At 45.4% G+C, this 92,178-nt stretch carries 96 protein-coding genes and 1 pseudogene; 55 read left to right on the top strand and 42 right to left on the bottom strand.

All coding sequences use genetic code 11. The features are described 5' to 3' along the window. The 14 genes from D2V93_RS18605 to D2V93_RS04380 all read left to right on the top strand — a co-directional run. A partial coding sequence (locus D2V93_RS18605; protein ID WP_220473618.1) for a hypothetical protein occupies positions 1 to 1,459 on the top strand: 1,459 nt, incomplete at its 5' end. Positions 1,460 to 1,470: 11 nt separating this feature from the next. Beyond that, positions 1,471 to 1,905, top strand: coding sequence for a hypothetical protein (locus D2V93_RS04315; RefSeq protein WP_147377356.1), 435 nt, complete (start codon positions 1,471 to 1,473; stop codon positions 1,903 to 1,905). Positions 1,906 to 1,951: 46 nt separating this feature from the next. Then, positions 1,952 to 2,374: a hypothetical protein gene (locus D2V93_RS04320; protein WP_147377357.1), complete on the top strand. Its 423-nt coding sequence runs from the start codon at positions 1,952 to 1,954 to the stop codon at positions 2,372 to 2,374. A gap of 32 nt (positions 2,375 to 2,406) precedes the next feature. Then, positions 2,407 to 2,646 (top strand): hypothetical protein, encoded by a 240-nt coding sequence (locus D2V93_RS04325; RefSeq protein WP_147377358.1) that lies wholly within the window; start codon positions 2,407 to 2,409, stop codon positions 2,644 to 2,646. 35 nt (positions 2,647 to 2,681) lie between these two features. Next, positions 2,682 to 3,083 (top strand): hypothetical protein, encoded by a 402-nt coding sequence (locus D2V93_RS04330; protein ID WP_119618544.1) that lies wholly within the window; start codon positions 2,682 to 2,684, stop codon positions 3,081 to 3,083. Between the two features lie 370 nt (positions 3,084 to 3,453). Continuing rightward, positions 3,454 to 4,923, top strand: a complete 1,470-nt coding sequence (locus D2V93_RS04340) for a lipopolysaccharide biosynthesis protein (RefSeq protein ID WP_119618546.1) — start codon at positions 3,454 to 3,456, stop codon at positions 4,921 to 4,923. Beyond that, positions 4,913 to 5,347 (top strand): dUTP diphosphatase, encoded by a 435-nt coding sequence (gene dut, locus D2V93_RS04345; protein WP_119618547.1) that lies wholly within the window; start codon positions 4,913 to 4,915, stop codon positions 5,345 to 5,347. Before D2V93_RS04340 ends, dut begins: the two co-directional genes overlap by 11 nt. 81 nt (positions 5,348 to 5,428) lie before the next feature. After that, positions 5,429 to 6,445: a sugar phosphate nucleotidyltransferase gene (locus tag D2V93_RS04350; RefSeq protein WP_072876627.1), complete on the top strand. Its 1,017-nt coding sequence runs from the start codon at positions 5,429 to 5,431 to the stop codon at positions 6,443 to 6,445. A gap of 44 nt (positions 6,446 to 6,489) precedes the next feature. Next, positions 6,490 to 7,407, top strand: coding sequence for a tetratricopeptide repeat protein (locus D2V93_RS04355; RefSeq protein ID WP_119618548.1), 918 nt, complete (start codon positions 6,490 to 6,492; stop codon positions 7,405 to 7,407). Continuing rightward, positions 7,407 to 8,186, top strand: a complete 780-nt coding sequence (gene lolB1 / locus D2V93_RS04360; protein WP_119618549.1) for a lipoprotein insertase outer membrane protein LolB1 — start codon at positions 7,407 to 7,409, stop codon at positions 8,184 to 8,186. Before D2V93_RS04355 ends, lolB1 begins: the two co-directional genes overlap by 1 nt. Position 8,187: 1 nt before the next feature. Next, positions 8,188 to 9,414 carry a murein hydrolase activator EnvC family protein gene (locus D2V93_RS04365; protein ID WP_119618550.1) on the top strand — a complete coding sequence of 409 codons (1,227 nt, stop codon included), beginning with the start codon at positions 8,188 to 8,190 and terminating at the stop codon, positions 9,412 to 9,414. A 3-nt stretch (positions 9,415 to 9,417) separates the two neighbouring features. Further along, positions 9,418 to 10,254 carry an aldo/keto reductase gene (locus tag D2V93_RS04370; protein WP_119618551.1) on the top strand — a complete coding sequence of 279 codons (837 nt, stop codon included), beginning with the start codon at positions 9,418 to 9,420 and terminating at the stop codon, positions 10,252 to 10,254. Positions 10,255 to 10,320: 66 nt separating this feature from the next. Then, complete coding sequence (locus D2V93_RS04375) at positions 10,321 to 11,052, top strand: hypothetical protein (RefSeq protein ID WP_119618552.1); 732 nt, start codon at positions 10,321 to 10,323, stop codon at positions 11,050 to 11,052. Between the two features lie 34 nt (positions 11,053 to 11,086). Next, a complete protein-coding gene (locus tag D2V93_RS04380; RefSeq protein WP_147377360.1) occupies positions 11,087 to 11,653 on the top strand; it encodes a hypothetical protein in 567 nt (188 codons plus the stop codon). Here D2V93_RS04380 and D2V93_RS04385 read toward each other — a convergent pair. Then, entirely contained in the window at positions 11,650 to 12,165 is a 516-nt protein-coding gene (locus tag D2V93_RS04385; RefSeq protein WP_119618554.1) for an acyl-CoA thioesterase, read from the bottom strand. The two genes, D2V93_RS04380 and D2V93_RS04385, sit on opposite strands and share 4 nt — an antisense overlap. A gap of 57 nt (positions 12,166 to 12,222) precedes the next feature. Beyond that, the gene (locus D2V93_RS04390; protein ID WP_119618555.1) at positions 12,223 to 13,167 is read right to left on the bottom strand and encodes an HU domain-containing protein; all 945 of its coding nucleotides are present in this window, start codon (positions 13,165 to 13,167) and stop codon (positions 12,223 to 12,225) included. A 105-nt stretch (positions 13,168 to 13,272) separates the two neighbouring features. Between D2V93_RS04390 and dprA the strand changes: the two genes are divergently transcribed. Together dprA and D2V93_RS04400 are read left to right on the top strand one after the other, a co-directional pair. Continuing rightward, positions 13,273 to 14,379, top strand: coding sequence for a DNA-processing protein DprA (gene dprA, locus D2V93_RS04395; RefSeq protein WP_119618556.1), 1,107 nt, complete (start codon positions 13,273 to 13,275; stop codon positions 14,377 to 14,379). Between the two features lie 187 nt (positions 14,380 to 14,566). After that, entirely contained in the window at positions 14,567 to 14,869 is a 303-nt protein-coding gene (locus tag D2V93_RS04400; RefSeq protein ID WP_119618557.1) for a GIY-YIG nuclease family protein, read from the top strand. 592 nt (positions 14,870 to 15,461) lie between these two features. Here D2V93_RS04400 and trpS read toward each other — a convergent pair. From trpS to D2V93_RS04410, 3 genes are all read right to left on the bottom strand, one after another. Continuing rightward, positions 15,462 to 16,430: a tryptophan--tRNA ligase gene (gene trpS / locus D2V93_RS04405; protein ID WP_119618558.1), complete on the bottom strand. Its 969-nt coding sequence runs from the start codon at positions 16,428 to 16,430 to the stop codon at positions 15,462 to 15,464. Between the two features lie 65 nt (positions 16,431 to 16,495). After that, complete coding sequence (locus tag D2V93_RS18880) at positions 16,496 to 16,621, bottom strand: hypothetical protein (protein WP_262696651.1); 126 nt, start codon at positions 16,619 to 16,621, stop codon at positions 16,496 to 16,498. Then, entirely contained in the window at positions 16,597 to 18,306 is a 1,710-nt protein-coding gene (locus tag D2V93_RS04410) for a sensor histidine kinase (RefSeq protein ID WP_182849939.1), read from the bottom strand. The genes D2V93_RS18880 and D2V93_RS04410 overlap by 25 nt, the downstream gene beginning before the upstream one ends. Positions 18,307 to 18,468: 162 nt before the next feature. On the opposite strand from D2V93_RS04410, the gene D2V93_RS04415 reads away from it, so the two are divergent. Further along, entirely contained in the window at positions 18,469 to 19,206 is a 738-nt protein-coding gene (locus D2V93_RS04415; RefSeq protein WP_119618560.1) for a lysophospholipid acyltransferase family protein, read from the top strand. Positions 19,207 to 19,233: 27 nt separating this feature from the next. Here the strand turns inward: D2V93_RS04415 and D2V93_RS04420 are convergent, their stop codons facing one another. From D2V93_RS04420 to recA, 5 genes are all read right to left on the bottom strand, one after another. Further along, on the bottom strand, positions 19,234 to 20,385 hold the full coding sequence (locus tag D2V93_RS04420) for a histidine kinase (RefSeq protein ID WP_245978092.1): 1,152 nt from the start codon (positions 20,383 to 20,385) through the stop codon (positions 19,234 to 19,236). 138 nt (positions 20,386 to 20,523) lie between these two features. Beyond that, on the bottom strand, positions 20,524 to 22,056 hold the full coding sequence (locus tag D2V93_RS04425; protein WP_119618561.1) for an outer membrane beta-barrel protein: 1,533 nt from the start codon (positions 22,054 to 22,056) through the stop codon (positions 20,524 to 20,526). An 11-nt stretch (positions 22,057 to 22,067) separates the two neighbouring features. Continuing rightward, a complete protein-coding gene (locus tag D2V93_RS04430; RefSeq protein WP_072876654.1) occupies positions 22,068 to 22,598 on the bottom strand; it encodes an RNA polymerase sigma factor in 531 nt (176 codons plus the stop codon). A gap of 28 nt (positions 22,599 to 22,626) precedes the next feature. Then, complete coding sequence (locus D2V93_RS04435; RefSeq protein ID WP_119618562.1) at positions 22,627 to 23,064, bottom strand: hypothetical protein; 438 nt, start codon at positions 23,062 to 23,064, stop codon at positions 22,627 to 22,629. Positions 23,065 to 23,160: 96 nt separating this feature from the next. Next, a complete protein-coding gene (gene recA, locus D2V93_RS04440) occupies positions 23,161 to 24,168 on the bottom strand; it encodes a recombinase RecA (RefSeq protein ID WP_119618563.1) in 1,008 nt (335 codons plus the stop codon). 288 nt (positions 24,169 to 24,456) lie between these two features. Here recA and trhO point away from each other — a divergent pair, with 288 nt between their 5' ends. The 6 genes from trhO (at position 24,457) to D2V93_RS04470 (ending at position 31,191) form a co-directional block, all read left to right on the top strand. Beyond that, positions 24,457 to 25,488 carry an oxygen-dependent tRNA uridine(34) hydroxylase TrhO gene (trhO, locus tag D2V93_RS04445; protein WP_119618564.1) on the top strand — a complete coding sequence of 344 codons (1,032 nt, stop codon included), beginning with the start codon at positions 24,457 to 24,459 and terminating at the stop codon, positions 25,486 to 25,488. A gap of 224 nt (positions 25,489 to 25,712) precedes the next feature. After that, positions 25,713 to 26,879, top strand: coding sequence for a PSP1 domain-containing protein (locus D2V93_RS04450; RefSeq protein ID WP_072876663.1), 1,167 nt, complete (start codon positions 25,713 to 25,715; stop codon positions 26,877 to 26,879). After that, on the top strand, positions 26,869 to 27,360 hold the full coding sequence (locus D2V93_RS04455) for a gliding motility lipoprotein GldH (protein WP_072876665.1): 492 nt from the start codon (positions 26,869 to 26,871) through the stop codon (positions 27,358 to 27,360). The genes D2V93_RS04450 and D2V93_RS04455 overlap by 11 nt, the downstream gene beginning before the upstream one ends. A gap of 3 nt (positions 27,361 to 27,363) precedes the next feature. Continuing rightward, the gene (locus tag D2V93_RS04460) at positions 27,364 to 29,688 is read left to right on the top strand and encodes a penicillin-binding protein 1A (protein ID WP_119618565.1); all 2,325 of its coding nucleotides are present in this window, start codon (positions 27,364 to 27,366) and stop codon (positions 29,686 to 29,688) included. A 101-nt stretch (positions 29,689 to 29,789) separates the two neighbouring features. Beyond that, positions 29,790 to 30,491: a CoA transferase subunit A gene (locus D2V93_RS04465; RefSeq protein WP_119618566.1), complete on the top strand. Its 702-nt coding sequence runs from the start codon at positions 29,790 to 29,792 to the stop codon at positions 30,489 to 30,491. A 46-nt stretch (positions 30,492 to 30,537) separates the two neighbouring features. Beyond that, on the top strand, positions 30,538 to 31,191 hold the full coding sequence (locus D2V93_RS04470) for a 3-oxoacid CoA-transferase subunit B (protein ID WP_119618567.1): 654 nt from the start codon (positions 30,538 to 30,540) through the stop codon (positions 31,189 to 31,191). 327 nt (positions 31,192 to 31,518) lie between these two features. On the opposite strand, the gene D2V93_RS04475 is transcribed toward D2V93_RS04470, so the two are convergent. After that, positions 31,519 to 31,839: a hypothetical protein gene (locus tag D2V93_RS04475; protein ID WP_143070656.1), complete on the bottom strand. Its 321-nt coding sequence runs from the start codon at positions 31,837 to 31,839 to the stop codon at positions 31,519 to 31,521. 144 nt (positions 31,840 to 31,983) lie between these two features. On the opposite strand from D2V93_RS04475, the gene D2V93_RS04480 reads away from it, so the two are divergent. After that, positions 31,984 to 32,688, top strand: coding sequence for a helix-turn-helix domain-containing protein (locus tag D2V93_RS04480; protein WP_119618568.1), 705 nt, complete (start codon positions 31,984 to 31,986; stop codon positions 32,686 to 32,688). On the opposite strand, the gene D2V93_RS04485 is transcribed toward D2V93_RS04480, so the two are convergent. The 7 genes from D2V93_RS04485 to D2V93_RS18945 form a co-directional block, all read right to left on the bottom strand. After that, on the bottom strand, positions 32,669 to 33,151 hold the full coding sequence (locus D2V93_RS04485; RefSeq protein WP_119618569.1) for a very short patch repair endonuclease: 483 nt from the start codon (positions 33,149 to 33,151) through the stop codon (positions 32,669 to 32,671). The two genes, D2V93_RS04480 and D2V93_RS04485, sit on opposite strands and share 20 nt — an antisense overlap. Positions 33,152 to 33,366: 215 nt before the next feature. Beyond that, the gene (locus D2V93_RS04490; protein WP_119618570.1) at positions 33,367 to 34,113 is read right to left on the bottom strand and encodes a succinate dehydrogenase/fumarate reductase iron-sulfur subunit; all 747 of its coding nucleotides are present in this window, start codon (positions 34,111 to 34,113) and stop codon (positions 33,367 to 33,369) included. 7 nt (positions 34,114 to 34,120) lie between these two features. Then, positions 34,121 to 36,124, bottom strand: coding sequence for a fumarate reductase/succinate dehydrogenase flavoprotein subunit (locus D2V93_RS04495; RefSeq protein ID WP_072876681.1), 2,004 nt, complete (start codon positions 36,122 to 36,124; stop codon positions 34,121 to 34,123). A gap of 2 nt (positions 36,125 to 36,126) precedes the next feature. Then, positions 36,127 to 36,795: a succinate dehydrogenase cytochrome b subunit gene (locus D2V93_RS04500; RefSeq protein WP_119618571.1), complete on the bottom strand. Its 669-nt coding sequence runs from the start codon at positions 36,793 to 36,795 to the stop codon at positions 36,127 to 36,129. Positions 36,796 to 36,974: 179 nt separating this feature from the next. Continuing rightward, positions 36,975 to 37,592, bottom strand: coding sequence for an SIMPL domain-containing protein (locus D2V93_RS04505; protein WP_119618572.1), 618 nt, complete (start codon positions 37,590 to 37,592; stop codon positions 36,975 to 36,977). Between the two features lie 49 nt (positions 37,593 to 37,641). Further along, complete coding sequence (locus D2V93_RS04510; RefSeq protein WP_119618573.1) at positions 37,642 to 38,205, bottom strand: collagen-like protein; 564 nt, start codon at positions 38,203 to 38,205, stop codon at positions 37,642 to 37,644. 52 nt (positions 38,206 to 38,257) lie between these two features. Then, positions 38,258 to 38,869 (bottom strand): collagen-like protein, encoded by a 612-nt coding sequence (locus tag D2V93_RS18945; protein ID WP_220473619.1) that lies wholly within the window; start codon positions 38,867 to 38,869, stop codon positions 38,258 to 38,260. A gap of 259 nt (positions 38,870 to 39,128) precedes the next feature. Between D2V93_RS18945 and D2V93_RS04520 the strand changes: the two genes are divergently transcribed. The 3 genes from D2V93_RS04520 to D2V93_RS04530 all read left to right on the top strand — a co-directional run bounded on the left by D2V93_RS04520 (position 39,129) and on the right by D2V93_RS04530 (position 42,382). Further along, positions 39,129 to 39,866 (top strand): LytR/AlgR family response regulator transcription factor, encoded by a 738-nt coding sequence (locus tag D2V93_RS04520; RefSeq protein WP_119618574.1) that lies wholly within the window; start codon positions 39,129 to 39,131, stop codon positions 39,864 to 39,866. A 9-nt stretch (positions 39,867 to 39,875) separates the two neighbouring features. Next, positions 39,876 to 41,414: a sensor histidine kinase gene (locus tag D2V93_RS04525; RefSeq protein ID WP_119618575.1), complete on the top strand. Its 1,539-nt coding sequence runs from the start codon at positions 39,876 to 39,878 to the stop codon at positions 41,412 to 41,414. A gap of 68 nt (positions 41,415 to 41,482) precedes the next feature. Then, positions 41,483 to 42,382: a RimK family alpha-L-glutamate ligase gene (locus tag D2V93_RS04530; protein ID WP_245978093.1), complete on the top strand. Its 900-nt coding sequence runs from the start codon at positions 41,483 to 41,485 to the stop codon at positions 42,380 to 42,382. Between the two features lie 85 nt (positions 42,383 to 42,467). Here D2V93_RS04530 and D2V93_RS04535 read toward each other — a convergent pair whose 3' ends face one another. Then, positions 42,468 to 42,899 (bottom strand): hypothetical protein, encoded by a 432-nt coding sequence (locus tag D2V93_RS04535; RefSeq protein WP_072876698.1) that lies wholly within the window; start codon positions 42,897 to 42,899, stop codon positions 42,468 to 42,470. Positions 42,900 to 43,137: 238 nt separating this feature from the next. Beyond that, the gene (locus D2V93_RS04540; RefSeq protein WP_119618577.1) at positions 43,138 to 43,527 is read right to left on the bottom strand and encodes a DUF2721 domain-containing protein; all 390 of its coding nucleotides are present in this window, start codon (positions 43,525 to 43,527) and stop codon (positions 43,138 to 43,140) included. A gap of 78 nt (positions 43,528 to 43,605) precedes the next feature. Between D2V93_RS04540 and D2V93_RS04545 the strand changes: the two genes are divergently transcribed. From D2V93_RS04545 to D2V93_RS04560, 5 genes are all read left to right on the top strand, one after another. Further along, on the top strand, positions 43,606 to 44,898 hold the full coding sequence (locus tag D2V93_RS04545; protein ID WP_119618578.1) for an aminopeptidase P family protein: 1,293 nt from the start codon (positions 43,606 to 43,608) through the stop codon (positions 44,896 to 44,898). 100 nt (positions 44,899 to 44,998) lie between these two features. Beyond that, positions 44,999 to 45,172, top strand: a complete 174-nt coding sequence (locus D2V93_RS18610) for a hypothetical protein (RefSeq protein WP_177190009.1) — start codon at positions 44,999 to 45,001, stop codon at positions 45,170 to 45,172. Positions 45,173 to 45,297: 125 nt separating this feature from the next. After that, the gene (locus D2V93_RS04550) at positions 45,298 to 46,386 is read left to right on the top strand and encodes a serine hydrolase domain-containing protein (RefSeq protein WP_119618579.1); all 1,089 of its coding nucleotides are present in this window, start codon (positions 45,298 to 45,300) and stop codon (positions 46,384 to 46,386) included. Between the two features lie 31 nt (positions 46,387 to 46,417). Continuing rightward, entirely contained in the window at positions 46,418 to 47,335 is a 918-nt protein-coding gene (locus D2V93_RS04555) for a ketopantoate reductase family protein (RefSeq protein WP_119618580.1), read from the top strand. 44 nt (positions 47,336 to 47,379) lie between these two features. Further along, the gene (locus D2V93_RS04560) at positions 47,380 to 48,009 is read left to right on the top strand and encodes a cation efflux transmembrane domain-containing protein (protein ID WP_072876707.1); all 630 of its coding nucleotides are present in this window, start codon (positions 47,380 to 47,382) and stop codon (positions 48,007 to 48,009) included. Positions 48,010 to 48,195: 186 nt separating this feature from the next. Here the strand turns inward: D2V93_RS04560 and brnQ are convergent, their stop codons facing one another. After that, positions 48,196 to 49,473 carry a branched-chain amino acid transport system II carrier protein gene (brnQ, locus tag D2V93_RS04565; RefSeq protein WP_119618581.1) on the bottom strand — a complete coding sequence of 426 codons (1,278 nt, stop codon included), beginning with the start codon at positions 49,471 to 49,473 and terminating at the stop codon, positions 48,196 to 48,198. 265 nt (positions 49,474 to 49,738) lie between these two features. On the opposite strand from brnQ, the gene D2V93_RS04570 reads away from it, so the two are divergent. Next, on the top strand, positions 49,739 to 50,002 hold the full coding sequence (locus D2V93_RS04570; RefSeq protein WP_072876895.1) for a hypothetical protein: 264 nt from the start codon (positions 49,739 to 49,741) through the stop codon (positions 50,000 to 50,002). 117 nt (positions 50,003 to 50,119) lie between these two features. Here the strand turns inward: D2V93_RS04570 and thiL are convergent, their stop codons facing one another. Beyond that, a complete protein-coding gene (gene thiL, locus D2V93_RS04575) occupies positions 50,120 to 51,172 on the bottom strand; it encodes a thiamine-phosphate kinase (RefSeq protein ID WP_119618582.1) in 1,053 nt (350 codons plus the stop codon). Positions 51,173 to 51,386: 214 nt separating this feature from the next. Here thiL and D2V93_RS04580 point away from each other — a divergent pair, with 214 nt between their 5' ends. From D2V93_RS04580 to D2V93_RS04645, 14 genes and pseudogenes are all read left to right on the top strand, one after another. Continuing rightward, positions 51,387 to 51,716 (top strand): HesB/IscA family protein, encoded by a 330-nt coding sequence (locus D2V93_RS04580; protein WP_119618583.1) that lies wholly within the window; start codon positions 51,387 to 51,389, stop codon positions 51,714 to 51,716. A gap of 110 nt (positions 51,717 to 51,826) precedes the next feature. After that, a complete protein-coding gene (locus D2V93_RS04585; protein ID WP_245978094.1) occupies positions 51,827 to 52,123 on the top strand; it encodes a four helix bundle protein in 297 nt (98 codons plus the stop codon). 36 nt (positions 52,124 to 52,159) lie between these two features. Beyond that, a complete protein-coding gene (gene sufB, locus D2V93_RS04590) occupies positions 52,160 to 53,605 on the top strand; it encodes a Fe-S cluster assembly protein SufB (RefSeq protein ID WP_119618585.1) in 1,446 nt (481 codons plus the stop codon). A 28-nt stretch (positions 53,606 to 53,633) separates the two neighbouring features. After that, entirely contained in the window at positions 53,634 to 54,023 is a 390-nt protein-coding gene (locus D2V93_RS04595) for a four helix bundle protein (RefSeq protein WP_119618586.1), read from the top strand. 40 nt (positions 54,024 to 54,063) lie between these two features. Beyond that, positions 54,064 to 54,816, top strand: coding sequence for a Fe-S cluster assembly ATPase SufC (gene sufC / locus D2V93_RS04600; RefSeq protein WP_072876719.1), 753 nt, complete (start codon positions 54,064 to 54,066; stop codon positions 54,814 to 54,816). Between the two features lie 11 nt (positions 54,817 to 54,827). After that, the gene (gene sufD, locus D2V93_RS04605; protein ID WP_072876897.1) at positions 54,828 to 56,144 is read left to right on the top strand and encodes a Fe-S cluster assembly protein SufD; all 1,317 of its coding nucleotides are present in this window, start codon (positions 54,828 to 54,830) and stop codon (positions 56,142 to 56,144) included. 24 nt (positions 56,145 to 56,168) lie between these two features. Next, positions 56,169 to 57,395: an aminotransferase class V-fold PLP-dependent enzyme gene (locus tag D2V93_RS04610; protein WP_119618587.1), complete on the top strand. Its 1,227-nt coding sequence runs from the start codon at positions 56,169 to 56,171 to the stop codon at positions 57,393 to 57,395. Positions 57,396 to 57,552: 157 nt separating this feature from the next. Next, positions 57,553 to 58,512, top strand: a complete 960-nt coding sequence (locus D2V93_RS04615; protein WP_072876899.1) for a zinc metalloprotease — start codon at positions 57,553 to 57,555, stop codon at positions 58,510 to 58,512. A gap of 69 nt (positions 58,513 to 58,581) precedes the next feature. Then, a complete protein-coding gene (locus D2V93_RS04620; protein WP_147377361.1) occupies positions 58,582 to 59,019 on the top strand; it encodes a hypothetical protein in 438 nt (145 codons plus the stop codon). Positions 59,020 to 59,115: 96 nt separating this feature from the next. Next, positions 59,116 to 59,538 (top strand): SufE family protein, encoded by a 423-nt coding sequence (locus tag D2V93_RS04625; RefSeq protein WP_072876725.1) that lies wholly within the window; start codon positions 59,116 to 59,118, stop codon positions 59,536 to 59,538. A 5-nt stretch (positions 59,539 to 59,543) separates the two neighbouring features. Beyond that, positions 59,544 to 59,873: a DUF59 domain-containing protein gene (locus tag D2V93_RS04630; RefSeq protein WP_072876727.1), complete on the top strand. Its 330-nt coding sequence runs from the start codon at positions 59,544 to 59,546 to the stop codon at positions 59,871 to 59,873. 103 nt (positions 59,874 to 59,976) lie between these two features. After that, a pseudogene (locus D2V93_RS04635) lies at positions 59,977 to 60,366 on the top strand (four helix bundle protein). Between the two features lie 12 nt (positions 60,367 to 60,378). Further along, entirely contained in the window at positions 60,379 to 60,885 is a 507-nt protein-coding gene (locus D2V93_RS04640; protein WP_119618589.1) for a DUF2480 family protein, read from the top strand. 57 nt (positions 60,886 to 60,942) lie between these two features. Further along, positions 60,943 to 61,875: a DUF3078 domain-containing protein gene (locus tag D2V93_RS04645; protein ID WP_119618590.1), complete on the top strand. Its 933-nt coding sequence runs from the start codon at positions 60,943 to 60,945 to the stop codon at positions 61,873 to 61,875. A 280-nt stretch (positions 61,876 to 62,155) separates the two neighbouring features. Here D2V93_RS04645 and hflX read toward each other — a convergent pair whose 3' ends face one another. Further along, entirely contained in the window at positions 62,156 to 63,367 is a 1,212-nt protein-coding gene (gene hflX / locus D2V93_RS04650) for a GTPase HflX (protein WP_119618591.1), read from the bottom strand. A gap of 97 nt (positions 63,368 to 63,464) precedes the next feature. Here hflX and D2V93_RS04655 point away from each other — a divergent pair, with 97 nt between their 5' ends. Further along, positions 63,465 to 64,415 (top strand): endonuclease/exonuclease/phosphatase family protein, encoded by a 951-nt coding sequence (locus tag D2V93_RS04655; RefSeq protein WP_119618592.1) that lies wholly within the window; start codon positions 63,465 to 63,467, stop codon positions 64,413 to 64,415. Positions 64,416 to 64,700: 285 nt separating this feature from the next. Then, complete coding sequence (locus tag D2V93_RS04660; RefSeq protein WP_245978095.1) at positions 64,701 to 66,761, top strand: S8 family serine peptidase; 2,061 nt, start codon at positions 64,701 to 64,703, stop codon at positions 66,759 to 66,761. Between the two features lie 342 nt (positions 66,762 to 67,103). Here D2V93_RS04660 and D2V93_RS04665 read toward each other — a convergent pair whose 3' ends face one another. From D2V93_RS04665 to hemA, 11 genes are read right to left on the bottom strand one after another with little or no spacing between them, the layout of a single operon-like run. Continuing rightward, the gene (locus D2V93_RS04665) at positions 67,104 to 67,817 is read right to left on the bottom strand and encodes a 3'-5' exonuclease (protein WP_119618594.1); all 714 of its coding nucleotides are present in this window, start codon (positions 67,815 to 67,817) and stop codon (positions 67,104 to 67,106) included. A 9-nt stretch (positions 67,818 to 67,826) separates the two neighbouring features. After that, positions 67,827 to 68,297, bottom strand: a complete 471-nt coding sequence (locus D2V93_RS04670) for a methylated-DNA--[protein]-cysteine S-methyltransferase (RefSeq protein ID WP_119618595.1) — start codon at positions 68,295 to 68,297, stop codon at positions 67,827 to 67,829. Next, the gene (locus D2V93_RS04675; protein ID WP_119618596.1) at positions 68,297 to 69,415 is read right to left on the bottom strand and encodes a CNNM domain-containing protein; all 1,119 of its coding nucleotides are present in this window, start codon (positions 69,413 to 69,415) and stop codon (positions 68,297 to 68,299) included. The genes D2V93_RS04670 and D2V93_RS04675 overlap by 1 nt, the downstream gene beginning before the upstream one ends. Before the next feature lie 39 nt (positions 69,416 to 69,454). Continuing rightward, a complete protein-coding gene (locus tag D2V93_RS04680; RefSeq protein ID WP_119618597.1) occupies positions 69,455 to 70,759 on the bottom strand; it encodes a serine hydrolase domain-containing protein in 1,305 nt (434 codons plus the stop codon). A gap of 3 nt (positions 70,760 to 70,762) precedes the next feature. Further along, positions 70,763 to 71,752, bottom strand: coding sequence for a porphobilinogen synthase (hemB, locus tag D2V93_RS04685; protein WP_119618598.1), 990 nt, complete (start codon positions 71,750 to 71,752; stop codon positions 70,763 to 70,765). A gap of 45 nt (positions 71,753 to 71,797) precedes the next feature. Next, entirely contained in the window at positions 71,798 to 72,700 is a 903-nt protein-coding gene (gene hemF, locus D2V93_RS04690) for an oxygen-dependent coproporphyrinogen oxidase (RefSeq protein ID WP_119618599.1), read from the bottom strand. Beyond that, positions 72,697 to 73,188 (bottom strand): DUF6973 domain-containing protein, encoded by a 492-nt coding sequence (locus D2V93_RS04695; protein WP_409557887.1) that lies wholly within the window; start codon positions 73,186 to 73,188, stop codon positions 72,697 to 72,699. Before D2V93_RS04695 ends, hemF begins: the two co-directional genes overlap by 4 nt. Beyond that, positions 73,185 to 74,210 (bottom strand): uroporphyrinogen decarboxylase, encoded by a 1,026-nt coding sequence (hemE, locus tag D2V93_RS04700; protein WP_119618601.1) that lies wholly within the window; start codon positions 74,208 to 74,210, stop codon positions 73,185 to 73,187. The genes D2V93_RS04695 and hemE overlap by 4 nt, the downstream gene beginning before the upstream one ends. Beyond that, positions 74,197 to 74,865, bottom strand: a complete 669-nt coding sequence (locus D2V93_RS04705) for a uroporphyrinogen-III synthase (protein ID WP_119618602.1) — start codon at positions 74,863 to 74,865, stop codon at positions 74,197 to 74,199. Before D2V93_RS04705 ends, hemE begins: the two co-directional genes overlap by 14 nt. After that, entirely contained in the window at positions 74,843 to 75,769 is a 927-nt protein-coding gene (gene hemC, locus D2V93_RS04710) for a hydroxymethylbilane synthase (RefSeq protein ID WP_119618603.1), read from the bottom strand. Before hemC ends, D2V93_RS04705 begins: the two co-directional genes overlap by 23 nt. Further along, positions 75,766 to 77,022: a glutamyl-tRNA reductase gene (gene hemA / locus D2V93_RS04715; RefSeq protein WP_119618604.1), complete on the bottom strand. Its 1,257-nt coding sequence runs from the start codon at positions 77,020 to 77,022 to the stop codon at positions 75,766 to 75,768. Before hemA ends, hemC begins: the two co-directional genes overlap by 4 nt. 209 nt (positions 77,023 to 77,231) lie before the next feature. Between hemA and D2V93_RS04720 the strand changes: the two genes are divergently transcribed. Next, positions 77,232 to 78,110: a helix-turn-helix domain-containing protein gene (locus D2V93_RS04720; protein ID WP_119618605.1), complete on the top strand. Its 879-nt coding sequence runs from the start codon at positions 77,232 to 77,234 to the stop codon at positions 78,108 to 78,110. Positions 78,111 to 78,119: 9 nt separating this feature from the next. Next, positions 78,120 to 78,866, top strand: coding sequence for a ThuA domain-containing protein (locus tag D2V93_RS04725; protein WP_119618606.1), 747 nt, complete (start codon positions 78,120 to 78,122; stop codon positions 78,864 to 78,866). Here the strand turns inward: D2V93_RS04725 and D2V93_RS04730 are convergent. From D2V93_RS04730 to D2V93_RS04740, 3 genes are all read right to left on the bottom strand, one after another. Beyond that, positions 78,852 to 79,655, bottom strand: coding sequence for an N-acetylmuramoyl-L-alanine amidase-like domain-containing protein (locus D2V93_RS04730; protein ID WP_182849940.1), 804 nt, complete (start codon positions 79,653 to 79,655; stop codon positions 78,852 to 78,854). The genes D2V93_RS04725 and D2V93_RS04730 overlap by 15 nt on opposite strands. A 58-nt stretch (positions 79,656 to 79,713) precedes the next feature. After that, positions 79,714 to 81,051 carry a hypothetical protein gene (locus D2V93_RS04735; RefSeq protein WP_147377363.1) on the bottom strand — a complete coding sequence of 446 codons (1,338 nt, stop codon included), beginning with the start codon at positions 81,049 to 81,051 and terminating at the stop codon, positions 79,714 to 79,716. A 96-nt stretch (positions 81,052 to 81,147) separates the two neighbouring features. Then, a complete protein-coding gene (locus tag D2V93_RS04740) occupies positions 81,148 to 82,203 on the bottom strand; it encodes a mechanosensitive ion channel family protein (protein WP_119618609.1) in 1,056 nt (351 codons plus the stop codon). A 142-nt stretch (positions 82,204 to 82,345) separates the two neighbouring features. Here D2V93_RS04740 and hemH point away from each other — a divergent pair, with 142 nt between their 5' ends. Genes hemH through D2V93_RS04760 form a run of 4 tightly spaced genes read left to right on the top strand, consistent with a single transcriptional unit; the run spans position 82,346 to position 86,789 of the window. Next, positions 82,346 to 83,392, top strand: a complete 1,047-nt coding sequence (gene hemH / locus D2V93_RS04745) for a ferrochelatase (RefSeq protein WP_119618610.1) — start codon at positions 82,346 to 82,348, stop codon at positions 83,390 to 83,392. 23 nt (positions 83,393 to 83,415) lie between these two features. Next, positions 83,416 to 84,207, top strand: coding sequence for a DUF3050 domain-containing protein (locus D2V93_RS04750; RefSeq protein WP_119618611.1), 792 nt, complete (start codon positions 83,416 to 83,418; stop codon positions 84,205 to 84,207). Positions 84,208 to 84,263: 56 nt separating this feature from the next. Further along, positions 84,264 to 85,640, top strand: coding sequence for an MATE family efflux transporter (locus D2V93_RS04755; RefSeq protein WP_119618612.1), 1,377 nt, complete (start codon positions 84,264 to 84,266; stop codon positions 85,638 to 85,640). Between the two features lie 51 nt (positions 85,641 to 85,691). Continuing rightward, complete coding sequence (locus D2V93_RS04760; RefSeq protein WP_119618613.1) at positions 85,692 to 86,789, top strand: lactonase family protein; 1,098 nt, start codon at positions 85,692 to 85,694, stop codon at positions 86,787 to 86,789. 171 nt (positions 86,790 to 86,960) lie between these two features. On the opposite strand, the gene D2V93_RS04765 is transcribed toward D2V93_RS04760, so the two are convergent. The 5 genes from D2V93_RS04765 to D2V93_RS04785 form a co-directional block, all read right to left on the bottom strand. After that, positions 86,961 to 88,055 carry a TFIIB-type zinc ribbon-containing protein gene (locus D2V93_RS04765; RefSeq protein ID WP_119618614.1) on the bottom strand — a complete coding sequence of 365 codons (1,095 nt, stop codon included), beginning with the start codon at positions 88,053 to 88,055 and terminating at the stop codon, positions 86,961 to 86,963. 169 nt (positions 88,056 to 88,224) lie between these two features. Next, a complete protein-coding gene (locus tag D2V93_RS04770) occupies positions 88,225 to 89,364 on the bottom strand; it encodes an SPFH domain-containing protein (RefSeq protein WP_119618615.1) in 1,140 nt (379 codons plus the stop codon). 189 nt (positions 89,365 to 89,553) lie between these two features. Continuing rightward, on the bottom strand, positions 89,554 to 89,994 hold the full coding sequence (locus D2V93_RS04775) for a YybH family protein (protein WP_119618616.1): 441 nt from the start codon (positions 89,992 to 89,994) through the stop codon (positions 89,554 to 89,556). 23 nt (positions 89,995 to 90,017) lie between these two features. After that, positions 90,018 to 91,442, bottom strand: coding sequence for a Gfo/Idh/MocA family protein (locus D2V93_RS04780; protein ID WP_119618617.1), 1,425 nt, complete (start codon positions 91,440 to 91,442; stop codon positions 90,018 to 90,020). Positions 91,443 to 91,458: 16 nt separating this feature from the next. Then, positions 91,459 to 92,178: 3-keto-disaccharide hydrolase (locus tag D2V93_RS04785; protein ID WP_147377364.1), on the bottom strand; the 720-nt coding region annotated here is incomplete at its 5' end.

Below are 92,178 nucleotides of genomic sequence, written 5' to 3' on the forward strand. Positions count from 1 at the left end.
ATTGAAAAACCTACTACCGGTAATGCTACTGGCCCTGCTCATGGCCTGTGAAAAACAGGAAGCCACCTATCCGGAACCAAACCAGGAAACGGACGACAGGAACGTCAGGCTAGAATCCCTGACCATTGACGAACTGCCCCAACTTGTTGGGGCCATAGAAAAGCGGGGCTCCAAAATGGGATGGGCCTCCAAAAGCGAAGGTGGGGACATTGTGCTGGACGGCAGCCGTGTACTGGCCGTGACGGACTCCGTGGGGAACAGGACCTACTCCCTGAGGATGTACGTGCCCGGAACGCCCCACAACGTGTTCTACAACGTGGTGGGCAAACAGACCCACGATGGGGTGCAGAACGAGCCCTTTGTGCTACGCTACGAAGTGGACGAGGACTACTGGCCCGAGTACGCGGCAGGGCCAAGACAGGAAAAGCCGTTCAGGGGAAAGATTGGTCTGTACAATCTGGAGACCTTTGGCCTGCAGAACATGCAGGAGGGCAGGACGGGCGGCACCCCCGAGCCCTGCTACGAGGCGATCGCTGACGGGAACGGGAACGGTGGCAGCGGGGGAAACAACAGTGGCGGGAGCTCCAACGGGGGCACGGACCACGACCCGGGGAGCGACTACCAATATTGGAACACCTATGCCCCGGACAATGGCGGGGGTTCGGGAGGGCGAGAGCCCTTCGTGGAAGTGGGCGAGGGCAGGTTCGGCGACTTTGGGACGGACGGCACATGGAAAAGGGCGTTGACGGGCAAGAGTGCGGACTGCCCCGAGGAGGAGACGCTGCTGCCCATTAATGAGGAGGATTTTGAAGAAAAAATCGATGATGCAGCGTTGAAACCCTGCCTTAAGAACATTTTGAACGATTTGAAGACCCTCAACAAAGGAGTTGGCCATATTGTACAAAAATTTGCGGGCAATATACCGGGGTTCAACTGGGAGGTCAAGGACGGAAGGTTAAGTGGTGCTACAGGATCAACTGATCCGCCAGCCCATTACAATCATTCAACGGGTACAATAACCACTACTTTTGATTCACAAGCCTGGAAACAAGCAACTGATTTGTCTTGGGCGCGAACAATGCTGCATGAAGGAGTACATGCATATTTAGCAGCAGAATTTGCAATCAGCAGACCAAATTGGATTGCCACGTACCCTCAGATGGTGGCAGAATGGGGAAGATTAAAAAATTGGAATGCAGTACATCATGAAGAAATTGCCAGAAGTATTGTGAATGACATTGCCGTATCATTAGAAGAATATGGTATAAGAAAAGGATATAAATTAAGTCGTCAATTTTATGAAGATATGGCATGGGGAGGTTTACAGTCCACATCTACATTTAATTCTTTATCCTCATTTACTAAAAATAGGATATCTAACGTTATTTCAGTAGAACTTACAGGAAAAAACTTAACGAACACTCCAAGACCTCAAAAAGGCACCAAAGCTGGGTGTTAAAATGAAGCAATATGAGAATAAAAAGTATACTTTTTGCTACAGGGATAATCCTGACCTTGGCATTTTGTGGCGTAAAAAGTCCAAGCTTAAAATCTGCGGGAGAAATCAGACCAAGTTACGCAAATGGAGGAGGGTACAGATTGAAGAAATTCAAAACCAACGGAGAAAACAGGAGCGGCTTTTCCGTCATCATCAATTTATTTGAGACGGATGGCAGCCCATTTGATAATCAAGCTACTTTAATTTATGGTTGCAATGAATACGTTATTGATAGTGATAAAAAAACATTGTCTCTAGAGACATCAGACATCCCTACTCAATTTAAAATTATTAGCGTTGGTTATTTCGTTATAGAAACTGAACCGATTTCTTTTAGCCGTAATGATTCAATTGTCATAGATTTTATTCTGGCTGAAGATGATAGACCTATTATAAATTGTGAATGATACAATTTTATATTATAATCCCCAATAAGAACACAAAAAGGAAGTAATGTGGGGTGTTAAAGAAATTATTTTGGCATTTGTTGTTTTTCTCTGTTGTTTGCCCACCAGAAGGCAAGAAGGTGGACATAAAAAAGAGTATATAATTGAAGTATACAAATCAGTGGATGCAAATTCGTGCTATTTGACACTGCAAACATTTGATTTTGAAGATTCAAACGAAAAACTTTTTGTGTTTTACCATGTGAACAACATCATACTCAATGAAAAATTGGCACATGAAAATAAAATCTCCGTCAACCCGGGAAAATTTCAAATCAATGCACTTTATCCTAGTAAAATAACAACGGAGCTTATGCTAAAGGTTGACAACGGAGACTCAATAAGGATAAAATTTTATATGAGAGATGATTTGTCCCCCTTACACCCGGAAGGCGCTCCCGATATTGTAATACCCAAAAAGAACAACTAAAAGGAAAATGCTGGGTGTTAAAATGAAGCAAGATGAGAATAAGAAGTATACTTTTTGCCACAGGGATATTCCTGACCTTGACATTTTGTGGCGTAAAAAGTCCAAGCTTAAAATCTACAGGAGAAATCAGACCAAGTTACGCAAATGGAGGGGGGTACAGATTGAAAAAAATCAAAACCAACTGGGAAAACAGAAGCAGCTTTTCTGTCATCATCAATTTGTTTAAGACGGATGGCGGGCCATTTGATTATCAAGCTACTTTAATTTATTGATCGCAGTAAGATAATTGACATTTCAAACAAAAAGCATGACAAAATTTGCAAACCCCTATCGGAAGATAACCTTACTCTTCATATTTATTGCTTTGTGTGTCTTTCTCATGTACCAATTTGATTTGGAGCATTTTTTTGAAGGAAAGAAAAAAGTATATATAAGCATTGATAATACAATTAAAACCAAGCATCAAGGAGTAATCGAATTAAAATTATATGAAGGTGAATTTGTTGAGCTGAGATATAAAGGAGTTAAAGAGAAATTGTATCCAAATCAAGAAATGGAAAAACTGAATGTGATAACACTTGATTCCCTAACTGATTTTTTTAGGAGAACCTCATTGAAAAATCTTGATCAATACAGATTTTTTTTGATTGATAAAGGGAATTATAATTCTATTGTCCCTGTAACGCCTATATATAGACTTGATGACTAAAGGCCTTAAATGATTTTTTAGAAAAATGAAAACTCTTCATTTTATTACTGTGACCATTCTATTTTTGGTCGTGATGTACATACTCGGGGTGGAGAAAACCTCAACCTCTGCAATGGAATGGAAATCTTTTAAAATAGACCCAAAGGTCCTGATTGTTTCGGTTTTGCTTTATGGAGTGGCTTTATATATTTTATACAAAATAAAAATATAGGCTAGATAGCTTGCTAGAACCTAAATAAACAGAATTACAAAGCAGCAAAACAGCTTTAGGCCACCCCTCGGTGGCCTTTTTGTTTTTCTTGGCATTATGACTAATGGCTTTTGTGTAACTTGTGGCACCTAATCAAGGTTTTTAAAGAACACGCACCTATTGAACCCGTTAAAAAGGCTTTTTAAGCAGACGTTTATCTATGGCTTGGCCACTGTGATGCCGAGGGTCATTTCTTTCTTCCTGCTTCCCCTGTACACTGCTGTTTTTGAAAATGCGGCAGGCTATGGGCAGTACACCAACATCTACGCTTGGATCGCCATTTTCAATGTTTTTTTGGCCTATGGCATGGAAACCGCTTTTTTCCGTTTTTATCATAAGAGTGATGACAAGGGGAAGGTCGTTTCCACTTCGTTGATATCCCTATTGGGTACTTCTTTGGCCTTTTTGATTTTAGCGCTTTCCGTAAAACAATGGCTGGTGGACATGACCAACATCAATGCGGATTATATTGAGTTCACTACCTATATACTGGTGTTGGACGCTCTGGTCATTGTTCCCTTTGCTTTGCTCAGGGCCAATGAAAAACCGATGCTATATGCGGTACTGAAGACGGTCAACGTGGCCATAAACCTTGCATTTAATGTGTTCTTTTTGCTATGGTTGCCCAAACTCGCCATGGAAGATCAAACGGGGCTCTTCACCTCCATGTATAGGACAGATTGGGAGATTCACTATGTGTTGATTTCCAATGTGATCGCGAGTGGCTTTACCTTGTTGATATTGCTGCCCAACTATTTTAGGGGCAAATATATTTTCGACTTGCCATTGTGGAAGCAGATGATGAAATATGCCGGGCCGGTAATGATAGCTGGTGTTGCCTTTACTATAAACGAGGTACTGGACAAGATTTTGCTCACCGAAATATTGCCGCAGGGGATAGCGGAGTCCGAAGTGGGAAAATATGGGGCCTGTTATAAATTGGCCCTGTTCATGACCTTGTTCGGGACTGCGTTCCGAATGGGAGTGGAACCTTTTTTCTTTAGCCATGCCAAGACAGATAAACCACAGCGCACCTATGCCCAGGTCACCAATTATTTTGTGGTGTTGGGGAGCATTATTCTTCTGGGAGTCATTGCTTTCATCGGTCCCTTGGGCAAACTGCTGTTGAACAATCCGGTATATTGGGAAGCTTTGGATGTGGTGCCCATTATCCTGTTGGGGAGTTTCTGCTTGGGGATTTACCATAACCTCTCCGTGTGGTACAAGGTGACCGACCAGACCAGGTTCGGGGCCTATATTTCATCCATTGGGGCGCTCATTACCCTGGTCATCAACATTGCGTTCATACCCAAAATAGGATACATGGCCTCTGCACTGGCCACTTTGGCGGCCTATGGCAGTATGATGCTGCTGTCCTATTATTTTGGGAAAAAATATTACCCAGTCCCCTACAATATGCGGAAAATCGTGTTCTATCTTTCGGTTTCCATTGTGTTTTCAGTACTTTCTTTCTATGTTTTTAATAGAAATTTAATAGCGGGCAGCATACTGTTTTTGCTATTTTTGGGGTTAGTGTATAAAATGGAAGGAGATCATTTAAAAAGCATTTTTTTAAAGCGTGGAAATTAAGATCATTAATAAGTCAGGGCACGCATTGCCCCATTACGAAACCTTGGCATCGGCAGGAATGGACCTCAGGGCCAATTTGGAGGCCCCTGTTGTGCTGAAACCCTTAGGACGGACGATTGTGCCCACGGGGATTTTTATGGAGCTTCCTGTGGGCTATGAGGCCCAAGTGAGACCCCGTAGCGGCCTTGCCGCCAAGAAAGGGGTCACCGTACTCAATGCACCCGGTACCATTGATGCCGATTACAGGGGAGAGGTCGGAGTGATCTTGGTCAATCTTTCCAATGAGGATTTTATTGTGGAAAATGGCGAACGCGTGGCCCAAATAGTCATTGCCAAGCATGAAAGGGCAGAATGGGTCGAAGTGGAAACACTTTCGGAAACCGATAGAGGCGCCGGAGGATTTGGGAGTACTGGTATAAAGTAGAGAAGAATGTCAGGTCGAGCGCAGTCGAGACCCTTTTTATAAAGAATAACCATTAAAGATACCGCTTCCGCGGGCATTTCTATGAAAATAATCGTACCCATGGCGGGAAGAGGTTCCCGTTTGAGACCACACACACTAACTGTCCCAAAACCGCTCATTCCAGTGGCGGGCAAACCCATTGTCCACCGATTGGTAAGCGACATTGCCAAGGTTTTGGGCGAACCCATTGAGGAAGTGGCCTTTATTTTGGGCGACCCCGCCTTTTTTGGGGAGGATGTGGTGGAGAGTCTCATGAAACTGGCCAAGGAACTGGGAGCCAAAGGCTCCATATATCGTCAGGACCAACCTTTGGGTACCGGGCATGCCATTATGAGTGCCAAGGAATCGTTGAGCGGTCCTGCCGTAATTGCTTACGCCGATACGTTGATTCGTGCCGACTTTGACCTCGACAAGTCCGCGGACAGTGTAATATGGGTAAAGCAAGTAGATCAACCCGAAGCCTACGGAGTGGTCAAGTTGAACAGTGACCATCACATTGTGGAGCTGGTGGAAAAACCGAAAGAGTTTATTTCCGACCTTGCCGTAATTGGTATTTACTATTTTAAGGATGTGGAAGTCCTCAAAAATGAGCTCCAACATGTACTGGACAATGACATTACCAATGGCGGGGAATACCAGATCAACGACGGTATCAAGCGCATGATGGAAAAAGGCATGAAATTTGTTCCCGGTAAAGTGGACGAATGGATGGACTGTGGCAACAAGAATGTTACTGTGGAAACCAACCAGCGGATGCTTGGATTCTTGGAAAAGGAGGGCGAACATATGATTGCCAGTTCAGTGAAACAGGAAAACGCCAACATCATCGAGCCCTGTTTTATCGGGGAGAACGTGGTGCTGAAAAACACAACAGTAGGGCCCTATGTGTCGGTCGGGGCCAATACGATATTGGAAAACGCTACCATAAAGAACAGCATTATCCAAAGTGACAGCAAAATATACAATGCCAACCTGGACAATGCCATGATCGGTAACCATGTTGTTTTTAATGGTAATTTTGAGTCCATTAGCATTGGGGACTATTCCGTTTTGGAATGATTTTGAAATAGATTTTTAGTTTGATGGGGACTTAGGACGTAAATATGAAAAAGAAACTTCTTGTTTGGATGGTTTTGGGAACATCTACACTGATGTCCTATTCGACCTATGCCCAAGAACAAGAAAGTGCCGAGGTCTATCTAGAAGAATATACCGATGAGTTTCAGGAAAATTTCTTCGAGGGACTCAAACAAAAGGGCATCCAAAACTACGATCGGGCCATAGACCTGTTCCTCAAATGCAAACAATTGGAGCCAGATAATAGTGTGGTGGACTATGAATTGGCCAAGGCCTATTTGCTGGACAAGAAATACATCCAGGCCCAACAATATGCCATTGAGGCCTTATTGTCCGAACCCACCGATTATTGGTATCTGGACAATCTGCTCACCATTTTGGACAAGCAGGGCAGTCCTTGGGCCACCATCAAGGAACAGATACCTTACGGGAACAAAAAATTGAGGGAGAACATGGCGGTTTCCTTTTTCAAAATGAAAAAATATGAGGAAGCCCTTGCGATGTTGAAGGAAATCGACAATGCCCCACTGACCACCGAACTTGCCCGAAAAATCAATGATTCCCTTCAAAAAAACATACAAGAGTCTACAACGCCCATTGTAGAGAAGCAGGTGACGGACAAGAGCGACCCTGTGACCGCGTTGCGCACACAAATTGAGGAACTGTTGTCCCGGTCAGATTACAAGGGCATGCTCGCCGTTTCAAAAGAGGCTCTGGACAGTTATCCCCTGCAGCCTTATTTTTATTTCGCCTACGGAACGGCACTCAACAATACCGGGAATCCCAACAAGGCCATTGAGGTCTTGGAGAGTGGCCTTGATTATCTTTTGGACGATGGGCAGTTGGAAAGTAACCTATACAGGGAGCTTTCAAAAGCATACAACAAGATTGGCAATACACAAAAAGCCAATGAATATTTGAACAAGATCAATTCTGGATTATAATGCTACATAAGAATACAGGAGTAAAAATCGTGGGAGTGTTCCTATTATTGCTAACACTAGGGGCATGTAGGAGTACCAAGACGGTCACTGGAGGGGAAGTGGATCCAAGTTTGTCGGCAAGGAACATCATCAACAACCATTATTCCAACCAACCTAATTTTAAGACACTGAGCGGTCGCATAAAAATCGATTATTCCAATGGGGATGAATCGCAGGGCGTGAACGTGACCTTAAGAATGGAGAAGGACAAGGTGATATGGATCAGTGCGCCCCTTGGGGTAGTGAAGGCCCATATCACACCCGAGAAAGTGTCTTTTTACAACAAATTGCAGAACGAATATTTCGATGGCGATTTCAGTTATTTAAGCCAACTTTTGGGAACGGACCTGGATTTTGAAAAAGTACAGAACCTTTTGCTGGGCAATGCCGTTTTGGATTTGAGGAAGGACAAATACGACTCGGAGATCTATGGAGAAGGTTATCAACTTAAACCGAAAAAGGTCGGACAACTATTTAAGATCCTGTTCCAATTGGAGCCCAAGAACTTTAAAATTGCGACCCAGCAAATTGCTCAACCCGAAAAATCCAGACAGCTACAAGCAAAATATACTTATCAGGATATTTTAGGAAATGCTTTTCCGGAAGACATTAGGATATTGGCAGAGGATAAAGGTGATCTCACCACGATTGATTTGAGTTTCCGGAACCTTGAACTGAACAAACCCATGAATTTTCCGTATAAAGTGCCCAATGGATTTGATAAAATTACATTAAAGTAATATGAAAGTTAAAACTTCATATTGTTTTTATTATCTGATACTTACATTTTTTGTATTGACGCCGTCATTTGGCCAAACTAGTGAACAAAAGGCGTTGGAGGCCAAGCGGGAGCGGTTGCAGCAGGAAATTAAGGAAATCAACAGGTTGCTCTTTGCAGAACGCAAGGAAAAGGGCACCATATTGGATCAAATGGAGGCCTTGGACAACAAGATCAATGTCCGTCAAGAGCTGATCAGGGTCACTAACCAGCAATCCAATTTGTTGAACAGACAGATCAATGTAAACATCAGGAACATTAGTAAGCTTAGGGAAGATCTGGATGCACTTAAAGAGGATTATGCGGAACTCATCCAGAAGACGTACCAGAACAAATCCCAGAGCAATCGGGTGATGTTCCTTCTGTCGGCAGAAAATTTTTATCAAGCCTTTAAAAGGCTTCAATACATGCAGCAATATGCCAAGCATCGGAAAAAACAGGGGGAAAACATCATCACAAAGACAGAGGAGTTGGCAAAGCTCAACCAAGACCTGGTAGTGCAGCGTAAGGAAAAAGAACAACTCTTGGCCGAAAACACGAGAGCGAAGAACGAACTTTCGAAAGAAGTGGAGGCACAGCGCAGCCTTTTAAGGAGCGTAAAACAAAATGAGGCGAAATACACCACCGCCATAAATGAAAAGCAAAAAGAAGCCCGCAAGATCGATCGAGAGATAGAGCGATTGATCAAGAGTGCGATTGCAAGTTCCAACAAAAGTTCCGGCAAATCTACCAGCAGCACCACCTTTGCATTGACCCCAGAGGCCAAATTGGTGGCCGACAATTTCTCGTCCAACAAAGGAAGGCTTATCTGGCCTGTGGAAAAAGGCATCAAAAGCCAAGGATACGGGGTCTATGCGGACAAGCTCTACCCCGGCATAAAGCACCAGAACAATGGGGTGACCATAACCACCGACAAAGGGAGCAAGGCCAGGGCCATTTTTGAAGGAGAAGTGATTGCCATCATTTCTGTTCCGGGCGGGAGCAAAGGGGTCACCATCAAACACGGTAACTACATCAGCACATACTATAACCTGTCCACTTTATATGTGAAAAAAGGCGACAAAGTGGTGGCCAAGGATCTTCTGGGAGATATAAATACCGACCGATTTGATGGTACTACCAAATTGAAGTTTTATCTTTATAAGGATTCCAGCCGCCTCAATCCGGAAGATTGGATCTATCAATTATAACCCATGAAAAAGATTACCGATTTACAAGGCTCCTTTGAATTGCACAATGGGGTCCACATGCCCTATTTTGGATTGGGGGTATATCAATCCAAGGATGGGAGCGAAGTCATCAATGCCGTACAGGCTGCACTGAACCACGGCTATAGGCACATTGATACGGCCGCCATCTACCATAACGAAGAAGGCGTTGGCAGAGGGATCAAGGAAAGTAAAGTGGACCGCAAGGATGTTTTCCTGGTCAGTAAGGTCTGGAACACCGATCAAGGCTACGATTCCACCCTAAAGGCATTCGATGCCAGTTTAAAGCGTTTGGGGACCGATTATCTGGACCTGTATTTGATCCATTGGCCCAAAGGGGAACTCTCCAAGGATACCTGGAAGGCTTTGGAACGCCTGTATAAAGAAAAGCGCGTTCGAGCCATTGGGGTGAGCAACTTTTTGAAGCATCATTTGGAAGATTTGCTGACCTCGGTCGAAATCGTTCCCATGGTCAACCAGATGGAGTTCCACCCTTATTTGGTGCAACAGGATCTTGTCGATTTTTGTAATGTGAAGGGCATCCAGTACGAAGCATGGTCCCCCCTGATGCAAGGAAATATCTTCGACCTTGATATCATGAAGAAGATGGCGGCCAAATACAACAAGACCATAGCACAGGTTGTATTACGATGGGACCTTCAAAAAGGAGTGGTCACCATCCCAAAATCATCCAAAAAGGAACGGATCGTTGCCAATGCCGATATTTTTGACTTTGAGTTGACCGAAGAAGATATCCAAGCCTTGGATAAATTGGACCGGGGCAAACGGTTTGGGCCCGACCCCGATAATTTTGATTTTTAACCAGCACATAACAATTACTTAATCCGGAGTAAAGCAGCCTAATGCATAGGAATGTATCTTCGATGCATGAACAAGAACGGCTTTTTTCTCCTATTTGCTTTCATCATATCCTCATGTGAGTTGACCTATGAAGATAACAGACGTCTTTCGATTAATGGTCAAGTCAAGGCCTTCCAGAATGAATCCTTACCTACTTTTCCTGTTGAGGTCTATGCTTCCGGGGAGTTTATAAAGTCAATCCTATTTCTCCCAGGTTTTACACCTACCCAAGAAGATGTTGATTTGATAGGAGCATCTAGTTCAACGCCAGAAGGAAATTATGGGGTCATTACCATTTCTCCTGAAAACCAGAATCATATTTGTTTGATAATCAATAGAAAAGAAAGGGAGGGTTATGTTGAGGGTTGGCCCACTCTGGCCGTGAAAGGAATAAAAACCTTGCCTTTGAATGAATCAAGATACGAGATTCCTACAGTTGGGATTGGAAGGATAGAGGACACCACATTTGAGATTCGGAGAACAACAAATATACAGGATACCCTTGTGTACCTTTTGCAGTATAATTCTTCAATCAAGGAAATCAATGTCGATCTAAGTTTTGTGGAAGGCAAGAATTGGGAAATGGAAAGTTGGGGCGAACTAGTTCCTATGGATGTTGAAAGAGCGATATCACTAAAAATGCCAAAAGGGGATTCCATTCAATTTTATTATTCCTTGACCAATAATGGAATCCTTAGGGAAGAGAACATCAAAATACCTTATAACTTGGAAACCAATGGATACAAATTTGAGTTTTAAAATAGGTGTTTTATTCATATCGTTATTCGCCAACTTGGTTTTCCTATCAGCCCAAGCAGGGAAAAAAGAAATAGATTATGATGTATTTGGAGAGCTTGGGATGGGCTATGTGTTGCCAAAAGCTTATGGGGATAATTTCCTTGCCCAAGGATATGATATTGGAAATGGAATTAATGTGGATGGCATGATTTTAATTGCCCCAAGATGGCTTATTGGTGCTCAATGGGGCCAATTTAAAGGAAATGTGGTTGATGTGGACAAGGTAGGGGCCATTGATAGAACCAGAATAACGCATGTTCACGCAGTAGTCGCCTATTCAATTCTAGGGAACGACAAACAAGTTTCCTTACGAACGGGTTTTGGGGCGGGATATGCCCAATATAGGCACAAACAAAGTACTACAAAGTTTATGGATGATGGTTTTTCCGTTGTAGCAAACCTTACCTTTTGCTATAGATTCAGCAATGCACTGGGAGTGTTCTTAAAACTGGATCAGTATTGGGATTTTTTGAACATTGATACTGCACCTGAATTGGAAACTTTTTTCAGGAACACCCAAATTTTCGCCCCTTCCATAGGGATCAAATTATATACTTTTTAATCTTTCAAGAACAACGCCTTCAGTTCTGTGGCATCCGCAGGCTTCAATTTCCCTGCCAGCACCAGACTCAACTGTTTTCTTCTCAAGGCGGCGGCATAACGCTCTTTCTCCAAGTCGGTCTCTGGCTCCAAAGGAGGAACTTCGGTAGGTTTTCCTGTATCATCTACAGCCACAAAGGTATAAATGGCCTCATTGGCCTTGGTACGCTCGCCGGTAAAACGATCTTCGATCCACACATCGATAAAGATTTCCATGGAAGTGGTAAAAGCCCTGGAAACCGCTGCCTCCACGGTCACTACACTGCCCAGGGGCACGGCCCGGTTAAAGGCCACATGGTTCACCGAAGCGGTCACCGTAATCCTACGGCTATGTCGACGGGCTGCAATACTGGCCGCCCTGTCCATACGGGCCAAGAGCTCCCCGCCAAAAAGATTGTTCAGGGGATTGGTTTCACTGGGCAATACCAAATCGGTCATCACGGTGCGTGATTCACTTGGGGTTTTAACGCGCATACCTGTATATTTTGCGCAAAGATATTGAAGTGTGGAATGGTTTTAAAGAAAGGGGGGTTATTTCTCCGAAAGCAACCAGGCATCCTTTGATTCCGTGGCCTTTACCTTCTTCAAAAAGGTCAATGCCTCTTTGGGGTCTTCGAAACTGTCATAGGCGACTTGGTGAAGCCCATATCGATTTTCGCCCAAATAGAAGGCGTTGTATCCCTTTTCTTTGAGCTCATCCACCCTTTTTTCGGCATTTCCGGCCTCGCGGAAGGCACCAGCGATCACATGGTGCTTGCCCAACTGCCTTTTGGTGACCTCAATGTTGATAGCAGGAAGTTCCAAAGGGGCACTTTCAAAGAATGTGGCCTCTTGGATCAAACGGGAAACCTCTTGCTGGGCATCCTGTTGCGCAGCAACTTCCCTTTGTTGGAAATCACCATAGGTGCGGTAAGAGGTGACCCCTAGGGAAACAGCCAACAATAGGACGGCAGCATATTTCAACCAAGGACGGAACGGTGACGCCTCGCGTTTTTCCGGGGTGATGATGAACGGGATTCGTTCCTCGAGTTCTTCTACCTCTACTTTGAGTACTTCCCGCTGTATGGGGGTTGCCACAAATGCGGACAGGCCAAAGGAAGAAGTCAGGAAGTTGGTCGTGTTCTCAGGTTGGAACTGGATTTTCCGTTCCTTGTTGTGCCAAAGCTTTCCGACACCAAAAACCTCAATGCTCTCCCCTTTTTCCAGTTTTGTGTTCCAACTTTTGGCCACTTCTTCAACTTCTCCCAACATTTCCTCATAGCCCAATTTTTTTTCCTTGGCAATGAAGGAGACCAATAGGCCATCATTTTTGGAAAGTTGGGCATTAAAGGAAAGGGTTTTGGAAGGAGGAATCAAAGTGCTTGTGGAAGCATCGATTTTGGCGGAAGTGCTGTGCGCCAAAAAGGCCCCAAATCCGGGAACCACGACACAATTATACTCGAACAACAATTTTTCTATGTAAGCATCAATCCGCATGGGAACAAATATTGTAAAAAAAGAAAGAGTACAAAACAGGCGGCCCCACTTTTTTTCAACATTTGAAAAACCGTATTTTGTGAACAACTTTGACGCCCAAATCAAATGACTGAACCTGAAATTATTGCGGCCCTACGGCTGCAGGCCATACCCAACATCGGGGATGTAACGGCCAAAAAACTGATTGCGCACTGCGGAAGTCCAACCGCAGTTTTTGAGGACAAACTGCACCACCTCCTAAAGATCGATGGTATTGGAAAGCTGACCCTGAAGGCCCTTCACGACCCAGGGCACCTCAAAGAAGCAGAATCCGAATATGCCTTTCTTTCCAATGAAAGTATCAAGGTGTCCTATTTTATGGAAGAGGATTATCCTACTTACCTGAAACATTGTGTGGATGGCCCTATCCTGCTTTTTCAGCGGGGGAATATCGATTTTGGGAAACAACGATTGATCAGTGTGGTGGGCACCAGGAACGTGACCAATTACGGCACCTCCTTTTGCGAAGCCTTTATCGAAGAGATTGCGCCGATGAACCCCATCATTGTGAGTGGCTTTGCCTATGGTGTGGACATTGCGGTGCAACGGGCGGCCATGGAAAAGGGATTGCAGACCATTGCCTGCCTCGCCCACGGCCTGAACCAAATCTACCCAAAGGCCCACAAGAAATACCAAAGGAGGCTAGAGGAAAACGGCGGTTTTGTGACCGAGTTCTGGAGTACGAGCAATCCTGATCGGGAGAATTTTTTACGGAGGAACCGCATTATTGCCGGAATGAGCGAGGCCACGATTGTGGTGGAATCTGCGGAAAAAGGGGGCAGTCTGGTCACGGCCGATCTGGCGAACGGTTACAACAGGGAGGTGTTTGCCGTCCCTGGAAGAAGCACGGACAAGCTCAGCAGGGGTTGCAACGACCTTATCAAGGGCCAAAAGGCCCACATGCTCACCTCCGCTGCCGACCTGATCTATCTTTTGGGGTGGGATTTGGAAGAAAAAAAGGAAGGTGAAGCTGTGCAGAAACAGCTGTTCATCGAGCTCGATGCAACAGAACAGTCTATCTACTCCTACCTGCAGTTGAACGGGAAACAGCTACTGGATACCGTGGCCTTGGAGTGCAATCTGCCCATTTTCAAAACTTCGTCCACACTTTTGGGTATGGAAATGAAGGGTGTGATCCGACCATTGCCCGGTAAATTGTTCGAGGCGATCTGATTTTTGAAAAAATGTCCAATGTCATGCTGAGTTCAGCAAAGCATCTCGGAAAAGGGGTCAAAGATTCTTCGGTTTCGCAAAGCCCCACCTCAGAATGACAAAAACGCGGGAATAATAGGAGATATCATGTTTGGAACAATTGTACTTGTCATGCTGAACGAAGTGAAGCATCTCAAAAGATAGTAAGATGAATAAATATTATGTCTACATCTTGACAAACAAAAACAAAACTGTTCTGTACACAGGCGTTACCAATGATTTGACTAGAAGGCTGATAGAGCATATTGAAAATATAGAACAAAGGAAGAGGACATTCGCGGCAAAATACAAGTGCAAGCACTTGGTTTATTATGAAGAATATGCCTGGATACAAGACGCTATTTCTCGTGAAAAAGAAATTAAAGGATGGGTCAGAATAAAAAAGCTACAATTGATAAAGACTTTCAACCCAGACATGGATTTTTTGGAAGATGGGTTTCTTTTTAGATAGCATGTCAAAAGATTAAGGTCAAAGATTCTTCGGTTCCGCGAAGCTCCACCTCAGAATGACAAAAAGCACGGAAATAATAGGAGATATGATGCTTAGGACAATACTGCTTGTCATGCTGAACGAAGTGAAGCATCCCCAAAAAAAGACCAAAGATTCTTCGGTTTCGCAAAGCCCTACCTCAGAATGATAAAAAGCATGGAATAATAAGAGATATGATGCTTAGGACAATACTGCTTGTCATGCTGAACGAAGTGAAGCATCTCAAAAAAAACAACCGTTCATCGAAGAGGGAGACCACAGAACAGTCAATCTATTTTGGGCCGTAGTTGAACGGAAAAGAACCACAGCTCATCTTGGCTTTGGGGAATAGCTAGACAATTTTCAACATCTCGCCCATTTTTTGTCAAAGGAAATGAAGGATGTGATCCGACCAATGTCCAAAAATGGCTTGAAACGGTTCAACATTTGGCGCAATGTCAGGCAGAACACAGTGAAGCACCCCAACAAAAGAAGGATTGTATCGGAATGACACAAATTTCACAAATTCATAAAATGGGATTGCGCTTGAACTTGACTCCTGAACGTAAAGCTTTTAGTACCCCAATTTCTCGCGTACCCTTGCTAAAACAGCATTCGCCACTTTTCGGGCCTTTTCGGCACCAATAACAAGGGCTTCGTCCACTTCTTGGGTATGGCTCATGTAGTACTCAAATTTTTCGCGAGGCTCTTCAAACTTTTGTAGGATAAGCTCGTACAGGGCCTGCTTGGCATGGCCATAACCGTAATTTCCTGCCAAGTAGTTGGCACTCATCTCTTCCACTTGTTCTGGAGGGGCCAAGAGTTTGTAGAGGGCAAACACGTTGTCCTTGCTAGGGTCCTTCGGCTCTTCCATAGGTGTACTATCGGTCACAATGCCCATGATCTGCTTGCGGAGCTGTTTGTCCGGTTGGAACAGGTTGATGAGGTTGCCACGGCTCTTGCTCATTTTTTCGCCATCGGTCCCAGGGACATACATGGTCTGCTCATGCACCCTGGCCTCGGGCATCACAAAGGTCTCACCCATTTGGGCGTGGAAGCGCGAAGCGACATCGCGGGTCATTTCCAAGTGTTGGAGCTGGTCCTTGCCCACGGGAACAATATCGGCATCGTATAGCAATATATCGGCGGCCATCAGCATGGGGTAGGTGAACAGTCCTGCATTCACATCTTCCAAACGATCGGCCTTGTCCTTGAAGGAATGGGCCAAGGTCAACCTCTGGTAGGGAAAAAAGCAGCTCAGGTACCAAGCCAGCTCAGCAGTTTGTGGAATGTCGCTCTGCCTATAAAAAACAGTCTTTTCGATATCGAGGCCAAAGGCCAACCAAGCGGCGGCAATGGCGTAGGTGTTGTTTCGCAAGAGCGCTCCATCTTTTATCTGGGTGAGCGAGTGCATGTCTGCAATGAAAAGAAAGGAGTCGTTTTTGGGATCCTTTGCCATTTCAATGGCAGGTGCTATCGCCCCCAAAATATTTCCCAAGTGGGGCGTGCCTGTGCTTTGTATTCCTGTGAGGATTCGGGCCATAAAAGTATAAAGAGGACAAAGTTAACAGAATATTGAACTTAATCAACCTAGGGAGCCATGAAGGTTCACAAACAAAGTTCGATTATTACCGTTGTTCCGGTGGGCTCTCCATTTTGGTCCGTCTTGTCAATGATCTGGTAGCCCTTGGCCTTCCCGCCCAAGGCATTTAGGCGTAGGGAGGTGACTTCCATCCCTCTTGACCTTTTTTCCGCAACGAATTTTTGCTTTTTTCTTGTGACGCTTTCCGGCCTATGCCGTTATCATCCACAATGCACAAAAGGATTTCGCCATGCTTTTTAAAACTGATGGTCAATTTTCTTTCCCCCTCATTTTTCGGCAACAACCCATGGATTATTGAGTTTTCAACAAATGGTTGCAGGGTCATGTATGGAATTTCAATTGAACTGGTATCCAGATCTTCATCCACAAGTATTTCATACGAGAAGTTTTTATCAAAACGGAGGGATTCCAATTCCAAATAATCCTTGAGCATCTCTATCTCTGCATCAATGGTGGCGTTGGGTTCAATGGATCCTTCCAGAATATTGCGCGTCAAATGGCTGAACCTGGAAAGGTATCTAAGGGATGATCTAATATCATTTTTAATGATGAGATTTTGTATGGAACTAAGGGCATTGAAAATAAAATGGGGATTTATCTGTGCCCTGAGCGCCTTGTTTTTTTCATCGAGAGCCTTCTGTTGGAGCAAGATATTCTCCCTAAATTCCAGATGCACCTTATAGTTGAGACCAATGGTGAAGATGATGATTTCAAACGAGCATCCGATCAACAAGTAATACCTACTGTTGAGCAGCAGGCCATCCTCGGGATCGGCAAAATAGATATGCAATACATAGGAGATTATAAAACTGAACGATGCGGCAATCACAAAATAGGCCAGGACATTTTTTGCGTTGAACCCAAGATAAATGAGACCGAGTGTGGAAAGGCTTAAGATGACATGCGTAAAACTTGAGATCATATAGTTCAGACCCGCCATGTAATCCATGAAATAAAAGATAACGATGACCACAATGGGCAAAAAAATCGATGCCATTATCACATACATCAAAGAGTGGACCTTGGGATAGTCCTTTTTGGTACGCAGGTAGTAGATGAAAAACATACCGTAGGCAAAATTGGCCAACAATAGGGAGCCTTGGGAAAACCAGTGGTGCAACAAGCGGTTTCCACTAAAAATATGATCGTACAAGCTCAGGATATCCCCAGAAACATAAAAGAAAAGAATCAGGATATAGATGGAATAAAACAGGAACTCAAGCTTTCTCAGGTAGAAGTAAAAACTGATTGTGGAAAGCCAAATGATCAGGCAGCCCCCTGCAAAGGCATAGTACGGCCATAAGCTCTTCAGGTCATCCAGGTCTAATTTTTTTACGGAGGAAGATGTCAAAAGCGTAAAATTCCAATTTTGGAGCCTTTCCGAGAAGGTGATCCGTTTGGCCCTTATATAGAGGTACCTGTGGTCAATTAAATTATCTGGGCTGATTGGGGTTTCAGAATAGTAGTTCGTCAAGGGTATTTCTGTTCCTTGGGTCCGATGATCAAAAAGACCGATAGCGCGTTTTGAAACGTGGTCCTTGTCCCAGAAATAAAGTTCCCCAAAGTCAAAGGAATTGAACTTTAGATAGAAGGTGGAATCTTTGTACAGGGACGAAACTTTGTCCTTGAAATCCAACTGTACCCAATAAGTGGATCTATGGTTGGTTTCTTCCGAAGGGCCAAGGGACTTAAACACTCCACTTTTGATAACTTGACCGAACGCAGTGGAGTCGCTCTCGCTTTTTAACACCTTAAAAGGGATATGTGGCCCATTTTGGGCCATTCCCTTAACCACTAGGCAAAGACCAATGATCAACAACGATCTTTTTAAAACGTTCCTTTTCACAATGAACCTAAGAATGCGGAATTGCCAATACAATTTCCCAAATATTTTCGAGATACACATCAACTCAACGAAAAAGGTTTGGATATTGCGAGTGCCCATGAATTGAAAGTCCGAAAAACTTTACATTAGCGTATGCTTAGTACGATCAAACACATGGGGCAGTTCCTTTATCGCATATGGTTTTATCTGCTGGTGGCCGTTCCCATCTTCCTCTTCTTCCCCTTTTTGCTGTTGGCAACACTGTCGGAACGAACCTATCCCCAATTCTTCTGGATGGCACGTAACTTATGGGCCAGGCCTATTTTGTTCGGCATGGGATGTCTCCCGAAGATAACCAGGGAACAGCAGATGGAAAGGGGCGAAAGCTATATGTTGGTGGCCAACCATGCCAGTATGTTGGACATCATGTTGATGTTGGTAGTGAGCAGAAATCCTTTTGTGTTTGTGGGCAAGAAGGAACTGGTAAAGATTCCCATTTTCGGGTTTTTCTACAAAAGGGTCTGCATCATGGTGGACAGGGAGGACATACGCAGTCGAACCAGGGTCTACCGTCGGGCACAACGAAGGTTGGACCAAGGCCTGAGTATCTGTATATTTCCAGAAGGGGGGGTGCCGGAGGAGGAGATTGTTCTGGACGGCTTCAAGGATGGTGCCTTCAAAATGGCAATTGCCCATAAGATCCCAGTGGTCCCCATGACGTTCCATGACAACAAAAAAAGGTTTCCCTTCACCTTGAATCATGGTGGCCCTGGACAGGTAAGGGCAAAGGTGCACCGCTTTTTTGAAACGGGTATTCTAAGCATGGAGGACACATCTACCTTAAGGGAAGAAGTGAGGGAAGTTATTTTGAAAGAGCTGCTAAAACCTTGACCGATGGTTGGGTTGGGCAAGATGGGGCTATAAAAGCTTGGGAAGCTCCAAGGTAATTTTTCGTCTACCATTCGAAGGATTGCCCACTGAGTTTTTAATGTTATAGCCTTTTACCGTGTTCAAGAGATTGATCTGGTCCTGCCATTGTAGGATGCCTTCCCTGTAGCCTGACAGATTGTTGGCCGGTTCCATCTTCTGTGAACTGTGCAAAATATCCAGCACGACCGAGGCATCGGTTACTTTCAGCAGCACCTCAAAATGTTGTCCCTTTTGTTGATGGGACATGGCACTCTCAATGATGTTCTCAAAAAGGGTCTGTACCACCAGTGAAGGGATGGTGGCCTCTTCCAGATTATTTGCGTGCCCTTGGACCGAAATATCATAATCGAACAGGCCATCATAGCGGAGTTTTTGCAGATTAAGATAGGAATGCAACATATCTATTTCCTCTCTAAGACTGACACTTTCCTGCCCCAATTGCCCCAAATAAAATCGGATGAGCTTGCTGAACATGGACAAATATTCCATGGCCAGTTTCTTTTTCTCGGAAGTGACAAAGTATTGGATGGAATTCAGTGCATTGAAGACAAAATGGGGATTGAGTTGGGAACTCAAGGTCTTGAATTTGAGCTCAACCATTTCTTCCTTTATCTGGATGAGTCGCTCCCGCTCTTCCATCAAGGCCTTGCAGTCCCGCACACTTTTGATTTTTATGGCGGATATGGAGGCGATTGCCGAAAGCATTTTAAGATGTCTTTCGGTAAAGAAACCCGGTTCGGGATGTTCACAGTCGATAACCCCATAAAGTACCCCGTCACAGGTGATCGGCACACAGATTTCCGAAAGTCTAGCGGTGCCATCCTTGATGTACCGAGGGTCTTTTGAGGTGTCGTTTACGATTTCTGCCCTGGAAGTTTGGGCCACATGTCCGGATATGCCCTGTCCCATGGGGATTTCCATGGGCCCGTTTGAAATGTTCAAAGTGCTCTTTGGGCCATGTGCCGCTTTTGGCACCAAACGGTCACTGTTATTGTCAACAAGGTAGATGATGCAATCTTCAAACCCCAATTTGGAGATACAGTTCTTGGCCATATCCCAAAGAATATCCTCTTCGCCTTCTTTTCCCAAAAGCGATTTTGAAAAATAAATGAGAACATCTTCAAACCGATCGTGTTCCACAATATGGAGGTTAGTATTTGGTACTCAAAGTACTAAAAATTTGCGAACGGATATAGCAGAAAAAAAGTGCCCCGCCAAAAGAACGGAGCACTATGTGATTGCATAAAGGAGCAATCTTCCTAACCAACCTTTTGTTTCCTAAAACTTAAAACTGACGCCACTATACACCCCGATGGAAAAGGGTTGGAACACGCCGGCAGTATTGGAAAAGGTGTTCAATTGGTACTTGAACACGGGTTCTATGTTTAATTGCACCTTTGGTGAAAAGTCGTAATTGAGGCCCATACCCACATTGGCACTGAAGTTCACGGAATTTGCATTGTTCGCCTCACCCACTTCGGTGACCAGATCTTGGGATTCCAACAGCACGGAATTGTCCACTAGGAACAGGGAACTGAACCCGCCGATGAGGTCCACGCCAAATTTTTTGTCGACCAAGGCATAGTTGATTTCCACGGGCACTTCGATATAGCCCAGCTGTTGTACCATTTTTCCGTCCAGAGCGGGAAGGGCGTTCAGCACTTCTTTGGAATCTGAAACGATTGGGCTACTATAGGACTTGTTGGCACTTTGGACCACGATGCTCTCTGAATTTTGGCGGTAATCGATATTGGCAAACATCTCGTTCGAGGAAGACCTCAATGTTGATGAGAACACCACATCATTGGTATCATAACCATAGTTCACTTTGTGTACCCCTGAGCGGATTTTCACCTTTTTTCCCACTTCGTAGGCCACGGTAAGGCCATAGCTCAGGTTGAAGTTCCCCGATTTGGAGTTGGACGAGAAATCGGAATGTATGGGAGACCCATTGCCGGAAGCACCAAAATATACAGGGGCCACGGATGGGCCAACAGACCATTTTCCGGAATTGCCCTGTGCAGCGATGAGCTCTTCTTCAGCCTCCTGCTCTTTGATGGCATCAAAGATGGATTTTTTGCCGGACTCCTCTTTTTGCTTCTCTTGCTCCTCGTTCAGGGCAATGGCCTGCCCTTCTTTTTTGGCCTGCATATCGGAACCATTCTGTTTTTCCAAGGATTGGTTCTTGGCATTGTTGAGCGCGATGGCGTCCTTGTCATTGGATGTCTTACCCAACAGCACGTCTTGTTTGGAAACCTTGTCCTGGTCGTTGCTGTTTCTTTTTTGGACATTATCCGTGACCGCTATGGTCTCTTTGTTGTCTGGGCTTTGGATGTTGGGAGTAGTTATCCTTTCATTGGGAGCTGTTTTTTTATCGGTTTGGGCCACTTGGCCTTTAGAATTTGTATGGAAATCCCCATTGTCTGAACTTTGCCGGCCTTGGGTCTTGGAGGCGACATTTTCCTCAGAGGAACCGGCCAAACCTTCTGTTGCGGTAGTATTGACAGGGTCATTAAAATCTGAGGTACCGGCTTTTTTGTCGCTCGAGTCGGGGCCTGTACCATTTTCCGTATCGGTAATGGTCTGCTCCACATCTTGTTTTTCATCCGTGCCAAATGGGCCGATCACATACAATAGTACGACCAAAGCTGCGGCGACTCCCCCAAGCTGCCACCATATCGGGACCATGCGTTTCTTTTGTTTCTTCTTGTCCAGGGATGCCTCTATGGCTCTCCATACCTTTTCGTCCGGGGCCTCATGATAATCCCGAAAGGTGTCCCTAAACAATTGCTCTACATTCTTTTTCCCCATTGTTAAGTTCTTTAAGCAATGTTCATTTTCTCTTTTTCTATTTTCTCCCTCAAAATGGTCTTGGCCCTTGCCAAATTGGACTTTGAGGTCCCAGTGGATGTCCCCAACATCTCACTGATTTCCTTGTGGCTGTATCCGTCCAAGACATAAAGGTTGAACGTCAGCCTATATTTGTGCGGCAGTTCCTGTATGTATCCCAAAAGGGTGGACAGGCTAATGTCCGCTTGATCTGTTTCCACCTCGGCATCGTCCTCTATTTCTTCGGAAACAACGTTGAGGTGGTTTTCCTTCCTGTATTTTTGGAGCACGGTGTTGACCGTTATCCGCTTGATCCATCCTTCAAATGAACCTTGAAAACTGTACTGGTCTATCTTGTTGAAAATGGTCATGAAACTATCGTGCAGATTGTCCTCTGCCTCGGTCTTGTTTCTTGAATACTTCAGGCACATACCGAAGAGTACACCCGAATACCTTTGGTATAGCTCGGACTGCGCCTGACGTTTCCCCTTTTTACAATTATGTATCAGCTCTTCAAGATCCAAATGTTGGTCAATTTTGGATTGTTGCTATTCAGTTTGTGGGTTCCGGATTTACCGGGACCGTATATTCCAGATAAATAGGTTCTTCATTTTCGTCTTCTCCGGCATAGAACCTGAAATGATATTCGCCGGTATATATCACGTGAAACTTTAAAGTGGCCACTACCTCCGTAACTTCTTGGGTACAGGCAGCGTCCTCATCCACGAGAACGGAACCGATTACCACCACGTCCCGGTCCGTCTGATCGGTCCTTGTCACATCAAACCCTTCAAAGAAGGTGCAACTATTGGGTCTTTGGTAAGTAACCTCAATGTCGTAGGTCTCTCCGAACTCAAAAGATTCGGGAACATCAGCTTCCACTACATTTAGGGCTGCAAAGTAAAAATTTGGGGAATCATCGTCCAGATCACAGGAACTGAGCCATGAGCATGCCACAAACAATAAAATGGGCACAAGCACTTTTTTCATATAAATCCTTTTTTATTCCCTAGATGTACAGTACAGTCAAGGGTTGCGTAGGATTTTCACAACCAAAAGTTAATTTACCCAGATGGGTTTGCAGGCTTATTTGCTTACAGCGGCTATGGCCTCCTTTATTTTGACCTCAAGTTCTTCGGAAAGTTCGGGATTGTCGATGAGCAGGGCCTTGACGGCATCACGCCCCTGTCCAAGCTTGGTGTCGCCATAGCTGAACCAGGAACCACTTTTTTTGATGATTTCGTAGGCCACACCCAAATCCAGGATTTCCCCGATCTTGGAGATGCCCTCTCCATACATGATATCAAACTCGGCGGTCTTGAAAGGAGGGGCCACTTTGTTCTTCACCACCTTCACTCGGGTCTTGTTCCCCTGTACTTCGCCGTCGGTGTCCTTTATCTGTGTGGAGCGCCGAATGTCCAATCGGACAGAGGCATAGAACTTAAGTGCATTTCCTCCTGTGGTGGTCTCGGGGTTTCCGAACATTACGCCTATTTTTTCCCGCAATTGGTTGATGAAGATCACGGTACATTTGGTCTTGCTGATGGTAGAGGTCAATTTTCGGAGTGCTTGGGACATCAAGCGGGCATGAAGCCCCATTTTGGAATCGCCCATTTCGCCCTCGATCTCACTTTTTGGGGTAAGTGCGGCAACAGAATCCACAATCACGATGTCGATGGCACCGGACCTGATGAGGTTTTCGGTAATTTCAAGTGCCTGCTCCCCATGGTCGGGCTGTGATATGATAAGGTTGTCGATATCGACACCCAGTTTTTTGGCATAAAAACGGTCAAAGGCATGTTCCGCATCGATAAAAGCCGCAATGCCCCCTGCCTTTTGCGATTCGGCAATGGCATGAAGGGTCAGGGTCGTCTTACCGGATGATTCCGGACCATAGATCTCGATGACCCGGCCCTTTGGATAACCGCCCACCCCAAGGGCAATGTCCAATCCCAACGATCCGGAAGGAATCACCTCCACATCTTCTACCACACTATCGCCCATTTTCATTACGGCACCTTTGCCATAGGTCTTGTCCAGTTTGTCCAAGGTGAGTTTAAGGGCTTTCAGTTTTGCTTCTTTCTCGTTGCTCATGGTTTTTAAATAATTAGGAAGGCTAAAATACCATTTCTTTCTTCATACGACAAAAGCCACGCAACCTTTTTGATTTTATCGAATCTAAGGAGTACTAACTCATATCGATAGGGCCTCGCGGGGTCCGAAATGGCAAGGAGGGAGAAAAATTACGCTTTGAAAAAGAAAAGGAATTTGTTTAAAAAAGGGTCCATTTATGGGCCCTTTTTCGTTGCTGCCCGGAAGAATCCCTATCTTTGTGGCCATTTTTATTGAAAACCATTCTTTAACTTAAATTATTGGTATAGCATGCAACTGTACAATACCTTAAGCGCAAAGGAAAGGGAACAACTCATTGAAGAGGCCGGCAAGGATCGGCTCACCATCTCTTTCTATAAATACGCACACATCGGCAATCCACAGATCTTGAGGAACCATCTTTTCATTGCTTGGAACGAAATGGACGTGTTGGGCCGTATCTATGTGGCCTACGAGGGGGTCAATGCCCAACTTTCCGTTCCAGCCGATCATTTTGAAAAGTTCAAGGCGCATTTGGACAGCATTTCTTTTTTGGAAAATGTTCGTCTGAACATTGCCATCGAACAGGACAACAAATCCTTTTTGAAATTGAAGGTGAAGGTCAGAAAAAAAATCGTTGCGGATGGACTGAACGACAACACTTTTGACGTGACCAACAAAGGAATCCATGTGGGGGCCGAACAGTTCAACGAACTCATCGAGGATCCGGACACCGTGCTGGTGGATATGCGCAACCACTACGAAAGCGAAATAGGCCATTTCAAGAACGCCATCACCCCCGATGTGGATACGTTTAGGGACTCATTGGACATCATCGAAAGGGATTTGGCCGACTTTAAGGAGGACAAAAAACTGGTAATGTACTGCACGGGCGGAATCCGTTGCGAAAAGGCCAGCGCCTACTACAAGCACAAAGGTTTCAAAAATGTGTTCCAGTTGGAAGGCGGAATCATCGAGTACACCCGCCAGGTGAAGGCAAAAAATCTGGAGAACAAATTTTTGGGCAAAAACTTTGTTTTTGACCACAGGAGGGGGGAACGCATATCCGAGGACGTGATTGCCCATTGCCACCAATGTGGGAAACCCTGCGATACCCATGTCAACTGTGCCAACGAGGCCTGCCATCTACTTTTTATACAGTGCGAGGAATGTGCTGCGGCCATGGACAATTGTTGCTCGATGGAATGCAAGGAAGTGCATGCATTGCCCTATGAGGAACAAAAAAAACTACGGAAGGGCAAAGGGGCCAGCAACAAGATTTTCAAAAAAGGACGCTCACCTGTATTGAAATACAAGAAGTAGCATTTCACCACTGCAACAAATTGTGCTATATTTACATTTGAGTAATTTTTTATGAACCCTATTGAGGTTGTTCTAAAAAAATAAGGGCACATAAATGTTACATCGAGTTGTTATCCTGAGCGTAGTCGAAGGAGCAGTTGGGATGTACATTCAGGATTCAGTTGCTCTCGACCGCAATCGAACCGACAACGATTTTTTTAAGAACCTCAATCAAGATACAAAATATGGCGTGTAGCAGTTGTTCAACCGGCAAGGATGGACAACCGCGTGGTTGCAAGAACAATGGTACTTGCGGCACTGATGGTTGTAACAAGCTAACGGTCTTTGACTGGCTTTCCAATATGTCGTTGCCCAACGGTCAAAAACCTTTTGATTGCGTTGAGGTACGTTTCAAGAACAGTAGAAAGGAATTTTTCAGGAACGAGGAAAACCTTCCCCTGTCCATTGGCGATGTCGTGGCCACCCAGGCCAAATCCGGCCATGATGTGGGCGTGGTGACCCTTACCGGCGAACTGGTACGGGTGCAGATGAAGCGGAAAAAAACCGCTCCCGATGACAAGACCCTTCCCAAGGTCTACAGAAAGGCCACCCAAAGGGACATCGATATTTGGCAAAAATGCCGCGACCGTGAAGAAGAAATCAAAAAACGCTCTCGCGAAATAGCCATAGCCCTCAAACTTGAAATGAAACTCAGCGACGTGGAATTCCAGGGAGATGGATCAAAGGCAACTTTTTACTATACGGCCGAGGACCGTGTCGATTTCAGGCAGCTCATCAAGGACATGGCCAAGGCCTTCCAGATCCGCATCGAGATGCGCCAGATTGGTTATAGGCAAGAAGCCCAACGTTTAGGAGGAATTGGTTCCTGTGGACGCGAGCTTTGCTGTTCTACATGGCTCAGCGATTTCAGGTCGGTCAGCACGGCATCTGCAAGATACCAGCAACTGGCCTTGAACCCCCAAAAACTAGCAGGGCAATGTGGAAAGCTCAAATGCTGCCTCAACTATGAACTCGACGTGTATCTGGAAGCCCTCAAGGATTTCCCTCCGCAGGACAGCAAGTTGATGACAAAAAAAGGACTGGCCTTCTGCCAAAAGGCAGATATCTTCAAGGAAACCCTCTGGTTTTCATACAAGGACGAACCAGCGAACTGGCATCCCCTGACCAAACAACAAGTATTGGAAATTTTGGAGCTGAACAAGAAAAACGAGAAAGCCCCCACCCTAGAGGAGTATGCAGAGGAGAATACGACCAGCGAGGAAAAAACGGCATATGAAAATGTAGTGGGAGAGGATAGCCTTACCCGTTTTGACAAGCCGAAGAGGAACAGCAAGCGCAGAAACAAAAAACGCAGAAACAACAAATCCAAAGCAAGACCCGATGCGAAGTAGCACTTTGTTTCTTCTTACAGTAATCCTTGCACTGGCTTCATGCAACGATGCACTTGTTTTTTCCGAATACATACCGATACGGGACGGCAAATGGGAAATGGATGATGCCGTACATTTTCAAGTTTCCGGGTTGGACAGCACACAGACCTATAATATGTTCATCAATATTAGGAATGACAACACCTTTCCCTTCAGCAATCTTTTTTTGATTACCGAACTGGAACACCCAGACGGCAATACCATGAAGGACACGTTGGAATACCGTATGGCAGAACCCACAGGGGAATGGCTGGGCAAAGGTATGGGTGGCGTCAAGGAAAATAAACTTTGGTACCGTGAAAACGTCGTTTTTCCAATGGCCGGCGTATATAAGGTGAATATTTTGCACGCTATGCGCAAAAATGGAGACGTTGAGGGACTCTCTGTGCTGGAAGGCATCACAGATGTTGGTTTGGAAATAGAAAAAGCACCCAATAATTGATTAATGGCAAAGACAAGTCAAAAGAAAAAGCAAGGCTACTTTAAGTTCATAAAATGGTTTTGGATCCTCTTTGGGGCCGGTGTTCTGTCGGTCATACTGATTTTTTTATTGGCGTCATGGGGAGCGTTCGGTGAAATGCCCACTTTTGAACGTTTGGAAAACCCTGAGACCAATTTGGCCACCGAGTTCATCTCTTCGGATGGAGAGACTTTGGGCAAACTCTATCTAGACGATAATAGGACCCCCATTGCCTATGAAAATCTTCCTGAGAATTTGGTAAATGCCCTAGTGGCAACCGAAGATGCCAGATACTATGACCACTCTGGAATTGACGCCAGGGGAACCTTAAGGGCATTGGTGTTTTTAGGGAGCAAGGGAGGCGCCAGCACCATATCACAGCAGCTGGCTCGACAACTTTTCGTAGGGATTAGGGCGAAAAACTGGACCAAGTACACCCAAAAGATCAAAGAATGGGTCATTGCTACCCGTTTGGAACGAAACTATACCAAGGAAGAGATCATTGCCATGTACCTCAACATCTATGATTTTGGGTACAATGCCGATGGCATACGTTCGGCGGCCCGGATTTATTTTGGAAAAGAACCAGCAGAACTGCGAACAGAGGAATCCGCTGTTTTGGTGGGGATGCTGAAGAATTCTTCTCTGTATAATCCGATGAGAAGAAAAGAACTGGTCCTCAACAGAAGAAACACTGTTCTAGCCCAGATGGCCAAATATGGTTATATCACTGAAAAAGAGAAGGATTCCCTTCAGGCATTGGAGATGAAGATCAATTTCAATCCAGAATCCCACCGCGAAGGATTGGCGACCTATTTTAGGATGTACATGCAAAAGTTTTTGAACGTTTGGGTGGACCAGAACCCCAAACCCGATGGTGAAAAATGGAACATTTATCTGGATGGCCTGAAGGTATATACCACAGTGGACTCCCGTATGCAGCGCAATGCCGAAGAGGCCGTCCAAGAACACATGAAAAACCTACAGGCCGAATTTTTCCACCAGAACACACCCGATAGGAACCCCACGGCGCCTTTTCTGGACATAGAAACCTTCGAGATAGACAACATCATGGAACGGGCCATGAAAACCTCACCTAGATGGCGGGCCATGAGCCGCGAAGGAAAATCCGAAAATGAGATTCGGGCCTCTTTCAAACAAAAGACAGAAATGACTGTTTTTGATTGGAACAGCGATTCGTTCGAAAAGGATACCATAATGACGCCGATGGACTCCATTCGGTACTATAAGACCTTCCTGCGGACGGCCATGATGTCTATGGAACCTCAAACAGGACACGTAAAGGCCTGGGTAGGGGGGATTGACTACAAACACTTTCAGTACGACAATGTGATCCAAGGGGCCAGACAAGCCGGATCAACTTTTAAGCCCTTTGTATATGCTGCTGCGATAGACCAGCTTCGCTATTCCCCATGCTACACCCTGCCGGATAACCAGTACTGCATCGAGCCCGGAAAGCATGGAAACCTTGAGGCGTGGTGCCCCAAAAACTCCGATGGCAAATATTCGGGAGAGAACATGACGCTGAAAAGTGCATTGGCCAACTCCGTGAACACCATTACCGCCCAATTGATTGATCGTGTAGGTCCGGGTTCGGTGGTGGCCATGGCCAAGAACATGGGACTTAACCGTGATATTTTGGAAGTGCCGGCCATTGCTTTGGGAACCCCTGAGTTCAATGTATATGAAATGGTGGGGGCCTATGGTACATTTGCCAACCAAGGAGTGTATGTGAAGCCCGTCATGGTCACTCGTATCGAGGACAAAAACGGGACCGTGCTCTACGAATATACCCCAGAGACCAAAGATGTGTTGAGCAAGGATGTGGCCTACGCCATGATCAATTTGATGGAAGGCGTAACCCAATACGGATCGGGAGGAAGGTTAAGGCACGCCTATGCCAAAAACCAGGCCATGTACAAGGAAATCATTACGGGATACCCCTACGAACTTAACAACCCCATAGCAGGAAAAACTGGGACTACCCAAAACCAAAGTGATGGTTGGTTTATGGGAATGGTGCCCAATTTGGTAACCGGGGTTTGGGTCGGTGGAGAGGAAAGATCCATCCACTTTTCAAGACTGTTATATGGACAAGGAGCATCCATGGCATTGCCCATTTGGGCATTGTATATGAAAAAGAACTACGCCAACGAAGAAATTGGTGTCTCCAAGGATGCCTTTGAGGTGCCCGAGGAAATGTCCATCAACATAGACTGTAGCAAAGAATCACAAGACAATCAGGACGATTTGGATACAGACGACGACCTGGACGACCTTGATTTCTAAATAGGACATCTGTTCAAAAACTTTTGCCCCAAGCAAATTGCAATTTGCTTGGGGCTTTTTTATTAATATCGTAATTTCAAGCAATCCAAAATTCGAATGGAATGATCAAGAAGACAGTTGCCCATGTGGAGGAAGCCTTGCATGGTGTTGCGGACGGTATGACCTTCATGTTGGGAGGATTTGGCCTTTGTGGCATCCCTGAGAACGCCATAGCCGAACTGGTCCGGTTAGGGGTAAAGGACATCACCTGCATCTCCAATAATGCCGGGGTGGACGATTTTGGCCTGGGACTACTTTTACAAAAGCGGCAGATCAAGAAAATGATATCTTCCTATGTGGGCGAGAACGACGAGTTTGAACGGCAGATGCTGAGCGGTGAGCTGGAGGTGGAACTTACGCCACAGGGCACTTTGGCGGAGAAATGCCGTGCCGCCCAATCCGGTTTCCCGGCCTTCTATACACCCGCAGGCTTTGGCACCGAAGTGGCCGAAGGCAAGGAGACCCGGGAGTTCGATGGAAAAATGTATGTGTTGGAACCCGCTTTTAAGGCCGATTTCTCATTCGTGAAGGCCTGGAAGGGTGATGAGGCCGGCAATCTTGTCTTTAAGGGCACAGCGCGCAACTTTAACCCCTGTATGTGCGGAGCTGCCACCATCACGGTAGCCGAGGTAGAGGAACTCCTCCCGGCAGGTAGCTTGGACCCCAATGAGATCCATATCCCTGGCATATTTGTGCAGCGCATTTTCCAAGGGAAAAACTATGAGAAACGAATTGAACAACGAACTGTTCGACAACGGGGCTAGTGTCCCCTTAAGGGGACTTTAGGGGTGTTTTACAAAAAGAAGAAATATGCTAGATAAAAACGGAATAGCAAAGCGAATCGCAAAAGAGGTCCAAGATGGCTACTATGTCAATTTGGGGATAGGTATTCCCACCTTGGTGGCCAATTTTGTAAGGGACGACATCAGTGTGGAGTTCCAGAGCGAGAACGGCGTACTGGGCATGGGTCCGTTTCCATATGAGGGCGAAGAGGATGCCGATATCATCAATGCGGGAAAACAGACCATTACCACCCTTCCGGGGGCCTCCTTTTTTGATTCGGCCCTCAGTTTTGGCATGATCCGCGGCAAGCATGTGCACCTGACCATATTGGGGGCCATGGAAGTGGCGGAGAACGGGGACATTGCCAATTGGAAGATTCCCGGTAAGATGGTCAAAGGTATGGGAGGTGCAATGGACCTCGTGGCCTCTGCCGAAAACATCATCGTGGCCATGATGCACACCAATAGGGAGGGGGAGTCCAAACTCCTAAAAAGATGCACGTTGCCCTTGACGGGAGTGGGCTGTGTAAAGAAGATCGTGACCAACCTAGCTGTTTTGGAGGTCGTTCCGGAAGGTTTCAAGCTGTTGGAAAGAGCCCTTGGAACGAGTGTTGAGGAAATAGTGGCTGCCACCGAAGGAAATCTTATTGTGGAAGGAGAAATCCCCGAAATGAACATTTAACAATTATCTTCGGTTTTTTTACAACATATTAAAACCATTACGCAACAATAGTTTTAAATTGCCGTTTATCGGATTTATATTTGGTTATATCGATTTTTTCACCCAAATTAAACCATTAAAACCAAACAACCATGGCATTCAAAATTACCCACAGAGCAATGGACGAGAATGTCCAAGTCTACAGAAACGATTTTTTTACAGGATTCATGCTTTTGATCAAAAAGCTTTTTATGCTGTAGTTCAGTATCCCCCTGAAAAATTTGGAGCCGGACAAACGTCCGGCTCTTTTTATGTCCTATTTTTTGTATTCCCCAATACCGCTTTCGCCTAGACCTTTAGCAAAGTACCCAAGAACAGAGAGTCCCCTTCCACAAGCAGTTTGTGGGCAATCGAATTTTCAAAGGCCGCATGGATGAGCAGCGCAATGGCCTGGGCATTCGTCTTGGTCAGGCTATTGGTGCGGTAGACCACATCGCGAATCGTGGAGAAGCTCACATTGCTACGAATCGCAATATTGGCATAGTCGTTTTTTGAAACATTCCTGCGAAGGATTTCGGATAGCCGTTCACTGATCGGTTTTCCATAATCTTCTGGTGAAAAGATGTCATCGCTCTTGATGACAAAGCCTGCATTTTTCATTGAGCCCATTCCGAAGGTTTTGTGGTCCGTTAATAAATGTGTTGGGGTCAGATCCTATTTTCTATATTTGGCTTGTAACCCAATTACAGAAAGTAGTGAAATTGCTGCAGCTATATCATATTGCGTAACAATATTGCACAATATAATAATTATATGTACACAATAAAGCAATTAAGGCGAAAAAAAGATATCAGTCAATCCCAACTGGCAAAGGAAATAGGTGTCAGCTTGCGTACCATACAGCTGTACGAAAGGAAAGATGCCAACATTCCCATAAAGAACCTCACCAAGATTGCCGATTTTTTTGATCTCACCATTGCCGAACTCTATCTCCACGAAGTGAACGATATGGGGGAGGCCTATACCAAAAAGCAGCCCTTTACCAAACATGGGAGTGTGTTCTACCCATTGAGCCACGGAAAATATTTGGTCATGGCACCGCTGGTACTCGTGGAATGGAGCAAAAAATACATAGAAAACCTCAAGGAGGACAGCGTAAAGAATCCATTCCAGGCAGGTTTTATTGTCGATTTTTTGAACGAGGAGCCCCATCGGGTTTTTGAGGTGTCCGGTGATTCGATGAACGACTCCACTATGGATGCTATTCCCAACAGGGCCTTTGTACTGGCACTGGAAACCAAAAAGGAAACCTTGACCAAGAACGATGAAAACCTATGGAACCGCTCCTACATTTTGGTCTGTTCGGATAGGATCATCTGCAAGCAACTCATGGGTTACAACAGGCAGACGAATGCATTGCAGTGCCACAACCTGAACACATCCCCCGAATATCAGGATTTTGAGGTTTCCATAAATGACGTGCTCCAGGTGTTCCGGGTCATGAAAAAGCAGATTTGACCTGCTCCAAGTGGGTGAGCACTTCATCCAAACAACGGTCCAGGTCCTTTTTCACCTCTGTTTCCCAAAAGCGGAACACTTTATAACCCATTTCGTCCAGAGCGTCGTTCACCTCCTCATCCCGTTGGATGTTACGCTCTATTTTCGCGATCCAAAACTCTCGATTGGTCTTGATCTTGTCCTTTCGTTCCTCCCAATTGTACCCGTGCCAGAATTCCCCATCGATAAAGATGACGGTTTTATATTTTTTTAGGGCGATATCCGGCTTTCCTATGAGTTTTTTATAATCAATGCGATACCGATAGCCCGCCTCCCACAACGCTTTCCGAAAGGCCAATTCCGGCTTGGTGTTCTTGCCGCGTATCTTGCCCATGATCTTGGAACGCTCCGGCGTGGTGTAGAAACCCGATTCTTCATTGAACCGAGGCACTTTGATACGTTCCTGTTGATATTTTTTGGGCATAGTACAATTTACAAAGGTTTCAATGAAAAATGGAGAGTTGTTTTGTCATTCTGAGTGAGCGAAGCGAATGAAGAATCTCCATCATACCTTAATGTTTTGGTTAATCAAGGTCCCTGAGCGTAGTCGAAGGGACCGGCATCAGCATTCTCCTTAGGTAATAAAAAAACCCAAATTCCATCCGGAATTTGGGTTTTGTAATTTGATATGTTGAACGCTTATCCCTTCAAGGAAGCGGATAGGTATTCGCGGTTCATACGGGCAATGTTGGTCAACGAAATGCCTTTGGGACATTCCACTTCGCAAGCACCGGTATTGGTACAGTTTCCAAAGCCTTCCAAATCCATTTGGCGCACCATGTTCTGTACGCGTTCCACCGCTTCTACTTGGCCTTGGGGCAACAGGGCGAACTGGGAAACCTTGGCAGAGGTAAAGAGCATGGCGCTGGCATTCTTGCAAGCGGCCACACAGGCACCACAACCGATACAGGTAGCGGCATCCATGGCCTCGTCCGCAGCATGTTTGTTGACCGGAATGGCATTTGCATCCACAGTGTTCCCCGAAGTGTTCACGGAAATATAACCGCCAGCCTGTTGGATACGGTCAAAAGCACTTCGGTCCACGATCAAATCTTTGATCACCGGAAATGCTTTTGCACGGAACGGTTCGATTACAATGGTATCGCCATCGTTGAACTTACGCATGTGCAACTGGCAAGTGGTAACCAATCTGTCTGGACCGTGTGGTTCTCCATTAATTTGAAGGGAGCAGGTTCCGCAGATACCTTCCCTACAGTCGTGGTCAAATTCAACGGGCTCCTCTCCTTTGGAAACGAGCTCTTCGTTCAGGATGTCCAGCATTTCCAAGAAAGACATATCCCCTTCAACACCGTCAAGGGTATAATCCACTATTTTTCCTGCTGAGGATGCGTCTTTCTGACGCCATATTTTTAAATGTAGCTTCATCGCTTCGCTATTTATAACTCCTTGTCTTCAGTTCAATATTCTCATACACCAAATCCTCTTTGTGTAATTTGGCATCCTTGGGCTCGCCCACGTATTCCCAAGCAGCCACATATTTAAAGTTCTCATCATCACGGAGCGCTTCGCCCTCTTCGGTCTGGTACTCTTCACGGAAGTGTCCTCCACACGATTCGTTTCGGTGCAGGGCATCCTTCGCGAAAAGCTCGCCCAATTCCAAGAAATCTGCCACCCTTCCAGCTTTTTCCAACTCTTGGTTTTTGGAATTGATGCTGCCAGGAACCTTCACATTTTCCCAAAAATCCTTGCGCAGTTCCGCAATCTCCTTGATGGCCTCTTCCAGCCCTTTGGCATTACGGGCCATACCACATTTGTTCCACATGATTTTGCCCAGTTTTTTGTGATAGTAATCCACGGAATGGATACCTGAACCGGACATCAATTTTTCCATGCGTTCACGGACCTGTTTTTCAGCCTCGTCAAATGCTTCGGAATCCGTTGGGATTTTACCGGTCCTAATGTCTTTGGAGAGATAGTCTCCGATGGTATAGGGCAGCACAAAATATCCGTCGGCCAAGCCTTGCATCAGTGCGGAAGCTCCCAAACGGTTGGCCCCGTGATCGCTAAAGTTGGCTTCACCGGCAGCATAACAACCGGGGATGGTGGTCTGTAGGTTATAATCCACCCAAAGTCCGCCCATGGTATAGTGCACTGCGGGATAGATTTTCATTGGGGTCTTATATGGATTCTCGTCCACGATTTTTTCATACATCTGGAAAAGGTTTCCATATTTGGCCTCGATGACTTCCTCTCCCAATTTGATGATGGTGGCCTCATCGGGATCTTTGATACCCGAAGTCATGGCCTTTTCTTTTCCATACCGTTTGATGGCGGAGGCGAAATCCAAGTACACGGCCTCTCCGGTCTTGTTCACCCCGAATCCGGCATCGCAGCGCTCCTTGGCGGCCCTGGAGGCCACATCACGAGGCACTAGGTTACCAAAGGCAGGATATCTTCTTTCCAAATAGTAATCACGGTCTTCTTCGGCAATTTGCGTAGGTTTCAATTTTCCTTCGCGAATGGCAACGGCGTCTTCCATTTTCTTGGGCACCCAAATACGTCCATCGTTACGGAGCGATTCGGACATCAACGTCAACTTGGATTGATGCTCCCCGGACACCGGGATACAGGTCGGGTGGATTTGTGTGTAACATGGGTTGGCGAAGAAGGCTCCTTTGCGGTGTGCCCTCCAAGCAGCCATCACGTTGCTTCCCATGGCATTGGTGGAAAGGAAGAACACGTTTCCGTACCCTCCTGTGGCCAATACCACGGCGTGGGCACTGTGCCGTTCAATTTCTCCGGTAACAAGGTCACGGGCAATGATTCCCCGGGCCTTTCCGTCTACCAAAACCAAATCCATCATCTCATGACGGGTATAGGATTTGATCTTGCCACGGTTGATCTGTCGGTTCATGGCAGAGTAGGCTCCCAACAGCAATTGCTGGCCTGTCTGTCCCTTGGCATAAAAAGTTCTGGAAACCAAAACCCCTCCGAAGGAACGGTTGTCCAAAAGCCCCCCATATTCGCGGGCAAAAGGGACTCCTTGGGCCACACATTGGTCGATGATGTTTCCGGATACCTCGGCCAAGCGGTAGACGTTGGCCTCACGGGAACGGTAATCCCCTCCCTTTATGGTGTCGTAGAAGAGACGATAGTTACTGTCGCCGTCCCCTTGATAGTTTTTTGCTGCATTGATACCTCCTTGCGCTGCAATGGAGTGCGCCCTTCGGGGAGAGTCCTGATAGCAGAACGTTTTAACGTTATAGCCCAACTCGGCCAGGGTGGCCGCTGCGGCACCTCCTGCCAATCCTGTACCCACAACAATGACATCGATGTTCCTTTTGTTGGCAGGGTTTACCAGGTTGATGTCGTTTTTATGTTTGGTCCACTTGTCGGCCAAAGGCCCTGAAGGAACTTTTGAATCCAATATGCCCATACTTAATGTGTTATTGGGTTAAGGTGATGATATAGGGCGATGAATGCAAAGCCCAAGGGAATGACCACCGAGAATATTTTAGTGAATGTTTTTACAGCAGGGGTGTACTTGTTGTTCCATCCCATGGTCTGGAAGGAAGAAGCAAAACCGTGCCACAGGTGAAGGCTCAATAAAACAAATGCTATAATATAGAGAATCGTTCTCCAGGCCGGGGCAAACTTCTCCACGGTTTCATGGTAGTAACGTGTAGGATCTTCGGGGGACACCTCGATATACTTGTAGGCCATCTCGTGCACCCAAAAATCATAGAAATGGAGGGCCAAAAAGGCGAGCACCACCAATCCGGAATAGATCATGTTTCTTGAAACCCAAGGCGCATTGGCACTGCCCTTGTACTTCACATAACTGCCGCCCCTTGCCTTTTTGTTCTTGATCTCCAAGGCAAAGCCCATGGCAAAGTGCACGATCACCCCAGCAATCAAAATGGGCTGCAGTACAAATTGGACCAAGGGGTTGTACCCCATAAAGTGCGACCAAGAATTAAAAGTGTCAGGGTCAATGACCGAGGTGATGTTAATGGTAAAATGTTGTGTAAGAAAAACAACCAAAAAAAGACCCGAAAGTGCCATTACCACTTTGCGGGCAATTGAAGATTTTATCAATCCACTCATTAGTGCTGGTTTTGAGACAAATTTACGGCACGATCGAGTTTTTAACAAGCAATAAACAGCACGAAACCTCTTATTTAGAAACGTTTTAAGGAAAGAACGGGTCCACAAAATCAAAAAAAAGCCCCATAGGGGCTTGTTCGATTAAGGGTGAAATAGTTAAAGAGCTCGTGTTCAACCACTTATTTGGTAGCAAAGACCACCTGAAGGGTATAAATATATTCCCCCACTGGGCGGTCGTAATAGATGGAGGTCTCTATTTGTTTGCCCATAAACTGGTTGTCCTCTACTGCTTCAACAGGCCCAAGTTCTTTCCCTAGGGCCAATGCTATGGCATTCGCCTTGGCGGTGGCATCTTTTAGGGCCATTTCACTGAGCGACCGTGCCTCATTGGGGTCGATTTCCAAAATGGCAACGGCGTTCAAGCGTTGTACCCCCAAAGATCTTATCCCCAGAAAGTCCCTCATCTTTTCCACCGAGGTCGTGGTGAACTCATAGACGGCACCTTCCTTGTCATAGCCCATGGTCTCGAAACCAAATTCGTGTGGAGTCTCTTTAATCTCGTCCCAAGCGATGCCATGCGACTCCACGGCCTTTTTGTAATCTGATTTTAACTGCTTCAGGTCGATGCCATCGGGCAGATAACTAGTAAAGGCAGTGCTCAGGGAAACGGTGGCCTTATAGATGGGGGATGGATCTATATGGACGGCCTTTGCACTTACTTTGATGGTGGTGTTTTCCTCTTGGGCCGTACCCATCAATGGCAAAAAAGCCAATAAGATGTATGTTATAGGTTTCATAGTTGTGGTGTTAAAAGAACCCAGCCAAGAATGGCGGGGGCACTGGGTTTTACTCTGGAATGTTGAAATGGGCCACAATCTCTTCGTAGCTCATTTGGGAATAGTCAGTAGCCATCTTACCTGCTGCAGGGATCCCACCGGGAATGATGATGTAACGGTAATCATCATAAAGGGGAATCTCAATGTCCGAACCATCAATGGAAGCGATCCTAATGACTATGTTCTGGTTCAAAGCATTGATTGAAAATTCATAATGTTGCATACGTAGGCCATAAATCGATTTGGGCAATGGATGGATAGTGGTTGAGATAGAAGTATATCTGCCATATACTGCAATGAAACCATTTGCCTTCACTTCATCCGTTAACGCTTCCACATTCGGAATGCTGAAGTAGGCATTGATGTCCGCAATCGGGGATTCAAAACCGGAAGGAATCCAATCCGAATAGATAACGTTGGCGGTTCCGGTTTCCCCTTGGGAGCCTTGCGGACCTTCAGGTCCTTGCTCCCCTTGAATGCCCTGTGGTCCAGTGGCACCGTCCTCCCCATCGTCGCCAGAGCAGGCCAGAAAGAGGGTTGCCAATAAGCCCAATAAGAAGATTTGACTTTTCATGTGTGTCAATTTTAAGTGTTGATAGTTGGGGGAACTTGGGCTATCTAGGATGTTATTCAGGAATGTTGAACAATTCAATCACCTCTTCATAGCTCATCTTGGAAAGGTCCATGTCGGGCGTCAATTTTCCAGAAGTGGAAACCCCACCTGGAATGAGCACATATCTGTATTGTTCCAAATAGGAGCCATCCCCTACACTTTCGCCTTCTTCGTTGGCATGGACCGTAATCCTAATATTGTCGCTTGTTGCCACAAAGAAGTAAGATTGCTGTCTGGCAGCACCAAATACAATGGGAAGCGGATAAACAACATTGCCATCCCCAGGAAGCTCTATTCTTCGGCCATATACCAGAATGGTTCCAAGGTTCAACATGTCTGGACCGATTTCAGGAGCTTCGATGTCAAAAGAGGCCGATGAGGCGACGATACTGTTCCCCAATTCGGTATCTACCCAATCGGAATACATTACATTGGCGGTGCCGGGATCTCCTTGCTCTCCTTGGGCACCCTGCTCACCTTGTGGACCGGCTGGGCCTGCGGGACCTTGCTCCCCTTGTGGGCCGGTTGCACCATCTTCACCGTCTTCTGACGAGCAGGAGGTGACCAATGCCATGGACAGGGCCATAATCAAAATAGTTTTGACAGATAAAACATTTGTTTTCATGATTTTCAAATTTTTTTTGGGTTTCATGGGGCCAAATTAGGATCAATCCTGCCATGGAAACTTTCAATTATTACCAAGGGCATAAATGGATTCGTCGGCAACCCTTTTTTGTGTATGGAACACCATTTCTTCCTATTTTTAGGAAATTTCCCATCCATACGGTATAACTGTCGTACATACACCTTTTTAGGTCAAGTATCATTAATGTGGGAAGGCGTTTTGCTTCTATTTTTAATTTGGGACAAAGAACACCAGAGTTATGAGGGCAATCATAGTTGACGATGAGGTTGCGGCAATAAACAGTCTTTCCTGGGAATTGCGGAAATACCCCGATTTCATTTCCATTATTGAAACGTTCACTTCCCCGAAGGAGGCCATTTCGGGCATCAATTATTTGAAGCCGGACTGTGTGTTTCTGGATATCGAGATGCCGGAGATGAGTGGGTTCTCGCTTTTGGACAAACTGGAATACCGGAATTTTGCCATTGTGATCACCACGGCATACAACCAGTATGCCATCCAGGCCATCAAGGAAAGTGCGGTGGATTATCTGCTCAAACCTGTGGACCAGGATGATATTGCCGGGGTCATAGAGAAATTGAAGAAGTTGAATGGGCAACAGAGCTTTCAACATCAGTTCGAGCAGACTTTTGAGGCGCTTTCCCGTGCCAGTGCCCCCCAGGTGGTCCAAATCCCAGTGAGTGGGAAAATCTTGTTTTTGAGGGTGGCCGATATTGTGTATTGTGAGTCGGAGGGGAACTATTCCAAGGTGTTCTTGGAGTCCGGGGAACAGGTTTTGGTCTCCAAGAAACTTAAGGAACTGGAGGACCTTTTGCCCAGCCGCATATTTTTCAGGATACACAATTCCTTTATCGTGCACTTGCTCAAGGTGGACGAGTACATACGCACTGATGGGTATCTGGTGCTTTCCAACGACCGAAAGATCCCGGTATCCAGAAACAAGAGAGAGGCCTTTCTACATCGGATGGCCCAATAAAGATCGACTATGCTCAAAGGCCTGATGGACTTCTTCAAGGAAAGCAACCAAAATGGGTTTGGGTTCTTTGTGGTGTCCGTTCTTTTTTACCTCTTCGTGTTTTTCCTGATCCAGTTTTTTCAGCACAAAAAACGATTCTACCTTTTCTATGCCCTATATGCCCTGGTCACGGGGCTCACCCTGATCAAATACGTGGATGGGGTGTTTTTCAGCGATTTTGCACATTCATCCGCAGGGAGGACCTTTGTGAGATGGTTCCACTATCCTTCCCAATGGATGGCCTCCTTCCTGTTCACCCTCTTCATTTTGGAGATCATGGGTTTCAAAAAGGACTATCCGAAGTTTGTGAAGTTTGTGCATTGGGGCTATTTTGGGTTGGCCCCTTTTTATTTTACGTTTTGGGCGATGTACCTGGTCAACCCCAGATCCTACCTTATCGATTATTGTGAGGTATTTGTACTGTTGCCGTTGAACTTGATTGCCTTTGTATGGGGATTTTGTCTCGTGCTCAAGCAGAACAGGATCATCAAATGGTATATCCTGTTGGGGATGTCCTCGCTTTTTGTTTCCTATCTCATCATTTCACTCTATTCCATCAAGACGAAGACTGCAAACACGGAGACCCTGTATATCTTTTATTTGGGTGTGCTGTTCGAAAGTCTGTTGTTTGCGCTGGCCATAGGGCTGGAACAAAAAATGGTCTATAAGGAAAAGGCCCATGTCCAGAAAAAGTACATTGAACAGCTCGAGGAAAACCATACCATCAAGGAAAGCATCAACAGGGCCTTGTCGGACGAGCTGGTGCAGACAAAGGCAGAGATAGAGGGGTTGAGTTCCGAGGCGCAGAAGGAGCGCACGGAGAAATTGGCCATCAAAGTGGAGAACAAGTTTGCCCAGCTGCGTTTGGATGCGCTTCGCAGTCAGATGAACCCCCATTTTATCTTCAATGCCCTGAACTCGATCAAATCGTACTTTATCGAGAACAACCAGGAAAAAGCCATTTATTATTTGGGAAGGTTCTCCAAACTGATCCGTGGCATACTGGAGAGCTCCCGAAAGGACCTCATCACCCTCGAAGAGGAACTGGGTATCATCAAAATGTATGTGGAAATAGAGAGCGACCGTTTCAAGAACGGCATGGAGTACGCCTTTGAGTTGGACGATTCGGTAGAGGCCCAACAGCTTCTTGTGCCCTCCCTCTTATTGCAGCCCTTTGTTGAAAATGCCATTTGGCATGGGCTTTCCACCCGAAAGGGAAAAAAGAGATTAAGCCTTAAAGTGGAACTATTGGAGCCTTCGAACGATTTACGGATCACCATAGAGGACAATGGCATCGGAAGACGGGCCTCACAGCTGAGGAACAGCCAAAACCCACTGAAGAGCCAATCGCTCGGGCTCTCCATCGTAAATGATAGGCTGGACTTCTACTCAAAAAAATACGCAGGCGATTTCCATTTTTTAGTCGAGGACCTTGTGGATGCATCGGGAAAGGCATTGGGCACAAAAGTGGTCGTTACCCTGCCCCGATTGCTATTGGAAAATCACTAAAGCTGAAAGAAATTTTCAAAACGGCACCGAAATCCAAAAGATTTGTCCGAATTTGAACGGACAAAATCTTGAAGACTACAATGGACATCGCCATCCTATCCGTGAGCCTCAATGTGTATTCCACCAGAAGAATAGCTGTGGAAGCCCAAAAGGCGGGACATTATGTGGAGCTCATAGACCATACCAAATGCTCGGTGAAATTGGGTCAGGGCATGCCCCAGATCTATTTTGGGGAAGACAACATCACCGAAGGTTTTGATGCCATCATCCCAAGGATCGGCACCACGGTCACCCGACATGGCGCCGCGATCGTGAAGCAGTTTGAGATGAACGGGGTGTTCAGCACGGCGAGATCTACCGGAATCATCAGGGCCAGGAACAAAGTGAGAACCTTACAGATCATGGCCAAAAAGGGAATCCCCATCCCGGAAACCGTTTTCTCCATCAATCCCGACAACGTAGAGGCGCAGATGGAGCTTCTTGGAGGGCCGCCTGTGATCATCAAACTCCAGGAAGGTACCCAAGGCAAAGGAGTCATCTTGGCCGAGAGCAAAAAATCGGCAAAATCCATGATCGACACTTTGTACAATATGAACACCAGCATCCTATTGCAACAGTACATTGGGGAGGCCAATGGGGAAGACCTTAGGGTCATTGTCGTGGGGAACAAGGTGGTGGCGAGCATGAAGCGGACCAGCGGGTTGGATGATTTCCGGTCCAATGTGCACCGAGGGGCGGACACCGAAGCGGTCCAACTGACCCCTAAGGAAAAATCCATGGCCCTGAACGCCACCAAGCATTTGGGTCTAGGAATTGCCGGAGTGGACCTTATCCGTTCCAAAAAAGGGCCGTTGCTCATAGAGGTCAATGCATCGCCAGGCCTCAAGGGAATCGAAGAGGCAACAGGGGTCAACGTGGCCAAACATATCATCCAATTTGTGGAAAGAAGTGGGCATAGGAAACGATAACGGAAAAATCAAGACCTCAGATGAGGGCAATATGGTTTGTATCAACCATCTAGCTGTGATAAAACAAGGGGATGCCTTGGTTCATTTAGGCTGATAAGCAGTCATTTTTATCGCGTATTTTGGCCAAGCTCCACGAAATGGCACTTTCAAGGTCCGTGAATTGCCTAATACTGTCCTTGAAGAACATTTTTTCAAGGATGATGCTGGCCAGCCCATTTTTGTTGTAGGCCACTATGGAATACAGTTCGAGTTTATGCCTGTTCTTGTAAAACTTCAACCAATCCGTGGGTACCACAGAATAGTTGTTGATACGGTTGGAGATATAGGCAATGGGTTTGTCCTCGCCCAAGATTTCATATGCGGCACTTATGATTTTTTCAGCAATGGACCAATCAAAGGTTTCGCCCTCGTTCATTTCGGAAATGACCAGTCCATCAAAGAAATAGAAAACACCAAACTCATATTCCCTGATTTCCCGAATGTTCTTGAAAAATTCCAACTCTCTTACACTTTTCATGCTTTGGGCAGCTACTTTTGTTGATGCGCAGAAACAAAGATAAGCAGGCTAAAAGGCTCCGAAGACAGTGTTTTACGGATGTGACCGTTTTTTTGGTATAAGCCTGTTTTCAATTGATATCTGATAAAAAGAGGGGTAGGTCAATAGGATTTCACCCCTCTATGCAGACGTATATTCCTACTAAATATACAGAAAAAGCAGTAAAAAATACAAAATGAACAAGGGAAATGGTGTTAAATCAGTTTTCCATATTCTTCAATTGAATGCCCAACGCCTTGGTGGACACCTGTACCTCAATAAGGGAAAGCACCAGTGAGACCACCAGAAAGACCAAGCTTATGCCAAAGATGAGGTTGGCCCAGACGTTCAGTTCCACATAGACCAGGAACATGGTCACTGCGGCCAACAAAAAACTGATGATGGCCGTGGCCTGCATGTTCTTGATGATGCCCAGCCGTTTTCTCAGTTGGCGGATCTGTTGCCGCAACGGGTGGGCAGAGGTTTCCTCAAACTGTTTGTGGAGTTGCCGGATCAGGGCCGCTATGGCCAAATAGCGGGCATTGTAGGCCAGCATGGTCAGGGAGATGGCAGGAAAAAGGAGAGCGGGAATGCTAAGGGTAAGTTGCATGTTCTTGTTTTAAATGGAAGGTAACAATTTGTCTTCGGTATCGCAATTACCTACATTTGGACAAACCAATTTATACTGATGAAATATTTTTCTATAGACAGCAATTTGTTTGTAAAGAACCGTAAGAAATTCATGGCACAGATGAAGCCAAATAGTATTGCGGTGTTCAATTCCAACGATATTTACCCCATTGGGGCGGACAGCACCTTGCCTTTTGAACAGGCCCGTGATATTTTCTATCTGAGCGGGGCGGACCAAGAGGAGACCATATTGCTGCTTTTCCCAGATGCGATGGACAAAAAGAAAAGGGAAATACTCTTTGTTCGGGAAACGAACGATCATATTGCCGTATGGGAAGGTGCCAAACTTACCAAGGATCAGGCTACTGCGGTTTCAGGTATTGAAACTATTTATTGGTTGACCGATTTTGACAAGATTTTTTTTGATTTGATGACGGAGGCCGACACCATCTATTTCAACACTAACGAGCATTATCGCCAAGCTGTGGAAACCCAGACCCGTGAAGATCGGTTCATTGAAAAATGTAAAAAGGAATACCCAGCGCACCAATGGGCCAAGAGTAACCCTATTTTGCAACAGATCCGTGGGGTAAAGGAACCTGAGGAAATCACTTTGATGCAAATTGCCTGCGATATTACCGAAAAAGGATTCCGAAGAATACTTGAATTTATAAAACCGGGAGTTTGGGAATATGAAATTGAGGCCGAGTTTCTGCATGAGTTTGTTCGCAATCGCTCAAAAGGATTTGCCTATGCCCCGATCATTGCAGCAGGGGCCAATGCCAATGTGCTTCACTATTTGGAAAATAACAAACAAGCGAAGGATGGGGACATGATCTTAATGGATTTGGCCGCCGAATATGCCAATTATTCCAGTGATCTTACTAGAACCGTTCCTGCCAACGGAAAGTTTTCCGACCGCCAAAAGCAAGTGTACAGCGCCGTGCTCCGGGTAAAGAACGAAGCTACCAAAATGTTGGTGCCGGGCACCATTTGGGCCGAATATCACAAGGAAGTTGGGGAGATCATGACTTCTGAATTGATTGGCCTTGGACTTTTGGACAAAGCCGATGTGCAGAACGAAAACCCCGATTGGCCCGCTTACAAAAAATACTTTATGCACGGAACAAGCCACCATATTGGTCTGAACACCCATGATTATGGCGAATTGAAGACCCCTATGAAAGCCAATATGGTCTTTACAGTGGAACCCGGCATCTATATCCCTGCGGAGGGAATGGGAATCCGTTTGGAGGACGATGTGGTCATCCAAGAAAAAGGAGAGCCGTTTAACTTGATGCAGAACATCCCCATTGAAATCGAGGAAATCGAGGAGTTGATGAACAAATAAGAATCAGTGCTGTCATACTGAGCGAAGCGAAGTATCCAAACCCTTCAAAAAGGGATGCTTCACTTTGTTCAGCATGACATCAGGAACATAACAGAATGGCATGAAACACCTTTTTTTATTGCTTCAAGTCGATATTGAAAAGAAAATGCAGGAAGCTCCGGACAGTTCCTATGAAATTGGGGTCGTTATCGGGAGCTACCTGCCCTTTGTGGTCTTGGCCGGGGTTGCCTATGCCATTTATTACTTCAACAAAAAGAAACGAGGCTCGGAGTAGTTGATGGTTTTTTTAACTATAACCTTTTGACAAATCGATCAAAAGCCAATTAATGGATTTCAATTCTGTAACCTGATTCGAAAAGCGGTCGTCCAACCTTCCAAATCAAAAAACGGAAGGCAAGAATGAAATACATTTTCAGGACAAGGCTTTTACCCCTGTTCCTAATTTTTGTTTTAGGTATTCAACAGTATTTGACCGCACAGGATTTGGAATCCAAAATCGACCAAGTTTTGGAAACCAAATTTGAAAGCAACGGCCCTGGTGCGGTTTTTTTGGCAACAAAAAACGGAAAGATCATCTACAACAAGGCCTTTGGACTTTCCAATCTGGAGCTTCAGGTGCCCATGCAGACCGATAATGTTTTTGAGATCGGCTCCATGACCAAACAATTTACGGCGGTTTCCATTTTAATGCTGATGGAGGAAGGAAAACTGAACTTGGAAGATAGCATCACCAAGTTCATCCCTGATTACCCAACACATGGGCACCGGATTACCGTTCATCATTTGTTGACGCATACTTCCGGAATCAAAAGCTTCACCAGCGTAAAAGGGCTCAATGCCATTGCCCAGAACGAAATGGAACCCATGGAAGTTATTGATTTTTTCAAGGACGAACCTATGGATTTTGCGCCTGGAGCGGAATTCAAATACAACAACTCCGGCTACGTCTTGTTGGGATATATCATTGAGAAGGTATCCGAAATGAGCTATGAAGATTTTGTGGAACAACGCATTTTTAATAGGTTGGGCATGGCGTCCTCAAGGTATGCAAGCCATAGCGAAGTGGTACCCAAAAGGGCTTCGGGGCACCACAAAAAGGAAGATTACATCAATGCCCGGCATATCAGTTTTTCCATTCCCTACGCATCGGGTTCGTTGATGTCCACGGTAGCAGATATGTTCACGTGGGAAGAGGCCATCAAAAACCATGTGCTGCTCAACAAGGAAACTACCCAATTGGCCTTCACCAATTATACGTTGAACAATGGCGACCCCATCCATTATGGCTACGGCTGGCATGTTAAAGAGATGGAAGATATGTTTAGCTATGAACACGGAGGGTCCATTTTCGGGTTCAAGTCCATGGGAGTGTATTTTCCCGATGGGGATATTTATGTGATCGGGTTGAGCAACTGTGACTGCAATTCACCTACGGAGGTGACCCGGGAAATAGCGAAAATAATTCTGGATGCCAATACACTAGATTGAGAACACCTCAAATCTTGGTACCTTTAGAGGTATGAAAATCTATATCATTGGAGCAGGAGCGGTTGGGAAAGCCCTGGCCGTTTGCCTACAACAGCAAGGCAAAGATGTGGAACTGGTTCGTGGCCATGTGGAAGATGGCGTTCCAGAGAAACAAAAAATAACCCTTCAGTTTAAGGATGGAACCGAAATTCAGGAAGATATTCAGGTTAGCACCTTGAAAGACCACCATCAATTGGACGGTCTTGTGGTACTGACCAACAAATCGTTCGGTAATGAAACGCTTTCAAAAAAACTGGAGGAGAAAGCCAAAAACTCACCCATCGTTCTTTTGCAGAATGGTCTTGGAGTGGAACAACCTTTTTTGCAAAAGGGATTTGCGGAAGTCTATCGATGTGTCCTTTTTGTGACCTGCCAGCATACCGCTCCCAACACCATCAGTTATAAACCTGTGGCAGAATCCCCGATTGGCACCATAAGCCAAAACACCTCCGATTTAAAAACGGTAGTGGAAAACCTCGATACCCCGAATTTTAGGTTTGTTGAGGAAACCGATATCCAACGAATCATTTGGAAGAAGGCCATTGCCAACTGCGTCTTTAATTCCATTTGTCCCTTATTGGAAGTGGATAACGGCATTTTCCACAGGAATGAGGAGGTGATGTCCATGGCCAAAAGAGTGGTTGCCGAATGCGCTTTGATCGCCAACAAAAAGGGAATCGATTTGGGCGTTTATGAGCTGGAGGACCAGGTTTTGAAGATCAGTAGAATGTCCGATGGGCAATTCATCTCGACCCTACAGGACATCAATAATAAAAGGGAGACCGAGATAGACACGTTGAACTTTGAAATTTTTAGGATGGCCCAATCCATGAACCTTTCTTCCCATGTTCAAGAAACCAGATTGTTGGGAGAATTGGTCAAATGGAAATCCGAACTGTCACGTAACTGACACCATTTGATGGTTTTGTTTAAAAGCCCGAAATTTATAGGGATATGGAAAAGCAGCAACAATTATATAAAGTAGCTTTCGGATTGGCTTTGTTCACCATCTTTTACAATGTGGTGGAGGGCATCGTTTCTACCTACTTGGGTTTTGAGGATGAAAGTTTGGCCCTTTTCGGTTTTGGCACCGATAGTTTTATCGAGGTGATCTCGGGGTTGGGCATTGCCCATATGATCCTACGCATCCAGAAAAACCCTGAAAGCAATCGGGATAATTTTGAGCGTACGGCACTTCGTATCACGGGAGTTGCCTTTTACATTTTGGTGGCGGGATTGGTAGTTACCAGTCTTTATAATATCTGGACAGGACATCGGCCCTTGACCACCTTTTGGGGTGTGGTCATTTCCTTGATTTCCATTCTGATCATGTGGATTTTGGTGTTGTGGAAAAGGAAGGTAGGTAACCAACTCAATTCAGCCCCTATTTTGGCCGATGCCAATTGTACCTTGGTTTGTGTCTACATGTCCATCATTTTACTGGTGAGCAGTGGCATTTATGAGCTGTTCAAGATACCTTATATCGATAGTTTGGGGACACTGGGTTTGGCCTATTTTGCCTTTAAGGAAGGTAAGGAATGTTTTGAAAAAGCCAATAGCAACAAACATTGTTGTTGTTCCTAAGGAGATAAATTATAGGGCAGTGTTAAAGAACTAAACATCTTTCTTTTTGCAATGATACTTTAGTTGTCTCACCTGAACACAAAACTGTTCAAGTCATACTGGAAACTTTTTGGCGGCCTAAGTCGATTCGATTGAATACTTGGTGGTAGGGAGTGCCCGCATGTCTTTTTTGATTCCGTTTTCCAACTAGCCAACCTTTGTTTTTTGGTGGACAATATTGGAAAGGACAAGCGCCAGAAGCGCAGGTAGCACCCATCCCAACTGATACTGACCCAAAGGAATCCATGAGGTGTATGGATTGATTGCATTTCCCCAACCGATGCTGCCCAGAAAATCGGGAATACTGAACAATATGGTGGTCCAGACCACAATCTTGAATACGGTCGGTGGGGTAAGTTTGTCCGGGAGCACATTCAATACGATCAATATGATGGTGATGGGGTAGATGAACATTAGGGCGGGCAATGCCACGGCAATGATGTGGCCCACATTGAACTGTCCCACCAAAACACCCAGTACACATCCTACCAAAGCAGTGATCCTGTAGGCCAGAACAGAGTCGTTGAACTGGCTCCGGATAAAATCCGAAGTACCGGTAACGATGCCCACAGCGGTGGTAAAACAGGCCAGACTGACCAACACACTTAAAAACAGGTTGGCCGTGTTGCCCAATGTCGCTATGCTGATACCACTCAACAAGGCAGTTCGGGAAATATCAACATCAAACAATTTTCCGAAAAGGGCACCAGTCAATATAAGTCCGGCGTAGATGATAAAAAGTCCAAGACCGGCCCAAAACCCGGCAGCACGGATCAATCTCCTTTTGTCGTCATAGGCCAAATCCTTTTCTTTCAGGTTGATGGACACTATGATGACGGCACCGACCACCACCGCACCGATGGCATCAAAGGTCTGATAGCCCTCCAAAATGCCATAACTGAACGGATTGGTCAAGGAAGAAGGTGCAAAATCAAAATCCAAGGAAATACCTGCAATGGCCATGATCAAGACCAAGACCACCAAAATGGCCGGGGTGAGCAGTTTTCCAATAAGGTCCAGCACCTTGGCCCTGTTGATGGCAAAAATGAAAACCAGTACAAAATAGATAAGGCTGGTGAACAAATAGGATGAATCCCAAAAAGGCTGAACGGCCATTTCGTGTGTGACCGAAGCTGTCCGGGGTGAGGGCAACGCAATGGCAATGGCATACATGAGAAAGCAATACAACGTGCTGAACAGGGGCGAAACTTTTTTGGCAAAATCGAACATGGTGCCTTGTAATTTGGCATGGGCCAAAATACCAAGGATGGGGACCAACGCCGCCGAAACACAAAACCCAAGGGCCACCAACCACCACAGATTTCCTGCCCTGAAACCCAAAAGAGGGGGAAGGATAAGGTTGCCGGCACCAAAAAAGAGGGAGAAAAGAGCAAAAGAGGTAATTGTTAACGATTTTTTGTTCATGGGTTGTTGATAAATTATTTCCAATGTGGTATATTTCGAAAGTGTAATTCAGCGGAATAATCTGACTTTTTGTCGAATAGCATGCATTTCATCGAAAAAAAGGTTTTGTGCATTCGTCCGTAAAATAAAAAGTTATCAACATCCGTTGCTATAGAAAGTTCAACCGACAAACAATCTGATATAACAAAAAACTACTAGTAACCAATTTAAGGCATTTTTCGATTCCCCAAATCGTATGCATGCTTACTTAAACAACGATCGGCCTATGAAAATTTCTACTTCTCACCATCACCATCAAGGCAACAAATTTTCCTCTTTCTTCTGCAACTTGTTCGGACACCATTATGCGGTTTCCAAAAAAGTAACGGAACACATCAAGGAATACAAATGTATCCATTGCCACAAAGAAGTCACCACGGATGTCAGCGGAAAGCTTTCCGCCCTGACACCCCAAATGCAGGAAATCAACAGTACATTGGAAGACATGTACCGGAAAAGAAAAAGTAGGGTAGTGCACCAAGTGGCATAGCCCTTTTTTGTTTTTAAGAGGCCCAAATCTTTAATCCCGGAAACTTAAGTAATTGCCTACTGCTATCGGTTGCGTGCCCCAAAACCATGGTAGGGATGCCCTTGATTTTCGGGATTTTTATTTTGTTTCGTTGAACGAGTTCCACCCTTGTGCCGTGATGGGGATTTTGGTCTCCGCCCTGGTAATGAGGTGTACCCCTTCCCTTTTTTCGGTCATGTGTCCGATCACCGTTAAGTTGGGATTCCCCTTGATTTTGGGAAAATCGGCCTGATCTATGGTGAACAGGAGCTCATAATCTTCCCCGCCACCCAGGGCGACCATGGTGCTGTCCATTTTGAATTCCTCGCAAGTGGCGATGGCCGATGGATCTAAGGGAATCTTGTCCTCAAAAAGATTGCAGCCCACACCCCCGTGCTTACAAAGGTGTAGAATCTCAGAAGAAAGCCCATCACTGATATCGATCATGGATGTGGGTTTGACCTCTAATTTTTTTAAAAGTTCCACCATGTCCTTTCTGGCCTCTGGTTTCAATTGTCTCTCCACAAGATAGGAATAGGCCTCAAGATCGGGCTGGCTGTTGGGGTTCACTTTGAAGACCTCCTTTTCCCGTTCCAACACCTGTAGGCCAAGATAAGCACCTCCCAAATCGCCGGTCACCACCAAAAGATCGTTCGGTTTGCTTCCTTTTCGGTACACGATTTCATCTTCGTTCGCCGCTCCCATGGCCGTAACGCTGATGATCATCCCTTTGTTGGACGATGTGGTGTCGCCTCCCACCAGGTCCACATGGTATAGCTTACAGGCCAAGGCCACCCCTTCATAGAACTCTTCCAAAGCCTCGAGGGGAAACCTATTGGAAACGGCAATGGAAACCGTCACTTGGGTCGGCAGGGCATTCATGGCGCAGATATCGGAAAGGTTCACCATTACCGACTTGTATCCTAAATGCTTGAGGGGCATATAGCTGAGGTCAAAATGGACCCCTTCCACCAGCATATCGGTGGAAACGATCACTTTTTTGTCCTTAAAGTCCATTACCGCTGCGTCATCGCCAATGCCGGTAAGGGATGAAGGCTGTTTCAGTTCAAAATTTTGGGTCAAATGGTCAATGAGCCCAAACTCGCCGAGCTCTTCCAATGAGGTACGTTGTGGATTCTTGTCTTCTAGCATTTTGCAAAAGTAAACAGGATCGGGGGAACTTGACAAGATGATATGGAGAAAGCTGAGAAACCCGCAAGGGCCCTGAACATGGCATCATCTGAAAGACAGAGCTTCCTGAATAGAAAACCCCTATGGAATCATTCGTTATTATAATGTTAGTATGTATGGTAAAACCCTACTTAAACAGTATATTTGTAGGCTATTTAGATTAAATTCAAGTAAGATGATTAAAGTATCGGAAACAGCAAAGCTAAAAGTGGTGTCGCTCATGGCCGAGGAAGGCTTTGATGCAACTACCGATTATGTCCGGGTGGGAGTGAAGAGTGGTGGCTGCAGCGGATTGTCTTACGAACTTAAATTTGATAAGTCCGTAGAAGAGACAGATAAGATTTTTGAAGATAATGCCGTACGCATCATTGTGGACAAAAAGAGTTTTTTGTACCTGGTGGGCACCACGCTGGAATACTCCGGCGGATTGAACGGAAAGGGGTTTGTCTTCAATAACCCCAATGCCCAGCGCACTTGTGGATGCGGGGAAAGTTTTTCATTATAAAAGAGTTAATGAGCTAAGTAGGTAAAAGTTAAATAGGGACGTATAGCTCTTTTGAAGATTTAGAAGTTTATAAAACGACCATAAAGTTTACCGCCAAAGTTTATGATTTATTGAAGAAGAGCCCTTTGAAAGAAGATTTTGCGATGGTTGATCAAGTTAAAAGAGCAACGATTTCAATTTCCAACAATATTTCAGAGGGATTTGAAAGGGAAACAGATAAAGAGTTGATAAGGTTCCTTTATTTCTCCAAAGGTTCAGCGGGAGAAGTCAGAAATCTTTTTAACTTAATGGAAGAGATAGGATATTTTAAAGCTGTCGAATTGGTTGATTGCAAAAACCAAGTGATTGATATTTCAAAACAGCTTGTAAATTATATTAAGTATGTTAAGAAGCGAAGCGGACTTTAACTGTTTTGACTTTTTAACTCTTAACTTAGAAAAGATATGGCTTATACAGAGGAAGAATTAAAAAAAGAACTGGAGACCAAGGAATACGAGTATGGTTTCTACACGGATATTGAATCGGATACCCTTCCCAAAGGGTTGAACGAGGGGATTGTTGTTGCCATTTCCAAAAAGAAGGAAGAGCCCGATTGGATGACGGAGTGGCGATTGGAAGCTTTTCGTGCCTGGAAGGAAATGAAGGAACCCGAGTGGGCCAACGTGACCTACAAAAAACCCGATTTTCAGGATATTTCCTATTATTCGGCCCCCAACAAGAAACCCAAGTACAATAGCCTGGACGAGGTGGACCCCGAATTGTTGGACACTTTCAAAAAGTTGGGTATCTCGTTGGACGAGCAAAAGAAATTGGCAGGGGTCGCAGTGGATATCGTCATGGACTCCGTTTCCGTGGCCACTACCTTCAAAAAGACCTTGGCCGAAAAGGGAATAATTTTCTGTTCCATTTCTGAAGCGATCAAGGAACACCCAGAATTGGTGAAGAAATATATCGGTTCCGTTGTTCCCCAAAAAGACAACTTTTATGCAGCCTTGAATTCGGCTGTATTTTCAGATGGATCTTTCTGTTACATTCCAAAAGGGGTTAGGTGTCCGATGGAACTTTCCACCTATTTCCGTATCAACCAAGCCGGCACAGGCCAGTTCGAAAGGACTCTTGTTATTGCTGATGAAGGGAGTTATGTAAGTTATTTGGAAGGATGTACCGCACCCTCCCGGGACGAGAACCAATTGCACGCTGCCGTAGTGGAGCTCATTGCGTTGGACAATGCCGAGATCAAATATTCAACCGTACAGAACTGGTTCCCTGGCGACAAGGAAGGCAAAGGAGGCGTCTACAACTTTGTGACCAAGCGGGGTCTTTGTGAGAAGAATGCCAAAATTTCATGGACCCAGGTGGAAACCGGTTCCGCTGTAACTTGGAAATATCCTTCCTGCATTTTGAAGGGGGACAATTCCATCGGCGAATTCTATTCCATTGCCGTGACCAACAATTTCCAGCAAGCCGATACTGGGACCAAGATGATCCACTTGGGCAAGAATACCAAGAGCACTATCATTTCCAAAGGAATATCCGCAGGCCAATCACAGAATAGTTACCGTGGTTTGGTACAGGTGAGCAGCCGTGCTGAGAATGCACGGAACTTCTCCCAATGCGATTCCCTGCTGATGGGCAACCGTTGTGGGGCACATACCTTCCCCTACATTGAGGTGAAGAACAAATCGGCACAGATAGAACACGAAGCCACCACCAGCAAGATTGGGGAAGACCAGATTTTTTACTGTAACCAACGTGGCATCGATACCGAAAAGGCCATTGCCCTCATCGTAAACGGCTTCAGTAAGGAAGTGTTGAACAAACTACCCATGGAATTCGCCGTGGAAGCCCAAAAACTATTGGAAATCAGTTTGGAAGGGTCAGTAGGCTAAAAGATTCAAAATTTAAAGTTTAAAATTCATGGCCACCATACAAATGTTTGAGGATTTGGAAGTTTGGCAGAAAGCAAGACAATATGCCAAGGAAATATTTGATTTGGCTTCTACCAAGAAATTCAATAATGATTTTAAACTGATCAATCAAATATTGGATTCTTCAGGGTCGATTATGGACAATATTGCCGAAGGATTTGAACGTGAAGGAAACAAGGAATTTGTACACTTTCTAACGATTTCCAAGGGGTCTTGTGCTGAATCCCGATCGCAATTATATAGATCTTTTGACAGGGGCTATATAAATGAGGAAGAGTTGGACTATTTGAAAAACAAGAGTATTGAATTGAGTAAATCCCTTTCAGGGTTTATCAAATATTTGCAAAAAGCAAAAATAAGGGGCAATAAATTTGTATGATTGGATGAAGCCAATCTTAAATTTTAAATGAAAATTTTAAATGTTAGAGATCAAGAATTTACACGCAAGCGTAGAAGATAAGGAAATCCTTAAGGGCATCAACCTAAAGGTGAACGCGGGAGAGGTTCACGCCATTATGGGGCCAAACGGTTCCGGTAAAAGTACCTTGGCCGAAGTAATTGCCGGCCAAGAAGAATTTGAAGTAGGAGAAGGAAGTATCCTTTTGGATGGTGAGGATTTGGAAGAACTTTCACCAGAAGAAAGGGCCCACAAAGGCGTTTTTCTCTCATTTCAGTATCCGGTTGAAATCCCAGGGGTTTCGGTGACCAACTTTATGAAGACCGCCATCAACGAATCCAGAAAAGCACAGGGATTGGAGGAAATGCCCGCTAATGAGATGTTGAAAAAGATCCGCGAAAAGTCCGAACTGTTGGAAATTGACAGAAAATTTCTTTCCCGCTCCCTGAACGAAGGATTTTCCGGGGGAGAGAAGAAACGGAACGAGATTTTCCAGATGGCGATGATGGAACCCAAATTGGCCATTTTGGACGAAACCGATTCCGGACTGGACATCGATGCCCTCCGCATTGTGGCCAACGGGGTGAACAAACTACGGAGCAAGGATAACGCAGTCATTGTGATCACGCACTACCAGCGATTGTTGGAGTACATCGTCCCAGATTTTGTACATGTGCTGTACAATGGGAAGATTGTGAAATCCGGAACCAAGGAACTCGCCCTTGAGTTGGAGGAAAAAGGATACGATTGGTTGAAACAAGAAGCGGCCGTTTAAGAATGGAAAGCATGGATTTGAAAGAAAAATTAGTATCATCTTTTTTGGCTTTTGAGGACAGTGTGGATCTCGACCATCCCGTACATGAAGTCCGCTCGGAGGCCATAAAGAACTTTGAGGCCAAAGGGTTTCCGTCCAAAAAGGAGGAAGCCTGGAAATATACATCGTTGAACAGCCTTCAAAAGGTGAATTTCAGCATTTTCCCAAAAGAGGAAACCACGCTGGAATACAAGGATGTGAAGAAATACTTCCTTCATGAAATCGATACCTATAAGATTGTGTTCGTGGATGGGGTCTATAGTTCCTATCTATCGGAAACCACACACGATGGGGTGGATGTCTGCTTGATGAGTTCCGCTTTTAGCAAGCCCATGTTCCGTCAAGTGATCGAGGTCTATTTCAACAAAGCGGCATCGAAGGATGAGTCGTTGACCACGTTGAACACGGCCTTCAGCAAGGAAGGGGCCTACATCTATATCCCAAAGAACAAAATGCCCAAAAAACCCATCCAAATCCTGCATTTGGCCACGGGGAATGAGGCGGCTTTGATGCTCCAACCACGTAACTTGATCGTGGCAGAAGACAATGCAGAGGTGCAGATCATAGAGCGCCACCAAAGTTTGACGGACAATGAGGTGTTTACCAATTCCGTGACAGAGATCTTTGCGGGCAAGGATGCCATTGTGGACTACTACAAGGTACAGAACGATGCCCCAACGGCTTCATTGGTGGACAACACCTATATTTCCCAAAAAGATAGCAGCGTGGTTCGGGTACATACCTTCTCCTTTGGAGGGAAATTGATCCGCAACAACCTGAACTTCTACCAAAACGGCGAACGCATCGATTCAACCCTAAAAGGGGTGACCATCTTGGGAGACAAACAACATGTGGACCACCATACCTTGGTGCACCACAGACAGCCCAATTGCGAAAGCCATCAGGATTACAAAGGAATTTTTGGGGATAGTTCCACCGGTGTCTTCAATGGAAAGATCATTGTGGACAAGATTGCCCAAAAAACGGATGCCTTTCAGCAAAACAACAATATTTTGATCAGCGATAAGGCCACCATCAACTCAAAGCCCCAATTGGAGATCTTTGCGGACGATGTAAAATGTTCCCACGGGTGCACCATCGGTCAATTGGACGACGAAGCCCTGTTCTACCTTAGGTCAAGAGGTATCCCGAAAAAAGAGGCCACCGCTTTGTTGATGTACGCTTTTGCCAACAACGTACTGGAAAGTGTCCGCATTCCCGAACTCAAGGCAAGGGTGAACAAGATCATTGCCAACAAACTGGGCGTACGGGTCGGATTTGACCTGTAAAGAACCAAAAAACAAAAGCAGACCATGTTGCAGACCGCTTTGGACATACAGACCATCCGCAAGGACTTTCCCATACTTCGCCGTGAGGTGAACGGGCAGCCCTTGGTGTATTTGGACAATGCAGCCACCTCGCAGACCCCGCAGCAGGTCATCGATGTGATCGTGGACTACTACCATCGCTATAATGCTAACATCCACCGGGGGGTACACACGCTTTCGCAAGAGGCAACGGACGCCTATGAGACTGCCCGCCAAAAGATCCAGAAGCATTTTAATATCGGTAAGATCTATGAAGTGATTTTTACTTCTGGGACTACCCATGGCATCAATCTAGTGGCCACTGGTTTTACTTCCTTTCTAAAGAAAGGGGATGAAATAGTGGTATCGGCCATGGAGCACCATTCCAACATTGTGCCTTGGCAAATGCTCTGCGAGCGTACGGGTGCAGTCCTAAAAGTAATTCCAATGAACTTTGAAGGGGAACTGATTATGGAGGAATACCATGATCTATTGTCCAACAGGACCAAATTGGTGTTCTGTAACCACGTATCCAATGCCCTGGGTACCATCAATCCGATTGAAGAGATCATAGATGCAGCCCATAAGGTGGGTGCAGCCGTTCTGATTGACGGGGCGCAGGCCGCGGCACACATCAAACCTGATCTACAGGCCCTTGATGTGGATTTTTATACCGTATCCGCACATAAAATGTGCGGACCTACAGGGGTTGGGATGCTCTACGGAAAGGAAGAATGGTTGAATAAATTGCCGCCCTACCAAGGAGGGGGTGAAATGATCGCTGAGGTCACTTTTGAAAAGACCACGTATGCCGATCTGCCCCATAAATTTGAAGCGGGTACTCCCAATATCTGTGGTGGAATTGCCTTTGGTGCCGCTTTGGACTATATGGAAAACATCGGTTTTGGCGCCATTGCCCAATACGAGGATGAACTGATGCAATATGCCACACAGCAGTTGCTCACCATAGAAGGATTGCGGATCTACGGGACAGCAAAACACAAGACTTCGGTGATTTCCTTCAATATAGAAGGTGTCCATCCATACGATATCGGCACTATTCTCGACAAACTGGGAATAGCGGTCAGGACGGGCCACCATTGTGCACAGCCCATCATGGATTTTTATAAGATCCCGGGCACAGTACGGGCAAGTTTCAGCTTTTACAATACCCAAGAAGAAGTGGACAAGCTGGTGGAGGGCGTCAAACGGGCCAAAAAGATGCTTCTATAATCGAATCTTATTCTCTTTTTCAATCATACAGTTATAACTGTATTGAAAAAAATTCTTACAAAGAGTGTAGTTTGTCGATTTTTACAGCAAAGTCTTAATTTTATGTTAAATTTTAATATCTTGAGGCATCATTAACCTTAATTAAATGTTAAAATACATGAAAAAAGTCTTTAAGTATCTTGCCGTCGGTGCCATTCTATTTGCATCGTGTGAAAAATCAGAAACAACCGTGGAGACTGAACAAGTCCTTGAACAGGAGGTGTTCAAATTGTCGGCCGACCAATGTGGCTCTATGGGAGTTTTGGAAGATAAATTGGCCCTAGACCCTACCTTGGCCATTAAGATGCAGGCCGTTGAGGATCACACCAAAACTGCCATCAAACAGGGAATGACCCAAAAATTGCTTGCCGATGGATCCATTGAGATCCCTGTGGTCTTCCATATTATTTACAGGACACAAAGTGAAAACATTTCATTGGCGCAGATCGAGGACCAAATCGATGCACTGAATGAAGATTTCAATCTGGATAATCCGGGTAGGGCAAGTATCCCAGGGGAGTTTTCAACTGTTGAGGCCGATATCAACATCACTTTTACACTACAGGAAGTCATCAGAACCTATAATCGAAGCCGTTCCTGGAGGCCGGATGATTCCATGAAGTTCGTTTCTCCAGTGGTCAACCCGGAAGAATACCTGAACATTTGGGTGGTGAACAACATGCCCTATCGAGGTGGGAATATCCTTGGATATGCACAATTTCCTGGGGGAGATCGTGCCACAGATGGTGTAGTCCTGGATTACAGGTTCACCGGCACCACAGCCTATTCAACCGGAAGAACTGCCACACACGAAGTGGGTCACTGGTTGAACTTGAGACATATCTGGGGAGATGGAGGTTGCGGAGCTTCGGATTTTGTGGATGATACACCCGATTCCGATGGACCCAGCAGAGGCTGCCCCGATTATCCTACCGTGAGTTGCGGGACCAATGATATGACCATGAACTTTATGGATTATTCCGATGACCCTTGTTTGAACATGTTCACTTTAGGACAAAAAGACCGTATGTGGTCTGTTTTTGCAGCAGGAGGGTATAGAGCGGACATGGCCGACTAAGAACTTTTTCCAAAATTGAAAAGGTACCGAATTTTTTCGGTACCTTTTTTTATGATTAAATCCATACCAATGAAAAGTATCCATTTGCTCCTGCTCTGTGTCTTGAATGTCTTTACATGTAGCGATTCCATGGAAAAGCAAGATGCGGTTGTGTCCATTTTCTATGAGAGTGGGACAAGAATGTCAACCTTTGCATTTAAAATTGATGCCAAGAACATTACCATCACCAAAACGGGGTTTGATGCCTATAAAACCGAACAAGGGACCCCTGACGAAACTTGGGCCCTTTTTTTGGAGCTTATCTCGAAAATAGATCTAAATTCCATAGAGAATTTGAACCCACCTTCTTCTTTGCATGCTTCGGATAGAGCTGCCTATGGCCGATTGGTCATCAAAACAGGAAAGCGGACCTATACAGCGCCCATGTTTGATGATGACAATCCACCTTCAACTATCCAAACTTTAATAGAACAGATCTACAAAACGACCGAAAATATGGAGCGGTGAACTATTGTTGATTCAAAAAAAGGTATAATGTATCTCTATGGGTCTTTATTGCTTTGATGGTAGTATTATGGTACCTTTACATTCGAAACTTTTGATATGACCATACAAGAGATACAGGAAGAGATAGTGGATGAGTTCTCCATGTTCGATGACTGGATGCAACGGTACGAATACATGATAGAACTGGGCAAATCCCTTCCCTTGATAGAGGAACAATATAAAACGGACGATAATCTCATCAAGGGATGCCAGAGCAAGGTTTGGGTCCATGCCGAACTGGATGGCGATAAATTGGTGTTTACCGCAGATAGTGATGCCATCATCACCAAGGGTATCATCGCCATACTGATCCGAGCGTTCAGCAACCAGAAACCACAGGACATCATAGATGCCGACACAGCATTTATAGATGAAATCGGGCTGAAGGAACATTTGTCCCCCACAAGGGCCAACGGTCTGGTCAGCATGATCAAGCAGTTGAAACTCTATGCGGTGGCCTATCAAACACAGTTAAATTAGACAAGATGAGCGAAGAAACCAATATCGATACCCAAGACTTGGGCGAAAAAATAGTAAGGGTCCTCAAGACCATTTATGACCCTGAAATCCCGGTGGACATCTATGAGCTAGGGCTGATCTACGATGTGTTCGTAAACGAGGAATACGATGTCAAGATCTTGATGACACTCACCTCGCCGAACTGTCCAGTGGCCGAGAGTTTGCCGGTTGAGGTGGAAGAGAAGGTCAAATCCATTGATGAACTGAAGGATGTGGAAGTGGAAATCACTTTTGATCCCCCTTGGACACAGGAACTGATGAGCGAAGAGGCCAAATTGGAACTTGGGCTGCTTTAATTGTCTGATATCTGAAGTCTGACATCAGAATTCAGAAACTCCAAATGAGAGTTATAGCATAGAGTTTAGATATCAAACCCCTGATATCACTTAAATAAGATTTATGGAAAAGGGGTTTGAACAAATAATTTCTTGGCAGAAAGCTCGAAGGCTGAACACAGAAATCTACAGAGTCACAGGCAACAGTAGTTTTGGAAGGGATTTTGCGTTAAAAGATCAGATCAGAAGAGCTTCCATTTCCATTTCTTCCAATATAGCTGAAGGTTATGGTAGGAAAACGGATAAGGAGTTTATCTATTTTTTGAATGTAGCATAAGCTTCCTGTTATGAAGTAAAATCGCAATTATATTTAGCTTTGGATATTGACTATTTGGATAAGAAAATGTTCGAAAAAATTTATGCCATCTGCGATGATATTTCGAAAACAATTCATGGGTTGATAAAATATTTGGAACAAAAAAATGATATCAGAAGTCTGACATCTGATAACTGAATTCTGCAAAAGATGGAAGAAGAAATCATAAACAGGGTAGCCCAGAGTAAATTGGTCACTTTTGACTTGGAGGATTATTATCCAAAAGGGGAAAGAAAGGTGGTGGACATCAAGGATTGGCTGTACGAGGGCATCATATTGCGGGAAAAGGAGTTCAGGGACCATGTGGATGCCCACGATTGGGCCATGTACCAAGATGCGTATGTGGCGCTGCATTGCTCCACCGATGCCATTGTTCCCGGTTGGGCCTTTATGTTGGTTTCCTCCAAATTGGCGCCCTATGCCCAAAAAGTGGTTGTAGGCGGGCTGGAAGACTTGGAAAGCTCACTCTACCAGACCATTTTGGAAAATCTGGATGTTTCGGATTTTACAGATAAGCCCGTCATCATAAAAGGATGTTCCCACAAACCCGTCCCTGCGAATGCCTATATTACTGCCATTACCAAAATTCAACAGGTGGCCAAAAGTGTCATGTATGGAGAGGCCTGTTCCTCCGTGCCGCTCTATAGGCGGAAGTAGCTATGTCCCTAAGGTGACTTTTCTTACTTTTGCGGTCTAAACAGAAAACTCCATACTATGAAAAAATCGCTTTTGACCGCTATGGCTTTCTTTGTCCTGACATTGACCTTTGCACAGACCGAAGAAGAGCTGAAGGCCCAAATTGCCCCCAAAAAAGATTCCATTGCCACTATCCAATCCCGCGTGAACGCATTGCAAAAACAATTGGATGCCCTACCCGGATGGAAAATCGGCGCTTTTGGCACCATCGGTGGTAGCCTTTCCCAGTTCAACAACTGGTTTGCCCAAGGCATTCCCAACAACTCATCCGGTAACATCGGCTTTACGGTAAATGCTTTTGCCAACCTTCAGGAAGAAAAGTTTTTTTGGAGAAATGCGGCCAACGTGAACCTCACTTGGGTAAAATTGGACGATAAGGACGACCCAACTGATGATGATAGCTTCCGTCAGGCCACAGACGTGTTCAACATTTCGTCTCTCTATGGTAGGAAACTGAGCGAAAAATTTGCCATTTCCGCCCTGACCGAATACCGCACCACCATTTTGAGCAACTTCAACGACCCCGGCTACCTGGATATCGGTGTCGGTGCCACTTGGACACCCATTTCTGACCTGGTGGTGGTAATACACCCCCTCAACTACAACTTTGTGTTCAGCAGCGAGGACAACATATTCGAATCATCCATGGGTGCCAAGATTCTGGCCGACTACACCAAGCAACTGGGTGCCGTGAGCTTCAAGAGCAACCTTTCATTATTCCAAAGTTATAAAAGCAGTGACCTGAGCAACTGGACATGGACCAATTCCTTCAGTTATTCCCTTTGGAAGATGATTGGGGTAGGGTTCGATTTTGGATTGAGGAGCAACAAGCAAGAAACCCTCAACTATATTGTCAACAATGCCCCGACTCCTGACCCGGCCGCCACTTTTGACACCATAGACAACGAATTGCAAACCTATTGGACCTTGGGCTTGAGCTATAAGTTCTGAAATACCTTTTGAACAATAATTCCGGATACAAAAAAAGCCCTCAAAATGAGGGCTTTTTTGTGGGGTGAAATATGATTTTTCATGTTTTTAAGACCATGGTCTAAGTAGGTTAAGATCATATCGATCAAGGTTCGACACTAAATGACTTAAAAACAATGTGAAAGTAGTCCGCACATGGCTAACCCCTAAATTTTTGTTGTGAACTGTCCAAAAACTGTGGTGGAAAGGACCTACGGGAACATCTAATCGAAGAAGTGGGACACTTTGTCCCGAAGGTCTTTTAGTATTCGTCCAAGTGTTCGGGATAGAGGAAGTTGTTGTAGGGGAAACGGGTTACGTGGATTTTCCTAACTTCATCATATACACGTTTCCTGAACTCGTCCAGGTTTTCCTTGTTCAGTGCCGAAATAAAAAGGGCCCGGTCCCCAATTTTGTTGAACCAAGTGTTCTTCCATTCTTCCAAGGTGAAATGGGCCGAAGTCCGTTCCGTCACCAAGTCGTCCTCATCAATGGTCTCGGGGGTGTACTGGTCTATTTTGTTGAAGACCATGATGGTCTCCTTATCCATACTGTCTATTTCGCCCAAAATTTGGTTCACAGAGTCAATATGTTCCTCAAAATTGGGGTGCGAGATGTCCACCACATGCAACAACAGGTCGGCCTCCCGAACCTCGTCCAAGGTGCTTTTGAAACTTTCCACCAGCTGTGTGGGCAGTTTTCGAATAAAACCTACGGTATCGCTCAACAAAAAGGGAAGGTTGCCAATGACCACTTTGCGCACCGTGGTGTCCAGTGTGGCGAAAAGTTTGTTCTCGGCGAACACATCGCTCTTGCTGATGACGTTCATCAAGGTGGACTTGCCCACGTTTGTGTAGCCCACCAAGGCCACACGCACCAAGGCCCCACGGTTGCCCCTTTGGGTTTCCATCTGGCGGTCTATCTTGGCCAATTTCTTTTTGAGTAGGGCAATGCGATCGCGAACGATCCGTCTATCCGTCTCGATTTCCGTTTCTCCCGGACCACGCATCCCGATGCCCCCGCGCTGCCTTTCCAAGTGGGTCCAAAGCCCGGTCAATCGGGGCAAAAGGTATTCGTATTGGGCCAGTTCCACCTGCGTTCGAGCATAGCTGGTCTGGGCCCGTTGGGCAAAAATATCGAGGATAAGCCCCGTTCGGTCCAAGATCTTACAACGGAGTATCTTTTCAATGTTTTTCTGTTGTGCAGGCGTGAGTTCGTCATCAAAGATGACGGCACCTATCTCATTTTCATTGACATAGCGTTCCACCTCTTCCATTTTCCCAGCACCGATGTAGGTCTTTGGGTTGGGCACTTCCACGCGTTGCACAAACCTTTTTTCGACCTCGCCCCCGGCCGTATAGGTCAAAAATTCGAGCTCGTCCAGATATTCCGTTACCTTGGCTTCATCCTGTGCTTGGTTGATGACACCTACCAGCACGGCCTTCTCATAATCTATCGACTTCTTTTCTAGCATCAAATGGGATTAAAGTGCAAATCTACACAATGTTTTGGAAGCTGATTTTTGTACTTTGGGTTAATATTGACCCAATCCCAAAAAAGAACATTTCAAATTGTATAGTCCAGAGAATAGATACACCATTGCATTTTACAATCTTGAGAATTTTTTCGACGCCAAGGATGACCCGCATAGTCTTGATGATGACTTTACACCAGGGGGCCTTCGCAATTGGAACGAGTCCAAGTTTCGAAACAAAAGCCGCAAGATTGCCAGGGCCCTATCGGAAATTGGAAGGGAGGAAAGCAACAGACCTCCCGTGTTGGTCGGTATTGCAGAAGTGGAGAACAAGACGGTGATCACATCCATCCTACAGCAAAAAGAACTTAGAGAGACCGATTATGACTTTGTCCATTTTGACTCTCCGGACGAGCGTGGCATTGACACGGCCCTGATCTATCAGCAGAAACATTTTAAGGTATTGGATGCGGAAACACTACCGCTATTGGTGGACAATGTGAACGGGGCAAGGGATTTTACCAGGGACATTCTCTATGTGCATGGAAGGCTGAACCAAGAAGAAGTGCACGTGTTCGTGAACCATTGGCCGTCACGTGGGGAAGGGGCAGAGGTCACGAGCTATAAAAGGGTGAAGGCAGCGGAGACCATTCTTGCCAAAGTAGAATCCCTCGAAGGGGACAACCCCAATTGTATTATCATGGGGGACTTTAATGACAATCCCAATGCCGAGAGCATCCAGACATTGATGGATACCGGTCGTTTTATCAATCCCATGAAGAAGTTGCTCTCACCGGTATCGGGCAGTGCCAATTATAAAAGGATATGGAGCCTTTTTGATCAAATCCTTCTTTCCCATACCTTTTTGGACCGCAGACCCAACACCCATGGTTTTGTCAAGGCGGCGATTTTCTCCCCAAGATTTCTGAAGGAATGGAAGGGCAGGTATAAGGGAAACCCGTTCAGGACCTTTACTGGGGAGACGTATTTGGGAGGGTACAGCGACCATTTTCCCGTTTATGTGGTTTTGGAAGAGACCCACGATTAATGAAGGAAAAATAATACACATCAAAAAATCCGATTTTCACAACAGGTTTAAGAAAAGTGTAGGACATTTCATCGAAAAAAAATTGTACTTTATCGATAATGTTGATAAATGTCAATACATTCGTAGTCCAAACCTTACCTAAACTTAACTATGTGCTACGGAACACCCACTAAAACTATAAGAGTAATCTCACTCTTTTTGGTTGCATTTTTGGGCATTTTCTCCTCTTTTGGTCAATCCCAAAAGGCCAAAGAACAAATCCGAGCTACATATAAGCAACAAAATATGGCTTCCATCATAGCTGAATGGGAAGCTGAACATCAATCAAAGAAAACGATGATCGGTCAACTGCTTGCTTCAAAGGCATACAGGCAGACCGAAAAGTCAAACGATGGTTCCCAAATAGAGTTAAGGGATATCGGAACCGATGGCACTCCTCTTTTTTATACCACTCTGAACGACCCAACTTCACAAGCTTCCCGAGCACACACTTTGTACAATGAGGGTCTTTTGAACCTTGGATTGAATGGAGGTGGCATGGAAGTAGGTGTTTGGGATTCCGGTGCGGCGCTGACCACACACCAAGAATTCGATGCCAGGGCAAACAATGCCGATGGATCCACCGAGGTGAGCCTGCACGCTACATTGGTAACGGGGAACCTCATATCTTCCGGGGTGGAGCCCAATGCCAAGGGGGTTGCCTATGGGGCCAGTGCCATGACACACGATTGGACCCGGGATAAAATTGAAGTCGCAGAGGCTGCTGTCAATGGATTGCTATTGAGCAACCATTCCTATGGGATACTTACCAAAAGTGTCCCCGATTGGTATTTTGGGGCCTACATCAAGGTGACACAAGATTGGGACAAGATCATGTACAACGCTCCCTACTACCTTATGGTCACTGCAGCCGGAAATGCCCAGAATTCTTACGACAATGCAAGCCCGAATTTTGGAAAAACGGCAGATGGTTTTGATCTGTTGCTAGGATTTACGACCACGAAAAATGGATTGACCATTGCCGGGGCCAATACAGAAATTGATAGCAAGGGTGAATTGATCAAGGCTACCATTGCAGGATACAGTAGTTTTGGACCAGTGGATGACGGTCGGGTGAAGCCAGATCTTGCGGGGGATGGGTCCAATATCCTTTCCACAAGCTCATCCACCAATAGCAGCTATCAAGTATCTTCGGGTACGTCCATGGCCGCTCCTGGCGTCACAGGCTCTCTTTTGCTCTTGCAGCAATACCACGAAGAACTTTTTGGGACCTATATGAAAGCGGCTACGCTCAAAGGTCTTGCGCTACATACTGCGGATGATGTGGACGAGAAGGGACCCGATTACAAAATGGGTTGGGGCGTCATGAATGCCAAAACGGCTGCAGAGTTACTACAGAACAAAGAATACACCACATTGGTGAACGAGGAGACCTTGGCCAATGGCGAAAGTTTTTCCATCACCATATCGGCAAATGGAAACGAACCGTTGATGGCCTCCATTTCTTGGACAGATCCCGAAAGCGAATATGTGAACAAGGGCGATTTGAACAATATGATAGCCGCCTTGACAAACGATCTCGATATCAGGATCACCAAAAACAATGAAACGCACTTGCCCTGGAAATTGGATCCTGCCAAAGCAAATAATGCCGCTACCAAAGGGGACAACAAAGTTGATCCCTACGAAAGGGTCGAGATTGCCAATGCATCAGGAGTATATACCATCACCATTACCCATAAAGGCAATCTAAAGAACGGACTTCAGGATTTTTCACTTATTGTTTCCGGAGCCCAAATTTCCAAATGCGCTATTGAGCAACCTACAGATTTCGTATTGGCATCATCCACCGACCAAGGGGTTGCCATTTCATGGGGGGAAGCTGAAGAGACCCTCTTCGAAGTGCAGTATAAAAGCATAGATGAAGATTCTTGGATGACCGAGTTGGTGTGGGAGAACCAGATTGAACTTGGTAATCTGGAACTGGGCAAGGTCTATGAGGCCCGTGTCCGTTCCATTTGTGCCGAAAACGCCGTTTCCGAATTTTCGGAGACCATCACTTTTGAATTTCAGGGGAAAGAGACCCAGATGATGGAGTTGGTGCCATTGAGCCATCCCCAAGAGCTGAACATTTCCGTGTTCCCCAATCCCGCTGTGGAATATCTGAACGTGGAGGCTGAACTTTCCCAAGATGCGCAATACTCCATTGTCACCACGTCCGGAAACACCATAAAAAATGGCAAGACGCAGGGTTCCATCAATGTATCCTCATTATCTACCGGGCTGTATGTGCTGGTGGTACAGGATTACTCTGGAATCAAGAGCACCAAATTCTACAAAAACTGATTGCTATGGAATCTTTTAAGATCAATCCCCATTTTAATGGGGAAACCCGAAAGTTGGAAAAGTTCCTGAAGTTGATCTTCCTTCCGATCATTCTTTTTTAGACATTTCCATTCCGTCACCCTGAATATATTTCAGGGTCTCATACTTACTCCTTAAAATTGTGCAATATCTGAGATGCTGAAACGAGTTCAGCATGACGATAATCCATGATACTTTTTTAGATATATCGCTTCCCTTCGACTTACTTCGACTACGCTCAGCAACTAACGCTCAGGGTGACAGATCAAAATGACATTTCAACTGCATTCGAGAAAATTAGTGCCATTTGTGTCTCACAAACCATCATACCTTTTTGATCTCATCATCGGATAGCAGTTCCTCATTGCGCATTCGCAAGAATACCTGTGCTGTGGTCACCACGTCCAGTTCGCAATAGGTAACGATTCGATCTAAATCGTTCTCTTCGTAGAACACATCTTTCACCATACTGCCATCCATATCTTCCTTGGGAGAGGGGATGCCCAGTACATGGGCCAATAGCTTGAGCGAGGTATAATGCTTGTAGTCCCCGAACTTCCATAGCTCCAACGTATCCAGATGGGGAACTTCCCACGGCTTTTTGCCAAAAAGGTCCAGTTTGTAGGGCAAGTTGAGCCCGTTGATGACCATTCTGCGGGCTATATAGGGGAAATCGAATTCCTTGCCATTGTGGGCGCACAGTAAGTGCTTGGTCTGACTGAAATGGTCCTTCAAAAGCTGTTTGAATTGTTTTAGGATCTGGATCTCCTCTCCATAAAAGGAAGTTACCCTAAAGCTCCTAGAATCCCCTTTGAAAGTAAAATATCCCACGGAAATACACACAATCTTGCCGAATTCGGCCCAAATGCCGGCACGTTCATAAAAATCCTCGGCACTGATCTCTTCTTTTCGCTGGTACTGCGTTTTTTGTTCCCAGAGAATTTGTGTAGTCTCGTCAAGGTCGGTAAAAAGCCGGCTTTGGGGTACGGTTTCAATATCCAAGAATAGGATATGGTCCAGGTTAAGTTTGTAAAGCATGGTAAAAATTTAAAAAAGAGCAGTCTGCTTGGCAGGGCTCTCGTGTTCCAACAACCATTTTTTTCTATGCAGTCCACCCGCATAGCCAGTGAGGTCTCCGTTGGTTCCGATGACGCGGTGACAGGGCACCACGATCCAAAGTGGATTTTTGCCATTGGCCGAGGCTACTGCACGAATGGCTTTTACATCTCCCAACTTCTTGGAAAGGTCCAAATAAGAAATGGTTTTTCCAAAAGGAATTTCAAGTAGTGCCTCCCACACCTTTTTTTGAAAATCGGTGCCCGAAGGGTTGAGTTTGAGATCGAATTGCTGGCGAGAACCTTCAAAATATTCCTTGAGTTGATAGACGGCATCTTCCAATACCTCTGGAATTATTCCAATTGGTTTATTTTCATCCAGAATGGATATGGAAACAAGCCCATCTTCATCGCCCTGAAACTCTGCAATTCCCACAGGAGTTTGTAAATAAGCAATTTCCATCAGTCCACTTTATTTTTTCCTTCAATAATCCCCAATCGCTTCGCACGGGTCTCCCAGTTCCTTCTGGCAAGCATTTGGAGGTCTTCCACATTGTCGCTTTCGTCCATGATCTCCAACCCGAGCAGGGTCTCTATCACATCTTCCATGGTCACCAGACCGCTTACGGAACCGTATTCGTCCACAATAAGGGAAACGTGTTCCCTGTTCTCCACGAGCTTCTCAAAGAGCTCGGGAATGGGCTTGGATCGAATGGTCACCAAAATATCCCTTCGGATGGTGGAGAGGCTTTCGCTCCCTTTTTTATTGATGATGGCCTCCAAGAGTTCATCTTTCAGGAAAAACCCCGTTATATTGTCCATACGGTCTTTGTAGAGGGGAATCCTGGAGAAGCGCAAAGGTCGGTTCGCCTCGAAAAATTCTTTGATGGTCATGTCCTCCGAGGCAATTTTGAGCACGGTCCTAGGTGTCATCACATCCTTGGCCTTGATCTGTTCGAACCGGAGCAGGTTTTTGATGACCTTGGATTCCGACTCCTGAAATACACCCTCTTCATGGGCAATGTCGGTCATGGCCGTAAAATCCTCCCGGCTCAGCACACTGCCATGGTGGTCCTTGCCTATAAGTTTGGTAAACAACTGGAGTATCCATAAAAGTCCAGTCCATTTTAGGGCAAATACCATAACGGTAAGGGATTTTGCCGTAAAGTTGGCCAATTGCCTCCAGTAAGTGGCCCCAATGGTCTTGGGGATGATCTCGGAAGTGACCAGGATGAGAATCGTCATGATGGTGGAAACAATGCCCACCATAAGGTCTTCGGTAAACCTGAAACCCAAAATGGTACGTTCGGTGGTTCCGTACAGCTCTGCATAGGCTGCTTTGGCCTGAACCCCTACTAAGATGGCACCAACGGTATGGGCAACGGTATTCAGGGTAAGGATGGCGATCAAGGGTTTGTCCACATCCTTTTTAAGGGATTCCAAAGTGGCGGCATACTCCTTTCCTTCCTGCTTTTTTACATTGATGAAAGTTGGGGTAATGCTGAGCAGCACGGCTTCCAAAATAGAGCACAAAAAGGAAAAAAAGATAGAAATTAGGGCATAAAAAATCAGTAGTCCCATGGATTGTTATAGCTTGAGTACCAAGATAGCGAATAGGAATCAATTTTTTGGTTGGATTCCCCCGGCTTTATAAAAAACATCCTGAAGCGCCTGTCTGATGTCCAAACTATACAATTTTCGGTGGTCTCTATTGGGATATACGCGATTGGACAGAAAAATAAAGGTCAATTTTTTAACGGGATCTGCCCAAACAAAAGTGCCCGTAAACCCGGAATGGCCAAAACTTTCCGGTGATGCCAAGGGGGAAGGGTAGGCTTCCTCAAGCGGAAGCTCAGCATTGTTCAACAATGGCTTGTCAAAACCCAATCCTCTATAATTTTCATTTTCTGGATATTGGACCGTGGTGAATTCCTTTACGGTTGCCTCGGAAATGAGTTGTTGCCCATTCGCGGCACCATAATTTTGATAGAACAGCATGATCTTGGCAAGGTCATCGGCCGTTCCGAAGAGGCCCGCATTGCCCGAAACACCTCCCATCAACGATGCATTTTCGTCATGGACCCACCCTTTTACCAAGGTTTTTCGGAAAAGTGTATCGACTTCTGTGGGGACGATGGCGTTCGCGTAGTGCTTGGTACTGGGCAGATATCCCAAGGTGTGACAGCCCAAGGGCCCATAAAAATTGTCTTGCAGATAGGTTTGATAATCCGCTCCTGTGATTTGCTCGATCAATCTGGGAAAAATCAGAAAAGTAAGCCCGGAATACACGTATTTTTTCTCATCGGAAACCTCGGAACGGTTGATGATACGGTCCATTTTCCGCACGAAGCGATGGTTGATGTAAAGGGTATCATACACTTGCCCCTTGAATTTTTTGCTGGGCGACTGCTGTACAAAACGGGATTTTAACTTTCCCTTTCGCATTACTTTCTGAAGGAAGACAATATAGGGCTCCAATCCAGCCTGATGGGCCAATATTTCACGGAGGGTAAGGTCTTTTTTGTCCTTTTGGTTTCTCCAGGGCTTCCAATAGGTGCTGAACGGGACATCCAAATTGAGCTTGCTCTCGTCCACCAACTTCATCAAGGCGGGCAACGGGCCGGTGATCTTGGTCACTGAGGCCAGGTCATACAGGTCGTTGAGCGCTACGGGTTGGATGCTGTCATAGGTGTGGAACCCATATACTTTGTGAAAAACAATCGTATCGTTTTTGGCCACTAGGACCTGAGCTCCGGGAAAGGCTTCGTTTTTGATGCCCATTTCCATGATGGAATCCACTTTTTGGTCGATGTAGGTCTCGTTGAGCCCTAGTTTTGAGGGAAGGGCATGGATGAGTTCATGTTGGGCCGATCCCAAATGGAAACAAAGAACAAAAAACAGAAATGATATGATGATTTTCTTCATGGGCTATCCTAGTGTGCGAACAAAGTCTTTGGCAAAATAACTGGCAATGATGTTGGCCCCGGCCCTTTTGATGGCCGTCAATTGTTCCAACATCACGGCATCGTGGTCCAACCACCCTTTTTCAGCTGCAGCCTTTACCATGGCATATTCGCCGGAAACCTGATAAACCGCAACGGGTACATCCACTTCGTTTCTGATTTCTCGAACGATGTCCAAATAGCACAATCCAGGTTTTATCATCACGATATCGGCTCCTTCATCAATGTCTAATTGGGTTTCACGGACAGCTTCATACCGATTGGCATAATCCATTTGATACGTCTTTTTGTCCTTGGGCACATTGGCCATATCCACAGGAGCGGAATCCAAAGCATCCCGGAACGGACCATAAAAGGCACTGGCGTATTTGGCGGAATAGGCCATAATGCCCGTATTGATAAAACCCTCGTCTTCCAAAGCTTCGCGAATGGTGAGGACTCGTCCGTCCATCATATCACTTGGTGCCACAAAATCGGCTCCTGCTTGGGCATGTGACACACTCATTTCGGCCAATACCTCGGCGGTTTCGTCATTTAAGATCTGTCCCTCGGCCACAATGCCATCATGACCGTAAGAGGAAAAAGGGTCCAGGGCCACATCGGTCATTACCAACATCTGCGGGCAGGCATTTTTGACCGTTTTTATGGCACGTTGCATCAAGCCATTTGGGTTGAGTGCTTCGGTTCCTTTGTTGTCCTTCAACTTGTCATCAACCTTTACAAAAAGGAGTACGGAACACAATCCCATGCTCCACAGGTCCTTTACTTCTTTTTCCAACTGGTCCAGGCTCAGACGAAAATAGTTGGGCATGGAGGGAATCTCTTCTTTGATGCCCTTGCCTTCGGTCACGAAAAGGGGAACCAAAAAATCATCGGGTGTGACAACAGTCTCACGGACCAACCTTCGGATGGATTCAGAAGTACGGAGTCTTCGGGTTCGTATGAGTGGGTACATATCTTGGATTTTTAATTATTATGGGAGTTGGAACAAAACTACATATTAAACCCAATTTTTCGGGTTTTGCAGTACTTCGATCAATTTTTCTTCATCACTTCCTTTTTCGGGATGATGGTCATAGCGCCATTGCACATGGGGAGGAAGGCTCATCAAAATACTTTCGATGCGTCCGTTGGTCCGAAGCCCAAAAAGAGTGCCCTTATCGTGTACCAAATTGAACTCGACATAACGTCCTCTTCGTATTTCCTGCCAATCCCGTTGCTCTTGGGTATAAGGGAGTTCCTTTCTTTTTGTAACAATTGGTATATACGCTTCTAAAAAACTGTTGCCCACCTCTGTTACAAAGTTGTACCAGTCATCTATGCCCATGGTTTCGGTGGCCTTGCAATAATCAAAAAAGAGCCCGCCTACACCTCTGGCCTCATTTCGGTGGGTGTTCCAGAAATATTCGTCGCATTTCTTTTTGTAGTTGGGATAAAATTCGGGATTGTGGGCATCGCAGGCCTTTTTACAGGTTTGGTGAAAATGTTCCGCATCTTCCTCAAAAAGATAGTAGGGGGTAAGGTCCTGCCCGCCACCAAACCACTGGTCAACAATGTTTCCTTGTTTATCGTACATTTCAAAATAGCGCCAGTTGGCATGAACAGTAGGAACCATCGGATTCTTGGGGTGAAGGACCAAACTGAGTCCACAGGCGAAAAAATCCGCCTCTTCAACCCCGAAATAGGCCTGCATGCTTTTGGGCAATGCCCCAAAGACCTTGGAGATATTTACGCCCCCTTTTTCAAAAACAGCCCCATTTTCTATGACGCGGGTCCTGCCACCACCACCTTCGGGACGCTCCCACAGATCTTGCTGGAACTTGGCCTTGCCATCCACTTCTTCCAATGTTGAGGTGATGGTATCTTGCAGTTTTTGGATATAGGCGTAAAATTTATCTTTCATGGCTCTAAAATATGTACCAATCGGTTTTTTAATTGGGATAAATCGGCATCCTCTTCAATTTTAACGGATTCCATAGTCATTTTTTGGAGGACAGTAATGATTTCTTCTTCCGATTTTTCAATGTGTTCTTTAAAAATGAATCTTCCAACGGCATTGTTGTGCAGATCCATCGCCTTGGCCAATGCTTTGTTTGGAAAAGCTTCTTCATGCCAATCGGTTACCTTTTTGGCCCAGTCATAAACCAAGGGTTCTTTATTGTTCCATTTCAGACACCTTTTAGCAATCAAGTAATTCCAAAGCGCATGCCTGAAGGCATTGGCCGGACCATTTTTATGGTGCAACTTACCATAATGCGCCGTGGAAATTTTGATACAATCTTTAGTGGCCCTTATCGTCGGGAAAATAAACAGTGGCCTGCCCAACCCCAACAAAATACCTTTCAGTATATGTTTAAAACTAACTCGTTTTAATACTGAAAATGGGTTCACTCCTGATATTCTTTTACGGCATCAACGAACGCCTTCGCATTTTCCAACGGTATGTTGGGCAAAATACCATGACCCAGATTCACCACATATTTATCTTTTCCAAACTCACGTATCATTTGATGGACCATACTTTTGATCTTATCCGGAGGAGACAACAATCTTGCAGGATCAAAATTACCTTGGAGTGTAACCTTGCCTCCGGTTAAATATCTTGCATTCTGTGGTGAACAGGTCCAATCCACACCCACTGCCGAAGCTCCGGATGCTGCCATTTCCTTTAGGGCAAACCAACAACCTTTACCAAAAACAATCACAGGGGATTCATCTTTAAGGGCATCAACAATCTGTTGGATATAAGGCCATGAAAACTCCTGATAATCCTGTGGGGAAAGCATCCCTCCCCATGAATCGAACACCTGAACGGCATTCACCCCGGCCTTAACCTTGGCCTTTAAATAGGCGATGGTTGTATCGGTGATTTTTTGGAGCAGTTGGTGGGCCAATTCCGATTGGGTAAAACAGAAACCACGGGCCTTGTCAAAACTTTTGCTCCCTTGTCCTTCTACGCAATAGCACAAAATGGTCCAAGGTGATCCGGCAAAGCCGATCAATGGAATGTCATCGTTCAATTTTTCCTTGGTTATGGTGATGGCCTCCATTACGTACCCCAGAGTATCTTCAATGTTGGGAACAATGACCTTGTCCAAGTCTTCTTTGGTGCGGATGGGGTTGGGGAGATAGGGTCCAAAATTGGGTTTCATTTCCACCTCAATATCCATGGCTTGCGGAATGACCAAAATATCGCTGAACAATATGGCTGCGTCCATGCCATATCTTCTGATGGGCTGCACCGTGATTTCCGATGCCAATTCCGGGGTTTGGCAACGGGTAAAGAAATCGTATTTTTTACGGAGTTCCATAAATTCGGGCAAATAACGTCCTGCTTGACGCATCATCCAAACGGGTGGACGTTCCACGGTTTCACCTTTCAATGCCCTTAGGAACAAATCATTTTTGATCATACTTTAATTCTTTTATGGCTTGTACCAACACATTTTCCACAGTTGGTTTGTTGGCTATTTTAATATTTTCTGAATGTTTTTTTGCTTCCGCCGCTGTGGTTTCCCCAATGCAGAACAAAGTGCTGTTTTTCAAGGTATTTTCCAAAAGAAAGCTTTGGATTCCCCTCGGGCTGAAGAACAAAATCCCCTCAAAATCCGTAAAAAAGGCCCTTGGATTCAGGCTCGATCGGTAGACAACAACTTCTTTATACCAAATGTTATTTTTTGATAATATTTGAGGAAGATCATCCCTTCGTTGCTGCCCACAAATGAACACAAAGGCTTCATTTGGATGGTTTTCCACGACAAATTGACCTAAATCCGAGGCATAATTGGTCATTTGGACCATCTGTAGTCCATTGGATTCCAAAAGTGATTTGGTCTTTTCCCCAACACAAAAACATCGGAAGGGTGAACGGTCCAAACCTTTGGTTTGTTGGAGAAATGCATGTACGGCATTCTTGCTGGTAAAAATATAATTCTGATGGTCCAGTGGTATTTTGGTGTCGAGGAATTCGATTTTCAAGGCATCGTATTCCACAAGTCCTAGCCCGGAGTTTAGGAAAAGCTCTTTTTGTGAAGGGGTGAGTATTTTAGTGGAGAGCACTGTTTTCATTTCTGATTTGCTGCATCAATTTGTCCCCGCCCTTGGCCAAGACCTCTTTGGCGCATGTTTCTCCCAAGCCTTTGGCTTCGGCCAATTTCACTTCTTTTTTGATATCGATTTTCTGTTTTCCGTCCAAAGAAAACACCACCCCTTCAAAAAATACCTTTTGGTCTTTAATTTGAGCCAAAGCACCAATTGGCGCGGTACAACCACCTTCTAGGGTGCGTAAAAAATCCCGTTCTATTTTGGTGGCCAGTTCTGAATTGGGGTCGTTCAATTTGGCAAGGGCATCACGGGTAAACTTATCTTTTTCCATGGCAACCACCAACATGGCACCCTGCGCAGGTGCAGGTATCATCCAATCCAGATAAATGGCGTCTTTGGGCAACAACTTGATACGTTCCAAACCGGCCTGTGCAAAAATGGCCCCTTGCCAATCGTTCTCGATCAATTTGATCAATCGGGTGTTTACATTGCCCCTTAAATCTACCACTTGATGGTTGGGGAACCGGTTCAGCCATTGGGCTTTTCTTCTTAGGCTACCCGTGGCAATGGTCGCGGGGCCACTCGATTCCAAAAAAGAGGAACCCTTATGGACCAAGATATCATGGGTGATGGCTCGTTCCAAAACGGCTGCCTGGACAATGCCCTTTGGAAGTTGTGTGGGAACGTCCTTCATGGAGTGCACAGCGATGTCGATTTGACCTTGCAGCATGGCCACGTCCAAAGCTTTGGTGAAAATTCCGGTTACGCCAAGTTCGTACAGCGGTTTGTCCAATACCTGATCACCCATGGATTTAGTGGGCACCAAAGTGGTATCATAACCCAATTTTTCAAGTTTTTCTTGTACGGTGGTAGCTTGCCACAGTGCCAGTTCGCTGTCGCGGGTACCGATTCTTATGATCTTGCTCATTTGGAATCGATTTCTAACTGAAAGACTTTTTGAATCAGTTCCAAGCTGTCCTCGGTATCCACTTCAGAACTTTTCAGGTGGTTGGCAAATTGCTTGGTAATCTTTTGAATGATCCTTTCTGAGATCATTTCGGCCTGATCTTGGTTGAAATCGTTGATCTTTTTAGAGTGAAAGTCGATTTCTTCGGCCTTCATGGTGTTGAGTTTTTCCTTAAGGGCATTGATCACAGGTGCAAACTTTCGGGTTTCCAACCATTTCAGGAAATCTTTTTTGACATGGTCTATGATGGCCTCTGCCTTGGGTACATATTCCTTGCGCTTGGCCAAGGTATCATCGGTAATTTGAGAAAGTTGATCCAGATGAACCAACGTCACATTCTCCAAGTCCAGCACATCATCAGAAACGTTTTTGGGAACAGATAGGTCCAACACCAACAATGGCTTTTTAGGATAGATCAACGCTTTGGAAACCGTAGGTAACTGTGCCCCAGTGGCAACCACCAAAATGTCCGCTTTTCGGATTTCAGTCTGTAGATCGCCATAATCCTTTACCGTCAAATGGAACTTACCAGCAATTTCCTCCGCTTTTTCACGGGTGCGGTTGATCAGGGTAATATGGGAGTTGTTGGAATGCTTGATCAGGTTTTCGCAAGTGTTCCTTCCAATTTTTCCCGTACCGAACAATAGGATGTTCTTCTCGGAAATATCAGCAACGTTGTCCAAAATATATTTTACAGATGCAAAAGCCACGGAAGTGGCCCCAGACGATAGCTCTGTCTCTGTTTTGATACGCTTGCTGGCCTGGATTACCGAATTGCACAAACGCTCCAAGAACGGGTTGGCCATGTCTTGCTTTTTGGCCCGGTAAAAACCTTGTTTGATCTGGCTGATGATTTCAAAATCGCCCAAAATCTGACTGTCCAAACCTGTGCCCACTTTGAACATATGCGTAATGGCATCATGGTTCTTGTACACGTAGGCCACTTCTTGGAATTCTTCCACCGTGCCATGCGTTTGATCACAAAGCAGTTTGATCAGTTGGTAGGGGTGCTGGGCAAAACCGTACAATTCGGTTCGGTTGCAGGTAGATATCGCCAAAAGGCCATCAATCTCCAATTCTTTTGCCTTGGCCAAAATTTGGTCAATAGCAGGAACATCCAGACTGAACTTTCCTCTCACCTCTGCATCTGCCTTCTTGTAACTCAACCCAACGGCGTAGAAGGAATTATGTTTTGAAATATGGTAGTTCCTCATAAAGGATATAATCGCAGCACAAAATTAACAGTGTTGTATCTTTTAAAATAACGCTAGCGGAACTGCAAGGGTATTGGGAAGACATTCAAGGATTAAATTTTACTTAAAATCTGCTAATGCATTGATTTTATTGATAAATTTGATGGATTGCAGTTTAATTTAGAGCCATTCTAAATTAGTTTTATTGAAAATCAATTCAAAGAATCCATATGAAAAATATCGCTGAAGGTTCCTATGACGAAGTTTTTGTGGAAGACGGCATATTCATCCTTAAAATCCAAAACGACACCAAAGAGCCAAAGGTCATTACAAGGGATATTGACAGTTCCTACATCCAGTTCCATTTTTGCTTGAAGGGCCGATCTAGGTTCAATTTCAATGAAGGGAGCTATTACTTGGAAGTGAACGAGGAAAACTCCCTGCTGCTGTACAACACTCAAAAGGACCTTCCGCTGGATTTAGTGGTTTCGCCCAACTCGTGGTTGTTGTCGGTAGTAATGACCATTCGGAAATTTCATTCGCTTTTCTCCGATGAGGCGGATTACATTCCATTTTTGAGCGAGGACAACAAGGAAAAGAAATACTATTCCCAAGAAATGGTGTCACCCGCCATTGCCGTTGTCTTGAGCCAGTTGATGAATTATAATCTGCATCCCTCCATCAAAAAATTGTATTTGAAAGGAAAGGTGTTCGAGCTGATTTCCCTCTATTTCAACAAAACCGAGGACGCCGATTTGGAACAATGTCCCTATCTGGCCGATGAGGATAATGTGCGAAGGATTAAAATGGCCAAGGAAATCATCATTTCGCGTATGGCGGAACCTCCAACGTTACCTGAACTTTCTGAAGAAGTAGGACTGGGCCTCAAAAAATTGAAGGAAGGGTTCAAACAGATTTATGGCGATTCCGTTTATGGCTTTTTGTTCGACTACAAGATGGAATATGCTCGAAAAATGTTGGAATCCGGCAAGCACAACGTAAACGATGTAGGCCTAAAAGTAGGATATAGCACTGCCAGCCATTTTATAGCTTCGTTTAAAAAGAAATTCGGCACCACACCCAAAAAATATGTAACTTCAAATGTGTAAAATAGTATCATGAAACAAATCCTATTCACTTTTTTGAGTCTTGTTCTGGTGACCCAAATCACCGCTCAGGAACCTTCCACAGAAAACAAAGAAGCTAAAATGCCCGAGTTGGTCTTAGTATTTACCAAAACAGAGGGCTATCGACATCAAGCCATAGAAAAAGGGGTGCAAACCTTTCGCGAACTGGGCAGGAAAAATGGTTTTATAGCCCTACAAACGGAGAGCGGTGAAGACTTTACCTCTCAGAACTTGAAAAATTACAAACTGGTCGTTTTCTTGAACACGACCATGGATGTGCTGAACGATGCCCAGCAAAAAGCCTTTGAATCCTACATCAAAAATGGTGGAAGTTATTTGGGGGTCCATGCTGCCTCCGATACCGAATACGATTGGCCTTGGTATGGAAAATTGGTGGGGGGCTATTTTGTGAGCCACCCCGAACAACAAAAGGCTAAAATTGAAGTGGTTGATAAATCCCATCCATCCACCGCACATTTACAAGATGTTTGGATGCATTTTGATGAATGGTACAATTTCAAGGACCTGAATCCCAACGTGCATGTGCTCCTAAAATTGGACGAATCCAGTTATAAAGGCGGCATCAATGGGGACAACCACCCCATTGCCTGGTATCATGAGTTTGATGGGGGCAGGGCCTTTTACACAGGCCTGGGGCATACCGAAGCTTGTTATGATGAACCCGAGTTCCGTCAACACCTTTTGGGCGCCATTGAATGGTGTTTAAAGCGAAAGTAACGTGGGCCTTGCCACAATGATTCCAATATTACTTTTGATGTTCTTGAGATAGTCTGCCAAGGGCAGTTCGCTGATTTCCACCTCCCCTTTTTTACTGGATGCATGGAGAAGATGCAACCTGCCATCGGGTTGATGGATGGCAATGCCGGTATGGGTCACATCCAACCCCTTGATGGAAGTAGCCAAAGCGATAATGTCGCCTGAATGGATAAGATGTTCCTTGCTTGCAATTTGATCTTGGGGCAGGTAACACAATTTTTCCTTGGCCAGTTCGGTTTCTACTTGCTGCATGGCCTGAAAGTTTTCATCACTGGCCAAAAACGGGTACAGGTCTCGGTGTGTTCCCATAAAATCGATGGGTTTTTCCAATGTCACGCCACCAATTTCAGCCGTGATATCCTTTACCAGCCCCTTCTTCTCATTGTTTCGAATCCACTCCGTAAAGTAATGTAAACGTGAAGGATAACCATTCAGTTCCCCGTTTCTATACCGAATGGTTTCTAAATTTTTGACAAAAGCGTCAAAATCCGTTTCCCGATCTCTCAACATCAGGCTGAAGGCCATCACATTTTCAACAAAAGTGGTGCAATCCAACCCGCTAAAATTTACCACAAGCGTTTCGGTGTCGCCCACTTCCAATGTTTTTTCCACATAAGGGATGCCCAAAAAGGATTTCCCAACGACCATAATCGTATCGCCCAAACTAGGGGCCTGGGTTTTTTCCAACACGGCCATTTTGGACTCAAAAAGGGGTTTGTCCTTTGGGGAACAGGTAATTTGTTGAGCCATGACATTTGTTGAAAACACCCAAACCACAAGTAGGCATAAAGTGATGTGATGTGCTCCTCTAATGTTTAAACTTGAAATATTCATGGGGTTTATAATATGTTTTTAATTCTGGATCAATGAACTCAACCTGTATTAAGTCAGGGTAGGTGATAAAGTCCAAATGTAGCGATGTTGAAGTCAAATCCAGGTCTTCGATCCTCAAGTTAGTGTAGGCTTCTTGTATTTCCTCGGGGATTTGACCGATTGTTCCTGAAAAATCTGGGGAAGAATACACGTTCCAAGTTGTTTGGACCAAATCCACAAAGGGTTCACCCTCCTTAATTTCCCACAAGACATCTTTCAATTGAAAATCCAGATTGGTTTCAAATTCATGATTGTAAATGGATTCGTTTAGGACAGTAATCCATTTGTTCTCTGGGATAACAATTTCATCGGGCTTATCACCAAATTTTGTGTAGGCGTATAGAAACTCATCCGTATTATAGCTTATAATGCTCAGATATTTTGAGTAAGAATTTAAGTATCCAAGTTTGAGCGGAGCAGGGGGATTAGTATCTCCAAAAAAATAAGAAGTAAATTTTCCACCACTCAGACTGATTGGTTGGTCATCATCAAAAACAGCTGAAATGGATGATAGACTATAGGTTGAAATTGTGCTGGGCAATTCAACTTCCAAATAACTGTCAAAAGACTTGAAGTCTGAATAATCCAAGGTTATTTCCTCACCATCAGTGGGATCTTCAATGACATAGTATTTTAGATCATTGCTTGAATCGTATATGGTATAGAAGAAGTCGGGATTGTCATAGAGCTGAATATTTTCATGGGATTCGGTACTGGTAAAACCCGGTAGGTCAGGACCACTGGTTGCAACAAGAATCCCTTGTCTATCTGAAATCCATTGGTATTTTGGAGATACTACATTCGCCACAGTAACATTGAAACTGCCTGTGGAGGGATTTCTCGGAGCATAATTGTTTGCACCAGGGCCCAAGGTATATTTCCAGTGTGACCCTAAGGATATGTTCGGATACGATTTTATGATATGCAACATTTCACCTTCAATAGAATTTGTGTAACTGAATAAAGTTATGGTGAAATTGTTTGGTTGTATTTCTCCTTCCATAACTTGGAAATCAAAAGTGTCATCGAATTCAAACTGCTTAAAATCCAATAGGTTACCATTTTCATCGTGGATGATGATCCAATCATCTGTATCGGCGGTGCTACGTAAAACTTCAAAAGTAAAGTAAGTGACCATTTTTGGTTCTTCCTCTTGAGGATTTTCACCGGTCGGATCTTCATTGTCATCAATTATGGGGTCAGACGTCCCATCGCTGGAGCACGATGCAAAAAGAACAGTTAAAGCCAATAATAAAGTTGCTGGATATTTCATGTGCATGGTTTAGTCCCACTAAAGATAAAAAACCAATCAGGTTACCCCCATTTTTTTTGATGAACGGTAATATAAAGTGTTGAAAAATGAAGGCATTTAGTCATTTTGGTTGTCCAGCAACACCCTTGTTCGGGCAATACTTTCTGGATAATTTTCCTGCAAATAAACAATCAATTTTTCGCGAACCAGCACGCGAAGGTCCCAAGCCGTGGGCGAGTCCTTGGCGCTCATCAAGGCACGGACTTCCACACAATTGGGTTTGGAATCGGTGACCTGTAAAACATTCACCTTGCCATCCCAAAGGTCGGTGTTTTTCAATATCCGGGTCAATTCTTCCCGGAGTTTGTCAAAAGGAACATTGTAATCCACATACAAAAACACGGTACCCAGGATATCGGCAGAGGTCTTGGTCCAGTTTTGAAAAGGCTTATCGATAAAATAGGGGGTGGGCACGATCAATCGCCGTTTGTCCCAAATAGCCACGACCACATACGTCAGGGTAATTTCCTCAATTCGGCCCCATTCGCCTTCCACGATCACCACATCGTCCAATTTGATGGGTTGTGCAATGGCAATCTGGATACCCGCCAGAATGGTGCCGATAAATTTTTGTGCCGAAAAACCGATGATGATTCCTGCTACACCCGCAGAGGCAAAAACACTCAGCCCCAATTCACGGATTTCGGGAAAGCTCATCAGGGCAAAGCCGATGGCCAAAAGGATGATGATGAAAATGAAAATCCGCTCCAAAATGGTAAACTGGGTATAGACTTTCCTTGCTTTCAGGTTGTCCGCGACCCCCACATCATAATTTCGAATCACAATTTGTTTAACGATCTTCAATAGAGCGACCATCACCCAGCTCATCGCAAAAATGAACAACAAAGTACTCGCCTTTCTGAACCAAAACCCAGCCTCTTCCAGATTTAGGACATCGCGAAGTGCCTTTATCCTAAGGAGAACGGAAAGGAAGATCAACAATAAAGGTGTGGCCAGTTTTCTAAAGGAACCTGCAGGCAAGAGGTATTTAGGGTTTTTCCCCATTCGTTTCATCAATACGGAAGTGCCCCAATATAAAAACACCAAAACGACCAGGGCAATACCCAGATAGATCAGGGATTCTTTGGAAACTTGTTCTTGAAAAGACTCCATATCCACAAAAGTAGGGAGAAATGCCCATAGATGCGGCCTTGAACAAAATCGAGATTCATTATTTCAGTATAGGAAAGTATTTTGATGTGTAAAGGACAAAGTCGGTGCCGTGTATTATTTTTGCTGCTCAAAACAGAAAGCCGTGCAAAAAGGAGTGTTATTGGTCAACTTGGGTTCGCCCGACAGCCCCACCGCAAAAGATGTAAAACCGTATTTGGATGAATTTTTGATGGACGAGCGTGTCATCGATGTGAATCCTGTCCTGAGGAACATCATTGTTCGGGGTATCATCTTGAACACCCGCCCCAAGCGTTCGGCAGAGGCCTATTCCAAAATATGGTGGGATGAAGGTTCGCCCTTGATCGTCATCTCCAAACGGTTTGCGGAAAAAGTACAGAAACACACCCAATTGCCTGTTGCACTGGGAATGCGATACGGTTCCATGTCCATCAAGGAAGGTTTGCAAGAACTGAAGGAAAAAGGGGTGGATGAGGTGTTTTTGGTGCCCTTGTACCCACATTACGCCATGTCGTCCTACGAGACAGTGGTGGTAAAAGCCATGGACATTCAGGCGGAATTTTTCCCCGAAATGCAAATGACCACTTTACCGGCATTTTACAGCAATCCGGATTTTATAAAAATCCTATCCAAAAGCATAGCCGAAGGGTTAAAGGATTTTGATTACGACCATATCCTATTTTCGTATCACGGTATTCCGGAACGCCACATTAAAAAGTCGGACCCAACCAAGTCGCACTGCAAATTGGATGGCAAATGCTGCCAAACCAACTCTGTGGCCCACCATACCTGTTACAAGCATCAATGCTTGGATACCACTGAATTGGTAAAAAAAGAACTGGGGCTTCCTGAGGATAAAGTGAGCACTTCCTTCCAATCCCGTTTGGGTAGTGATCCTTGGCTACAACCGTTTACCGACAAGGAATTTGAACGCTTGGCCCAGGAAGGTATCAAGAAATTGGCGGTGATTACCCCAGCCTTTGTGAGCGATTGTTTGGAAACCTTGGAAGAAATCGCCATGGAAGGCAAACACCAATTCCAAGAAGCAGGGGGTGGGGATTACATTCATATTTCCTGTTTGAACGATCGTGACGATTGGGCGGAATTGATGGCCGAATGGATCAAAACTTGGGAGAAAAGTGGTGTTTTGCCCGAATACCACATTCAATAATACTGGAAAAAGAAAATTGCCTTATGAAAATTGAACACTTGGAGCATCACCTACAAGAGGTACGAGACCAACTCAAAAGCCATCCCTTGTATGCCCAACTGGAATCGGTGGGGGACATCAAAATCTTCATGGAAAGCCATGTGTATGCCGTTTGGGATTTTATGTCCTTATTGAAAGCGTTACAGCAACATTTGACCTGTACTTCCCTTCCTTGGAAACCAGCTTCGGATGCTTCCGTGGCCCGATTCATCAACGAAATCGTGTTGGAGGAGGAAAGTGATTTTAATGAATTGGGAGAAGCCAAAAGCCATTTTGAAATGTACTTAGACGCCATGGGTGAAGTGGAAGCTGGCACCACCAAAGTGTTGCAGGTCATCTCCACATTTACCGATTTGGAGAAGATTGCAGAACAAATTGAAAGCGCTGATTTGGACCAAGCGGAAAAGGATTTTCTTCAATTTACCTTTGAGGCCATCAATACCCAACAACCTCACATCATTGCCGCTGCCTTTACCTTCGGAAGGGAAGACTTGATCCCTGATATGTTTTTGGGGATTATTGAACAATCTGGTGAAAATGGCCCAAGTAAATACACCAAACTTTCCTATTACCTGAAAAGGCATATTGAATTGGACGGGGACGAACATGGACCCTTGGCGGTTAAAATGATCAAGGCCTTATGCGGTTCCGATGAGCGGAAATGGGAAGAGGTCTTGACCTACAGCAAAAAAGCTTTGGAGCGTAGAATTGGACTTTGGGACAGCATTGCCAAAAAACTGACCGAGAACAAGGATAATTTGGTGGATGCGTTGTAGATTTGAAGCAACCATTCAGCTCACGCTAGTCTTACACCAAAAGAACAATCCTTGGCATGGCCAAAGTTACCTCTGAAGAACTCGGGAAGGAACCCATCGGAAAATTATTGATCAAACAGGCCGTTCCGGCATCCATCGGTATTTTGGTGATGTCGCTGAACGTATTGGTCGATTCCATTTTTGTAGGGAATTGGATAGGATCCATTGCCATTGCCGCCATCAACGTAGTGTTGCCCGTTTCCTTTTTTATAGCCGCTTTGGGGATGGCCATCGGTATTGGGGGTTCCAGTATCATTTCCCGTGCCCTGGGTGCCAACAACCATGAAAAGGCTCTAAAGACGTTCGGAAACCAGATTACGCTGACACTTTTGGTCACCGTGACCATGGTAGTCCTTGGACTGTACTACGTGGACAACCTGATTCCGGCATTTGGAGGTAAGGGAGCCATTTTTGAGCCTGCAAAAATCTACTATACCATCATTTTGTACGGAGTGCCCTTTTTGGCTCTTTGTATGATGGGAAACACGGTAATACGTGCCGAAGGGAAACCCAAATTTGCCATGATTGCCATGATCATTCCTTCCGTTGGCAACCTCTTGATGGACTATGTGTTCATCTACATTTTCGACTGGGGCATGGAAGGGGCCGCATGGGCCACAACCGTGGGTTACCTGTTGTGTTTTGGCTACATCCTTTATTTTTTTCTATCGAAACATTCCGAATTGAAGATCAGCTTGTCCCATTTTGGGTTGGATCCAGCCATTCTTCGTGAAATAAGTTCTTTGGGTTTCGTAACCCTTGCAAGACAGGCGGTTACTAGCGTCACCTACCTGCTCATGAACAATATCTTGTTCAATTTGGGCGGGGAACCCATGGTGGCGGTCTACGCCATTATCGGTCGTATGTTGATGTTTGCTTTATTCCCTGTTTTTGGGGTCACACAAGGCTTTTTGCCCATTGCAGGGTACAACTATGGAGCTGCCTATTACGACCGTGTCAAGGAGTCCATCTTTACGGCAATCAAATATGCCGCCTTGGTAGCGACGTTGGTTTTTGTGGTGTTGATGCTTTTCCCAGGGGAGTTTGCTGCTTTGTTCCTGAGTAACCGACCTGGACTATCCGCGGAGGAACTGGCCACCAATCAATTTGTGTTGCAGCATACCCCATTTGCCATGCGATTGGTATTTGCCGCTACGCCCATCATTGCGCTCCAGTTGATCGGGGCAGCTTATTTTCAAGCGGTGGGTAAAGCCATTCCGGCCTTATTGCTGACCTTGACCCGACAAGGATTTTTCTTTATCCCATTGATTTTGTTGTTACCTCATTTTTTCCAAGAAGCCGGGGTATGGATTTCATTTCCGATAGCCGATGTTTTGGCCACGGTGGTCACGGGCATTTATTTGAGGAAAGAGATCAAGAAGGAACTCACCTGAAGGATGGCATTTCCAAAGAATGTGTAATTTGGGGCACGTAACCGAACAAACATGAAAAAAGCACTTTTTGCCAGTCTGATGATCGTATTCGTATTGGCCTGTAAAGAAAAACCTGAAGAAAAACCCATGTACACCCTTTTTGTTGGCACCTATACCGATGGTGATAGTGAAGGCATCTATACCTATACCTTCAATTCAGGAACAGGGGAGTTGACCAACCAACAGTTGGCGGCCAAGCTCACCAACCCTTCATATTTGATCCTTTCCCAAGACCATAAAAACCTATATGCCGTTCAAGAAACTGCCGATTTTGATAGCTTGGGAGGTGGGGTTACCGCTTTTACCCTGAATGATGGGGTGTTAAAAATCCAGAACAGCATGGGAACACAAGGAGCCCATCCTTGTCATGTTTCGCTTTCCGGGGATGGACATTTGGCCGTGGCCAATTATACAGGCGGCAATGTGGCCCTCTTCAACCTGAATGATGATGGCTCTTTGGGAGAACATCCGCAGATCATAGATCACAAACTTTTGGATAGCACCAAAATCTCTCATGCCCACATGGCCCAATTTACTTCTGATGGGTTGATGGTGACGGATTTGGGATTGGACGCCATTAAAAGATACAAAGAGGAAAATGGGGAATTTGTTCCTGGCCCTCAACCATCCCTACCATTCGCTGAGGGTGCCGGACCCAGACATTTCACCTTTGGTGAAGGAGAAAAGATGCTTTATGTAATCAGCGAACTGAACAGTACCATTTCCGTTTTTGAAAGAGATACGAAAGGAGACTACCAAGAAATCCAAGTAGTAAAAACGTTGGATCCCAATTATCAAGGGAACAATGCCTGTGCAGACCTTCATTTATCCCCCGATGGGAAATTCTTGTACGGTTCCAACAGGGGAGAAAATACCATTGTGATTTTTGCTGTAAATCCTGAATCTGGAACTTTGAGCTTGGTGGGAAGGGAATCCGTGCACGGGGACTGGCCCCGTAATTTTTCGATGGATCCAACAGGGGAATTTTTATTGGTGGCCAATCAAAAGTCGAGCAACATTACGGTGTTCAAAAGGGATGTGGAAATGGGGACCCTCATTTTTTTAAATGAGAACAAGTTGCCGAATCCGGTCTGTTTGGTATTTGAGTAATCGTCTCGCTGTCATTCTGAGCAATGCGAAGAATCTCTGGATTAGGTATGAGATACTTCGTCATCCCCAAGGGACTCCTGAGTATGACAAATAACGTTGAAAGAGGTTCTCGACCTTCCTGTCGGCAGGCAGGTGCAATTCCCTTCGAGAATCACCCGAACTGACCTGGAGCTATTTTTTTGATAGGAAAACAATAATACCAATCACGATCAAGCCCAACAGTACCGCAAAGAAAATCTTCCAGAAACTATAAGGCCGCGTACCTGAAATGTTTCCATTTTCCCCGTTGATGAAAAAATTATACTCCTTGCCGTTGTACCGATAGGCACTCACATAAACGGGCAATAGGATGTGTTTAAAAGTTTCTTCGGACAGTTTCATGTCCATAGAAGTGACCCTTTGGGTGTCACCCCCAATGTCCTGCATGCACCATCGGGTAGCAATGTCACGGGCGACTTCCTTGGAGTGCAGGTGGCCTTCATCCAAAGAAATGGTATATTTTTCAGTCACAAAACCGGATAGGTACCCACTATCGAACGGTTGTAGCTTTTTCAAATCCCAATAGGCAATTTTTCCAGGAATCCTCCCTGATTTTTGCTTGGATGCCTTGATCAAGGTGTCGTCCACAAACCCGGAAACTTGACCCGATGCAGGATACCAACGGGTCTTTCGGACTTGTTGGGTCACCATTTTGCCATTGGCATTCCGGACCCTTCGTGTTTCATAATAATATTCCCCACGTTGACCGATGTAAGAGGCATACAATTGTGCATCAAAGGTCCAATAGGGGAGATAGAGCCCTTTCGTAAATTGAGGGTCCAGAGCGGCCTTTTTCAAATTGTTAGGGGCAAACCACAATTGTTTCACCCAGTTCTTGAAAATGCGGAACGATTGGTTTTTGTCGATTTGAAACGGTAATACCGCCCCGGGCAAGATCCAACTTTCCTTATAGGCATCTTCCACGACCAAGGGTTGCCCGCAATACACACAATGGAGCGATTTATAGTTTTCCTCCACATGTTGGTCGGCACCACAGTTTTTGCAATGCAGCATGGAGATTTCCTCGCTATGCCTTTGCGACCCCATTTCCTTGAGATAGGGGTACAGCTCCAGTTCCTCAAAACCATTTTCCTTTTGGGCGATGCCCTCTTCATGGCCACAGTACTCACAAGTGATACTGGTGGTCCCAGGTTTGTATGTGAGTTCCGCCCCGCAATTGACGCAGGTTTTTTTGAGTTCTGATTTTTGGATGGTAGGTTCTTCCATGTTGTCATTCCCGCGAAAGCGGGAATCTAATTATTTGTTTGGATACCAAGTCGCCTTTATTTGATACGATGCATCTAACGTGCCCCTATGTCATTCTGAGCGAAGCGAAGAATCTGTTATTTACGTTTGAAAAGAGATACTTCACTTCGTTCAGTATGACAATGTAAAATTATTGTCCAGGCAATGGTGGTGGAGTATTCCCTCCTAAGAACGATTTCAGTTCCTCCACATCCTTTAAAGCGGTCCAAGCGGCCATGCCTTGTTTCCATACCAAGCTGTCCCGATTGATGGTCCTGTTGGCAAAAAGGGATTGCAATTGCTCAAAGGTTGCAGGTCCTTGCTGAGCCCCGTTCACGGCATAATAGTACAACGTCTGTGCTGGCATTGGTGGTGGAACGGCCCCGGCAGCGGGTTGTCCAGTGGCCTGTGGTGTCGCTTTCGTGGCGCCGCCCATCAGGTTCCCCATTTGTTGGGCAAGTACAAAGCCCATACCCATGCCCATTCCGGCACCAGCGGTGCCGCCTTCGTTTTGGGCGGCGGCCTCAATGGCTTTGGCTGTTTTGAACTTGGTCAATTTGTCCAGATCCAATTTATCGATTCGGCTGTATTCGAAAATCTCTTTTTTGAGTTCTTCTGGCATGGAGACGTTCTCAATGTAGAATTTCTCCAAGGAAATGCCCACCGTTTGAAATTCAGGGGCCATCACTTCGCGACAAGTATCGGAAAGTTCGGTGGTGTTGGCCGCATACAGTTCTATGGGAAGGTTGGCCTTGCCCACGGTATCGGTAAAGCGAGTGGCAATCAAGCTTTTTAAGTGCTCGTTGATTTCGAAATTGGTAAAATTGCTATCGGTGCCCACAATATCCTTGATGAACTTACCGGCATCCGAAATTTTATAGGCATACGTACCGAAGGCCCTGATCTCTACCAGACCAAATCGGTCATCACTCAGGGTGATAGGACTTTTTGTGCCCCATTTTTCATCGGTGAACAAATGGGTATTTACAAAGTAAACTTCCGCTTTAAAAGGGGAATTGAAACCGTATTTCCACCCTTTCAATGTGGCCAAAATGGGCAGGTTTTGGGTGGTGAGGTCGTAAGTGCCCGGTGTGAACACATCAGCAAGTTGCCCTTCGTTGATAAAAACGGCGGTCTGTCCTTCACGGACAATCAGTTTTGCCCCGTTCTTGATCTCGTTCTGGTAGCGCTCAAACCGATACGCAATGGTGTCGTCGGTGTAGTCGAGCCACTCAATAATATCAATAAACTCGTTGCTGAGTTTTTCCTTGATCTTTCCAAAAATATCCATGGTCTAGTGTTTTTGATTATTCTCGTTTAAAGTTAAAAAAAGTGTGGAAGGTTTCCGTTAGGTTAGTGTGAAATGAGGGGAGAATGTTACAAGATAAAAAATTACGCCTGCAGATGAGCGAGAAAAAGCGTAACCAAGAAGTTATGTTCAACAAATTTTCAGACGGGATAGATTTTACAAAAGCAGTGACTATTCCACCTTACACGAAGTATCCGCTATGATCTTCCACGCCCCATCTATTTTTTTGAGTACCAACATAAAAATACCTTGGGTATCGCCTACCGGTCTGGTCAAATGGTATTCTCCCATAACGGTATAGGCATCGTCAGTAATCTTGGATATGTCGTTGGTGACGAATTCCAAATGGCCAAAATGTTCTTGGGTCGGATAGCTTTTTTTGTATCGCTCCAAAGTCTTTTGCCAGCCTTTTACCACACCTGCGCTGCCATAAAAGGTCAACGCGTCGGATTTCCAATAGGTCTCCATGAACGATTCTATATCAAAATTGTTCCAAGCTGTTTGTTGGGTGGATAGCACTTGGGCTATAGCGGCCTTATCCTCTTGTTCTGTCGTTGTCTGTGCAATACCAAACAAGGGCAGAACAAAGAGGAGGAACAACACTTTTTTCATGTACAATATTTTTTAGAGTCAAACTAAAAATTACGGTAATCCCCGGCCAAATATTTGTTCGCCTTTTCTTCCTTGAATTGGGCGGTTTCGGCATCCCAGTGCAAGGTCTCCCCAGGGAAACGCCCGGCAATGGTTCCTAAAAGAATGGTTTCGGTCAACCGGGCCGCATAATCAAAAGGAGCGGTGGTTTCACCTTTGCCCAAACAGGCGTCCACAAACTGGTGGTAGTGTTTCGGGCCTTCGGACTCATAGTTTCGGATGGGCTCGCCCATGTTGTTGGCCGCCGATACCTTGGCAATCTCCTTGGAGATGTCCACATACTTGCCCTTCACGATCTTTTTGGGCAACTGCATGAAGTGGGGGAGCAACAACCTGCCTTTTTCCCCAACAAACATGGCACCCTGTTCCGGCAATTCGTTTTCGGCAGCTACGCCTGCATCCAGTGAAATTTTGTCCTTCACGCTCTTATCGTCCGATTTTTTGTCCTTTTTCATTTCCATGCCGGGCAGCAAAAGGTCTTCATGCATTTCAGGAGCACCTGGTCCATCATACCAGACCCATTTTAGGGATTTTCCGGTGTATTTGGTGCCGGGAAACTCATAGGTGACGGTGTTCTTTTCTGGGTAGCCAAACCCGTTGGAGGGTCGGCACTGTGTCATAATGGTCCTTGGCACGTCCAGTTCCAATGCGTTGTAAGGGGTGTCAAAAATATGCACGCCCATATCACCCAAAGTGCCACAACCATAATCCATCAACTTGCGCCAGTTGCCCGGATGGTACATATCGTCCTTGTAGGGTCTTTCCTTGGAAGTGCCCAACCAAAGGTTCCAGTCCAATTGGGTGGGAACAGGGTCTTCCCCTTGTGGCAATGGACCATCATACCCCCAGTTCTTGGGCGACCATGCATGCACGGTGTGTACCTTGCCTATAATGCCGGACTGGATCAGTAAGGTGGCCAGTTTGTAATCGTAGAAGGAGTGTACCTGGATGCCCATCTGGGTGACCAATCCTTTTTCGGCGGCCACTTTTTTCATGGCCCTGGACTCGGACACATAGTGGGTCAATGGTTTTTGACAGTACACAGGTTTGTTCATGTTCATCGCCATCAACGAAGCTGGCGCATGGGTATGGTCCGGTGTGGAAACGATCACGGCATCGATTTCGTCGCCCATTTCCTCCAACATGGCACGGTAATCAAAAAACACACGGGCACCGGGGTGCATTTTGTGTGCTGTGGACAGGTTGATGGCATCCACATCGCAGAGGGCGACCACCTCGACCGAGGCATGCGATGAAATCGCCTTGAGATCCTCCATCCCCATATTGCCCACGCCAATGTGGGCCGTTCGTAACTTTTCTTTTGGGAAACCTGCTTTTAAAATAGAAGGTGCCAACATGATCCCTAGGGCTCCCACACTGCTTTTTTTGATGAATTCTCTTTTGTTCATGGTTAGGTATTGGAGGTTATAGTTTCTTGATTTTTATGTTTCTGAACCAAATGGGGCTCGAATGGTCTTGCAAAGCGATGTAGCCCGTTTTGAATTTTCCGTAATCGGGGGCATTGTCCCATTTCCCCGAGGCCTTCTTGGCGTTCCATTCCTCGGACCACGGCACGAACTCCAACAGTTTCTTGCCATTGAGCCAGTGCTCCACCTTTTCGGGGGTGAACACGATCTTGGAAGAATTCCATTCCCCTACCGGGTTCAACTGTTTCTGGGATTCGTCCGCCACGTGCATGGCATAGTCCGCCCCTGTCCTCTGCCAGTCCTGGAGCAGCTCGGGGTGCTCGGCACCAAATTGCGAGTTGTACCCTGTCAGATCATGTATCCTGGCATAGTTCTCGTCATCGATGATCTGATATTCCGGGGCCACCACGGGGGGGCCGTCATAGCCTTCCTTCACATGGTAGAAAATGCCACTGTTGGCCCCTTCGGGGATCTTCCATTCCAGATAGAGCTCGAAATTGTCGAACTCCTCGGCACCATATATGATGTCCTTTCCACCGGTATAGTCCTGTTCCATGCCCAGTTCGGTGTCGAAGGTCAGGATGCTGTCCCTGATGGTCCATCCGGGGGGCAGGGAGTCCATGTTGTATCCTCTCCAACCTTCCAGACTGGTACCGTCAAAAAGATGGACCCATTCGGCTTTCTTCTCTTCAGGTTGGGCGGTTGTTGTTTCTTCTGT

The sequence above is a fragment of the Flagellimonas taeanensis genome, from assembly GCF_003584105.1.
GTDB lineage: Bacteria > Bacteroidota > Bacteroidia > Flavobacteriales > Flavobacteriaceae > Flagellimonas > Flagellimonas taeanensis.

Excerpts from the sequence above, each read along its gene's own strand:
- D2V93_RS04580 (WP_119618583.1), top strand. The coding sequence starts at position 51,387 with ATGATTAAAGTATCGGAAACAGCAAAGCTAAAAGTGGTGTCGCTCATG.
- D2V93_RS04640 (WP_119618589.1), top strand. The coding sequence starts at position 60,379 with ATGGAAGAAGAAATCATAAACAGGGTAGCCCAGAGTAAATTGGTCACT.
- D2V93_RS04765 (WP_119618614.1), bottom strand. The coding sequence starts at position 88,055 with ATGGAAGAACCTACCATCCAAAAATCAGAACTCAAAAAAACCTGCGTC.
- D2V93_RS04545 (WP_119618578.1), top strand. The coding sequence starts at position 43,606 with ATGAAATATTTTTCTATAGACAGCAATTTGTTTGTAAAGAACCGTAAG.
- D2V93_RS04500 (WP_119618571.1), bottom strand. The coding sequence starts at position 36,795 with ATGAGTGGATTGATAAAATCTTCAATTGCCCGCAAAGTGGTAATGGCA.
- D2V93_RS04520 (WP_119618574.1), top strand. The coding sequence starts at position 39,129 with ATGAGGGCAATCATAGTTGACGATGAGGTTGCGGCAATAAACAGTCTT.
- D2V93_RS04630 (WP_072876727.1), top strand. The coding sequence starts at position 59,544 with ATGAGCGAAGAAACCAATATCGATACCCAAGACTTGGGCGAAAAAATA.
- D2V93_RS04365 (WP_119618550.1), top strand. The coding sequence starts at position 8,188 with ATGAAAGTTAAAACTTCATATTGTTTTTATTATCTGATACTTACATTT.
- D2V93_RS04525 (WP_119618575.1), top strand. The coding sequence starts at position 39,876 with ATGCTCAAAGGCCTGATGGACTTCTTCAAGGAAAGCAACCAAAATGGG.
- D2V93_RS18880 (WP_262696651.1), bottom strand. The coding sequence starts at position 16,621 with ATGGAAGTCACCTCCCTACGCCTAAATGCCTTGGGCGGGAAGGCCAAG.
- hemA (WP_119618604.1), bottom strand. The coding sequence starts at position 77,022 with ATGAGGAACTACCATATTTCAAAACATAATTCCTTCTACGCCGTTGGG.
- D2V93_RS04540 (WP_119618577.1), bottom strand. The coding sequence starts at position 43,527 with ATGCAACTTACCCTTAGCATTCCCGCTCTCCTTTTTCCTGCCATCTCC.
- D2V93_RS18610 (WP_177190009.1), top strand. The coding sequence starts at position 44,999 with ATGAAACACCTTTTTTTATTGCTTCAAGTCGATATTGAAAAGAAAATG.
- D2V93_RS04680 (WP_119618597.1), bottom strand. The coding sequence starts at position 70,759 with ATGAAGAAAATCATCATATCATTTCTGTTTTTTGTTCTTTGTTTCCAT.
- D2V93_RS04620 (WP_147377361.1), top strand. The coding sequence starts at position 58,582 with ATGAAAAGTATCCATTTGCTCCTGCTCTGTGTCTTGAATGTCTTTACA.
- D2V93_RS04355 (WP_119618548.1), top strand. The coding sequence starts at position 6,490 with ATGAAAAAGAAACTTCTTGTTTGGATGGTTTTGGGAACATCTACACTG.
- D2V93_RS04425 (WP_119618561.1), bottom strand. The coding sequence starts at position 22,056 with ATGGGGAAAAAGAATGTAGAGCAATTGTTTAGGGACACCTTTCGGGAT.
- D2V93_RS04780 (WP_119618617.1), bottom strand. The coding sequence starts at position 91,442 with ATGAACAAAAGAGAATTCATCAAAAAAAGCAGTGTGGGAGCCCTAGGG.
- D2V93_RS04670 (WP_119618595.1), bottom strand. The coding sequence starts at position 68,297 with ATGGAAATTGCTTATTTACAAACTCCTGTGGGAATTGCAGAGTTTCAG.
- D2V93_RS04555 (WP_119618580.1), top strand. The coding sequence starts at position 46,418 with ATGAAAATCTATATCATTGGAGCAGGAGCGGTTGGGAAAGCCCTGGCC.
- thiL (WP_119618582.1), bottom strand. The coding sequence starts at position 51,172 with ATGCTAGAAGACAAGAATCCACAACGTACCTCATTGGAAGAGCTCGGC.
- D2V93_RS04660 (WP_245978095.1), top strand. The coding sequence starts at position 64,701 with ATGGCTTCCATCATAGCTGAATGGGAAGCTGAACATCAATCAAAGAAA.
- D2V93_RS04705 (WP_119618602.1), bottom strand. The coding sequence starts at position 74,865 with ATGAAAACAGTGCTCTCCACTAAAATACTCACCCCTTCACAAAAAGAG.
- D2V93_RS04450 (WP_072876663.1), top strand. The coding sequence starts at position 25,713 with ATGGCGTGTAGCAGTTGTTCAACCGGCAAGGATGGACAACCGCGTGGT.
- dprA (WP_119618556.1), top strand. The coding sequence starts at position 13,273 with ATGACTGAACCTGAAATTATTGCGGCCCTACGGCTGCAGGCCATACCC.
- recA (WP_119618563.1), bottom strand. The coding sequence starts at position 24,168 with ATGAGCAACGAGAAAGAAGCAAAACTGAAAGCCCTTAAACTCACCTTG.
- D2V93_RS04755 (WP_119618612.1), top strand. The coding sequence starts at position 84,264 with ATGGCCAAAGTTACCTCTGAAGAACTCGGGAAGGAACCCATCGGAAAA.
- D2V93_RS04740 (WP_119618609.1), bottom strand. The coding sequence starts at position 82,203 with ATGGAGTCTTTTCAAGAACAAGTTTCCAAAGAATCCCTGATCTATCTG.
- D2V93_RS04595 (WP_119618586.1), top strand. The coding sequence starts at position 53,634 with ATGGCCACCATACAAATGTTTGAGGATTTGGAAGTTTGGCAGAAAGCA.
- D2V93_RS04400 (WP_119618557.1), top strand. The coding sequence starts at position 14,567 with ATGAATAAATATTATGTCTACATCTTGACAAACAAAAACAAAACTGTT.
- D2V93_RS04460 (WP_119618565.1), top strand. The coding sequence starts at position 27,364 with ATGGCAAAGACAAGTCAAAAGAAAAAGCAAGGCTACTTTAAGTTCATA.
- D2V93_RS04350 (WP_072876627.1), top strand. The coding sequence starts at position 5,429 with ATGAAAATAATCGTACCCATGGCGGGAAGAGGTTCCCGTTTGAGACCA.
- D2V93_RS04455 (WP_072876665.1), top strand. The coding sequence starts at position 26,869 with ATGCGAAGTAGCACTTTGTTTCTTCTTACAGTAATCCTTGCACTGGCT.
- hemE (WP_119618601.1), bottom strand. The coding sequence starts at position 74,210 with ATGATCAAAAATGATTTGTTCCTAAGGGCATTGAAAGGTGAAACCGTG.
- D2V93_RS04485 (WP_119618569.1), bottom strand. The coding sequence starts at position 33,151 with ATGCCCAAAAAATATCAACAGGAACGTATCAAAGTGCCTCGGTTCAAT.
- D2V93_RS04775 (WP_119618616.1), bottom strand. The coding sequence starts at position 89,994 with ATGAAAAAAGTGTTGTTCCTCCTCTTTGTTCTGCCCTTGTTTGGTATT.
- sufB (WP_119618585.1), top strand. The coding sequence starts at position 52,160 with ATGGCTTATACAGAGGAAGAATTAAAAAAAGAACTGGAGACCAAGGAA.
- D2V93_RS04725 (WP_119618606.1), top strand. The coding sequence starts at position 78,120 with ATGAAACAAATCCTATTCACTTTTTTGAGTCTTGTTCTGGTGACCCAA.
- lolB1 (WP_119618549.1), top strand. The coding sequence starts at position 7,407 with ATGCTACATAAGAATACAGGAGTAAAAATCGTGGGAGTGTTCCTATTA.
- D2V93_RS04645 (WP_119618590.1), top strand. The coding sequence starts at position 60,943 with ATGAAAAAATCGCTTTTGACCGCTATGGCTTTCTTTGTCCTGACATTG.
- trhO (WP_119618564.1), top strand. The coding sequence starts at position 24,457 with ATGCAACTGTACAATACCTTAAGCGCAAAGGAAAGGGAACAACTCATT.
- D2V93_RS04505 (WP_119618572.1), bottom strand. The coding sequence starts at position 37,592 with ATGAAACCTATAACATACATCTTATTGGCTTTTTTGCCATTGATGGGT.
- D2V93_RS04385 (WP_119618554.1), bottom strand. The coding sequence starts at position 12,165 with ATGCGCGTTAAAACCCCAAGTGAATCACGCACCGTGATGACCGATTTG.
- hflX (WP_119618591.1), bottom strand. The coding sequence starts at position 63,367 with ATGCTAGAAAAGAAGTCGATAGATTATGAGAAGGCCGTGCTGGTAGGT.
- D2V93_RS04610 (WP_119618587.1), top strand. The coding sequence starts at position 56,169 with ATGTTGCAGACCGCTTTGGACATACAGACCATCCGCAAGGACTTTCCC.
- D2V93_RS18945 (WP_220473619.1), bottom strand. The coding sequence starts at position 38,869 with ATGAAAACAAATGTTTTATCTGTCAAAACTATTTTGATTATGGCCCTG.
- D2V93_RS04550 (WP_119618579.1), top strand. The coding sequence starts at position 45,298 with ATGAAATACATTTTCAGGACAAGGCTTTTACCCCTGTTCCTAATTTTT.
- sufD (WP_072876897.1), top strand. The coding sequence starts at position 54,828 with ATGGATTTGAAAGAAAAATTAGTATCATCTTTTTTGGCTTTTGAGGAC.
- D2V93_RS04330 (WP_119618544.1), top strand. The coding sequence starts at position 2,682 with ATGACAAAATTTGCAAACCCCTATCGGAAGATAACCTTACTCTTCATA.
- D2V93_RS04320 (WP_147377357.1), top strand. The coding sequence starts at position 1,952 with ATGTGGGGTGTTAAAGAAATTATTTTGGCATTTGTTGTTTTTCTCTGT.
- hemF (WP_119618599.1), bottom strand. The coding sequence starts at position 72,700 with ATGAAAGATAAATTTTACGCCTATATCCAAAAACTGCAAGATACCATC.
- hemB (WP_119618598.1), bottom strand. The coding sequence starts at position 71,752 with ATGTACCCACTCATACGAACCCGAAGACTCCGTACTTCTGAATCCATC.
- D2V93_RS04510 (WP_119618573.1), bottom strand. The coding sequence starts at position 38,205 with ATGAAAAGTCAAATCTTCTTATTGGGCTTATTGGCAACCCTCTTTCTG.
- D2V93_RS04735 (WP_147377363.1), bottom strand. The coding sequence starts at position 81,051 with ATGAAATATCCAGCAACTTTATTATTGGCTTTAACTGTTCTTTTTGCA.
- D2V93_RS04375 (WP_119618552.1), top strand. The coding sequence starts at position 10,321 with ATGAACAAGAACGGCTTTTTTCTCCTATTTGCTTTCATCATATCCTCA.
- D2V93_RS04315 (WP_147377356.1), top strand. The coding sequence starts at position 1,471 with ATGAGAATAAAAAGTATACTTTTTGCTACAGGGATAATCCTGACCTTG.
- D2V93_RS04490 (WP_119618570.1), bottom strand. The coding sequence starts at position 34,113 with ATGAAGCTACATTTAAAAATATGGCGTCAGAAAGACGCATCCTCAGCA.
- D2V93_RS04470 (WP_119618567.1), top strand. The coding sequence starts at position 30,538 with ATGCTAGATAAAAACGGAATAGCAAAGCGAATCGCAAAAGAGGTCCAA.
- D2V93_RS04415 (WP_119618560.1), top strand. The coding sequence starts at position 18,469 with ATGCTTAGTACGATCAAACACATGGGGCAGTTCCTTTATCGCATATGG.
- D2V93_RS04465 (WP_119618566.1), top strand. The coding sequence starts at position 29,790 with ATGATCAAGAAGACAGTTGCCCATGTGGAGGAAGCCTTGCATGGTGTT.
- D2V93_RS04370 (WP_119618551.1), top strand. The coding sequence starts at position 9,418 with ATGAAAAAGATTACCGATTTACAAGGCTCCTTTGAATTGCACAATGGG.
- D2V93_RS04570 (WP_072876895.1), top strand. The coding sequence starts at position 49,739 with ATGAAAATTTCTACTTCTCACCATCACCATCAAGGCAACAAATTTTCC.
- sufC (WP_072876719.1), top strand. The coding sequence starts at position 54,064 with ATGTTAGAGATCAAGAATTTACACGCAAGCGTAGAAGATAAGGAAATC.
- D2V93_RS04560 (WP_072876707.1), top strand. The coding sequence starts at position 47,380 with ATGGAAAAGCAGCAACAATTATATAAAGTAGCTTTCGGATTGGCTTTG.
- D2V93_RS04390 (WP_119618555.1), bottom strand. The coding sequence starts at position 13,167 with ATGCGGATTGATGCTTACATAGAAAAATTGTTGTTCGAGTATAATTGT.
- trpS (WP_119618558.1), bottom strand. The coding sequence starts at position 16,430 with ATGGCCCGAATCCTCACAGGAATACAAAGCACAGGCACGCCCCACTTG.
- D2V93_RS04325 (WP_147377358.1), top strand. The coding sequence starts at position 2,407 with ATGAGAATAAGAAGTATACTTTTTGCCACAGGGATATTCCTGACCTTG.
- D2V93_RS04720 (WP_119618605.1), top strand. The coding sequence starts at position 77,232 with ATGAAAAATATCGCTGAAGGTTCCTATGACGAAGTTTTTGTGGAAGAC.
- D2V93_RS04495 (WP_072876681.1), bottom strand. The coding sequence starts at position 36,124 with ATGGGCATATTGGATTCAAAAGTTCCTTCAGGGCCTTTGGCCGACAAG.
- D2V93_RS04760 (WP_119618613.1), top strand. The coding sequence starts at position 85,692 with ATGAAAAAAGCACTTTTTGCCAGTCTGATGATCGTATTCGTATTGGCC.
- D2V93_RS04730 (WP_182849940.1), bottom strand. The coding sequence starts at position 79,655 with ATGGCTCAACAAATTACCTGTTCCCCAAAGGACAAACCCCTTTTTGAG.
- D2V93_RS04435 (WP_119618562.1), bottom strand. The coding sequence starts at position 23,064 with ATGAAAAAAGTGCTTGTGCCCATTTTATTGTTTGTGGCATGCTCATGG.
- D2V93_RS04625 (WP_072876725.1), top strand. The coding sequence starts at position 59,116 with ATGACCATACAAGAGATACAGGAAGAGATAGTGGATGAGTTCTCCATG.
- D2V93_RS04475 (WP_143070656.1), bottom strand. The coding sequence starts at position 31,839 with ATGGGCTCAATGAAAAATGCAGGCTTTGTCATCAAGAGCGATGACATC.
- brnQ (WP_119618581.1), bottom strand. The coding sequence starts at position 49,473 with ATGAACAAAAAATCGTTAACAATTACCTCTTTTGCTCTTTTCTCCCTC.
- D2V93_RS04770 (WP_119618615.1), bottom strand. The coding sequence starts at position 89,364 with ATGGATATTTTTGGAAAGATCAAGGAAAAACTCAGCAACGAGTTTATT.
- D2V93_RS04535 (WP_072876698.1), bottom strand. The coding sequence starts at position 42,899 with ATGAAAAGTGTAAGAGAGTTGGAATTTTTCAAGAACATTCGGGAAATC.
- D2V93_RS04665 (WP_119618594.1), bottom strand. The coding sequence starts at position 67,817 with ATGCTTTACAAACTTAACCTGGACCATATCCTATTCTTGGATATTGAA.
- D2V93_RS04750 (WP_119618611.1), top strand. The coding sequence starts at position 83,416 with ATGAAAATTGAACACTTGGAGCATCACCTACAAGAGGTACGAGACCAA.
- D2V93_RS04615 (WP_072876899.1), top strand. The coding sequence starts at position 57,553 with ATGAAAAAAGTCTTTAAGTATCTTGCCGTCGGTGCCATTCTATTTGCA.
- hemC (WP_119618603.1), bottom strand. The coding sequence starts at position 75,769 with ATGAGCAAGATCATAAGAATCGGTACCCGCGACAGCGAACTGGCACTG.
- D2V93_RS04480 (WP_119618568.1), top strand. The coding sequence starts at position 31,984 with ATGTACACAATAAAGCAATTAAGGCGAAAAAAAGATATCAGTCAATCC.
- D2V93_RS04675 (WP_119618596.1), bottom strand. The coding sequence starts at position 69,415 with ATGGGACTACTGATTTTTTATGCCCTAATTTCTATCTTTTTTTCCTTT.